The sequence below is a fragment of the Aminobacter niigataensis genome (assembly GCF_014200015.1).
Taxonomy (GTDB): domain Bacteria; phylum Pseudomonadota; class Alphaproteobacteria; order Rhizobiales; family Rhizobiaceae; genus Aminobacter; species Aminobacter niigataensis.
Window position 1 is genome coordinate 332788 of sequence record NZ_JACHOT010000002.1, and the last position, 111956, is coordinate 444743.

The following is a 111956-nucleotide window of genomic DNA, read 5'->3' on the forward strand; positions in this document are numbered from 1 at the left end:
ATGCTTCAGATATGTCGGCAATCCTTGAAATGAAATCGCCTAACCTATGGATCCACGGCCACATCCATCAGAGCTGCGATTACATTCATTCGACCACGCGGGTTGTCTGCAACCCACGCGGTTACAACTCTGAAAACAAGCAATTCGACTGGAAACTCGTGATCGATTTGTAATGGAGGCTATCGCATAGGCCTTGGGGGCCTACGGAGATTGTTTCTGAACCTGTGAATTAAAAGGGCCGCCTGAAAGGCGGCCTTTATGTAGGCAAACGGTGGCAACCGCGGTTCTTGACCTACGGTAGCTACAACGCTCTTCAGGCACGCTGTCGGAAAAGCCGCTCACAGGCTTACCTGCCATGCTTATGAAGAGCCCGCACCTTCCAATAGATCACGTCCCATACTGGTCCGCGCAGTGCGCGAGCATTGATCCATAATTTGGACTGATCGAACCAAATTCTGGATCGAAAGGCTCGCGCTGAGCAACTCCGAGCACACACGACGCATCTACAGTATTCTTTTAGATAAAATTGCATACATGATCAATTGTGCCTTGTTCCAGAGTTAACCGACCTCGTCTAAGCCGACGATTTCTTAAGCATTGCCAGCATATCCAACTACAAAGACATTTGTGAATCGCTTGGGGGCGTGAGATCAATTCGCAAAAAACAGAACCGCTGATCGGCGAGCCTCGATATATTGTCTTCGAATTGCCGACATGGATACATTCGGGAGTCTATGCCGGCGTGGCCTTCAGGCGCCCGAAGAGAGTGCTGCTACCGATCCTGTCGGTGCAAGGCGCAGATGACATTGTAGCCGTCCCCGACGAGAGCCTCAGCTGGTCGAAAAGCCTTATCGAGAAAGACGTTCCAACAACTGAGATTAGACGGCGTCTCAACGCCGTCGGACGGCTCTTCGAGTTTTCGCAGGCAGTTCTCGGGGAGCGCATCGCTGAGCCCGGGGCTATGGATCTGGTCGTATGGGAATACCTGCGGGCACGTGTGGAGAATCCAAAAGACCCTTCGAAACGCGTCTTCCAGCACTGGCAACCAGTTCAATATGAAACAGCCCGCTCAGAGTACCGCGACATTGTTGATTTCGCGAGATATTGCGCAGATTACACCGGTCCGACTTCAGTCATTGGGGCAGCTTTCCAATCAACATCCGATATCTGGACCAAGGCGGAGCGCCATCCATCTGAAAGCGACCTTCTAGCACATCTCGAGGCGCAACGAGCGCGTTGGCACGCACTGCTGGGAGATGACCGTCCCGCGCCCCCGAGTTCCCTTCGAAGGTTGGCGCTAAGCTCAACTGAGGACAAGTCAGCCAATAGCACCTCATTGTCCTCTGAAGAGATCGATTGCATCATCGACCGGGAAAAGAATGTCGTCTTCAGGGCACTTTGGATCCTGCTTGCGTTCCTCGGGCCTAGGATCAGCGAAGCGCTCAACCTGTGGCGCTGCGATATCCTGGATGGATCGTACGCACCTCAGTTATTCAATGCACAGGTCAAGGGCCCCTTGATCCTGTTCGCCGACCCCCGACACTCTCTTTCCACGGGTTCATTCGACCGACGGCAATCAGTTCAGACGAGATCGGAACATCTACACGCTCGATATGGCCTAAAGCCGAGGCCTGATGCCGAAGGCAAGAAACAACGGGCCGGCTGGAAGGGAATGAGCGTTTTCAATCCTCATTTCAGGCTGACACACGGAACATGGACTTGCTTGCGACGAGCATCCGAGTTCGCAGACTTGGCGACCGATATCCAGAAGATCTCTGCGGATTGTAGCAATGACGGCCTCCACCCCTACTTTTTCGTGAACGGCAAGAACGCTGAGTACTTCGGCGAACCTCTCAAGCTGGGCAATGTAGAGAAAGCTTTTGATCGAGCATTGGTGCGCTCTGGTATCGAGCCGCATTCACCAGGCGCCCACTTGCATGGGCTGCGACACTACTATCGCTGGTACGCAAAACACGAGCTCAAGCTTGATGATGAAACAGTCCAGCTGATGCTGCGTCAAAGGAGTCTGGACAGCCAACGTGTCTACGGAAAGCGGGCATCCGACCTCAACGACGCGATGTCCACGCTTCAGGGTACCGAGGAGTAACGAATTGAAGTTGGAATTTCGCGACGATCGCAACCTGATGGTCTCGGATCAAGAACCCGGGAGCTTTTTCAATGCCAGCAGCGAGTTCGTTCTGCTCAGGATGCCTGATGCGGATGAACTCCGCGTCCTCTGGCAAGAATTTGACCACGAACTCCGTACGGCACTAAAGGAGCTTCTGCTGGCACCCTATGGGGACATCCTTGAGAAACTAGGTCCGCTCGGCTTTGCAGCGAAGGAGGCCGATGGGCGGTTGCGAACCCTGTTTGGCATGCTGACCTCAGGCACGACCGCCAAATCCGCTCATTTTCGCAAATCGGCGATGACCAAGGCGATGATCGCGCTCGAACTGATCCCGGACAAAACGCCTCACGGAAAAGCCAGAAAGCGGATTCCACGCGGTGAAGGATCGGTGGAAGAGTACGCGATTGCCATGTCGAAAGACGATCAAGTTGCATTGATTGATGCGTTGGTTGACCTCGAAGACGTCGACGAGTGGATGCTCGTGTCTCAGGGTAGCCAAGTAGGTTGGCAAGAGCTGCGCAAGGCAGTTCTTAGTGCGTCAGACATTCGAACGTTCCTAAGCCAACTGGCGACCGATACCGATAGGCTGATGGGCGATGACGAGACCCGTACGGTCCGCTTCGCGAGCGCCAACGATAAAATTACATTCGCACCAGCTTGGTTTGCACAGTGGCTGGCGAGGCGTGGGGTCTGGGCGTGGCCAGCGCGCTACGTTTCCAGAGTAATGTATTTGTACCCGGCTCGATTCTCGCCAATGGCCACCAGAATGTCGGTTGCCGATCATCACCGTGGTTTCGCAGACCTAGTGTTCCGATATCACCAGGGTCAACGCAACACGGGCGCGTCAATGGCTATTCAGGCCTTTGTCACAGCAGCACTTTGTGGAAACACGTGGCAGGATGATTTCCGCTGGTATCCGCTTGCCGCGTTCAAAGAAGCCGCGGGTACGTTCAGTTCCAGAATGCAGCTCACCACGTCGATCAATGCAATCTACAAGCTAGCGATCGAGCACGTAGACGGAAAGGTAAACAGCAGGCCAGAAGCACAGATTTTCCTGACATCAGTCCGGATCGGGAAGATCGGTGTGGATGCGTTCAATTGGACATCCATGCCAACCCCTTACAATACCCAGGTCGCATCGAAGATGCTGGGGCATCCCATAACCACTATCCCAGAGTACGTGGTGTCATGGGCCGCCCAGTTTCGGGCGCTGCTGCCTCTGTTTCAAGTCAAAACGATCAAAAGTGTCGAACGGTCTTTGAGCCTCTGGCTGATCTTTCTGATGACCCTCGACCCCGAAGATGCCCCGCTCGACTTTCAGTCGATCTCGCGCCCGAAGCATGTCCACGATTTGCGCAACGAGAACAGCCACGCTTTCTGGAACTTTCTCGATGCGTTCTTCAGATCCGACAGTCGGGACCAGGGCAACCGTGCCATTAGCGATATGCGGAAAGCCTTCCACCTCGCGTCGGTGCGAGACTCCTTCCAACACGAGACGAATCCATTCGATGCCAAGTTGGACAAGATCGGACGGGGCTACACCCAGCGCGCAGATGTGACTCCCCGAAAACCGCTGGAACTCGAAGCCTGGGAGTTGATCGTCCGGAAAAATCGCGAGAACGATTATGCTTTCGCGCGAAGCCTCGGCCCAAAGCGTTTTCACCATACGCTTCGCAATCCCACAACTGGCGAGTACGAAACGGTCTTTTGGCCCGCTGAACCGATTGTTGTCGACATCATTCTGAACAGCGGCATGCGCCACATAAGCGCCCGCTGGGTCGACAGCGGCGAGGGAGACGAAAATCGCTTGGATCCCGGCGGAATGCGCCTTGTTCCGAACCCTCATCCGGCAGCGACAATTGGGCGAAAGGATTCGTTCCTTCAGCTAGTGAGCTTGCCAGGACGCGAGACTCGAAAGATTGTTGGCATGAAGGTGGGGGTCAACAAGACGGGTGCGCCCTTTGTCATTCCGTGGACCGACAATCACATTGTGTCGTCGTTCTACCGAATGCTTGATCTGCAGACGACGTACAATCCGATTGCGGCACCGGTGAAGCCTACTGGCAAGGGAACTTGGGAAGTAGCTCGAGCCAACCCGGAGCTCTACCCCGATATCTACCCGCTATTTCGCGACCCCGGTGTTGCGCTCAACACACCTGTGTCTGACAACAAGGTTCTCTCGTATTGGAAAGATTTGCTCCGCGTTTGTCAGCCGGCGGTGAACCAGCTTTTCGGTCACGAGTACCCGCTTATCACCGACGCTGGAGCTGTCTTCGATCTGCATGCGTTGCGGGTGACCATGGTGTCAAACCTACTCGCCGCGGGCGTGCCCATCGAGATCGTTCGAGATCTCGTGGGACATGCTACCTGGATGATGACCTTTCACTACAATGGCCGGCGCAGTGCAAAGCTTCACACGACGTTACAGGAAGCGATGCAGATGCGAAGCGAGGCACACGACCGTCTGGCATCGGGAGATAGAGATGCCATTCTCGAATATGCTGACGAGGCGGTGACCCCCGAATTCGTCGAAAACCACGTTGGTGTCGGGATGCTGCGAACCTACGCAGACCGAACGACCCGGTCTCCCTTTGAAATTTTCTTCCACGGCATTTGCCCTGGCGGGACTTGCGCCACGGGCGGGGAGAAAGTGGCGGAAGGCAAATATAAGCCTGTCTGGAGGGAAAGAGCATGTTCGGGATGTCGCTATCGCGTGACCGGTCCCAAATTCCGGCCAGGCATTGTCAATCGCATCAACAACTTGATGGCTGAGATGCGTCTGTCGGCAAAGCGAGCAAAGGATTTGGGTGATCGAATTGAGCAGGACGAGCTCCGTGCAGGCAAGCCTGCACATGCGCTACGTCGGCTTCAGCGTGCTGAGTCCTCGTTCAAGGATCAGCTGTCAAAGGAATACACCCTTGAGAGCAAGATATTGGAAATGATCAACCAGGTCCAAAGCATGGCGGCAGCTGAGGGCAAATCCGCAGAGAACTTGTTGCTTCCGTCCGTACCGCATTTCGATCCGGAAAACCTCGGATACGGGTTTGCGGAAGTTCACGAGTTCGAGTTGATGCACACCTTGGTCAAAGAGGCTCGCATTTTGCCAGCCGCGATAATGGAAATCCCCCAGGGCGTTGAAGCCCATTTCAAAGGGATGGTGCGTGAAATTCTTCGGGCAAACAACATCGCGGATTTGATGATCCGGTTGCCCTCAGACAAAGAGACCGACGCATGTCTGCAGGTTGGTGACGTGCTGCTCGAACGATACCCGGAGGTCTCCCGGTTTCAGCAGCTACGCGAGGGAGCTATCCAGATTGATCCGGATGCCCTGGAGGATGTCCGCAGGGAAGTTTCTGCAGCACTAGCCAGTAGTGCAGCGCCGGCGCGTCAAATTGAGTTCACAGAATGACCCAGGAAAACGAAACCGTCACCGCTGAGAGCCTGATGGGAAGGCTGCAGGCAGAGGCCAACCGATCGGGGGATGCACGTCGGATCGGAACGCTTGCTCGCCTGGTCGAAGCCTGCGACGAGATAATGTCTGGAGATGCCTACAAACGGGCGAAATCAGCAAAATTGGACCCTGAACGCTTCAATCCCAATTTCGTGAAGCTTAATTCGCAGGCTATTCATCAATACGTCCTTCTCCGCGACCGCCTCGAAAGGGGGAAGTCCGAGTGGAAAGGGCCAGTCGCGACCACCATCCGCGGCGAAAAAGACCTGATGACTTACCTCAAACTTCGCGACGAAGAAGCGAAGCGGCCGGGTAAACCTCGCATGCGCGGCCCTCGTACGAGGAAGCTCGATGAGCTCGTCGATGCGATCGAAGGCATTTCTGATCAGGCACTCTTGAGGCAAGCGCTTGCTGACGGCCGTGCTTGGAAAAGGGAACTTGATATTTTGCTCGCGACCCTACGCAAGCTGCCCGAGGTCGATGTCGATGCTCTGCGAGAAGGACGAGTGCTGTCGAATGCGCGCAACGGCCAGGGGGGCTCAGCACTAACTCCTGATGACACCCAGATCCTTCGAAAGCTCTTGGCCCGCCTCAGGGACAACGACGCGCTAGCGGACTTCGGGCTCATCAGTCGGAACGGTCGCGTGAAGATGGATATCGCGCCTGGCTTGGACCTGATTTACCCGGAAGAACTTGGACTGTTGGCGCGGCTCGCAGGTATTGCAGAGATCGCAGGCTGAATGCGGCAAGGCATCGTCTTCAGCGGGGGATCGCGCAACCGAACCGAGATGGCCATTGAGTGGCGGGTCTGCTGGAAACAACGCAAGGGCGGCTACCTTTGCAAGCGGTACGGCACGTAAGGCTCTTCCCTAGGCGGTTCGATTGCAAGTTTGGAAGGCGGGCCGTCGCGTCCGAAGCGGGCAAACAAGTCTCGCCCCGTCGCGAATTTTGGTTCCATCAACCCCAGGATCGTTTGGGCAAGGAACAGTGCATCCTGGGCCGCGACCAAACCTTCATTGACAAGAATGTCCCTGATTACAGCATCAAGGCGTGCGGCAATGTCGGTTGGCAAACCCAAATGCTCGGCGCGCTCTCGAATACTCGAGTGGTCAGCCATGGCTGCAACTGGCTTACTCTCGGCCTGTTCGGATTCAGTGCGCTCTGCCACGAGGTCACTTCCCCGTTTCCAATAGGGCAAGAGTGCCCCTTGTCAGGCTAGAGGTCAATTTCTCGGAATAGAGACGGCTTTCGCTTGTGGAGCGCCTCGACCTTCAGGCGACGAATATCGGCGGAGATCGTGGCCATCAAGCGCTCGCGCCGTTTGACCTCAGCTAGTCGCCGCACACTTAGCTCGGCCGACCTCGCTCTAAGGACGCTGCGGCGAGCGACATCATAAAGGTCTCTCAGTTCTTCGATTTCGTTCAAACCAGACAGTCCTGTGAGGCGAGCACAGCTTGTCGCCTTATGCGCCGTAAGGACAGCAAAGGCATTCTACAGTCGGGCCTCTGATGGGAACCAAGTTGCCAGGCAAGCAAGATACCGTGCCCAGTTTGAACGCGGCATGGGCTCTGCTTCCCGGAGCCAAAAAAATGAAACACCAGGTGAGGACTAGCCTGACCTGGTGCACTATTCACGGTGTCGATGGCGCATAGCAAGCCAGTGGGGCCGGGTCGACGATGGCCGTTCATGCGACAGCCTTTGCCAAGTGTCAATCACGGAGCACTGGCCGGAGTGCTTTGGCCTACCCTCGATCGGTGGCCCGATCGCATTTGAACCTGATCACCCAACCACGCGGAAAACTTGAATGCGGCTGCTCGCCTTCGCCTGTCGCGGTTCCACAGAAGGTAGTACGACCTCTTGCTATCCATCGTAGCGGAAATAGGCGTAATCAATGCGCCACGCGACAGTTCCGTTTCGATAAGGCACTGCCGCCCGAGTGCGATGCCGACACCAGCCATTGCCGCATCGAAGGCCGCCAAACTATCGCCGCTGAACTCCATGAAGCGCGCAGGCGGGGGCGAGCCAACATGTTCCAGAAAGCGGCTCCATTCATGTGAATCCCTATGCGAGCAGATCAGCCGATGATTGACTAGATCCGAAGAGTCAATCGCGCCGCCGTGTGCGTTGATGTAGGCAGGGCTGCAGATCGGCGTATAGACGATCGGTAGCAACTCTTCTGCCCGTGCGCCCTCCCAGATGCCGTTTCCGACCTTGATGGCTAGGTCGAAGTCCTCAACGAAGTGGGACGATGGCCTGGCGACCGTGAACTTAAGCAATATGTCCGGATGAGCGTCCTCGAAGCAGCTGAGCCTGGGCAACAACCACTGCCGTAGGAAACATCGGCTGACCAATATGTTCAGTGCTTGGCTGGCATGCGCATCTCGGATGCGCGCGGTGCCATGGCTGATAATGGCAAAGGCGGAGTGAATATCGCACCAGAAGCGGTGCCCCTCCGGCGTAAGCTCAAGTTTCCCCGAACCGCGCAGGAACAGCAGCGTCCCGAGATGGCTTTCGAGTGCCCGTACCTGCCTACTCACCGCCCCCGGCGTTACGAAAAGTTCCACCGCCGCGTTGGAGACGCTGAGGTGCCTAGCCGTTGCCTCGAAAGCCCTCAAAGGATTGAGAGGAGGAAGAGAGCCTGCGCTCTTGATCGGCTCATCCAACAGACCAGCCAATGCATCCATGTCAGGCCACCGATCAACTACGAACGAGCGATCCTGATCCATTCCATCGTCATTGGAGGTGGACTTCATTTCAGAAGTGTCGACCGCGTGTTTCGACATGTCACCCACGATGTTATGCGCGGAACAGGCTCTCCTCAAGTCGGTTTCCTCGAACAGCCACCGCCGAATAGGGATCGTGACCACCCGGCCCCTGGGATCGACGGTCCGGAATATTCTCCGTTCGTCGATTTACTTGTTGATGTGCCAACGCTGCAGGAACATCGTCTTCGACCGAGCGCTCAATGCGGCATCCGATTCAGCGAAATCCGCGTAGAATATCGCGGCAGCCTCCCAAGTTTGTCCTTTGGTATTGCTGCTGTTGGTGTGGGTTACGACCGTGTGAATGAGTTCGACAGGCATCCGCTTCTCGAACATTTTGTGGGCGGCGTAGACCCCGTGCTGCACATTTCGGCCGAGACGGCTCTTTCGCGTCGGAATTCCCGCGCCCGAAACCGCACCGTCGGTGGGATCAGGTTCGTTTTCGAGCAGCTTGCTAACGTCGTGGAGGAGAGCGCCCGCAAGCAGCAGGTCTCGGTCGAATTCCCTCCCCTGTATGTCCTTGGCAGACTGGGCAATAGCCAAGGCCATGCAGGTGACCCCGCGAATATGCTCGACCAGGGTCCGGTCGTTTTCGGTCTTGCCGTTCTTGGGGGTCAGCCGTAGGTCGTTCCAGGGCATCTCGGCGGCAATCTCCCGCCAAATATCTACGACACCCTGACGCAACTGCGGTTCAGCGATCATGCCTACTTCGGGAAAAATGTCGATTATGTCTTCGGTGCTAAGTGTTTGAGGCAACTTCCGATTCTCCAGTGGGTCGTCGGGTCGGGCAATTTCAATTCACGCGCTCGAATTTCTTCACGAAGCCATTCTTCTGAAAATTCTGGCTGGCGACGTAGACGCTGCCCTTGGAATCGACGGCCATAGTGTGCGCCTTGGGAACGAACTCTGCTGCCTTTCCATCGTCTGGCTGCTCCTTGCCCCACGATGCCAACAGCTTCCCGTCGAGATCGAAGATGCTGATGAGCCCGAACCCTTCGGCAACGTAGAGATTGCCCTCCTTGTCGAAATCGATCTCCTCCGGTCGGCTGGACAGTGGCCACTGCTCAAGGAATTCGCCCTCCTGGGTGAAGAACTGAAGACGGTTGTTCTCGCGGTCCGCGACCACGACACGTCCGCGCGGATCGACTGCAACGCAGTGGACGATCAGGAACTCGCCGGGGCCATTGCCTGGCTCCCCCCATGACTTCAAGTACTGCCCGTCGCTGCCGAATTTATGTACCCGCGCATTGCCATAGCCGTCGGACACGAACATTGTGCCGTCCGGCGCAAACGCAACGTTGGTCGGTCGGTTGAACGGACCGCCGCCGAAGCGTACCGAGGTGGGTGTTGCGCCATCGTAGCCGTTTTCTACGGGCTTGCCCTTGGTGCCCCATGTCCGCACGGGCTCGCCCCGTTGGGTAAAACTCCGGATCGTGTGGTCCTTATCGTCCGCACAATAGACATTGCCATCCGTTCCGATCGCAATGCCATGTGCCCTGGTGAACTGCCCTTCCCCCCAGCGGGCGATTAGTTCGCCCTCCGGGGTGAAGACCATGACTGGCGTGGTGTCGCGGGCGAAGGTGTACACGTTATCCTGCGCATCGATGGCCACGCCTGAGACAAAATTGATCTGAGAACCCAGCGATTTCTCACCCCAATTCTCGACGAGACTGTAGTAAAATCCATTCTGTCCAACGGTCATGCGATACTCCAATAGAATGCGTAGTTTTGGTGCTAGGATTGCAGCCATGCGTCTTGGAAGCGTCGACTGTTGTCGGGCTCGGGATGCAGGACGACATTGTTGAGCTTCGTTGAGATGCCGACGTAGCGCGTCTTCCAGTACAGGATGATGCGGCCGTAATCCTTCATCGCCGCCATCTGCATTTCCCTGACGATTTCGGCCCGTTTCTCCTTGTCGAATGTCCGCGATTGCGTGGCAAAGAGATCGTCGACCTGTTGATTACAGATGCCCGATCCGTTGCGGGCTGCCCCACACACGAAGAAGTCGGCAAAGAACATATCCGGGTCGTTCGCGCTCACTCCGCCGCCGCTGGCGTTCAGGTCGAAATTCCTTTTTGCGACGGAATCCTGGTACGTTGCCGACTCCTGGAAATCGAGTTTTACCCGGATTCCAATGCGAGAAAGCTGGTCGACAAGCGTAACCGCGATTGTTTCGTTGATGCCGACCTTGCGGATAGTCATGGTTGTGTCGATGCCACTCGCGAAGCCAGCGTCCGCCATCAGCGCCTTGGCCTTCTCGAGCCGCTGCTCATAGCTGCCATCGTAACCGGAGATCTTCTCCAGGTCGGTGGTCGGCAACGCCCACGGTCCAGGGGGCATGTAACCGCCGACAACGCCGTCGCCCTGGCGGATGACCTTCAGTGTCTCTTCGCGGTCAATTGCCAGCGACACCGCCTCGCGTAGCCTGACATCGTCCCAAGGCTTTCGAAGGGTGTTGAACTCGAGCATGTCGTGGCTAAGGCCCTCGGTTCTGAGAACGGTGACCACGTCCTTGTGCTTCGCACTGAGTTTGCGTGACGAATCCCCACTGAGATTGTCATGCAGCACAAGCTGACCGGTCAGCAGATAGGAGAGGCTCGTAGACGGATCGGGGATCACGAACAGGCTGATGCCATCGAGATAAGGTCGGCCCGGCACATGGTAGTTTGGGTTCCTGACCATATCGATGCGCACGCCGTGTTCGTACGACTTGAGCATGAAGGGCCCGGAGCCCATCACGTTCGTCGTCAAGTCACCACCACCCTCGACATACTTCTTGGAAACGATCAGCATCCAGCCGTTGGCAAGGTTGGTAAGGAGCGACGGCGCAGGCTCCTTGGTAGTGATCACCACCGTGCGCGGATCCGGCGCCTCGATCTTGTCGACGGCCTTGAGAATGCCTTTGCGCGGACTCACCAACCCCTGCGGTGCGAGCCTTATTCGATCCAGGGAAAACACCACATCCGCGGAAGTCAGCGGGGACCCATCATGGAAATTGACACCGTCCTTAAGAGTGAACGTTATCGACTTGCCGTCCGGAGAGACCTCCCATTTCTCCGCAAGGTCACCAACCACCTTGCCCGGATCGAGCGGATCGTACATCAACAGGCTGCTGTAGCAGGGCCCGACGACGTTCATAACCGACGAGCTTGTATTGGCCACCGGATCGAAGTTTGGCGGATCGCTGGCAATGTTGATGGTCAGGGTGCCGCCTTTTGTCGGCGTGGCGCCGAAGGCACCACCAACTCCGAAGATGGCCGCGCCAATTCCAAGACCAAGCCCGCCCAATAGTTGACGGCGGTCGACAGTGAGACAAGAGAACTGGTCCATGTTGAGCTTCCTCCCAATTCAGATAAACGAGTCAGCGCCTATGCTTCCAACAGCCGTCATGTTTTGACGAACTCGAAAGAAGTTCTCCTCGCGCCAGAATTCCCCAGGCAAGAACGTGAATTGATTTCAGTTTGTCGAAGACGCGCTCCAGGCTGGAGCATCTCAGACGGCGGCCAACCACGTATCCTGGAGCTGCCGGAAGTGTTCGTCTTCCGTGTATTTGCCTAGGTTACGAATCCGCCTGGACATGCCGAGATACTGATTGGACCAGAACAGAACCAAGCGGCCCGCTTCGTTCAGCGCGGCCACATCCATGTCATTGACGAGGGCCCTTCGTTGCGCAGGGTCCAGCGTGCCTGACTGCTTTTCATACAGTTCGTCGACTGCTGGCACACACAGCGCAGAGTAGTTTCGGTCGCCGTTGCAGGTGTACAGATTGAACACTGTGTCCGGATCGTCAGCGCCGGAATTCTGGTTCCACGCCGCAACGTCGAAATCCTTGCCGTTCAGCTTGTCGTTCGCCTCCGCGTCGTCGAGCAGCTGCAACTCGGGATCGAAACCAAGGCGCTGCAGAGCGCTTTGACAGTAGATGGCGGTCTTCTCGAAAGTGCTGGTGCGCCGCGACAATATCTTGAACTTATGGCCTACAAGCCCAGCGTCAGCGATGACCTTCTTGGCAGCCTCAGTATTGGCTGCAGGGTCGCCACTGTATCCCGGCACCTTCGCTAGAAGGGCCGCTGGAAGCTCCCACTTGCCGCCCGCAGGCATCGCTCCGCCGATCGTTCCATCGCCCGCGACGATCACCTTCGTCGCCTCCACACGGTCCAAGCCCAGGCTGATCGCTTGCCGGACCGCAGGATTGTCCCATGGCTTGCGTTGCGTGTTGAAGACCAATGTCCGAAAGCTGACGCTTGAACTCGAAGGCGTGGTGATCAGGTCTCCAAAGTCCTTCCGCGCCCGAGCGGCATCGTCGCTGGTCAGGGCATCGTAGAGCAGGATCTGACCAGTCCGGAAATATGCGAGAGCCGCTCCCGGATCGGTGACAATGTAGAACTTGATCCCGTCCAGGTATGGCCTATCGGGGACGTGGTAATCGTCGTTTCTGACAAGTTCGAGGCTCACGCCGATCTTGTAATCTTTGTATTTGAACGGACCAGATCCGACGATCTTTTTTTCGAAGGCACCTTCTTCTGCCAGATGCTTGGGTAGGATCATCATCCAGCCATTTGCGAGCGTCGCCAGAAACGAGGGCGACTGACGCGACAGCTTGAAAATCACAGTGGTGGCATCAGGCGTGACTATCTCCTCCACCGAGGACAACGCAGCCCGCCGCGGACTTACCTTCGCCGTCTTGATCGTCTCGAACGTGTGTTTGACATCAGCCGAAGTCAGCGGCTGGCCGTCATGAAAGCGCACATTCGGCTTGAGCTTGAACGATACTTCCTTGCCGTCAGGGGCGACGTTCCATTCTGTGGCAAGGTCGCCGACAATCTTCGTTGGGTCGGCTACGTCGTACATCACAAGCTTGCTGTAGCAGGGTGCGACGGCATACAGCGTCCGCGAAGTCGTGTTGGCGATGGGATCGAAATTTGGAGGCTCACTCCTGAATTGTGTCGTCAGGATGCCGCCCCGCATCGGTGTCTCGGAACCTTGTGCCGAGAGCGGCGAGATATAGAAGCCAAGGCCAGCTGCGGCTCCGCCTGCGCTCAACGCCGCCAGGAAACTGCGCCGATGCAGCCGAGTCCAGTCTAGCTTAGATGGGTCAAATTCCATGGTTTCCTCCCACTGAAATCGAGCGGCCTGCGACATCGGCGATCTAAGTTCAGGTATCTCCCGCCTGCTTCACCGCCTGGATCATCTCGGCATAGCTGCGCCGCATGAGCTGGTACTCCGGCTCCATGCGGACGATCCGCATGCCGTGTTCAATCCACCAGGCCGCTTGGTCCAGCCCCTCCGATGTCGTCCGGAACGTGTTGCAAATCTGCTTTCCGGCATCCAAGGCAGCGAAGTAGATGCGTTTCCTCAGTTCGATTATCTGGTCGCTATAGCGATCGGTGGGCGTGCCCAGGCTGAGCGACAGATCGCCAGGCCCGCACATCACAACGTCGAGCTCGGGCACCGCCAGAATTTCCTTGAGGTTCTCCAAACCTTCACGGGTCTCGATCTGAACTCCAACGATGACCTCTGTCTGCGACCACGCGAAGTATTCGGCATCGGACATGTCGCGAAAACGGATAGGCCGATTTGAGACCCTCTTGCCCTTGGGGGGATAGTGAACAGCATCAACCAATGCATGTAGGTCTGCTGCGCTGTTGCAGGTGGGGATGTGGATGAACTGCACCCCCATGTCCAACAAGTTCATGATTTCCCAGGGGTCGTTGCGGCAGCGCGCAGTAGTCGTCATCCCGTACGAATATGCCGTGTTGACCATGTTGCGCATGTCACGATGGTCGATCGCGAAGTGGTAAGGATCCAGCGACACCAGATCGGAACCGACAGTGCCGGCGATTTCGACGAGCCCCGGCTCCGCAAACTTGATCATCGGCCCGACCGCCACCTTACCCGCCGTGTAAAGCTCCTTGACCCGATTTCGCATTTCGTCTCCTCGCTCACAGCGAAAGAGCCTTCAACGCACGCACTAGGCAATCGAGTTTTTTGCGGCAGCCTTTGACTTCAGCTCATGCTGGGAAGGCGGCCGTGTTCCGGTCGAATGGGCCCTAGCAGCACCCTGCCAATTTCTTCGACCTTCAGCTTCGCCGGCGACACGACCTGCCGCCATCGAAACAGGCTGTTGCCGGGGCGGGAGCACAACGAGCGGGCAACATGTTTGCTGCGTCTGACTGAAGGACGATTAAGCTCCACTGAGCCACCGGGCGGCCAAGGCCACGCATGGTCATACCTCCTGGCCCCAGCGGCCGTGGTGCGGGTGATCAGCGGCCGTATTCACGGAAGAACCGCGGCAGCTGAAGTGGCCCGCAGCGCTCGATCGGCTTCCACTCATCGGTTCGCAGCCAGGCGCCATTGACGCGCCCACGCTCCTGTCCTTGGCGGGATCGAAATGAATGCCTTGGAACTCGGCAGCGAAGACTTCAGCATCGGATCGGCTCGCAAAGCAATAGAGCCGAAAATCCTCGCTTTTGCCGTTCGGCCATTTCGCCGTGACCTGCAGTGTCTTGGGGTGAGGCTCGAAGCGCTCGCAATACCGCGCGAGGAGATCGTAGTTCTCCATGCAGCACAGGTCATTCGGCAACGCTACCTGATGAGGCAGGTTCTTACGGATATGCCAGCGCTTTGAGTTTTCACGCTTCTTCGCAGCGGTCATCCTTCTCGCCGCCCCTTCAACAGTGCCAACAGCTCCTCGTACTTGGCACCGCACCGATCGTAGACACTCAGGCTGCTGGCATTAGGGCAGCCTACGCGGGCGACAATCTCATCCAACAAGTGAGCCAGCGTGCGGTCTCCCCCCGTTCGGACCATCGTTTCCCGGTCGTATTGCTTTCGCATCCCGCACTTCTCGCATGAGACGATGACCTTGTCGGACGGAAATTCGGAGAGCTTTGGCATGAGAACGAAATAGGAACAAATACCTTGCGGAGTCAATTCACATTGCAGCCGGGCAAGCTCGGTGCTTCTCTCGTCATGAGGAAGAGAGAGGCGCTGATGAAGGACGGTTCCCTCCAAGATTTCATCGCCGAATTGCTCCGGGCGGCAAATAATCCTGCGCGCGTACGCGACCGGAAATAGGTCGCCTGCTCCACCATGCCGCATCTACCATTCGGAATTTTCGAGACCAGATCGGTTACTCGGAAACCCCAGCGAACGATTCCGGCCCTGGTGACATCGTGTTCGAGCTCTTGGCAGTGGCTGACAATGCCGATCACGCCTCGAACGAGGAAGTTTCTGCGATGATTATTAAAGCTGTCGAGCTCATCCGAGATGCCAGGACGTTGCTACAAGCGCGTCTTGAAATCGAGGCTGAAATGAAGCCGACCTAACGTCGACCGTTAGGGATCGATCGGATCGAGGATATCCGGTGTGTCGTTTTTCGGGGAACCGACCTTCCGTCCGATCTTCCACATCGTCATCAAATCCGACGGGAACGGCTTCATAAGGTCCGCTGGGTCGGCCTCCGGCCCTATCCATCGCGCGTAATCCGCCGGCGCCAGGATAACGGGCATGCGGTCATGGATCGTCGCCATGAGTTCATTTGGTGCGCACGTGACGATGCAGAAGGTGCGAAGCAGCTCGCCATTTGCCGGATTGCGCCAGATGTCGAAGATTCCGGCCAAGGCGAAGGGAGCGCCATTCTTCATCGCGATGGCGTAGGGCTGCTTGTCCTTGCCTGAACCGTGGATATCCTTCCACTCGAAATAGCCGTCGATCGGCACTAGGCAGCGCTTCGTGGCATAGGCGCGCTTGAACATGCCGTTAGAGCCGATGGACTCGGAGCGAGCATTGACGGGTGGAGGACGGCCCGAACTGGCTTCCTTCTGCCAGGATGGCACCAGCCCCCATTTCGCCGAGACGAACATCGCACTGCCCTTTTGGGCCTCGTCCTGGACGATGATCGGGTACAGCAGGCTTGGCGCGCCATTGTAGCGAGGAAAGCTGTTGTCGAGCGCGCCGACGGCTGCGGGGTCGGCAAAACCGAAGCTCCGCACCATCTCGGCAAGGGTCGATTTGACAAAGACACGGCCGCACATAGGCCAAAGTGACGCTCAAGTAGAAAATTAGCAATGGCTCTGCCACCATTGCCAAGATCTACCGAGAGATCAAATGACTGATCGGAGATGTCCGTGTTTCGTTGTCTGAAATGAGGCGCAAGCTCGCTGACAAGTCAGGGCCGAAAGCGTTCGGTCTGGCCCGAGCATTGGGACTGAGAAAGCCCCTAGGTGCTTGAACATTGGCCTACGACGCTTCTCGCCCACCGCCGCTCAACTAAGCATCGCTCCGTCCAGCAGCAGTATGGTTATCACGCCTTCACCCGGCACCCGGAAGGACTGCTCGGTAACCTCATACCGGGGTGCCGCATGATTATCGAACCAAGCGTCAGCCCCGATCTTCCTGGGAAAACTCTGATCTTGGGTGTTCGCGTTGTGCAAGAGCTCGAAAGCAAAGCTCTCACGATCGAGGTCGGGCTTCGGAAACCAGTAGCCGGGAATGCCGTCGGCGGAGCGATGCCACTTTCGCCCTCCGGTCCCATGCGTGATCATCATGGCATTGCCATAAAGCCCGCTAGTTACCATCCTGATCAGCGTCGCCGTCAGGCTTGTGTTGAAAGTGCCAGCGACCAACTTGAGCGCGTTGAGGTCGAGCCGCCTGTGAGGCTTGCACTCCGCCTTGAACATTGTCCAGGGCATCAGCAGGTCTGCAGCGTACTGGTCCGCGGCACGTTCCACCGCGTTGGTCTTCGAGAACTTTCCGATATCGGTGGCGCGGCACGCAACGGTCTCGCCCCTATGATACGCCCAATGTCCCAGCTCATGCGCGATTGAGAAGCGCTCGCGCTGGATCATGCCGCCTGGGGTTACGGAGATGATGCCTTTGTTGCCACGGCCCGTGATCATCGCCTCACAGCACTTCAGGCACCGCCGTTTGATGCGAAGCCCGACATAGTAGGCAATCGCTTCGAGGTCGATGTCTCGGGGTGCTGTGATGCCGAGCGACTTCAAAAGTGAGTCAGCCGACAGGTTCCTCGGTATGGGGTCAATTCTCTTCATCGTCGTCAGCTTCGAGCTCGGCAAGATCTTCCAAGATGGCATCAAGATCGCCATCCATGGAACCGTCTCCGAAACGAGCCGCCAGCGTCAGACCAGCCGTCAGGTCACCCGCTTTCGCTCGGTCATAAAGCTTTCTGGCATTCTCGATCCCCTGAGGTGCTACGCTCTGCTTCATCGAAGCCGCGAATACACCTTCCCTCGCGCGCTGTAGTCGGGCTTTCGCGAGACGCGCTTCCGCATCGTCAGTTGCCTTCTGGAGCAGCAACAGGCTCTCCGCGTCCTCGGGACCGACTGGGGTATCATCCGCCAGTATGAACTCCAGCAGGCTGTCTACCGCATCCTTCTTGCTGTCACCCATCAGGAGCGTCCTTCCTTCGCCCGGTACTCCGTGCATATCTTATCAATGTGGCGATTCAAACGCGTACGAAGCGTGGCAAGTTGCTTCACATCTACGCCAAGCTCCTCCTGGAGCTCCTTGCCCCTCAGATCGCACTGGATGCCTGCCCATAGCAGCTCCAGGTCCTCATCGCCCGCGATACGTGTCTCCAGTACCGACACGATCTCCTCAACCAAGGCCTTATTCCGAAGATCTTCAGAGTCGTCATTGGCGGCCACCCGTGGAAGATCGTCAGGCCGAACTACGGACATCTTGTTCTTAAGACGCACGACCTTACCTTCGTCGGTCAAGAACATTCGGTCGCTGAGGAGGCTCTTCATCACACCTGCGAAGTAGGCGGTGAATGGCTGCGAAATCGGCCAGAGCCGCCTCCCTTCAGCCATTCGGACATAAGCCTCACTGATCAGCTCTTCGCGCGTGACGTAGGTTCCTCGCGCCGCGAGCACACTTGCAGCATTGGCCAGGTTGCGCCGATCGATATCCGGCAGCCCATGAAAGGCCGCCAATGCGTCATCTACCGGATGACAGCGGTCGTCCCCACCTTGATCCACGAAGCTCTCCGAACGCCGACTTCCGGAACCCTAACACCGTATCCCCCGATCCCAATCCCAGTGTCCATCATGGATGCGCGCGAGGCGGCGGATTCCGACAATTTTTCTTCTCTGTCGGAATCCTGCGGGTCGTCCGCATCACCTTTGGACCACCCAACGTCTTACGATCAACGCGAATACAGGACACAAGACACATGACCACCGTAACTACCACCCAAGGCTCCGGCCGTAATGCTACCGTCGAAATCGCAGGGCTGGACCTTGCCTTCCGCAGATTCGAATTGGACACCGAAACCCCAACGGGAGGCAAGATCGCCCGCGCCGCTGGATTCGACAGTTCACAGCGCCCTTATGTCCTCCAGTGGATGGAGGATGGCGACTTCGAGGGGATCCGTGTCCAGGAAGAGGCAGATATTGGCAAGGGCACCAAGTTCATCATCGCCGAGAGCGATGGGACGAATCGCATCGCCATCAACGGCAACGAACTGGACTGGCCGGCGGAGTCCGTTTCGGGCGGGATCATCCGGAAGCTCGGCAGGATTCCTTCCGAAACGCCTATCTATCTCGAGCGCGTCGGGCAGCCTGATCGCATCATCGAGGACGCTGAAGTCATCAAGATCTCGAAGGGCGGCATCGAGGAGTTCAAGACCCGCGAGCCGCAGGTGTGGAAGCTCAACGTCCAGGGCAAGCACATCGAATCCAGGGCGCCCACTATTACGGTAGTCGACGCGCTTACCACCGCAGGCTTCGACCCGCACATGTGGATCATCATCCTGAAGGTCCATGGGCAGCCGAAGAAGCAGCTTGCAGTCGGCGACACGATCGACCTACGCACACCGGGCATAGAGAAGGTCCGGCTCATCGCGAAGGACGTGAACAACGGTGAGGCGCGTCCCTCGATGTTGCGCGAATTCCCCCTTCTCGAAGGCGATGAAACCTTCCTCGCCGATACTTCTCCAGTCTGGGAGACGACGATCGAGGCTGGGCGCCGGTGGCTGATCATTCACGGCTATCCTGTTCCTGAAGGCTACACCGTTTCGTCGGTTGACCTCGCCTTGCTGGTCCCCCCGAACTACCCGCAGGCAGAGATCGACATGTTCTACGTCGATCCGCCACTCCGGAAAATCTCGGGCGGCACAATTCCCTGCACGGAAGCCACGGAACAGATCGCCGGGCGCAGCTACCAGCGCTGGTCGCGCCACCGCGGCCCCGGTTCTCGCTGGAGCTCCACGACGGACAACGTGATCACCCACCTCGCGCTTGTGGAGGAGGCGATCGCCAAGGAGGTCGCAGAATGAAGCCCGGGCTCACCCTCGCCTTCGCGGGTTCGACACACCGCCATCTCGTCAGCCATCTACATCCAGGCGATGGCAACGAGGCGGCGGCCATCCTCATCTGTTCGTCCTCGCCAGGCCTAAGGCGCCGTCTCGTCGTCCGCGAGACGATCGCGGTTCCCTACATGGCCTGCTCGCTCAGGGCCCCGGACGCTGTAGTTTGGCCTGGCTCCTACATCGAGCAAGCCATTGATGTCGCCGAACCTGAAGGATTGACGATCATCCTGCTACATTCGCATCCAGGCGGTTGGCTGGACTTCTCGCATGTCGATGACGAAAGCGACGCTCGCGTCATCCCCGGGATATTCGAAGGCGTCGGCGGTCAACATGGCTCGGCCGTGATGACAGCCGACGGTGCCGTCCGTGCAAGGATCTACGCTTCGGACATGAGCCATGAGGAAGTCGATCTAGTCACAGTCGCGGACGACGAAATTCGGAACTGGTGGGTCGATGGGATCGTGAAGGGTATACCGTCAGGCCGACCGATGGCATTCACGGGCGCGATGACGGCGGAACTGGCACGTCTTTCCGCAGTGGTGATCGGGGTTTCCGGCACCGGATCGATTGTGGCTGAACAATTGGCCCGTCTCGGTTTCGGTCGTATCGTTATGGTCGATCCGGACCGGGTCGAGATGAAAAACCTGAATCGGATCCTGAACGCAACGTTCGAGGATGCCACGTCGGGACGGCTCAAGGTCGAGATGTTCGCCGATGCTATCGCCTCATTCCGGGGCCCGGAAGTGGCAGTGCCGATCCCTACGGAGATCGGGAACAGAGAAGCAGTTGAGACGGTCGCACAGTGCGACGTGATTTTCAGCTGCGTCGACAGCCAAGATGGCCGTCAATTCGCGGACCTGATAGCCTCTGCCTTCTTGATACCGTTGTTCGACGTTGGTGTTGTCATTCCGACATACAACGATGGCGGAAAAGCAGCGATAGGAGACGTTTGCGGACGCATCGACTACGTGCACCCAGGTGGCTCCACCCTGGCCGACCGCAGCGTTTACACGCCCGAAGGCCTCCGGGCAGAATACATGCGGAGAGTGAACCCGAAGGCGTATGAAGAGGAGCTGGCCGCTGGCTACATCAAGGGCGTGGTCGAGGAGGCTCCGTCGGTCATCACGCTTAACATGCGCGCCTCGTCGGCCGTCGTGGCGGAATTCGTCGCCCGGACCTTCCCCTTTAGGCAGGAGTCGAATGGCCTCTACGCCAGAACGATCTTCAGCCTCGCTGCGTGCGACGAGGACCATTTCTCAGAAGAGGATTTTGAGCGCAAGGACAACAGACTCCTAGGTCGGGGCGCGGCAGAACCCCTGCTCGGTCTCCCGGCCCTCCGAAGAGAGGGCAAGGACACGCAATGAGAATCGTCAAATGGTTGTCTAGATACTGGGACCGACATGGGCCTGCACGACGGCTAACCGTGTTCGAAGGCGAGTCCCTCCCATCGCGCCGTCTACCATGGCGTGACCTGATCCTTGTCCGAGAGGACAATGAGGACTGGAGTGTTGGGTTCAGGTGTCCTTGCGGGTGCGGAGAGGCAATCGAGCTGGCTGTTATGGACGGTGCCGCCCCGCGTTGGGACGTTGCGGTGGACGGCAAAGGACGGCCAACATTGCGCCCGTCAGTCTGGAGGCAGCGAGGTTGCCGCTCCCACTTCTGGGTCCACAAAGGTAGAATTCACTGGTGCGATTAGGCTCGACGACCGTCCGGATGTGCGTCCTGCGTTTCCGTTGAGTCTCAACGCGGCGCAACGAAGGACATCCGATTTCAGGATCGGTACGGCCGACCGACGGCTAGTCCGCCCGGTGCTCGACCACCTTGGTTTCATCCGGAACGTCGTCAGCCATTCCCTTCTTGAAGCTCTTGATGCCCTTGGCAACGTCGCCCATCAGTTCGGGGATCTTGCCTCGCCCAAACATAAGCAGAACCACGACCAGCACGATCAACCAATGCCAGACTGAAAAAGATCCCATCAGATCGTTCCTCCCTGTTGATTTACCAGCTTTGCGAACCGCCCCAAACTTTGTGACGGTCGATATGTCGAATGAATGCTCTAGCCGCCACTTACCGCTTCAAACCGTGCCTCGACATCCCTGCGCAACCCCCGGCGCATCGCTGCAGCTCTGTAGCGGCGCAGTTGGGTGTCAGTTTCCAGGGTAAGGTCAGGCACTGGGGTCGGCTTGCCGAGACCATCTACCGCGACCATCGTGAAGTAGCAGGAGTTGGTGTGCCGCCGCAGTCCCGAACGCACATCCTCTGCCTCTACTCGGATTCCGACCTCCATCGAGGTGCGTCCGGCATAGTTGATTGAAGCGCGAAAGGTTACGAGCTCGCCTACATTGATCGGCTCGCGAAAGACGACCTGGTCGACCGAGAGAGTGACAGCGTATTCTTTCGAATACCGAGACGCGCATGAGAAAGCCACTCGGTCGAGCAGACTTAAAAGCGCTCCCCCATGCACCTTGCCAGAGAAGTTGGCCATATCCGGTGTCATCAAGACGACCATTTCGAGACGGCGAGTTTCGTCAGTCGCTTCCATTTGAACCCCGTCACACGCTGCGTAGGAAACCCAGCCGCTCCGGCGAAGGGTTGACGACCAGGGATGGGCGCTGGCCAGATGCCAGCGCCCTCGCGTAAGCCTGGGAGGATACTTACGCTTCGGACAACCAGACTTCTTGCATGCGCCTGTTGTTGTCCATCTGGGGATGCCGCAACAGGTCATGGACTCGGCGAGACTGACCAAGGAAGCTCTTGCGCCAGAACAGGATGACCCGCCCCGCGTCTTCCATCGCGGCCAACTCCATAGCCTTCACAAGCTCATGACGCTTGGCTTCGTCCAGTTCCGACGTTTGCTGCGCGAACAGCTCATCGATCTTTGCGTTGCAAAGTCCCGAGAAGTTCCTTCCGCCCTTGCAGGTATAGAGTTCCCCGAACACAGCATCAGGGTCATCCGCATTGACCGTCTGCTCCCATGCTCCAAGTTCGAACTTCTGGGTCGTCAGATTGTCGTAGGCAACCGCGTCCTCCTGGAGATCCAAGGTCGCGTTAACACCCACTTTGGAAAGCTGATCGATGAGGAAAATCGCCAGGGCTTCATAGGACGCGCCTCTCTTGGTCATGAGCTTGGTAGAGATACCGCCTTCATGGCCTGCCTCTTTCAACAGCTGGCGAGCTGCCGCAAGATCCGCTTCCCGGTCAGCTGCAAATCCGGGAAGCTTGGCGAGCTGTTCATCGCTCTGCGCCCACTTTCCCTGGGCTGGCATCAAGCCGCCGAGGTAGCCATCATTCTGGCGCAGTACCTTCAGCGCTTCGCGCCGATCGATTGCCAAGTTCAGTGCCTTGCGTACACGAACGTCGTCCCAGGGCGCTTTGCTCACATTGAACACCAGCGAGCTGAAGCCATAAGACGGCGTGCCCTGGATAAGGATCTTGTCTCCGAACTCCTTTTCGGCGCGACGAGAATCTTCCCCCTGCAGGCTCTCGTAGACCAGTATCTGTCCCGTGCGGAAATAGCTGTACACGGTCGAGGGGTCTGGCACGATGTAGTAGGTGATACCGTCGAGATAGGGCTTGTCCGGGATGTGGTAGTCCGGGTTGCGCTCCAATTCGACGCTGACACCCGTCTGATAGTTCTTGAACTTGAATGGCCCCGATCCGAGGACGGTCTTCTTCAGATCGCCACCCCCTTCTACGAAGTGCTTTGGAAGGACCAGCATCCAGCCCGTGGCGAGGTTCGTCAGCAGCGAGGGCGACGGAGCATTCAGGACAAATTCAATGGTGTAGTCGTCCAGGATGTTGATGTCTTGGACAGCCGACAGCGCCGACTTGCGCACGCTGACCACACCTTCTGGAGGGTTGCGAACGAGATCGAAGCTGAATTTCACGTCAGCCGCAGTGAGCGGAACGCCGTCATGGAACTTCGCATTTTCGATGATCTTGAAAGTGAGCTTCCGGCCGTCTGGTGCAAAATCCCAGCTCTTGGCCAAGTCCCCAATGATCTTTGTTGGGTCTTTCGGATCGTACATCACCAAGCTGTTGTAGCAGGGAGCGATGGAATAGAGCGTCCTCGACGTAGAGTTGGACAAGGGATCAAAATTCGGAGGATCGGACTGATAGTTGAAAGTCAGAATGCCACCCTTTTGTGGCGTTCCGCCTAGCACTTGTGGCTTTGCCGCATCTTCCGCGAAGGCGCTCCCCGGCAGACAAAACGCGGCGGCACTAACAGCCATCGTACCACGCAAGAAATCGCGGCGGCCAATGATGACCTTGTCCAAGTCCAACATGTTATCCTCCCTTGGCCCTCGAGCATTTTCCCGTAGGGTCAACCGTTGATAACTCACAGCCCAGAGCAGGTTAAAACTATTAATAGTCGCTTCGGCGTGATGTTTTGTAATCTCCACCCTGAATGGACCAACAGGCATCCTTCAGTTTGCGTCTCACGGCTGCGTGAGTTTCCGGCAATGAGACGTGACTTATCTTAGTTTGACTGAGCCGCCACATCCTTCAAAAGCTTTCGTAAATCGAAGCGGCGGAGGAGCCAGTCGAATGAATGACGTTGCAGGGCCGTCGCGAGATGGTTGGCGTTGGTGGCGGGAACAAATGAATGCCCCTTTACCGCTCGATTGGTCGCCCTCTGCGACACCCATTTCAGTCGACGCTTTCGACTTGATCGTGCAGGCAGAAGTCGGGGGACATGCCCGCTACGTTGCTAAGCATTCCATGCCATGGTGGCCCGGCGGCCGTGCAGGCATCACCGTCGGTATTGGGTATGACGTCGGCTATTCCCGAAGCGCGCATCTGACCAGCGACTGGCGACCGCGCATCGAAGAGATGTGGATACATCGGCTTGAGGGCAAGATCGGTGTCACAGGCCATCGCGCCGAAGCAGCGCTGGTCGACCTCAACAAGCGGATTTTCATGGAGATATCCTGGCAGGATGCGATTTGGGTGCATCGCTTCAGGGTACTGCCGCGCCTGGTGGGTATGGTTGAGCGTTCGTTGGGCAACTCCTGGCGACTCGGGTCCGACTGTCTCGGGTCCTTGGTTTCACTGGCCTGGCATCGCGGTGTCACGTTTGCCGATCCGCATGACCGCCATGCCGACATGCGTTCGATCGGTCGGCAAATGTCCAACGGCAATTTCGAGGCAATCCCTGACGAAATTGCAGCGATGGCGAAGACGTGGGCAGACGACCATCCCCAGGCTGCCTTACGCAAAGAAGAAGCGAAGCTGTTCACGCGCGGGCTTTGCAAGATTCTGAAGTGAACTGGGCGGCAACCAAACAACAAGACAGGAAGGCATCCGAATGACGGTTGGCCAAGGGAACTTTCGGTACAAGTTGGACGACGAATGGGGACGAATGCCCAACGGCGACCGCACTCGCTATGTCAGCATGATCGCGTGCGACGCTGAAGACCGCATCTACGCATTTTGCAGAGCTGGCGAGGCAGTGCGTGTCTTCAGCCCGCAAGGCGACCTCATAGCCTCATGGGGTGAAGGCTTGTTTCTGAGGCCTCACGGCATCGGCGTGTCGCCAGGCGGCCAGGTGTACTGCGTCGACGATAAGGCCCATGTCATTCGAAGCTTCACCTTTGACGGGAGACCCATCAGAGTTTGGGGAGAATTCGGCACCCCCCGGATTGCCGAGGAGGAAGGAGCGCTTGAACCTGACAAGGCCGCCAAGTTTTTTGCCCCGACCGACATCGCCTTCGCACCCGACGGCACCATGTTCATTACCGACGGTTACGGCAACTCCGAGGTCCACCGCTTTTCTAGCCACGGCGAATGGGAGTTTACCTGGGGTACCCCGGGCCAGGGGCCCAGCCAATTCAAGACGGTCCACGCCGTTTGCCTTGACTCAAAGGGCCGCGTTATCGTCGCGGACAGGGGTAACGATCGTCTTCAGGTTTTCACTCCCAATGGCGAACTGCTCGCCATCATGGACGATGTCCTTCACCCGAATGCCATCCAATGCGATGCGCAGGACTACATCTATTCGACGGGAAAAGGCCAAGTGGACATTCGGACACCTGATGGCGAATTGGTTTGCCGTTGGGGTAAGCGACATATCGATCAGGACGTTCGAGAGCAGGAAATCCTGCATAGGGCGCACGGCCTTGCCATCGACTCCAGCGGGAACCTCTACCTCGGAGACGAGATGCACGACCACGGCGGTTTCCTGCGCCGATATGTGCGGGTCTGATCGAGACACCTGGACCGCCCTACTAGCCGTATGACAAACGCGCCGGATCGGCTCCCACAAGGGACCCGATCCGGCGCGTTTTCATTCGGCCTATTTGAAACAAGCCATGCTTTCGCAAAACTACAGCCGTGATCCCAGGGACCACGGCTGTCATTTGGCAGGCACTAGGCGGTGAGAGCTACATTCGCCATTCGCGAGGAGTCATCGGGGTTTCCGGTCGCCACGTACCCTGAAACCTTGGCAGAATGGCCAACGAACTTGTTCTGGTAGAACAAGACGATGCGGCTACATTCATCAAGCGCGATTTCTTCCATTCTGTGCGCAATGGCAGTGCGCTTGGCGACATCTGTCTCCAACGCCTGCTCTTCAAACAGTTTGTCGAGCTCCGCGTTCGTAACGCCGGAAATGTTTGCGGGGCCGGAAGTGTGGATCGAGCCAAACACGACATCGGGGTCATTGACGGGATATGCAATTCCGCCTTGGGACACCAGGTCGAAATTCGCAGCGTTGAAGTTGTCGAAGAACATGGCGCTCTCCTGCACGTCTAGCGCAACTTCGATGCCAACACGGGCAAGTTGCCCCTGCACCATTACCGCTCGCTCTTCGTGATTGATGTTCTTCCGCACAAGCATGCGAAGCTTCAGTCCGTTTGGATGCCCGGCCTCGGCAAGCAGCTTGCGTGCCTTTTCCTGGTTCTGTTCGACTTCGGCGCCATAGCCAGGCATTTGAAGCAGCTTGTCTTGCGGCAGTGCGTAACGTCCCGGAGGGATGAAGCCGCCGATCTGCGCCTGACCCTGCTCGAGCAGCTTGATCGCTTCGTTCCGATCGATTGCGTAACTGATAGCTTGCCGAACACGCTTGTCGTCCAACGGAGCCTTGCGGCCATTCAATGTTATTGCGGTCGGGTTCAGTGCTACGACGCGCTGGACTTTCAGGCCATGTTCCGTGTCTTTCTCGAAACGCAAACCCGAGTCGGAACTCATTTCGTTGTAAAATAGGATCTGGCCTGTCTGGAAATAGGCATCCAGGGTCGACGGATCCTCGGCAACGAAATACGTAATGCCATCAAGACGCGGCCGATCGGCCTGGAAGTAGCTATCATTGCGGACCAGGTCCAGCCGGACCCCGCGTTGATAGTCCTTGAACTTGAAGGGACCCGTGCCGATCACCTCTTTCTGCATGTTGCCGTCGCGCTCGAGGATATGCTTCGGCATGACGACCATCCACCCGGTGGCAAGCAACGGCAGGAACGAAGGCTGCGGTCGCTTCAAGTGGAACTCGACTGTGAGCTTGTCGGGTGTTTCGATGCGATCGATTGCCGAAAGGCTGCTTTGACGAATGCTGGCCGTGCCTTCCGGCGGGTTGCGGACCAAGTCAAAGGTGTGTTTCACGTCAGCTGAAGTAAACGGCATTCCATCGTGGAACTGGACTTTGTCGTGCAGCTTGAACGTGACAAGCTTGCCATCTGCCGACACTTCCCAGCTGTCGGCAAGTTCGCCGATCAGTTCATCGGGCTTTTCCGGGTTGTTCGTTATGAGGCCATTGTAGCACGGCCCAAGGGTAAGGATTACCCATGACGTGCTGTTCCCGATGATGTCGAAGTTTGGGGGATCCTTCATGTTAGCGGTAAGGGTGCCTCCCTCCGATGCCGCGAACGCTACGCCGCCAAATTGACTCAAAACGGCAGCCCCGAGCCCGGCTGACGCTAGGCCCCATAGAACTTGTCGCCTGGAGATTTGCCCATCGAACAGGGCCGTGTTGAATTTCTCGGTCATAATTCCTCCCGTTGTCATAAGATGCTCAGGCTCTCAGCCATCGCTGCTTCCATTGGAACGCATTGGAAACGCTGTGCAATCGACCAATTGTCGTGCTGACATGAGCTTCCCTCATCTCACTCAGGACGTATTCCAGAATGCGCACGTTCATGAAGAAATGGCTCGGGAGCAGCACGCTCCCGGCCTCTTCTTCACCTCGGATGTGTCTCATGCGGTAACGGCCGCCATTTGCGAAATCACACCGACTGCGATCGCGCCGATCACCTCGTCGCTCAACGGCTTACCGGTTTCGCGGATCTTGGCGAGGCAGGCTTCCAGCACGGGCTCGATATGCTCGCGATCGGCTTCGATGCCCAATTGGTCCAGCTTCTCCCACATCGAGAAATTACCGGTCGCGCGCGTGATGGTCCATTGGCGCTTGTTGCCGACCAACTCGGGGATCAGGCTCCAATGAATGAGCGGATCGATGTCCAGTTCCTGAATGACACTGTCCGAGCCGCCACAGGCAAAGGCAGAGGTGCCAGTGATCGGATGCATTGGCGAGATCGGCTGGCCGATGATCTCTTCTGCAACGCGGGCCAGACGGGTAAGTTCCGCCAGTTTTATGCCCGTCCTGATGCCGTAGAGTGCCTCGAGCGAGGTAGCGACATGGGCCAGATCAGCCTGCCCCGAAATCGAGCAATAGCCATTAACCGTTACCTCGATGCCCTCGGCACCTGCGACAACCCCGGCCAGCGAATTGGCGTTGGCCAGCGCGAAGCCATTGTGCGGATGGACGAAGATTTTGGCGTTCGGCGCGTGCTTCTTGGCCAAACGGGTCATGTAGGCGAAGGCTTCCGGAGCGCAACCCGAGGGGCCGTCCGCCAGCAGGATGCCTTTCGTTCCGGCCTTCCCGACTAGCGAAGCATATTCCACGATGTACTCGTCATCGGCATAATTGACCTGGTTGATGGTGCACGAAGGCTCGACCCCGACAGCGAGGCAGGCCTCGATCAGCAGCAGCACGCGCGCATTCTGCTGCTCCTTGTTCACCGGGACCATCGACTTGCGCCAATCCTTGCCTTCCCAGGCGGCCTGGAACGCTCCACCGATGCGGATCGGGGCGGCGCCGGCCGCCGGCGCACCACCGAATTGCACGATTTCGATACCCGCATCTCGCGCCAGCTTAACGTCATCCTCGGAGCGGCCACCGGTCATTATCATGCGACAGGCCGGGTTCACCGCTTTCACGCGCCGTACATCTTCCGACATCGATTCCAGTGTATGGCCGCGACCGAACATCGAGAGCTGGATCTCCGCCACGCCGACGGCCACGATCTCTTCCATCAGGCGGTGGCGCACGGCCGGAGCAAGGTTCACACCCGGCATCTGTTCGATGTTGCGCAGCGTGATGTCACGGACCACCACTTCTCTCGGCGCATCGGTTCCGATCGCACGCGGATCGCGGCTGTACGGCGAGGTCATCCATTTGCCCTCGGTATAGGCACCTTTGACACGCAGCGAGTTCACGCTGTCGCGCATTGCCTGCAATTCGGCTTCGGTGAAAATTTTTGGTTTCGGCATCTAAAGCTCCTCCGTTTGAACCTCAGCCATCAATCGACCTATGGGCCTTGTTTGACAAACGAGTTATGTTCGCCTTGGCTTAGCTTTTCTCACTCATGAGGTTCAGATGCGCCTGCCACCGCTAAACGCCCTGTTGGCGTTCTATGTCGCTGCCAAGCACGAGAGCTTCCTCAAGGCAGCCGAGTCTCAGCATGTCACTGCAGGTGCGATTAGCCGCCAGGTGAAGAAGCTGGAACAGCACTTTGGCATCGATCTTTTCGTGCGTACTACCCGTGCCGTGACGTTGACCGAGGTGGGCAAAGAACTGCTGTCGTCACTGGATACGACATTCTCACAGCTGCACGCCGACACTGAGCGGATAGCTTCCCGAGCCCAGATGCCCATTCGTGTCCGCTGCTCGATGCTATGCATGCGTCACTGGCTCATGCCGAGACTTCCCGTGCTGTACGAACAGTTGCCAGCGGCAAACGTCACCTTCAGCGTCGCCCGGGCCACCGATGTCATGGGCCCGGATATGGATTGTGCTGTTCGTATTGGGAACGGCACATGGAAAGACCATACCGCGGAGTACCTGATGAGCGCCCGCATGGTGCCCGTCTGCAGTCCCGCCTACGCAAAAGGGGTGGGCGACATCAGTAACATCACCGATCTGGCGAGCCAGAAACTCATCCATGCCTGGCACTCAGGGCACTTGCCCGACCCCTGGAGCTCCTGGCTGGGGACCTACGCAGATGACATACTGCCAACCGCGCAGAAGGTAACCATTCAGGGCGAAGGGTTGGCCTATCAGGCTGCTCAGGAAGGCATGGGGATCGCACTCGGCCGCGTCTCCCTGCTTGTTGACGAACTACAAACGGGACGCTTGGCGAGCTTGCTGGAGCCGCAGGCACAGCTGGACCTAGACTACTATCTTGTCTACCCCGAGAAATCGCGACGCACAGCCGGGTTTAACGAGCTCCGCAACTGGCTGCTGGCGCAAGGAAGGGAGACCGATCGACGCGTCTCAGCACACTTTCGCGAAGCTCAATGAGCAATAGCCCCGGGCTTCTCGGAATGCGAGTACATCTGGCGCCCAACATGGGGAATGGGGGCAGTCAGGATGGACCCTGTGCTCGACTCGGTGATGAACAGCGTCTTTCTGTCCTTCCCGCCAAAGGCGAGATTGGTAGTTGATCGCCCTGCTGGAGATTTGATCCGGTAGATCGGCTCCCCGAAGCGATCAAATACCCAGACGGAACCTAGCCCTGGATGGCAAACATAGAGGTTGCCATCTTCATCGATGGCTATGCCGTCAGGCCCCCCGCTATAGGAGCCAGACAACTGCAGCATCGCTCCGACCTTGTCCACGCCGCCATAGTTCGGCAGCAGAGGTACTCGCCAAACGCTGTTGGCCCTGGTCATGCAGACGTACAGCGTCTTTTCCTCAAGATTCAGCACCAGACCGTTAGGGCTTGGCCCATTGGCGATGAGCAAATCCAACTCGCCAGTGGTGCGGAGACGGAAGACACGCCCCGTCGGGTCCTGCAGCCCCGTAGAACCTTGATCCGTGAAGTACAAATCGCCGTTAGCGGCAAAGAACAGGTCATTGACCCCTTTGAATGGCTCAAATCGGTAACGCGTCAGGAATGGACGAACACTGCGTTGCTCTGGGTCGAGCAGAAGGATGCCCAGCTTGTGGTCTGCGACGAAGATCCTTCCATCTTGGTGAATCTTCAGGCCATTGGGCTCGCCGTCATACTCGGCAACGACGGTCCACCGCTTGTCTGGATCGACCCGGAGTATCCGTCCGAACGCGATGTCCACGACGTAGAGATTTCCCGCCAGATCGAAGCACGGGCCCTCGAGAAAGGACCCGAGTTTCTGGCCTTGCCGTTTTACTCGGACGAATTCGGATTCGCGATCCCACAGTTGAAGCTCATCGGGAACCTGAGACCAAATCTGCGCTTCTATGTTTGGCGGAGCGGCAAACATCGTCACCTCATTGCTGTGGATCGATCATCACGCCGCCCCGTGCCTCGAACTCGGCCCAAAACTGGCGATCACGTTCGAGGTCCGTCGCAGCGCTATATGAAATCTCTGGGCTTTGAATTCGCCTAAGGACCGCGGTCGCGAACAACCGCGGAACAACGACGGCTCCATCTTGGTCCGCAACGACCACGTCGCCTGGTTCCACGATGACACCACCGCAGGCTACGGGAACATTTATCTCAGCTGGGCCGCGCTTCGGTCCCGACCAAGGCGAAATGGCCTTGGCGTAGACTGCAAAGCGCGCAGCCGAACACTGCTCGGCATCTCGATAGGCACCATTCACGATCACGCCGCGTAATCCGCGATCGGCAATGGCCTCTTCGAGCATCCTGAACCCGCCCAAGCACCAGTCCGTAAAGCCTTGCCCGTCGATAACCAGAACGTCTCCAGGTTCGATCAGGCGCAACGCTGACTTCACGCCAAAATTGTCGCCGGCGGGGCATTTTACGGTGACTGCAGAACCTAGGAGACGAGGCGCATCCGGATAGAGCGGTCGAATGCTCGAATCCATCGTGTACAGACGGCCGACGGCATCGCTGAGGTCAGCGATCGGAGCGCTGCTGAAGCTCTCGACAAGCCCCATTGGCAGACGCAGGAACGAAAGCCGCGCCCGGAAGGTAACTGTAGGGTATCGATCCGGGCGCTGGCTCATCTGGGGATGTTCTCGACTTATTCCGCGGCCAGCTTGGCAGTGTCGTAGCCGATAGCGCCCTTGAGGTTCTTCAAGGCATCGCCATAGGTCTGGATGAGCACCTTGAAGGGGCCATCCAGTGTCACGATGTTCACGCCCTGCTCGACCCAGTAGGCAGCCTCATCCAGGCCCTCGGTCGTGACGGCCTGTGTCACTGTGACTTGCTTTCCAGCTGCCAACGCCTCCAAGTGAATCCGCTTGCGCGCTTCCTTCACCTTCGGGTGGTTGCGGTCGTTGGCAACGCCAAGCGAGATGGCAAGATCGCCGCTGCCCACGCAGATGACATCGAGATGCTCGTTCTTGAGAATCTCCTTGAGATTGGCCATGCCTTCTTCGTCTTCGATCTGGGCGCAAAGCAAAGTCTCGTCTCGGGCCAGGTCGAAGTAGTCTCCCTGAGACATCCCGCGGAAGCGGAGCGGGCGGTTCGATTCGCGACGGCCGATCGGGGCATAGTAGGTGGCATCCACCATCTTCTGCACGTCTTCCGCATTTCGGGCGCATGCGATCGACAGACCTTGTGCACCCATGTCCATGCGCCACATCATGTCCCAGAACTCGGTCGGCGAAGCGACCCAGGGCATCATCTGATGGGACCACGCGGTTTGAATGAGGCCCTGCAGCATCTCGGGGCTGACGGGCCAGCGGAAAGAGTCGAGCTTGACGAAATCCGCACCGACGACGCCAGCGATTTCCACCAGGTGCTGGGAGGATTCCTTGACCTGAATGCCCAGGGAAACAAGGCCCGCCTTGTAACGCTGCTTTACGATGTTCTTGGGACTGGCTTTCATTGTCATTTCCTTTCGTTTTTTGACAAAGTGAGATCGTTCGCAGCCGAGGGCCGCGTTTTTGGACACGTGAACGGTGGTGGTGTTGGTCAGGCCGAGAGCCAGACGTCCTGGAAGCGGCGGTTATTGTCCATGACTGGGTGGATGATCAGACCCTGCACGCGAGGAGAAAGACCCAGGAACTTCTTTTGCCAGAAGAGAACCACCCGGTTGAATTCCTGCAGCATCGACAGCTCCATCTCGTGGGAAATGGCTCGCCGCTTGTCCTCGTTCATCTCGCGTGACTGCAGGGCAAAGTTCTCATCGAACTTCTCGTCACAGACACCGGAGTAGTTTCTCGAGGCGCTGCACGTGTAGAAATCCGAGAATATGGTATCTGGGTCGTCGCCCCCTGCCGTGTGGATCCAAGGCGAAATCTCGTAGTTTTTGGACATGAGATTTTCGTACGACAAGGTGTCGTCCTGGAGATCGATGGACGAGGTGATGCCGATCTCCGCAAGCTTCGACTGCATGAAAACAGCGGCGGCTTCGTAGTTGGCATTGCGCTTGGTCATCAACGTGGTGGAGAAGCCTTTGGGGTGCCCGGCTTCGCGCATCAGTTCCTTGGCTTTCGCAAGGTTGTCAGCTGGGTTTCCTCCGTATCCGGGAACGGTTGCCAGATCCGAAGCGGGCAAGGCCCAACGGCCGGGGGGCATAAGTCCTCCAACAACGGCCTCGCCCTGTCCGACCACGGAGATCGTCTCGGCGCGATCCATGACCAGGCTGACCGCCTGGCGCACTCTCACGTCGCTGAACGGTCCCTTTGTCGTGTTGAAGCTGACACAGGTGAACGAGAGTGCGGGAACCTCTTGAACGACCAACTGCTTGTCGTTCTGCTTGGTACGCCGGGCCTCTTCGTCGCCCATGTTCATGAAGACGGTCAGCTGGCCAGTCTTGAGATAGGATAATGTGGTCGACGCGTCTCCGATGATGTAGACGGTAATCCCATCCAGATATGGGCGGTCGGGGATGTGATAATTCTCGTTTCGCACCAGTTCGATGCTTACTCCCTTGGAGTATTTGGCCAGGCGGAATGGTCCTGTCCCGACGACATCGGCCTTCATGCTGCCCTTGGCCTCCAGGATGTGCTTGGGATAAACCAGCATCCATCCCGATGCCAAAGTAGGCAGGAAAGCGGGTGATGGACGCTTGAGCCGGAATTGCACAGTCAGCTCGTCCAGCACCTCTATGGTGTCGACCACCTCCAACTGTCCGCTGCGGACGCTTACCGCACCCTCGGGCGGGTTACGGACGAAGTCGAACGTGTATTTCACATCTTCAGCGGTAAACGGCTTGCCGTCATGAAACTTGACGTTTTCGACCAGCTTGAAGGTGTACGTCTGCCCATCTTCGGAAACCGTCCACTCACGAGCAAGGTCCCCGATGATAACGTCGGGGCTCATCGGATCGAACATCACCAAGTTGTTGTAGCAGGCACCAGCGATGTAGAGGACGCGATTGGTAGTCGTAGACATCGGATCAAAGTTTGACGGATCCGATGTCAAGTTGATCGTCAAAGTCCCGCCTTTTTTGGGCGCTGTTTCTGCCCCCTGAGCTGCACTGACCGACGACCAAAACGATCCGGACGCTGCCACGCCGAGTCCCGAAATTGCTGCGAGGCGCATCATATCGCGCCTGTTGATGCCCAATGATTTCGGGCTCCGATCTGATTTCTCCACGACTTCCTCCACCAAAATAGCGGCCTCTCACGAGGCCTGTTCTGGGCAGCGCTCGGTGTTCCGATTGCCTTGCCGCCCTGGCCATATCAACGAAGCCCGTCCCTTCGCACAATCGAGAATAGCTGCGTCCAGATTGATCTTTTCTCCGCCTCATGCGAATGCAATGTGCGCTATGGAGGAGCAGTTCGTAGCGCCAGTTGGTTTGGAAAGGCCGGAAAATGGTACCTGTCCCTTTGAATCCGTTACGCGTTTTCGTAGTAGCAAGCCGTTTTCCGAGCTTTGTAGAAGCTGCACAAAAACTCCACGTGACTCCCGGCGCCATAAGCCGACAGATCAAGGTTTTGGAGGCGTATCTTGGCGTTGAGCTCTACTCGTCAGGCGCAAACCGCAAGGAGCTGACACGCCTCGGGCAAACCTACGTCGACATGCTTGGTCCCTGCATCGACGAGATCGAAAATCAGAACGCGAAGTTCCTCAATAACAACAAGGCCGACTCCTTGCGGCTTGCCTGCTCAAACCACTTCATGAGGCAGTGGTTGTTGCCTCGTTTGGGGGAATTTCTGGATGCTCACTCGGCTATCGAGTTTTCTTTTGATGTCATGAAACCAACCTCAATGGCGGACCTTCGCGCTGACGTGTGGATTCGATACGGCCTCGGTGATTGGCCTGGATACAAGTCGTTCTCGCTCATGCGGTCGACGCTTACGCCTGTTTGCAGCCCGCGATACATCGCGAGTCATGGCCGTCCCGAGACCCCCGAAGCCTTATCCGAACACGTGCTGCTGCAATCAGAGTTTCGACCTGACGACTGGACTGCATGGTCGAAGACCGCCGGGATTGATCTTGCGCCGGACGCACGCCGCGTGACGTTCGCCGGAACCTATCTGGCCTACCAGGCAGCCTTGATGGGAAGCGGCATTGCCCTGGGCCGAAGCCACATGATGGACCATGATCTAGCCAACGGAACGTTGGTGGAGCTTTTCCCAATCAGCACCGAGGTAGAGGCGGCGTTCTATCTCTGCATTCCCACTGGGATGCCGGAGAAGCCCTCGATCATCACCTTCCGAAAATGGATCGACAGACAAGTACAATCCAATCCAAGATCAGGCGTGCTTGGTACACTGGACCACACGCAGGGCATGTGACCAAGGGTGGGTCGGTGCGCACCTTCCGGTACGCACCGTTCCTAACTAGTCGACCTTAAGCTCGACCAGCGGGCCATACTGCTGCCCACCGTAGCAATCGCCATCACCAGCGTCACACTGGCCGTAAGGCCTCGGGATGGAGATCTTGATGGCAAGTGCTGCCTCATGCTCGAAGAACAACACGTCAGCCAAGGGCACGCGGTAAAGCTTGGCAAAACTCTCGGCGGTCAGCACCTTCGAGCGGACAACCCGCTCATAACTTTCCTGTCCGTCAAACATGATATCGAACGTCAGATCAAAGGGGCCAGCATTCTTCGATCGAATGAGGCGCGCGAGTTCTCCAAGCTGTGTCATGCTGCAACCTCAAGGTAGGTGGTGGGGAACATCTCGTACGGCGTGTCGGGCACGACAACATGGTGCAGGTTGAAACGGTACGCCGCCCCTCGATTGATCTCGGCGGGCGAGTACGGAAATGCCATTCCTGTGATGAGACCGCCCCACTCCGGTATCGGATAATGCACGGCAAGATGGGCGAACGATTTTGCGATCGTCCCGCTTGTGGCTTCGTCGCCCGCGGTAACCGTAAACACCAGGCCTACGTCTTTTGCGGTCTCGGTGTTGGGTTCAAGCTTCCCCATGGTTCCGTCGCGCCCATAGACGCGGCAATGGATGGAATAGTCGTCTTCGCCGACAGAGCCGCCGAATATCTCCTGAACCCGTTCACCCATCTTGTGCTTCATCGCGTCGAGCCAACTATCCAACTGGCGGATGATGTAGGGGTCGCGAACGCCGCCAATGATCACATGCTGATACCCGACGAGTTCGACCCCCTCGAGCTTGATCGTGTAGGGGTCCGAGTAGCGAAAGTTGGAACCGTAGACCCGCACGGCACGCTCAGTCACTTGTTCGTAACGGGCCTCGGCAGTGTCGAGCACGCCGCTAGGTTCAACAACCAGATGAGGATCGGCATTTTCGTAGAGGGTATGCGAAGCCACACTTTGGGGCGAAACGTGGTTGTCCGGGTCCATTGGTTCGACGTCGAAATGGTCTTCGCGAATCCACGCAAACATGCTGTCCGGCCGTTTGCGATTGACCGAGGCTGACGCTCCACATTCGATGGTCTTGGCAGCATGCCAGATGGGCCCGGGCGCAAAGCCTTTCAGCAGTGGAAGAGCTGCATAGAGAGACGTGTCCGAGGCTCGCCCTGCCAGGATGATGTCCGCACCCTCCTTCAGAGCGGCAATGATGGGTTCCGGCCCCATCATGCCAACAATGTGAAGGCTTCGGTCGAATACCTTTTCGTCGATCGGCGGCGCGTTTCGAAGTGCAGATATGCGGTTCTCAGCGTATCGCTGCTTCAGGTAGTCGCGATCCTGTTCGCTGCGAATGACTGCCAGCTTGAAGGTCATCCCTTCCTCACGGGCAATTTCCAGCACAAGGTCGACCACTCGTTTTACGCCATCGTCGCCGCCGGCGGTGCCGCAGGAGCCAACGATCATCGGGACTTTTAACCTGTCCCGTCCTTTCATCATTAGCCTGAGATCGCGCTTCAGGCTCTTGGTAGGATGCGTCCCGCTCCCAAGACCCAGCGAGGTCGGTCCACCATCCGTGGACCCGCCATCACATGCAATGACGTGAGGACGAAGCGACAGGCCGCGCTCGAAGGATTTCTCCGAAAAGCCTGCCCCGAGCATACCGCTCGCCGCAAGAATACGTACCTCTTCCACTCTGATATCTCCTTTTTGGGCATGCGCCATCGACCCTGCGCAAGCAAGGACAAGGCGAGCTTCGTGTTGTTGACGCTATGAAAAGCGTTTCGAATCTTCTGCTATGCAGGTCCTGGCGGGTCGCACAGCGATACTCCGCAAGGGATCGCTTCTTTCACCCCGGTCAAACAATCGGGTGCGGGCCTCCAAGCATGTTCGGTTTGCTTTCAGCGATCACGTCCATTTGCTGGATTTCGTCCGACCGCCAACATGCCGCAAAATGGCCAGACCCGGTGTCCACGAACGGCGGTTCCTGTGCGGCGCATTTTGGCACTGCCATTGGACATCGGGTGTGGAACCGACATCCGGCCGGAGGGTTTAGCGGGCTCGGCACGTCACCCTGAAGGATAATCCGCTTGCGGCTCTTCTCGACCTTGGGATCGGGTATCGGCACAGCCGACAGGAGCGAACGGGTATAGGGGTGCTTGGGCGAGGTATAAAGTTCTGATGCTTTTGCCAACTCCACGACCTTGCCGAGGTACATAACGGCGATGCGATCGCTGATATGCTTCACGACGGCTAGGCCGTGGGCGATGAAGAGATACGTCAGCCCCAGGCGGTCTTGAAGGCGCTCCATCAGGTTGATGACCTGAGCCTGGATCGAAACGTCGAGCGCTGACACTGGTTCGTCGCAGACCAGGAATTTCGGCTCCATTGCAAGAGCACGGGCGATGCCAACGCGCTGGCGTTGGCCACCGGAGAACTCGTGAGGAAACCGCTCCGCGAAGTCCGGAGACAGCCCAACCAGCTCAAGCAGTTCCTGCACCCGATCCTTGACCGCCACTGATCCTACGCGGAGACCATGGACCCTGATTGGCTCGGCGATCATATCTCCAACGCTCATTCGTGGATTGAGCGAAGAATACGGATCCTGATAGATCAGCTGCATATGCCTGCGCATAGCGCGCATTTCGTCGTCCGAGGCCTGGACCAGGTCCTTGCCTTCGAAACGTACGTGGCCGCCCGTCGGTCGCCTCAACTGGAGGATGGCGCGGCCTGTGGTAGACTTGCCGCAGCCACTTTCGCCGACCAGCCCCAAGGTTTCGCCCTCGAAAATCGTGAACGACACGCCATCGACGGCTTTGATTGCTTCCCCGGTTGGCCGCCCTAGAATCCCGCCACGAAGCGGGAAATGGACCTTGAGGTCGTCGACTTCAACCAGCGGCCGAGGTGCATCTGAAGCTACGGGTACAGTCTTATTCATGGTCGCTTCCTTCGTGGCAGCTCCGTTTGCGAGTTGGCGGTCGTAGACGGTCATGGAACCAGATCCATCAGGGCGGCCGACCTATTCGCATCGGCCGCCTTCAGTTCATCTACGTTGAACAGACAGGCCGCCTTATGCTCTTCCGCGACCTGACGCAGAGGCGGCACGGTCACATCGCAAACCCCTTTGACCGCGAAACGGCACCGCGGATGGAAGGGGCATTCCTTGCCGAGCCGGGTGAGATCCGGCGGCAGTCCTGGAATAGGAACCAGTTCCGCGCCCTTCCTCTCATCGAGCCGGGGAATGGAGTTCAGGAGGCCCATGGTGTAGGGCATCCGCGGGTCTGCGAAGAGCGGCTCGGTAGGCGCGTCCTCAACAACCCGACCTGCGTACATAACGAGAAGGCGGTCGGCCATCCCGGCGACCACACCGAGATCATGAGTGATCATGATGACGGCGGTCCCCAGTTCCTTCTGCAGCTGGCCGATGAGTTCCAAAATCTGGGCCTGGATGGTGACATCCAGCGCAGTTGTCGGTTCGTCGGCAATCAGAAGCTCTGGATTGCATGCCAGTGCCATGGCGATCATCACCCGCTGCCGCATGCCGCCCGAAAACTCGTGCGGGAACTCTTTCAGCCGCTTCTTGGCGCTCGGGATTCCGACGAGGTCAAGCAGTTCCGTGGCACGAAGCTCAGCCGCGCGGCCGCCCATATCCATGTGAAGCTTGAGCGACTCCGTGATCTGGCGGCCAATCGTCAAGACCGGATTGAGCGAACTCATCGGGTCCTGAAAGATCATGGCAATGCGCTTGCCCCTGATGCGCCTCATCTCCTTTTCGGTCGCATCCAGCAGATTCTTGCCGTCGAAGATGATCTCGCCTCCAGCGATCCTCCCTGGAGGATTGGGTATGAGCCGCATGACTGCGAGCGAGGTGACGCTCTTGCCGGACCCGCTTTCCCCAACGATGCCAAGCGTTTCGCCACGCTTCAGTGTGAACGAGACATCATCGACTGCGCGAACAACTCCCTTTTCCAGGCGAAATTCGACGGTCAGATTTCGTACTTCCAGGAGGTTAGTCATTGATGCATCCCTTGTGGCGCGTTACACGCGCAGCCGCCGGATGGACGGCGCAAACGAAAGCAGCGCCAGCCCGAAGACCACGATCGATCCGGCCATGATTAGGAAAGCCACTCGAGGTCCGAGCAGCGAAGCAACTGTCGCCGATGCCGCCGTGCCCATCGAAACGAGGCCACGATTCAGAAACAACGTGCTCAGAACTCGCCCGCGGTATTCGTCTGGGACGGTAAGCTGCAGCAAAGTGGCGTGCGTTGCGTTGTAGCTCATGAATAGCGCGCCTGCGAACAGCAGGATCATCGGAGCAGCGAACTCGTAAGGATTCAGTGCGAACACTCCCAAAGCCACGCCGAAACCGACTAGCAAGCTCAGCATGATCGCGCCGCGCTGAAGAAGCCCAGCGAAGTTGGCCATCAGCAAAGCTCCCAGCACTGAGCCAAACGCCGCGGACGCAGTGAGGACACCGAGACCGACCGGACCCGATTGAAAGACCTGGTAGGCAAAGACAGCCAGGAGATTGATGTACGGTTGCCCAAAGAACGTCGGCACTACCGAGATCAAGACCAGGAGCAGAATTACCGTATTCCCCCCGACGAAGCGGAGACCGGAGGCTATGCTCGCTGCCAGACTCTCCGGATTCGGTGGTAGCTTCATCGAAGGCGGAAATCGCATTGCGGCCAGGGTGACCAAAACTGCGAGAAAGCTGATTGCGTTGATAACGAAGCAGACGGCGGTCCCGAAAAACGCGATGATAAGCCCCGAAAGAAGTGGCCCGATGACCTTGGTAAGGTTCATCGTCATGGAGTTCAGCGCGACCGCATTCGGCAAATCCTCCCTCGGCACCAGATCCGAGATCAACGAATGCCGCGCAGGTAGATTGAAGGAGATGACCATGCCTCTCATGGTCGCAATGACGAGAATCCCCCAAAGCGGAGCATGACCGGAGAGAACCATGGCGGCCAAGACCGATGCCAAGACCATGGAGGTGGTCTGTGTAATCATCATCAGCTTGCGCCGTTCCATACGATCGGCCACCGCCCCACCTATTAGAGTGCAGAGCAATATGGGCAGGCCGCGACAAAGATTGACGATGCCGAGGTAGAAGACCGAACCTGTCTGCTCGAGCACCAGCCAATTCAGAGCAATCTGATCCAGCCAGTCTCCCGTATGCGAGATGAGCGTTCCTACCCAAAGCAGTCGATAGTTGCGATGCCTCAGCGACGCGAGAAAGCGCAGTCGACCCGGCCCTCGAAAGAATGGCTGCATGGTATAAACTGCTCCCCTGCATATCGATGGACTCCTCAGACAAGGGTTTCACCACTCAACGCGAACGCAACTTAGGATCGAGAATGTCGCGCAAAGCGTCCCCAAGGAAGTTGAAGCCAAAAACCACCAAGGTGATCGCCAAGCCCGGGAAGATTGCCAGCCACGGAGCTTCAGTCATGTAACGTTGAGTCTTGCCCGACAGCATCGCGCCCCAAGAAGGTTCGGGTGGCGGGGTACCGAGGCCCAGGAAACTCAACGACGCTTCCGACAGAATCGCGCTGCCGAGCCCTGCAGTGGCAAGGATGATGAATGGAGCCACGCAGTTGGGCAGCACATGACGGAACAGGATCCGCCAGGTTGAAAGCCCGAGATTGTGTGCGGCTTCTACGAATGGCTTCTCTCGAACGGTCAGGGCGCTAGACCTGATCACGCGGGCTGCGTTGGGCATGATGACCACCGCGAGAGCGATGATCACATTTCGAACGCTGGAACCCAGTGCGGCTACCATTGCAAGCGCGAGGACAAGCATGGGGAATGCCATCAGGGTGTCCATAACTCGCTGAATCAGGGAGTCGAGCTTGCCGCCGAAATAACCACTGATCAGACCGAGAACAGATCCCGTGGTGGTTCCCAGCAATACCGCAGACAAGCCGACGAACAGCGAGATGCGAGCGCCCCAGATCAAGCGGCTGAGGATGTCGCGCCCGAACTCGTCTGTACCGAACCAGTTCGAGGCATTCGGCGGAGTGAGCAGGTTAGATGAGTCGATCTTTAGTGGATCAAACGGCGCAAGCCAGGGCGCAAACAACGCAACCAGGCAGAACACAAGAATGATCACACCTCCGATGGCACCGAGTGGCTTCTTGCGCATCAAGGATAAGGTCTTGGCCAGACGGCTCTTCTTTCGAGGAGACCTCGTTGCGGCAGAAGTGTCCGAAACAGCAGTCATCGCGCGCTCCTATTCGTAGCGGATGCGGGGATCGAGGACCCCGTAAAGAAGGTCGGTGAGCAGATTGAGCACGACGAAAAGGATGCCCATGAGCACGATGATCGTCTGAACAACCGGGTAGTCGCGGTGGAAGATTGCATCGACGAGGTAGCGGCCGATGCCCGGCAGCGTGAAGATGGTCTCCATCACCACAGTTCCGCTCAGGAGATTGCCGAGTTCGATTGCCGCCAGGGTAATGACGGGAAGCAGGGCATTGCGGAGCGCATGGACTGTTAGGATAGAGCGTAGATTCAAGCCCTTTGCCCAAGCCGTGCGCACGTAATCCTCACGTAGGACTTCGAGCATCGCCGACCGCGTCATGCGACTGATGATGGCGGCATTCGAGTAGCCGATCACCAATGCTGGCCAGAACAGTTGCTGCAGGTTTATCCAAGGATCTTGGGTGAACGACACGTAGCCAAGTGGCGGTGTCCAGTTGAACCACACCGTCAGCCCCAGAATGACCAGGGTGCCCAGCCAGAAGCTCGGAAGCGCCAAGCCGCCAATGCTCACGCCCCTAAAGACGTAGTCGATCCAGGTGTCCTGCTTCAGCGCCGAGAGGATCCCGAGCGGCACCGCAACAGTCAGCGATATCACCAAGGCGAGCAACGCCAGTTCGATCGTAAGGGGCAGGCGTTGGAGGATTTCGTCGAAGACAGGGCGGCCGCTCCAAAGAGAATTGCCCGCATCAAGCTGCAAGAGGCCACCGATCCAGCTGAAGTACTGCTGCCAAAGCGGCACATCCAAGCCGAGTTGAACCCGCAACGCTTCAATGGCCTCGCGGCTTGCACCCGAATTTCCTTCCTCGTCGCCGCCCATCAAGATCATTGCGGCGACATCGCCTGGCAGCATTCGCATGATCAGGAAAACGACGATCGAAATGCCGAAAACAATCGGCAATAGACTGATCAATCTTCGCGCAGCATAAGTACCCATTTCAATGTTCCATCAGCCGTTTGACACTCGACATCATCGAATAAACCAATCGATCTGCGATCATCCTGTTCAGGCGCTCTTCAGCTGGTTAAACGCGGCTGCGTAGGAACGCGCCAAAACACGATGTTCGGTTTCCATGGTGAGGATCCGCACACCTTTTTCCTGCCACCATGCGGCCTCTTCCATGCCCTTTGGCGTGCATGGGTAAGTCATCGACACTTGCTTGCCAGCATCGAGCGCAGCGAAGAGCACGCGCTTCTGAGTCTCAATCACCTCAGGCTGGTTGTCGCGATCAGTGGGCACTCCCAACGCCAGGGAAATGTCGCCCCGCCCGGTGGCGATGACGTCGACACCTTCTACCTTGACGATCTCTTTGTAGTTCTCGAGGCCAGCCTTGTTTTCAATCGACACGCAGACCAGGATTTCGCTTTCGGCCCATTCGAAGTAGTCCTTGTCCGAGTGGCCACGCCGAGAGACTGGTCGGTTCGACTCCCGAACTCCCTTCGGAAAGTAGCGTGTTGCGGCCACGACAGCCCGCGCTTCGTCAGCGGAGCCGCAGTTCGGCACTGTAATCCCTTCAATGCCCATATCCAGCATCGTCATGATCTCGTACGCGTCATTGCGACAGCGCACCCACGGAGTCATTCCGCCCGCTCGGGCCGCAGCAACCATAGCGTAAAAGGCCTCGTACCCGAACGGTGAGTGATATTGGTCAAACTTCACGAAGTCAGAACCAACATTGGCTGCCACATCCACCAGCGCTGGGGCTGGAACTTTCACGTGCACGCCGAAGGAGGACTTTTCTGCCCGGTAATTTTGCTTAACGCGGTTTTTCGATAGCACTGTCGTCTCCTTGACGAAGGTTCAATGGGTTGTCATCCCGGCGATGCCTAGCGCTGAGCCATGCTTGCCGAAGCTAGTGGCGCACTGACGCGCCTCACCTCACAAATGGCCGGACCAGTGCCGCTACGCGACGAAATGAGCCGACCGCCTGAAAACTGTTGCTGTAAACTCCTCCACGTTCCAGGATTCTGACCTACGGTTGGGCTTCGCTCTCCTCAGCGAAAGCCCTCAATCAGGCTCCATGGCGAAGGGCGCAATGCGCTGCCTTCTGCACCGACGTATCGGGCAGACGGGCCATGCAGGCAAACGACAAAACTGCTAACTGGCTTTACAATTTCTCATGGCTTCGCCTCCTTTTTCGGCTGCGTCCGCCTGATTTTTGTGCGTATTAGTTGCCGATACCTACAGGGATTTCGGGCACATGAGATTACCTCCGCTCAACCCACTCAAGGCCTTCGAAGCTGCGGCTAGGCATCAGAGCTTTCAGGATGCGGCTCAAGAAATGAACGTCACGCCGGGGGCTATCAGCCGCCAGGTCAAGGCGCTGGAGGACTATCTCGGATTTCCCCTGTTCGTCCGGGTACACAACGGCATCGAACCGACACCGGAAGCAAAGGCCTACTACGAATCCATGCGGGCCGCATTCCTGCTCATCGAAAAGAGCACCAAAGAACTGCTTTCCCAAAAGCGTGATGGGCCACTGAACGTTTGGTGCTCGCGGCTCTTCATGCGGCAATGGCTCGTCCCGAGGCTGACCATCTTTCAAGAGTTGCATCCCGCGCAGGAGGTGCGGCTCGCTGGAGGACGCTCCGACGAGCCCCTCCCTTCGGACATCGACTTGGCAATCCGGTTCGGGACGGGGCCGTGGGATCCGTGGGAATCTCACTATTTGATGGGAAACAGCATCGTTCCTGTATGCAGTCCGGAGTATCTCGAAGCACACGGCCCTATTCAAACCCCCGCAGACTTGCTCAAGCACCCCCTTCTCTTTACCGCGACGCGAATGGACGATTGGGATATGTGGCTGAGGTCCGCCGGGGTCGAGGACTTCACGATTAGCCGTAAGATCACGCTTCAAGGCGACGGCCTCGCATATCGGGCTGCGGTGGAAGGACTTGGGGTTGCAATCGGCCGACGCGAGTTTCTGGAACCGGATGTCAAGTCGGGACGGCTTGTGACACCCTTCGAACATAGCGTCAGGCTCGAGGGAGCCTTCTATTTGATCTATCCGACCGCGGTACGGTATCCTCGAAAAGTCATCGAGTTCAGGAACTGGCTGCTGAAAGAGGCAAACGAGCCTTGGCATCACCGTCCCGCGACGAAGACGCTGAAATCCTGACTTGCTGCCTCTGCCACGCACAGTGACGCTGGGCGAAGCGTTCGGTCGCCCAGCGTTTGGTTGTTCTACGATATCCAGGCTTCCTGGAGCTTCCTGTTGTTGTCGGCCTGTGAATGGAGATAGACCCCATTCAGACGCTTCGAATGCGCAAAGAAGTCCTTTTTCCAGAAGAAGAGCAGAAAGGCGAAATCACTGAGGGCTGCGGCATTCATCTGATCGACTAGCGCCTTCCGCGATGTCTTGTCCGGATCGACCGATTGCCGATCGAATAGTTCGTCTACCGCGTTGTCTGCCACTCCAGAATAGTTCAGCGACCCTTTGGCTCGGTGATACTCGCCGAAAATCAAGTCAGGATCGTTGCCGAGCCCGCCGATTTGAGTCGTTGCAATTTCGAAGTTGTGCTCATTGATCTGCTCGAAATAGGTAGCGCTTTCCTTCAAATCGACCGCAACTCGCACACCGACAAGGGCCAGTTGATCCTTGACGAACAGAGCACGCGCTTCGTGTGTTGATGTGCCTTTTCGCGCCAACAGCTTCACGGTCAAGCCTTCAGGATACCCAGCCTCTGACAAGAGTTGAAGCGCCTTCTCGCGTCGTGCCGCCATGTCGGGACCGTAACCCGAGATCGCGGTAAGTTCCTGGGAAGGAAGTTCCCATGGTCCCGGAGGCATGAATCCACCGACGCTCGCAAACCCCCTGGTGGCTACTTGAACGGCAGCCTCTCGATCGAGTGCGAGGCTGATGGCCTCGCGAACCCGAATATCATCGAACGGCTTGGCCCTCGTGTTGAGACTGATGCCGTCTCCGGAGAGGCTCGATGCTTCCAGAACGGCGATGCGGTCGCCATACTTTGCTTCTGTTTCGGCTTTTTGTTCGCCGCTGATTTCGCTGTAGATATCGAGCTGCCCATTCACCAGGTTCGCATAGCTGGTTCCGTCGTCAGGGACGATGAAGAAGGTAATCCCATCGAGACGCGGGCTGTCCTTGACGTAGAACTCCGGATTCCTGACGAGCGACAGACTGACACCGCGAGTATAGCGATCAAATTTGAAGGGCCCGGAACCAACTATCTTGTCCTTGAAGCTCTTCGGTTCCTGCTCGCCGATGTGCTTAGGCAGGACAACCATCCATGCAGACGCGAGCGTCGACAGGAAAGCAGGCGCGGCGCGGGAAAGCTTGAAGACTACCCGATGACTGCCGTCGACCTCGATTGCCTCAACAAGCCCAAAGAGGTTCTTTCGAACGCTTGAAATGCCCTCAGGCGGGTTCCTGACAAGATCGAACGTAAACTTGACGTCGTTCGCTGTAACCGGGTTGCCGTCGTGAAACACGGCACCTTCGACGAGGTTGAACGCATATTCTTTTCCGTCGGGAGACACATCCCAGGCCGTCGCGAGATCCCCCACGATCTTGCTCGGGTCTGCCTGATCGTAGGCAACCAAGGTGCTGTAGCAAGGCGAAATAACGGCGATTGCATTGGAAGAAGTGTTTGCGATCGGGTCGAACGAACTTGGATCGCTCGAAAGCCGTACGTTGACGACCTTTCCTTCATTGGCGCTTGCATTCCCAATCACCAGGCTGCCGAAACTGGCGCTGGCCCCAGAAAAAGCAAGTAGCCCGGCACTCGCCTTGAGCATCGACCTTCGTGAGATCAGATGCCGCGAAAACGCGTCGTACTTCATTCTCTCCTCCACTCATTGCGTTACGGTCTTATTCTTGTGTTGCCCTCAAATACTGTGCGGTTGATTGGTAGGCATCGATCAGCAGGGCACGATCGGAGCCAGCCATTTTGACAATCGAATGCTGTTGTTCCGGCGCAAATGACGAAGGCAGAAATGCCCTCTTGCCATGGATTGCTGCCGCGCTCGCGACGCGCGAAAGCTCAGCGGACGACCACGAGGGACACCCCATCAGCCCCGGAAGTGCGAGAAGTCCATGTACGGTTTCGAGAGCGGCGAGATCTTCTACGTTCCCGAGCACCTTTTCACTGTCGACAGCTATGCAGACGAAGACGTTTCGTGCCGTCCACTCCACGAATTCTGTCATCGACATGAACTGAAATCTGAGAGGCTTGTTGGCCTCGCGGTGCCCGTGGGGTGGGAAAAACGCGCCCTCGATCGCTGCGATCGCATGCTGGACGCTCCGGATGCCTTTGAGGACAACTCCCTGGGCTCCCGTGTCCAGACGGGTCATCACAGTCCAAGGGTCCGCCTCGCTCGCGACCAGCGCACATAAGCTATGTGAATAGGCGGCCCGAACCATCTCATCGATGCGCTGGCGGGATGCGTCCGCATGGGTATCTTCGATCACCACAAGGTCACATCCGCCGATGCCTGATATCTCTACCGCGGCGGCAGATGGGATCTCAAGTACGAGCCCTCGGAACGAGGTACCGTCATGTTCTGCCAGCGCCAATCGGTCGAAGAGCGAATATGGGGCGATCTTTGGCTTCAGCGCTGAAATCATTGGGTGATGCCCTCACAAGGAGTCCAGGTGTGTGGATTTGTGAGCGTCTTCATCAGGACCCGGTACTCCTCCTCGATGATGAGAACCCTCGCGCCCTTGGCGATCCATTGCCGCGCTTTACCCCATTCGTTCCGGGATGCCCGTGTTGACAGGTACACGTGCTTGTTTGCGGCGATCGCTGTCTCGAGAATTCGAGCATAGGCTTCTTGCACGATGGGTTTTGTGTTGTCGGTCTCGCCGAGCGCGAACGCGAGGTCCGATGGTCCGGTGGACATGATGTCCACTCCGTCTAGCCCAAGAATGGCTTCGAAGCTTTCGAGGCCACTCTTGTTCTCGATCGCGCACCCTACGAGTATTTCGCGACGTTCAACGCCCGAAGCCGACACAAACTGATCGACTGCAGCGACTATCGATTCAGCCTGCGCTCGCGTGGAGACGCACGGGAACGTAAAGCCTCTGATCCCGAGTTCGAGCATCTGTCTGATGGTGTCGGCATCGACCGAACAGCGCACCCAAGGTGTTATCCCCTTGGCGACTGCCGCCCGGGTCATCGCTGCCAAGGTCTCGTGATCGTAGGGCCAGTGATAGGGATCGAAGCGGACGAAATCGAGCCCGGCCGCAGCAGCTATCTCGACCGTTGCGGTCGCCGGGACCTTTGCGTGAGCGCCAATAGCGACGCGGCCACTTTCGATTAGCTCTCGAACGCGATTTGCCATCGCGCTCAGCCGAGAGTTTGGCGGTTTACGTGGATCTTAGATCCCGGTTTTTCGGTAGTCCTCTCCTCGATCGCATAGAGTTCGGGCAACCCGATTGTCGTCTCGAGCTGCAGGCGGACATCGACCATCTCGTCATGGTCCAGCCCGGCCTCGCCTTCGCGGATGATGTCCTCGTAACAGCGCATCAGCGCCCGGTACATGACCAGGCCAGTCGTGATTGGATAGGAGATGATCTTGTATCCCATATCCGCAAGTTCCTGCGCGGGAAGGATTGGCCTTCCCACTCGATTTCCATGGCTTACGAGTACTGTGAGCGGTCCGTTTACGTCCTTCGGCGCTCGACGCAATTCCTCGACCGTGTTCGGGAACAGGATGATCGCATCGGCTCCGGCATCGATGAACGCATTTGCTCGACGAATTGCCTCGTCGTAGCCATGTGTCTTGAGCGTATCGGTGCGGGCGAAGATGCAAAAATCCGGATCGGTTCGAGCTTCCCGAGCCGCCGCCATCTTTTCAAGCATATGGTCGAGCTCGATCGTGTTCTCCTGGAAGTCGCGGTGATAGTGGGCCCTTTTCGGGAAGACTTGGTCCTCCAACTGAATTGCCGCAGTACCCGCCGCCTCCATCTGGCGTACCGTGTGCCAGACCTGAATTGCCTCGCCGTAGCCTGCTCCCGCGTCGACAGAAACCGGGATTTCCACCGACGCTTGAACGCGTCGCGCGGCCTCAAGATTCTGGCTCATGTCGATGATCGGCTCGGTGAGGCAGCTCGAGGCCCCGAGCATGTATCCACCGACAACGAGACTGTCGAAGCCTGCCTTTTCGGCCATTCTGGCCGTCATCGGATCGGCCACTGACATACGCATAATTGGTCGGTCACGCTTCAGCAGTGAACGCATTCTCGCTGGCGCAGACATTGTTGGCTTCGTCGTCATTTCTGTCGGATTTCCTTCTGGGATCGACTCTTCCTGGGGGAGCTGCCGATGCGCTGCGGAGGCATTTGATCGTCAGGAGCCATGATGCCCCGCCCGATCAACACACTTCATCTTGAAGTACTGATTTCATAACACGATTCTAAAATACGTAAAATGATTTTTTGGTTTCACTGTATGAAACCAACACAAAAGCACGCGCGTTGCCGATTGGCATCGGGTGAAACGCTGTCGACACGACTAGGGGTAGAAGATGGGGGCTACGGACATGCCTACTGGCACGCTGCTGACTGGCAGCTTCTGTTTACCGCTTCCTGCTGCGGTCAGGGTTCAATAGGTCTGGCAGCACGATATCCAAGCTCCGACGAGATGGACTTGGCACCCTGCTGCAACTCGTCCAGGCATCTTTCCCTGTGCGATGCTGAAAAGCGCTCCACTGGCACCGAAACACTCAGAGCCGCCACCAAATCCCCTTCGGCGTTGTAGATCGGTGTCGCAAGGGACGCGCCGCCCACAAATTTCTCCGATACGCTTTCTGAAAAGCCCGCTTTTCTAATTTGGTCGATCGCCTCCCAAAGCAGCGACTGGTCGACAATCGTGCTCTCGGTAAAAGCCAGAAGTGGAACCGTCCCAAAAAACGATCTGAGTTCAGAGTCGGACATTGCCGAAAGTAAGAGCTTGTTCGAGGCCCCAGCATATAGCGGGGACCTCTCGCCGCTCATGGAGCCTCGCTTGGGCAGCCGAAACCCTTCAAGCTGATACAACTGAACCCGTTCATTCCCGACCCGCGCCCCCAGGGAAACCGTCTCATCAACAACATCCCGTATGCGGCGCATCTCGGGCATGCAGACGTCGATCAGGCCGCTATGCCTGGCACGAACGCCAGCAAGCGCCGAAATCTCAGAGCCGAGGCAATAGTAGACATTGTCGGCACGCTTGCCGATCAGCCCCCTGTTTTGGAGGGTGGAAAGAATTCTGTAGGCCGTGGCCTTGGAAAGACTTGTCGCGGCTGCGATCTCGGCAAGCGAAAGAAACGGCTGTCTTGCAGAAAACGCCTGAAGAATATCAATGGCCCGATCAACAGCTTGGACCTGGTAGCTGTTCCGGCCATTGTTCTCTTGCATTCGTATGGATACCCCGACTGTCGGCCGCCCCGGCACTTCGCCCTTGGAGCGGAACATTGGCATTGCGGGATACGAGGTACCACTATTTTCGTCTAGAGCCCAACTTGGAAACGTTGCCGTCCCCGGCTTGAAAAATGAACAATGAGGCTGGCGTTCATAAACGCCTAGACCTTGCGGCGCGCCGCAGCGTGGTGGCCCACCCGCGGATCATAGAGCCCGATCGTCTTGTCGTACTTCGACAGCTGCTCCGGGGAGAGATACCTGTTCTCCATCTCGACGACCTCCGGAAACCCTGCCAGATCAAAGCCACCGAAGCCGCCCAGCGGGTGATCGTTAACCTTGCTCATGAATTCGTTGTACGGATCCATGCCTCGGGTCTTCATGTCTTCGAGCAAGTCCCACATGGCAACCAGTCCGGCCTTGAAGAACATGGTTCCACTCGTCATCGACAGACCCCACTCTTGCATGTCCTGCAGGGACGGAGCCGGATCGATCGCACGGAACGTGCACGTGATGGGACCCTCAATCTCGGCCCTTGCGAGCTTGATTTCGTCAATTGTCTGCAGAGCCTCGACATAGATCATGTCCACGCCAGCAGCCTTGTAGGCGCGCGCGCGGCGAATGACTTCGTCCATGCTCCCGTCTACTGCCGTTCGTGCGTCGGTCCGAGCGATCACGACGAAATCCGGGTCGAGTTCATCACGCATATCCACCGCAGCGCGATACTTCCCCACGGCCTCATCAATGCTGATGAGTTCCTTGCCCTTCACAAAGCCGCAACGTTTCGGTGCGACCTGATCCTCAAAGAACATGCCCGCGGCACCTGCCTGGATGACATCCTTCACAGTCCGCCGAACGTTGATCGCGTTGCCAAACCCGGTGTCGCAGTCGACGATGACCGGAATTCTGACGGCATTACAGACGCGTCTAGCGTTCTCGACCACCTCTGACTGGGTGATCAACCCTGCATCCGGTAGCCCAAGTACATGCGCGGCCATGTTCGCGCCAGAAAGGCCCACGGCCTTGAAGCCCTGGGCTTCCGCGATCTGCGCGTGGATGGCAATGGCGATGCCAGGGCGGAGCAGGATTTCGTCGGCTTCAATCAGTCTCCGCAGAACAGTGGATGTCTTCTCTCGCATATCGAACCCTGCATGGCCTGAGACAACTGCCGAAGCCGACATGCGACCTCATGGATGTCTTTCTGTGCGACGGGCAAAGCGAGCGAGCAAACCACAATTATTCTGGTCGACGTGAGTTCTCGTAAGGCAGTCGATGAACAAGGGAATATGCGACCACCTTGAACAGGGAGATCCATTCCTCGAACTTGCCGACATGCTCAACGCCTGCGTCACTATATGAATGCTTGTCTCGTCACGGGTGCGGATGGCAATCGTTGCATCTTGACTAACTAACGGTAATACGGCCTCACTGCGCAACAGTGGGGGCCGCCGTCAGCGCGGGCAGGGATGAATGAGCGCGCAGCAAACCTTTTTAGTCGTACTGGCATGCGTACTTGTCTTTATCTTCTTGTGGTTGAGAAGCGACAAGATCGTCGGGCAAACATGGTTTGAGCAACTCATTGACCCAGAAAAAGGCGACACAGCAGGCAGTTTCTACAAGATTTTATTCGCCGCACTCGTATTCGCTCTGACCATTTTCATAGCTGCCGTATTGCTATTTACTTCTGATCTCAAATTTACCGACAATTGGGCACCTGGCACGTTTGGCGACTTCATCGGCGGCGTACTGAATCCGTTTCTCACGTTTCTTACTTTCCTCGGACTTCTTGTGACGATAGTTCTGCAACAACACGAGATTCGTGAAGCGCGGAAAGATGCCAAGGAACTTGAATTTGTTCAAAAGAAGCAAATGGCAGCCCAGCAACGGCAAAGCTTCGAGGCCACTTTTTTCCAGATGCTTACGGTGCACAATACGATTGTAAACTCCATGGACGTGCGCGGCAGCAGATACTCGGACAAATCAAGCCAAGCTCCTAATAAATATAGACTCAAAGCCACCAATCAAGAGTATAAATCGCGCGACTGCTTTCAATTTTTTACGAATGAGCTGCATCAGTTTTACGACAACTATGCGAGTGACAACGACCTAGATGAGGTCGAGAAAATCAATCAGTCATACTCTCATTTTTGGCTCAAACACCAGGGTGATCTTGGGCACTACTTTCGATATCTATTCAATGTTGTACGCTTTATCGACGAGAACGCGCCTCCAGCCGATGACACTACGCCAGATAAGAGGCGCTATATGAAGCTCCTACGGGCACAGTTGTCTGATTTTGAGCTACTAATGATCTTCTACAATTGCCTTACCAATTACGGTGAGGACTTCAAACGATATGTCGAGCAGTATACGCTACTAAATAACTTTCCGCCGAATATGGAATTTAAGCCTGAGCACAAGTTGTTCTTCAATGAGTCAGCTTACCATGAGGCAAGTTCTGATCACGCCGACACGGTTATTCAGGAGATCAAACTCTAAGGATTCGCGGACAGAAAATCAGGTGCCTAGGCAGCTACGATATTGCCGTCTAGCTTGTCGTCCCACAGCACGATAGCCAAGGCCTTTCCCTCTCGATGCCAGTTTCCACCATACGCCACCAGCAACTTTCCGACGGCAGCGAGTCCCCTTACTTCGAAGTCCAGGGAGAGCTCGCCAAGCTCGCCTCCATTTGAAATATCAATGGCTCGCACCTTTCCATGACTGTTTGCGACTGCAATTAGGCTGTCACTGAGCCTGCATACTGCGACATACTCCGCTTGATCAGGAACACCATGCCCCTGGGTAAACTGGCCATCTACGAAGTTTACCAGGGCCACCATTCCTTTACCGACCACGACGATATGGCCCGAGTTAAGCACGCATGCTGCCTGGACTTGCTGCGGGAACGACACCTCCCAGTCCATCTCAAATGACTTGTGTAGAACAGTCAGCCTGTTATCTACCGCAACAACAAGACGGTCCCTGTAGTCGAATATCGCCTTAATTCTTTGGCCTACCTTATCCCTAATATCGCTCTGGACTGTCCTTTCTTCGCGGAGTTGCTGCAGGTCACCAGCCGGCATCCAATACCGCCGTAACCTGCCATCTCTGGACGCAGCGACAATCGTTTCGTTGTGTTGGTATTCTTGAACGCAAATCGCAACGAAATTGTCAGACATCAGCGAACGTTTGAGTGGGATCGACTTGCTTCGAGGGGCCCACACCATAAGACCTTCATTAGTACCGAATGCGAGGCGCCCGTCTTTCAGAAAGGCGGCCGAGAGGATGTCAGCGCCTACGTCAATTCGCTCGGCCTGCAATTGACCACTTGCCTGAACGGTAACGCCCACGCCGCCTCGGCCTCCCAACCATAACCCCGTTTGCGCAGCAACGCTGGAGAGAAGGGTTCGCGTCTTGTATGCATTTCGCAATGTGAGAACGACTTCCCGATGTCCAGCATCATTCTCAAGGCCGTTTGAGATTAGCCGCCCAACAAGCTTGACGAAACGAGTGCCCGAATTCACTACCTCTCCGACGGCCTTTTCGAGGTCCTGCTTCGATGCGAACGTTTCTTGCAGTGCCGCTGCGATCTCTTTGATATCGGTTAGAACTCTGTCCGCACCCTCGTTGAGAAACTTGATCGTGGCGTCGTACACGACGCTAGAATTCAACAACACTTTAATAGCAAATGCCGTTGCACTCAGCCGCTGAATGCTCACTTTCAGCTCATTCAACGCATCTACCTGATTGCTATGCAGAATTGTCATAGCAATCGCGTTACGGCTAATCACAGCAGAACTAATGACCTCCTCTGAAGCCTTGACGAGCGTTTGCCCAATCGAGCCGCCCGCTGAGATTGGCAGCCTGTTAGACATCTTTTGATGATCAACGAGCCTGCCCGCACCTTGGACAAACTCATCTCTACTCCTTAGAAGCGCATCAGCTTCCACGTAGAGGCTGTCCAGCGCCCCGGACAACTGCCTGACCGAGAATTCGGCGAATTCATCCAAGTCATGAACTCGATCCAACAGTGCACGAAATCCTTCGCGAACAATATAGATCCGCGCAACATCCTCCTGGGTGGCAGAGTCGGGCGAGACGCTAAAAGTGTCGATGAGCCCTTCAAGGGTTGAGCGATCGATATGGTCATCGATAGGAGCATTTGTTGCATGGCCCATGTGCTCCCTAAGCGCATCGGCACGCTCGCGCACGCGTCTCAACCACTTTTCGTAATCTGACATTACAGACTCGCGTCCCCGCACTTCGCGTCCGGTTATACTGAAATCAATCGATACGCGATATCGTCTACGAACTTCACTGCCTTCACAACTCGGCGCTACATCCAAGTCGGACGGAAACGATCACATAGCCAGGGACACCCTATCCTAAACCCCAGCAATGAAGTCGCTGCGGGCACATATGACCTCGCGCGAAGGGCGAGACGCGTCGGCGGCCCCCACCGCTTTTTTGGACTTCTTGAACTTCCTTCAACCGTTGTCGCGGAGTAGTGGCGCAAACAGGTTCGAAAGAGCGGCATCATCAAAGCTGTCTCCGCCTCGATCAACGTTGCGACTCGAGTAAGAAGCACTGTAGCTGCTTCTATCTTCGAGTTCATATTTTCTCCGCAATGCGATATCCTTGGCTTCGTTCAAAACCGAAGTCGGGATCGATGCACGCTTTGCAAGATCTTCTAGCATTTCAACGTGCTCCTCTAGAGTTGACTCGGTGTCCATATAGCGAACCGTATCAGCTACATCGCGGAACTCAGATTCAATTGCCTCATAGAGAACTTCGATGAGCCGTTCCCCAAGCCCCACGCGCCACTCCTCTTCGGCATCTAAGAACCGGGTTAAGTCTTCGGGCGCATACGAATGGCTTTCGAGCAACTCGATAGCCCCGTCCTCAACCCTTTTTGCAGTCACTAGCGCGTTTGGCAGCTCCCCTAGCCAGTCAGAGTCGCGAAGCTTGGAGACGATCCCGAACAGATCGCCTCCGTCTCGCCAACTATCCCATCCCTGTACCGGAGATGCTGCGAGGGCCTCGATTAGCTCGACAAAACGCGGTTCTCGGCTGGCGAACCACCACTCGGCAAGGAGCTCAATTCGATCTGTGTTCGAGAGCCCGTCCATCGTGTCCCCAAAGCCATGACGCGTCTCGACACGCTTCTGAACTGGAAGGCTCAGGAAAGCCTCGGCAACCACTCTGAAGTTGAGGGCCAAGGCCGCCGCCTCCGAAGAGTCCTTTGTCTTGTGTATGCCGAGACGTTGACTGTGCTGCCAGACACGTCGGGCCCACTCGGTACGCTTGGCCGACTTCGCTGCCAGATTGAGGAGCGTAAGGTCGTCGAGATAGGCAGATAGGTAATCTCTGACGGACGGGTTTACGAAATTAACTTCACGCCCCCGAATGGTGATAAAGCCACCTTCGAGAATCTTCAAAGACTCCTCAAAATCTTTTGGATTGTGAGCAGTGCCGAAATGGCGCGAGAGCTCCGCATTAAATGCGTCGAAAGCCTCCCTCAAGACATCAATATCTGCGCCAAATTGATCACAGAAAAAGAGCGTCAGCAGCAGGTTTCGGCAGGTTGTTGGGATGTGCTTGCGGAACGGCAGGTCCCAAAGTTGGGTAGGGTTATCCAAGGCCGCAATGAATGCTGCCGGATAGTTCGCCGGATCGTGATTTGCAATCCTACTGCCTTCAGTCATGAGCGCAATCAGGCGCGGATTGTAGTGCCTATGATCAACAATCTTAGGCAACATGCCGCTCACAATCAATGTATTGATGTGCGACTGCGGTGTTCCAGTAACTAATAAATGATTGTAGAGAATACGCGCCTTAATCCGTCGCGTGTAAACGCCGACATCAAGCAAGTATCGGCTAATGTCAAGACGCTCATCTGCCAGATGCTCAGAGTGATGTTTAGCTTCCTCGAAAATTGGTGCGCGAGTGGTCAAAATGAACCGTGTATTCGACGATTTCTGAACACGCTTGATGAAGCGCGCCAGGTCGGAGTCAAGCTTTGCTAGAGCGCTCTTGTCGAGCGCCACGCGGCCGAGGAAATCGTCAAAATAAAATACTTGCTTTTGGGTTTCATCGAAGTCCGCGAACCCATCGTCCAAGCTGCGAATTGCCACCAGATCCCAGTCCTCTGCCATATGGGCATAAGCCAGCATTTCGGCCAGTGTTGTCTTCCCGACACCAGGCGGACCAGAAACAATCAATAGATGGTGCTGATCGAGTTTGAGACGCGCCTCGTCAAAGCTCGGGTTTGGGGCGTAAACACGAACCTTTTCTTCAATTTCCTGGCGCGTAATCGAGTTAAACCGATAAGCAGCAGCACGTAGAACTCGTTCAAGCACTGCGGTTTGTGACAGCCAAAGCTTCAGGTGAGATTTCTCGATATCCGGATGCGAGCGAAGCAGCCCATTCAGGTCACCAGGACCGACGATGTCCGCCTCAGTCTGCAACGCAGGTCCAACAATGGCCGCCAGGATCGACTTGTTTTTTGGAGTGATCCTGCAAGAAGTCGAGAGAATATATCTTTGAGGAGCCAACCGATCTATCGCTGCCCGCTCTCGTTTCATTGTTCGGTTCAAGTCCGCGCTTCGAGAGCCAACGTAGTGCTTCGCCTGCAATATTGTGTTGTTTCCACCGGTGGCATGCCTCCCGTCCATGCCGGAGTCTGGCCCTTGAGTGAAAGCCTCAAATCGTATGCCCAGCTCTCGCCCGACTAGATCTCGCGACAGATCTTCGAAGTCCGCGGCTGAAAGGGCTGAAAAGTCGTATGTCACTGGATAGGTCCCAAAACACTCGGCTGGCGGCTATGGCGGGATTGTCGCAGACTTGCTGAACGGCTTTGTCCTCAGCAAGGACGAACTTGTGGTCCCGTGCAACACGTATCGGTACGCAGGGTCCCAAAAGCAATAGCGTTCAGTTTTCGCTTGCTCCGGACACCGTTGGACTTGGCAGTGACGATCAGACAAAGCAAGACTACTTAACAACTGCGAGCGCAAACTGAGATTTTGGAGTGCAGAAGAATGTATCCGGAATGGACCAAGTATGCAGCGAAGATGCCCGCCACCATGGAGAATCGGGTGTTCGAACTGCGGGAGGTTCGCACCATAATGCACATGCAAGATGCGCTGAAATCAATAGAAGACGGACGAGTTGCCGCACGACTGGTGTACGACGAAAGCAAGCTGAACAAGTCTAGGCTTCCTGTCGTTTGGACCTCGGCAAACAGCTGGGCGGATGGCTCAATCTATGGAAATGTCGAGTTTTGCTTCGAATGGGCCCGTCTCGTGTCAGGAATGGAGTTCTACTGGGTGGAGGCAATCACGAAGTACAAACCACCTGCGTATCGATTGCTCGTGAGTATGCCCGGAGCTTCGCTGCCAAATGGTTTGGTCGCCCAATACAACCCCGCAGTCGATGATGGGCCGATCAAATTGGTTGCAGGAAAGTGGTTCTGGAATGGAACCAATACCTCCGAGATTATGTTTGCGCACGATTTATCGTTAGAACAGGCTACCATCGGATTTGTCGACCATCATCCAAGGATGTGCCGTTACGGTGGATCGCAATGTCCAGAGCGAACGCATAAGAACTATCACGCCTCATCACGTGTTCTGTCTCATATCCTAGCCAAAAACGTTCAAACGCTGGACAAGCAACTGTCGCCGCAAAACTCCGGAGGCCGCAACTATGTTCTCGACCACGCCACGACTTGGCTCTGGCTCAAATTGATTCAGTCCCCACCTGACGGCGGTCCGGTCAACGATCCAAAAGATGCGGCAAATGTGATGCTCGGAGCCCTCGCACTCGTCTCCATGGGCAAAATGGAGGCCGCGAAATCAACTGCTGGCACCATCGCAAACAAGACGTTGCGTAAGAATGCGCTTGCCCAAATTGTTGCCGATCATTTCGGCATCGCACAGTGGACGTTCGAAAACGAATAGAGTTCACCTACCATGCCGACTTGAGGCACTTGGAACCCCGGCTCCTCGTGTCCCTCGGCATCGGCTTCCAGCTTTCTAGATCCGGGGCGATGTAGCTCGGCAATCCAATGAGTGCCGAACAGCCTAATTGCCCCGCAGTCGGGGGCGGCTACAGCGCTATTTGGGGGCGCGCCGCCCCCGACTGCTGCCGTCAGAGCCAGGAACATAGGCTACAAATCCGCATAGGGGGGAAAAGGCTTCGACACCAAGGCTGTCCGCACGCTGATCCGCCTGCGCAAGCAGGACCAGGCCGAGCGCGACGAGGCCGAGGCGATCCTCGACCTGTACAAAGCTGCCCTCGGCATGGTGTGATAGCTGGCTGCCCGATCCCGAAGCTCGGGTGGCACCGTTCGCCGGTCAAAGGCGGTGCGAGGTCATGAGCGATGACAGGTACAGGGCAGTTCCATCCTTCCGACAATACCGGTCCGGCACGAGCCGGGCCGAATGGCCTGGCGGCGTTCTTTTCACGCCGCTGGCATGGCGAGATGCCGCTCGGCCAGCTGTTCTGGCGCGACATGGTCACCGTCGGCAGCCTGATCAACGTCGCCACGACGATCGTCGCGCTCGCCATCTTGGCGGCCAAGGGCTCGGCCTTGCTTGCCGTGGCAGTCCATCTGCTGCCCCTGCCCTACAATCTTTTCCTCTATGGCAGCGTGCTGCGCACCGCTGACGTCAGCGGCAACCACAACGCCAACACGGTGAAGCTCGGCGCCACCGTGTGGATCATCCTCGCCAGCCTGCTTTAGAGCGCCGCGCGTCCATTGGGCGCGCAAAGGACGCTCCCACGCAAAATCTGCGCATCGTGCTTTCCGAAAAAATCCGATTTCGGGCCGATTTACCAGCGATCAGGCTGCCGGCTTGAAATTCAGCGCCACGCCGTTGATGCAATAGCGCAGGCCGGTCGGCGGCGGACCGTCGGGGAAGACGTGGCCGAGATGGCTGCCACAGCGCGCGCAATGACATTCCGTCCGCACCATGCCGTAGCTGCGGTCGACGGTGTTTTCGACCGACCCCTCGACAGGATCGTTGAAGCTCGGCCAGCCGGTGCCGCTCTCGAACTTGAGCTTGGATTCGAACAGCGGCTGGTCGCAGCCGGCGCAGGTGAAGGTGCCGGCACGCTTCTCATGAAGCAGCGCGCAGCTGCCCGGCCGCTCGGTGCCGTGGTTGCGCATCACCTGGTACTGCTCGGGGGTCAGCATCGCGCGCCACTCGGCGTCGGTGCGGGTGACGGGATAGGTCTTGGCGTCCATTCAGGGTCTCCCGGGCTTGTTTTTCTTGATCGCGTTCTTCGCACAGATAGTTACGAGAGGCACCGCCTGACAGGGCATCACTTCATGGTGAGCCGGATCAGTGTTTGCGCGACAGCTGTTTCGTTGCCGCTTCGAGCCCGGCCAGCGTCAGCGGGTACATGCGGTTGGCGAAGATGTCGGAAATCATCTTGATCGAGCTGGTGTAGCCCCAGTGCTTTTCCTGCGTCGGGTTGAGCCAGACGGCATTTGGCCACTGGTCAAGCACGCGGCGCAGCCACGCGGCACCCGATTCGGGGTTCCAGTGCTCGACCGAGCCGCCGGCATAGGCGATCTCGTAGGGGCTCATCGAGGCGTCGCCGACGAAGATCACCTTGTAGTCGTGGCCGTATTTGTGGAGCACGTCGAGCGTCGGCAGGACCTCGGCATGGCGGCGCCGGTTGTCCTTCCACACACCTTCGTAGAGGCAATTATGGAAGTAGAAATATTCGAGCTGGCGGAACTCGACGCGCGCCGCCGAGAACAGCTCCTCCACGACCTTGATGTGGTCGTCCATCGAACCGCCGACGTCGAAGAACATCAAAAGCTTGACCGCGTTGCGCCGCTCGGGCCGCGTCTTGACGTCGAGATAGCCGTGGTCGGCGGTGGCGTGGATGGTGCCGGGCAGGTCGAGCTCTTCCTCGGCGCCCTCGCGCACCCAGCGGCGCAGGCGCTTGAGCGCCACCTTGATGTTGCGCGTGCCGAGCTCGACGGAATCGTCGAAGTTCCTGAACTCGCGCTTGTCCCACACCTTGACTGCGCGGCGATGTCGGCTCTCGGCTTGCCCGATGCGCACGCCCTCGGGATTGTAGCCATAGGCGCCGAAGGGCGAGGTGCCGGCGGTGCCGATCCATTTGGACCCGCCCTGGTGGCGACCCTTCTGCTCCTCCAGCCGCTGCTTCAGCGTCTCCATCAGCTTTTCGAAGCCACCGAGCGCCTCGACCAACTTTTTCTCCTCGTCGCTAAGGGTCTTTTCGGCCAGCCGCCGCAGCCATTCCTCGGGAATGTTGGCGACATCGACGCCACCCTCGCCCGACACCGCCTCGACGCCCTTGAAATAATGCGAAAAAACCTGGTCGAAGCGGTCGATATGGCGCTCGTCCTTCACCAGTGCGGCACGGGCGAGATAATAGAAGCCCTCAACGTCATAGCTGACGAGATCGGCGTCGAGCGCCTCGAGCAGCGCCAGATATTCCCGCAGCGACACCGGAACCTTGGCCGCCTTGAGTTCGAGGAAGAAGGGTATGAACATGCCGGGCACTTTGCTTCGGCGCGATCCCACAGGCAAGTCCGCCGATGCCGCAGCCGTGTCCAGCAATCGCTGGCATCGGCGCCTTGGCATGCCTGCAACACCCAATATCTAATTAAAGTAAAAATCGGATTCAGTCTTTCTTGGTAATTTCCCGTTAGCAATTGCCGTCAGTGGGGAAGCGGGGGCGAGTCTGCCTCCGATCCGAGTTGTTCTTGCGTACGGGTACCTATGCGTTTCTCAGCGGCGTCAGCGATCGTTCTCGCCAGCCTGGCCTTGGCCGGCTGCACCTCGAGCATGGGGCTCAGCGACATCATGTCGTCTGGCCCGTCGAAGGAAACGACCGCTTCGGTCGCCCGCCCGGCGAGCCCGGTGCCGCAGGCGGACATCGCCGCAGCCGCGCCTTCCATGCCGGTCCAGCAGGCCATGTCAGCCCCGATGCCGCAGGCTGGTATCTTGGTGGCGCCGCCCATGCCGGCGACGATGGTGACCGAAGAACCGGTGCAGGTGGCGATGGCGGCACCGCGGATCGAACTCGACACCGTTCCAACACCCGACACCAAGCCGATCGCGCTGATCGCTCCGTCCAACCCGATGAAGGCCACGCCCTTTGCGCCGGGCCAGATCTATGGCCGCCGCTTCCGCGACGCCAAGCCGATCAATTTCGGCAAGGCCGCGTCGCCCAGGAATTTTGCCGTCCACGGCGTCGACGTGTCGCGCTGGCAGGGCGAGATCGACTGGCCAAAGCTGCGCACGCAAGGCGCCAACTTCGCCTACATCAAGGCGACCGACGGCGGCGACCATCTCGATCCGATGTTCAGGAAGAACTGGCGCGCCGCCGAGGCCGCCGGCCTGCGCCGAGGCGCCTATCATTTCTTCTACTGGTGCCGCACCGCCGGCGAGCAGGCCGACTGGTTCATCCGCAACGTGCCGAAGGTCGCCGGTGCGCTGCCGCCGGTTATCGACGTCGAATACAATGGCGAGTCGAGCTGCAAGCGCCGCCTGTCGCGTGCAAAGACGCTTGAGAAGATGCAGGTCTTCATGGACAAGCTGGAGCGCCACTACGGCCAGCGCCCGATCATCTATACCGCGCCCGACTTCTACCGCGATAACCTCCGCGGCGAATTCCTGGACTATCCGTTCTGGCTCCGCGCCGTCGCCGAGCCCCCATCCAAGGTCTATCCCGGCCGCAAATGGGTGTTCTGGCAGTATTCGGGCTCGGGCCTGTCGCATGGCGTCGAAGGCAAGATCGACCTCAACGTCTTCCGCGGCAGCGCCAGCGACTGGCACCGGTGGGTGTCGAGGTCAGCGGGCTGAAACGACCGCCTGAAGCGGCCGCTCAGCGCCCGCTGAATCCTAGAGCAGGTCGTATTCGATGAAACCGGTACAGCGGGCGACACGGTCGTAGAGCTTGCGCGCCGTGGCGTTGGTCTCGTGGGTCATCCAGTAGACATTGGTGACACCGATCTTCGCCGCCTCCTGCCTGACCGCCTCGATCAGGGCGGCACCGACGCCCTTGCCGCGCGATGCCGGGTCGGCGAACAGATCCTGCAGGTAGCAGTTGTTGGCCTCGGACCAGCCCGAGCGGTGATAGAGGTAATGCGTCAACCCGACCGCCTTGCCGTCGACGATGGCGATCAGCCCCTTGGGCTCGAACTCGCCTGCAGTGAACAGGCGCTTCCAGGCGAGCTCGTAGATATTCTCGGGAAGCACCGTGTTGTAGAAATCGAGATAGGCGGTCCACAACCGGCGCCATTCGGCATGGTCGGCGAGCTGAAGCGGGCGAATGGCGATGTCGGTCATGGCTTTGCCTTCGGTGATTGGTTGATTGCGCGGCAAACTGCCCGAGCGGAGCTGCGCGGCCAACGGTCCACAGGACGGAAATGCGCTGGCCGAGTCTACGCGGGGTATACCCCCACCCCTAACCCCTCCCCACAAGGGGGAGGGGAACTAACAGGCACCCTTCGCACCACCACGATGGCCAGAGCTGGCCGGTCGTGGACAAGAATCCCCCTCCCCCTTGTGGGGAGGGGTTAGGGGTGGGGATACCTGCAACGCATGATCTTTCAGATCACCCCTGCCGTCTGGCCATGAACGCCAGGCGCTCGAACAGATGCACGTCCTGCTCGTTCTTGAGCAAAGCGCCGTGCAGCTTGGGCAGCGCGTTCTTGGGGTCGGCGCGCAGATCTTCCGGCGCCACATCGTCGGCGACGAGCAGGCGGATCCAGTCGAGCGCCTCGGAAGTCGACGGTTTCTTCTTGAGGCCGGCCACGTCGCGGATCTCGTAGAACTGGGTCAGTGCCGCGCGCACTAGGTTCTGCTTGATGCCGGGATAATGCACCTCGACGATCTTGTGCAGCGTGTCGACGTCGGGGAAGCGGATGTAGTGGAAGAAGCAGCGCCGCAGGAAGGCGTCGGGTAGTTCCTTCTCGTTGTTCGAGGTGATGATGACGATGGGGCGCACGTCGGCGCGGATCGTCTCGCCGGTCTCGTAAACGAAGAACTCCATGCGATCGAGTTCCTGCAACAGGTCGTTGGGGAATTCGATGTCGGCCTTGTCGATCTCGTCGATCAGCAGCACAACCTTCCTGCCGGCCGCAAAGGCGTCCCACAGCTTGCCGCGCTTGATGTAGTTCTTGATGTCGTTGAAGCGGCCGTCGCCGAGCTGACTGTCGCGCAGGCGCGAAACCGCATCGTATTCGTAGAGGCCCTGCTGCGCCTTGGTGGTCGACTTGACGTTCCATTCGATCATTTCGAGGCCGAGGCCGGCCGCAACCTGGCGCGCCAGCTCGGTCTTGCCGGTGCCGGGCTCGCCCTTGACCAGCAGCGGCCGCTCCAGCGCGATCGCCGCATTGACCGCCACCATCAGATCCTTGTCGGCGACATAGGCCGACGTACCTTCAAAACGCATGCGAATTCCTCGTAACTATCGCGGCGACCCTAAGGAGCAGAGCTAGTGCGCGCAAGCCTGATGGGAGCGGCAGTATTCTGCACCGCCGAGCGACTTCAGTGTCACGGCATGGATCCCCGGGTCTGCGCAGTTCGCTGCGCTCCTGCTCCGCCCGAGGATGACGAACGCATAGGCGTTGCCGCCAATCTCCGAGGTGGCGGTTGGCATTGGACCCTTCTCGTGCCAGTCCATGCCGTGATGTTGCGGCTTCAGCTACGGTCCAAACTCATCCTGCCCCCAAATATCGTTGCCTCAACGGCCCCATTGCCATGGCGCATCGCCGCCACAGCGCCTATATTGGTCTGGACGGTCTGCACTTCCCGGCAGGAGAGCATTTTCCCCGGGGCCTTAACGATCCTTAGGGAGCTGTCCCTGGGAAGACCCGTGGGTCTTTTCACACGGCGCCCACCTACTTTGTAGGTCTCCGGGATCGACTTCTCCACCGGTCGTGTGGATCGTCACCTCTCCTTTTGGGCAAACGATAGCTGCTTGCAGCCACTGTTGCCGATATGCGAAACACGGGCAACGAAACGAACCGGTTGCCCTCCCGCATGACTTCCCACCGCGAGATCAAGAAGCAGTTGCGCAAGGAAGCGCTGGCCCGTCGCGACAGGCTCGACGAGTTCTGGCGCATCGAGGCGTCGCTGGAGATGGCCGAGACCGCCCGCGACAACATCCAGTTCGAGCCCGGCACCATCGTTTCCGGCTTCTGGCCGATGCGCTCCGAGGTCGACGTGCGTCCGATGATGTTTGCCCTGCGTGAGCATGGCGCGCGGCTCTGCCTGCCGGCGATCCTCGACAAGCACACCATCGTCTTCCGCGAACTGGTGCGCGGCGCGCCGATGGTCGACATGGGCTTTGGCACCGTCGGACCGCATGAGGAGGCCGAGGTGCTCGACCCGCAGATCATGCTGGTGCCGCTGGCCGCCTTCGACGCGCGCGGCCACCGCATCGGCTATGGCGCGGGTTACTACGACCGGGCGATCTCCAAGCTGCAGGACAAGGGCATCGAGCCCAGGCTGATCGGCATCGCCTTCGACTGCCAGGAAGTCGAGCGTGTTCCCGACGAGAACCATGACGTCATCATCCCCGAAATACTGACCGAAAGCGGGTTGCGTCGCTTCGCCCCTGAATTGTAGATGATTTCATGAGACTTCTTTTTCTGGGCGACATGGTGGGCAAGGCGGGCCGTACGGCGGTGTGGGCGCAATTGCCCGGCCTGATCTCGGATTTCCGGCTCGATTTCGTCATCGTCAACGGCGAGAACGCCGCCGGCGGCTTCGGCATCACCGAGGAGATCTTCCGCGAAACCATCAATGCCGGCGCCGACGTCGTGACCACCGGCAACCATGTCTGGGACCAGCGCGAGGCACTGGCCTTTGCGCCGCGCGAGGACCGCTTCCTGCGCCCGGCGAATTTCCCCAAGGGCACGCCCGGCCGCGGCTCGGGGCTCTACATCGCCAAGAACGGCGCCCGCGTGCTGGTGTCCAACATCATGGGCCGGGTGTTCATGCACCCCGAGCTCGACGATCCGTTCCAGGCCGGCGAGCGCGAACTGGCCGCCTGCCCGCTCGGCGAGCAGGCCGACGCGGTGGTGATCGACTTCCATGCCGAGGCGACGAGCGAGAAGATGTGCTTCGCCCATTTCGTCGACGGCCGTGCCAGCCTCGTCGTCGGCACGCACACCCACCAGCCGACCGCCGACCACCAGATCCTCAACGGCGGCACCGCCTATCTGACCGACGCCGGCATGTGCGGGGACTACGATTCCTCGCTCGGCATGGACAAGGAGGAGCCGCTCAACCGATTCCTCTCCAAGGTGCCGAAAGGCAGGTTCGAGGCAGCCAACGGGCCGGCGACGATCTGCGGCGTCGGCATCGACATCTCCGACCGCACCGGCCTCGCCGAGCGGATCGCGCCGCTGCGCCGCGGCCCGCGGCTCGAAGAAACCGCGCCTTCCTTCTGGTCCTGACATTGACGAGGGGCCGGTGGATACTTACTTGCCCCAACACGTCAGCAAATGTTAGAGCGGCCTTTGCGCGGCCCGGTAGGCCGTGCAAAGGCCGCTCCAACACTTTTTAGTTGCGCATCGTGCTTTCCGAAAATCTATTCGATTTTCGGGTCGATGCAGCGAGAGCGGCCCCGCGGCCGCTCGATTGCCATTTAGAAGAACACGGGGACACTCTGATGATCGAATTCCTGGCGCCGTATTTCGCCTTCGTCAACGACCCCACCGCCTGGGTGGCGCTGTTGACCCTGATTGCGCTCGAGGTCGTGCTCGGCATCGACAACCTGATCTTCATCTCGATCCTGACCAACAAATTGCCGGAAGGCCAGCGCGCCAAGGCGCGGCGGCTGGGCATCGGCGCGGCGCTGATCATGCGCCTGGTGCTGCTTGCCACGATTTCCTTCATCGTTGCGCTGACAGCACCGGTGTTCACCGCCTTCGGCCACGGTTTCTCCTGGCGCGACCTGATCCTGATCGCCGGCGGCCTGTTCCTGGTCTGGAAGGCGACCAAGGAGATCCACCACTCGGTCGACCCCGAGGATCAAAAGGACGAAATGGTGTCGCGCACGCTGCAGCTTTCGATGGGCGCGGCGATCTTCCAGATCCTGCTGCTCGACCTGGTGTTCTCGATCGACTCGATCATCACCGCCGTCGGCATGACCGACGAGATCGGCATCATGTACATCGCCGTGATCGTGGCCGTGACGGTGATGCTGCTGGCGGCGACCCCGCTCGCCCAGTTCATCGAAAAGAACCCGACCATCGTCATGCTGGCGCTCGGCTTCCTCTTGATGATCGGCATGACGCTGATTGCCGACGGCTTCGGCTACCATGTTCCCAAGGGCTACATCTACGCCGCCATGGGCTTCTCGGCGCTGGTCGAGGGCCTCAACATGCTGCAGCGGAACCGCCGCAGGCAGCAACGCAGCGACGGCCACTGACGGACAACACAAACGGCGGGCCAAGTGCCCGCCGTTTTCGTTTCCGCGCCGATTTCAGGCCGCCGAATTCTGGGTTATCATCTGATTCTGGCGCCGCCCACGCCTCCCCCCTCCGCCGGGAAAGTACAGTTCGTGCAGGGTGTCTCGATTTCCGAGCCAACTGTTCGAGCGCTTGCATAAGGAGGGGTTGCGACGACTGCTCGCGATAGGAGGTTCGCCGGATGAAACTTTCCGCACCCATTCCCACGCTGAAGCGCAAGGCCAGGCTTCTCGCCAGGACCGGCCATATCCCGCTGCACCAGGCGCTCGACCGCATCGCGGCCGAAGAAGGCTTTGGCGCATGGAGCCTGCTCGCCGCCACATCAGCGGCCACCCGGCCGGCCGGCAAGCTGTTTGCGCGCCTCGCGCCCGGCGACCTGGTGCTGCTCGGCGCGCGGCCGGGCCAGGGCAAGACGCTGATGGGGCTCGAACTTGCCGTGGAGGCGATGAAGGGGGGCCAGCGCAGCACCTTCTTCACGCTGGAATACACCGAGAGCGAAGTGCTCGACCGCTTTCGCTCCATCGGCGCCGACAGGGCGCAGTTCGGTGGCCTGTTCGAACTCGACAGTTCCGACACGATCAGCGCCGCCCATATCGCCAGGCGCATGGCCATGGCGCCACGCGGAACCGTGGTGGTGGTCGACTATCTGCAACTGCTCGACCAGAAGCGCGAGAACCCGGCATTGATGGATCAGGTTCAGGCGCTGAAGTCACTGGCGCGCGACAAGGGACTGATCGTCATCATGATCTCGCAGATCGACCGCACCTATGATCCGTCAGCGAAAGCGGTGCCGGACCTGGACGATGTCAGGCTGCCCAATCCGCTCGACCTCAAGCTGTTCGACAAGGCATGCTTCCTGAACCAGGGCGAGGTGCGGTTCCAGACAGTTTGACGAGATCGGGCGGCGAGCAATCGCCGTCGCCCGAGACGCTGTGGGCAGCGCTCACCAAGCGTCGGGTTCGCGCACCATGTGCACGATGTTGGCCGGGTTCATGATCCAGCCACCACGGAAGCTCTCGCCCAGCGGCTCGATCGGGTCGCACCGCACCGCACCGGCATCACCGAGTTGCTTGAGCGTGCCGGCGAAATCAGGCGTGAACAGCTCCAGCCAGACCTCGGCCTGGCTCATGGTCGGAGCCTCGTCGATCCAGAGCTGGTTCGGGCCGAGCTTGAAGCCGACCGCAGGCGCCTTCTCCGGAATGCCTTCGAGGCCGACAACGTCGCGATAGAAGGCGATCGTCGCCTCATACTGGTGGCTCGGCACCTTCATCGCGATGTTGATGCCGCCTTCGATTGTTGCACTCATGTTCCCGCTCCTCACTTGCGCTCGCTCGTCGTCGGCAGCTCGCCGCGCATCTCGGAGGGATAGAAGCCCTCGCGCAGGTTGATCCCGTATTCGAGCCACGCCTTCATCGCCGACAGCATCTCGGCCCAGCCCTCGCAATTGCCGTAGGACGCCTTGCGCCCGACTGCGTCCTCGACCCAGCCCGACTCGCCGATGGTGACGAAGGTCGATCCGTCCTCGAGCACTTCGAAGCCCATCTCGATCCTCGTCTTGTAGGCGGGCTGGCCCTCGGAAACTTCGGCATCCCAGCGCAGCACGATGCGCTTGTCCTGTTCGATTTCCTCGACCTCGACCGGCACCGAGCCCCACCAGGTGACCGTGGTGCCTGCGACCAGCGGCGCGCTGGCGCCGCGGATGGTGGTGAAATAGGCGCTGAGCTTCGTCGGGTTGACGACCGCGTCGAACACCTCATGGACTGGCTTGGCTATCCGGCCCGAAACCTTGAATCCAAGGGACATTGTGATCTCCTCTGCTTGCACTTCGCGATAATGTGTTATAAAAACATAACATGTCAATCGATTCGAAAGATGACAATGTTTTCAAAGCCCTGGCTCATCCGCGCCGGCGCTTGATGCTCGATTGTCTGAAGGATGGCCCGCTCACCACGGGCGCCATGTGCGAACGCTTCGACGACATGGACCGCTGCACGGTGATGCAGCACCTGAAGGTTCTGGAGGAGGCAGATCTGGTGGTCGCCCGGCGTGAGGGGCGCGAGCGCTGGAACCACCTCAACTCGCTGCCGATCAAGCAGATTCACGACCGCTGGATCAGTGAATATGCCAGCCATGCGATGAGCATTCTCGACCGGCTGAAGCTCGACCTGGAAGGCTGAGCGGACCTCAGCTATTGCAGCTTAGGCGACCTTCGTCTTGCGCGCCTCGATGGCGGCGCCATGCTCCTTGCCCCAGTTGGCAAGTGGAACGAGAGCATCGTCGAGCGACTGGCCAAGCGGCGTAGCCGAATACTCGACCCTTGGCGGCACCTCGTGGAACACCTCGCGGTGAACAAGGCCATCGGCCTCCATCTCGCGCAACTGCTGGATCAGCATCTTCTCGCTGATGTCGGGGACCAGCCGCTTCAACTCACCGAAGCGGCGCGGCTCGGTGTGCACCAGCCACAGGATCAGCGCCTTCCATTTGCCGCCGATGACCTGGAAGGCGGGACCGAGGCCACAACTTTCTGGCTGCATCTTTGCCATGGAATTCCTCAATTCTTACTTTGAAGTCAGTACCTTACAAAATTGTAGGTACTTGCTGAAACGAAAGCAATGCATAGCTTCTGAGGCACGCCGCGAATGGATCGCGGCCCAAATTCAAAAGGGACGTGAAATGGAACCTGTGCTCTTCTACGGCGTGCCCCACGGCTGCTCCTTCGGCTCGATCGTGGCACTCGAATGGCTCGGCCAGCCCTACCGCCTGCACCGCATCGACATGCTCTCGAAACGCTCCGACAGCTTCGCCACGGTGAGCCCGCTGGGACAGACACCGGCGATGATCACCAAGGACGGCAAACCGCTGACCGAGAGCCTGGCGATCCTGCACAGCATCGCCGCGCGCGGCCTCGACAAGGGGCTGGGCTTCGCCCAGGGCACCAAGAAGTTCGACGAACTCAACTGGATGCTCTCCTACCTGCACACGACCCTGCATTCGGCCCTCGGCTACGGCTGGAATGCCTACAAGCTGGAGGAGGACGACCATGCCGGCAAGGCGTTCCTGCGCCGTCTCGCCCGTGAAAAATCGGCCGAAGCCTATGGCTATCTGCAGGGTGTGCTCGAAGGCCGGGAGTGGCTGGTCGGCGACGCGAAGACCGTGGGCGACGCCTATTTCATCGGCATCGCCCGCTGGGGCGAGGACCTCGGCCTGTTCGATATCGCCAGGGAGTTCCCCGGCATCCACAAGCACATGGCCAGGCTCGAAGCCGATCCGGCGGTCATCTTCGCCCACGCTATCGAGGACGAGACGCCGCACACATCGTCCGGCGGCTTTCGCGGACAACTGACCGTGCAGGAACTGGACACACGACTGGCCGCCTGACCGCCTTGCAGACGCTCCCCCGTGGATTTCATGGGGGAGCGTGCTTGCCCGAAACGAGCATCGCAGCCGGCACCGCAGAAAGCCTGGCGAAACTGCTTCGATATTCGATATTCCTGATATGCGTTAAGGCGTTTTGAACCCCTTGCTGCAACCATAGGCATCAAGGGACGTCTGCAACACGTATTTAGGGTCCGATGTCTGTAACTGAGGCCAAAAGCCGGCTCGCCGCACCGAACGCGGCGCAGCGGATACCCGGCATATTGATCGTCGGTGGCGTTATATTCGCCGCCGCCCTGTTTGGGATCCTTACCCGCCCGGTAGGCTTTCTCGCCAGTTTCTGGCCGGCCAACGCCATTCTGCTCGGTATGATGGTGCGTAATCCGCGCTATGCCGGCCCGGCCGGCTGGGCGGCGGCCTTCGTCGGCTACGTCGCAGCGGACTTTCTGACCGGTGGCGGCTGGTATGTCACGGCGTGGCTGACCGCAGCAAACATGGTTTCCGCCATCACGGGCTATATGCTGTTCCGCCTCGTCAGCGAGAACGACAGGAAGCTGCAGCACCCTGTCTCCGTCCTCTATCTCTTCGGCATCTGCTGCATGGCAGCGGTGGCCGCCGCATTTGCGGGCGGCGGTGCAGTTGGCCTGTTGTTCGACCGCACCTTCGCGGTCGGGTTCAAGCTGTGGTTCGTCACCGAATTGGTCAACACCCTGGTGATCCTGCCGGCGATACTGACATTTCCCGGGGTTCGGTCGCTGTCCGTACGCTGGCCGCCTTCCGACGGCCTGTCGCTGGAAACCATGCTGCGGGGCGCCCCATGTCTTGCCCTCATCCTGTCCGTCGCTGGAGGCGTGCTGATCGGCGGTCCAGGGGCACTGGCCTTTCCGATCCCGGCCCTGTTGTGGTGCGCGCTCACCTACAGCCTGTTCACCACCTCCGTGATGACCCTGCTGTTGTGCATCTGGCTGCTGATCTCGATACCCGCCGGTCTCGTCGATCTCGCAGCACCGGCGGACCCCATCCGCTCGCTCGACTCGATCCGCCTCGGCATCGCGCTGATGGCGCTGGGGCCGCTGACGGTGGCGAGCATCAACACCGGACGCCGGGAGTTGATCGCCAGGCTCCAGCACATCGCCAACTACGATGCGCTGACCGGGGCGCTCTCACGCGGCGCCTTCTTCGAGCGCGGACAGGCGCGGCTGGACGAACTCATCCAGGGCCACGGCAACATCGCCGTGCTGATGATCGACCTCGACCACTTCAAGCGTGTCAACGACGAGTACGGCCACGGTGTCGGCGACGCTGCGCTGAAAGCCTTCTTCCCGCAGGCGTCGAAGCACCTGCGCGCGGCTGACCTGATCGGACGGCTGGGCGGGGAGGAATTTGCCGTGCTGATGCCCTTGGCCGACATGATCGAGGCGACGGCGCTGGCCGAGCGCATACGGCTTGCGGTCGAGGCCACCGAAGTGGCACTGCCCTCCGGCGAAGCGCTGAAATTCACGGTGAGCATCGGCGTCTCGGCGCACAAGGCAGATGCCTCAACATCCATCGACGCGATGCTGGCGGCCGCCGACCAGGCGCTCTACGAAGCCAAGGCAGGCGGCCGCAACCAGGTCCGCGTCCGCAGCTGACAAGCCTTCAGATGCCTTCGAGAACGATGATCGTTGGCCGCGCGGGCAGCGATCTGAGCGACACCTTGAGCGAGCGGCTGGGGCGGAACTCGACGGCGAAACCGTCGCCCATCATGCCGGTGAACTCGGCCATTGGCGTCGCATGCCGGTGCATTGGCAGGATCATCGAGGAGTAGAGCCGCGTGGTGATCTCGGTCATCGCGTCGATCGACAGCGTCATGCCGCCGTCGATCGGCACCATCACCACGTCGAGCCGGCCGATGGCGCCGTAATGTGCGTCCTCCAGCCGGTGGTGCAGATGGCCGAGATGGCCGATGCACAGACCGGCAACCTCGAAGATGAAGATCGAATTGCCGTTGGCCTCCATCTCGCCGAAGCGCCTGATGTCGGTCGGCACGTTGCGGACATACACATCATCCACCACCAGCGCATGCCTGGCCGGCCCGCCATCGGGGTTCCACCCGCGCAGCACGTGGTCGATGCCCTTGTCGGGGAAGTCAGTGTAATGTGTGCGGTGCGCCTTGTTCATGGTGACGATGCGCGGCAGCGGGTTGGAGCCGTAGAGGCCGCTATAGTCGGTGGCGATGCGCACGCCACCCGGCGTCTCGATGACATAGGTCGAGTGGCCGGCATAGGTGATGGTGACGTCGCCATCGATGAAGGCCTGCGCCGGGGTGAAGCTGGCGTAGGTGGCCTTGGGCAGGGCCTCGGCGATGGCCATGCATCTGCTCGGCACCGGGTCTTCGGCGGCAGCGGCAGGCCGAGCCAGCGCAAACAGGGCGACAAGGCAGGCAGCGAACAGGCGGACGGGCATGGCGCTCTCGTGCGTTCGGGGCGTGGCCGCACTATCTCAGCCGAGGCAAGCGGCGCGTAGTCACGTTTTCGCGAGTGCCTGAAAGCCCGAAACTCTGGACGTATTGAGCCGATTTATCTATAAGGCGGCCCATTCAAACACTGCCGAAGCGACAAACAGGGGTCCCATGGCCGGCCATTCACAGTTCAAGAACATCATGCACCGCAAGGGCCGCCAGGATGCGGTGCGGTCCAAGATGTTCTCCAAGCTCGCGCGCGAAATCACCGTTGCCGCAAAGACCGGCGTGCCCGACGCGACAATGAACCCGCGCCTGCGCCTGGCGGTACAGAACGCCAAGGCCGTGTCGATGCCCAAGGACAACATCGCGCGCGCCATCTCCAAGGCCTCGATGGGCGACGCCGAGAACTACGAAGAAGTGCGCTACGAAGGCTACGGCCCGGGTGGCGTGGCCCTCATCGTCGAGGCGCTGACCGACAACCGCAACCGCACCGCCTCCAACGTGCGTGCCGCCTTCACCAAGTCCGGCGGTGCGATGGGCGAAACCGGCTCGGTCTCGTTCATGTGGGACCGCGTCGGCGAGATCGTCTATGCCGCCAAGGCCGGCGACGCCGACAAGGTCATGGACGCCGCGATCGAGGCCGGCGCCGATGATGTGCAGTCCGACGAGGACGGCCACACCATCACCTGCGCTTTCGAAAACCTCGGCGAAGTGTCCAAGGCGCTGGAAAGCTCGCTCGGCGACGCCGAGTCGGTGAAGATCATCTGGAAGCCGCAGAACAACATCCCTGTCGACGAAGAGCGGGCCCAGTCGCTGATGAAGCTGGTCGGCACGCTGGAAGACGACGACGACGTGCAGAACGTCTACGCCAACTTCGAAGTCGACGAAGCAACGCTCGCCAAGCTCAGCGCGGCGTAAGCAACAATGTAAACAATATAATTGGCGCCTTTCGGAGAATGCCGAAGGGCGCCAATTGCGTTTCAGAATTGGATGGTTAAGCCTCATTTTCGGTGAGGGGGACTATCCAGATGACAAGTACCGAGGGCGCTCCAGCCCGAGCGGGTTTCTGGCGGCGCGTAGGCGCGTTGCTGATCGACTCCATCGTTGCCGCCATACTGCTGGTACCAATACAAGTTTTGATAGCCGTCTTGTTTCTGCAGACCAATGGCGCAGTACAGGGCAATCTTGGATTGACTTTCCTTAGCTGCGAGCCGGTGAACCAGCTTCCACAGACGCTTGAGCCATCATCCCCCGCCGATTTTACATTGAGTGTGGATTGCACTGCGTCGTTTTTTGGGCTCAACGCCTGGCGAGCCCTGACGGTAGTCAAAAGCGGCCAGGGCGACGGCACGACATCCATGTCTTCCTGGCACTATTCACTTGGACCGGATGGTCGCCAGGTCGACGCATTCGATGTGAGTTGGGTCGGAGCCCTAGTGTTTCTTGCCTATCTCGTTCTGATGGAAACTCGGCGAGGTGCCACGATTGGCAAGCAGGCGCTCAACATCCGGACGGTAGATGTCCAATCGACATCAACTGTTGGCATACCGTTGCGAAAGGCAGTTACCCGCCAGTTGGCAATGATGATCGGTGTCATCCCCGCATTCATCGCAGCGTTCTGGTGGGAGAACTCGTTGTTCGTTGATGGTGCAGATGTTTCTGAAATGCTGAGCGCAGGCTACATCGTGACGACCGCCATCACCAGTCTGATCCAGATCGCCTGGCTGATCTGGATCATCGTTTCGGTTTCCAAGAAGCGCGATCCGATCTATGACCGCATCGCTGGAACGAGCGTATTGAGGACACGATGACCCTTCCCCAGATCCGCATCACCTATTGCACCCAGTGCATGTGGCTTCTCCGCGCCGGCTGGATGGCGCAAGAACTGCTCTCGACCTTTGGCCAGGAACTCGGCGAAGTGACGCTGGTGCCGGGCACCGGTGGCATCTTCACCGTCACCTGCAACGGCGAACTGATCTGGGACCGCAAGCGCGACGGCGGTTTCCCCGACGCGGCCCAGCTCAAGCAGCTGGTGCGCGACATGATCGACCCCGAGCGCGACCTCGGCCATTCCGACCGCAAGGGCCATAAGGCAAAGGACCCGGCCTGAGCGGCCGCTGCGGAAATCGTGCAGGGCCCGCGACAGCGCCACAGATAAGTTCCATTTCCTGCGCAACCAGGGCATGGGACCGCACCGCACGGCACGCGCGTTGCCCGGAAAATCCACAGGAACGGAACAGCATTCATGACCACGAGACCGCGCATTGCAGTTCTCTTCGGCGGACGTTCCGCCGAACACGACGTTTCCATCATGTCCGCAAGCAATGTGGTCAAGGCGATCGACGCCTCCAGATATGAGGTCGTGCCGATCGGCGTCAGCCGCCAGGGCAAGTGGCTGCTGGCCGAACTCGACCGCGACGGCGCGCTGCCCAAGGCCGTGCCCGAGCGTGGCACCGAGGTGAGCCTTTTGCCCGGCGGCAAGGGCCGGCTGGTTGCCGTTCCCGAAGGCGAGGCGCCGTTCGAGTTGCCCAGCATCGACGTGCTGTTTCCGGTGTTGCACGGCCCGTTCGGCGAGGATGGAACGGTGCAGGGCCTGGCCGAAGTCGCCGGCGTGCCTTATGTCGGCTGCGGCGTGCTCGGATCCGCCAACGCGATGGACAAGGACGCGGCCAAGCGGCTGCTGAAGGAGGCCGGCGTACCGGTGGCGCGGGGAATTGCCGTGCATGCCGGAGAGCAGCCGGAATTCGACGCGGTGGCCGCCGCACTTGGCCTGCCGGTTTTCGTCAAGCCGGCACGCCAGGGTTCGTCTGTCGGCGTCAGCAAGGCAGGTACCGCCGAGCAGTTGAAGGCGGCTTTGGACGAAGCGTTCAAGCACGACCGCAAGGTGCTGATCGAGGAGTTCGTCGACGGCCGCGAGATCGAGTTCGGTGTGCTTGAAAACCTCGACGGTTCGCTGACCGTTTCGCTGCCGGGCGAGATCGCGCCAGCCGCCAGCCACGGTTTCTATACCTATGAGGCAAAGTACATCGATGCCGACGGCGCGGCCTTGCGCATACCGGCTGAGCTTCCCGAAGCAGCGACGCGGCAGCTTCAGGACATGTCGCGAAAAGGGTTTCTCGCGCTCGGCTGCGAGGGCATGGCCCGGGTCGACTTCTTCGTCCGCGCCGACGGCTCGGCGCTGATCAACGAGATCAACACCATCCCCGGCTTCACCAACATCAGCATGTACCCCAAGACGCTCGGAGCCAGCGGCATTGCCTATCCCGACCTCGTCGGCCGGCTGATCGAGCATGCCATCGACCGCGCCAGACGCCAGGCGTGATTGCGGGCCGACCGGGAGGATGATCCTCCGGCTGGCCCCGCAAATTCATCCGCGGGCGGCCGAGAAGGCCATGGCAAAGGACGCCAGCGAGGCCAGGCAGGCGACCGTGCGGACGTGGTTCCACGGCAGCCATTCGGCGAGATAGCGCGCCCATAGCGCAGCACCCTCGGCGCTAGCCGGGTCGGTAGCGGCGAGTGCGTCGTTGAGCGGCACGTTGAAGACCATCGTCACCAGGAAGCAGCCCAGGAGATAGGCGAGGCTGCCAGCGAGCAACCAGGCCGAACCGGCCTCGCTCCAGCCGAGGACCGCCTTGGCGGCAAGCGCCAGCGATATCGCCACCATACCCATGAACACCGTCATGAAAAACGGGTTGATGATGGTGAGGTTGACCTGTTGCATGGCGGCAATGCCATGGGCGGCGGGCAGCCGCGCCAGCGATGCCATGATGGTGTTCGAGAAAATGAAGAACAGGCCGGCGGCGATGCCGCTGCCGAGCACGGCGGCGAAGGTGAGCGCCGAAAACAGCATGCCGGTCATTTCGCGCCTCCCCAGATACCGGTTGCTGCGACCGCGCTGGCATAGTCGCGGAAATCGCGCGCCGGGCGGCCAAGCGCCCGCTCGACGCCATCGGTAAGATATTCGTTGCGGCCATCCAGCACTTCGGTGAACAGCATCATCAGGAGATCGATGAGACCCTGGGGCAATTGCTGTTCGGCAAGGCGTGCAGCGAACTGCTCGGTGGTCAGCTCGACGAAACGGATTTCGCGGCCGGCCGCCTCGGCAATGTCTGCAACGGCCTCGGCAAAGGTCATGAAGCGCGGGCCGGTGAGTTCGTAAAACTGGCCGATATGGCGGTTGTCGGTGAAGGCAGCGACGGCCGCATCTGCGATGTCGTCGGCATCAACGAAGGGTTCACGGACTGCCCCCACCGGCAAGGCCACCTCGCCCGCCAGCACCGCATCGAGCATGAAACTCTCACTGAAATTCTGCATGAACCAGCTGCAGCGCAGGATCGTCCATTCGGCGCCGGACTGCTTGACCATTTCCTCCGCCCGCTGTGCCTCGGGCTCGCCGCGGCCGGACAGGAGTACGAGGCGCTTGACCCCCATGGCGACGGCAAGCTCGGCGAACGTGCCAACAGCCTCTGAGGCTCCCGGCGCCGCGAGGTCGGGATAGTAGGACACGTAGACCGCGCCGACGCCCTCGAGCGCGCCGGCCCAGGTGGCGCGGTTTTCCCAATCGAAGGACGGAGTACTGCCACGCGAACCGATGCGGACGGGCAGGTCGCGCGCGACAAGCTGTTCTGCGATGCGGCGGCCGGTCTTGCCGGTGCCGCCAAGGATCAGAATGGGCTTCATGCTTTGCTGGGTTACAGTCATTTTGGCCTCCTTCTCTAACGTGAGCAATGCTCACATTTGCAAATGTGATAAACCCTCATATTATGGAGGTCAAGCGGATTCGTTGCGGGCAAAAGAACATGGAAGCGATTGAGGACAACTCAGGCCAGGCCCTGCGGCGCGCGCCGAGCCAGAAGCGCAGCCAGGAGCGCGTCGAGCGCATGCTGCAAGCGGCACGCGCGCTGATCTCGGAAGGCGGCAGCGACGCCATGCGGATGGGGGAAGTGGCCGAACGCGCCAGCGTATCGATCGGCTCGCTTTACCAGTATTTTCCCGACAAGGGCGCAATCATCCGCACCCTGGCCGAACGCTACAACGCCGAAGGCCGCGCCTGCATCGCCGACGGCCTTGCCGGAGTGCGCGACATGAAGGGCCTGATCGAAGCATTCGGCGGGCTGATCGACGTCTATTACGGCATCTTCCTGGCCGAGCCGGTGATGCGCGACATCTGGTCGGGAACACAGGCCGACAAGGCGCTACGCGACATCGACATGCGCGACTCCAGGGCCAATGGCGCGCTTCTGGCCGAGGCGTGGCGGCGCGTCGCGCCCGCCGTCGATGCGGCCGAAATCGAGCGCAAGGCGTTCCTGATCATGTCGCTGGGGGAATCGGCGATGCGGCTCGCCATATCTGTCGAACGCGCCGAAGGCGATCTGCTGGTGGCCGACTACAAAACGATGGCACTGAGGGAGATCGCGGCGCTGTAGACGAGGTTCCCCTCCCCCTTGTGGGGAGGGGTACGGGTTGGGGGTAGTTCGCGCTCACCAATTCAGCCGGCAGACCGAGAAGAGGTGACATACCCCACCCTTTATACCTCCCCACAAGGGGGAGGGAGGGCGTCGACGCCGTGCCCGTCTTCATGCGCCTGCTGACTTGCACAACAAAAAAACCCGCCACGAGGGCGGGTTCTTGATAGCCGGCGATACAGGTCGGCTTAGATGCCGAGGCCTTCGTAGCGCTTCTTGAACTTCGACAGACGACCGCCGCGGTCGAGCAGGTTGTGCTGGCCGCCGGTCCAGGCCGGGTGCGTGGTAGGATCGATATCGAGGTTCATCGTATCGCCTTCCTTGCCCCAGGTGGAGCGGGTCATGTATTCGGTGCCATTGGTCATGACGATCTTGATGGCGTGGTAGTCGGGATGGATATCGGCTTTCATCGCTCTGTTCCTGCTGTCGCGGCGCGGCTTGCGCAGGTATCCTGCGGCGATGCGCCTCTTTCGAAAATTCGAAGCCACGGCTAGATAGGCCAAGGCTTCAGAAACGGTCGGCGTGCCTATACATCAGCCGATTTCGAATCACAAGGCCGCGCAGCCGGCAAATGGGCCGCGGCCGAGAGGGAAACATCATGGCGAACACGACAACGGCCGCCAACGAAGAGCGCCGGCGTTCGCTCCGCCCGTTGAATCGCCTGTCACCCTATCTTTATCGCTACCCCAGGCTTGTCGTCGGCGCCATCATTTCGCTGGTTGCCGCCGCCGTCACCACGCTGACCCTGCCGCTCGCCGTGCGCCGCATGATCGACCACGGTTTCTCCTCGGTCGATTCGACCTTCATCGCCCAGTATTTCGCCATGCTGGTGGCGATCGCGGCCCTGCTCGCGCTGGCCTCAGCCTGCCGCTATTTTTTCGTCATCACGCTGGGCGAGCGCGTCGTCTCCGACATCCGCCGCGACGTCTTCACCCACGTCACCAGCCTGTCGCCGGCCTTCTTCGACACGGCAATGTCGGGCGAGATCGTCTCGCGGCTGACCGCCGACACCACCCAGATCAAGGCCGCCGTCGGGGCCACCGCCTCGGTCGCTCTGCGCAACCTCATCCTTTTCCTTGGCGCACTCGCCATGATGGTGGTGACCAGCCCAAAGCTTTCGGGCCTGGTGATCGCGGCGATCCCGCTGATCGTGTTGCCGCTCGTCGCCTTCGGCCGCTCGGTGCGGCGCAAGTCGCGCACGGCGCAGGATACGCTGGCCGACGCCACCGCCTTTGCCAGTGAGCAGATCGGAGCGATCCGCACGCTTCAGGCCTTCACCAACGAACGGCTGGTGACAGGCAAGTTTGCCGCCGCGGTTGAAACGGCCTTCAGCGCGGCCCGTGCCTCGGTGCTGGCGCGTTCGGTGCTGACCTTCTTTGCCATCTTCACCATCTTCGCCTCGGTCGTGGCGGTGCTGTGGTTCGGCTCGCGCGACGTCCTCGACGGCACGCTGTCGCCGGGCACGCTCGGCCAGTTCCTGCTCTATTCGGTCTTCGCCGCCGGCGCGCTGGGCAGCCTGTCGGAAGTGTGGGGCGAACTGAGTTCCGCTGCAGGTGCCGCCGAGCGCATCACCGAGATCCTGGCCGAAAAGCCAACCGTCGCCGCACCGGCCTCGCCTGTCGCCCTGCCCGCCAAGAGCACCGGCGCGATCGAATTCCGCGACGTAACCTTCTCCTACCCGGTCCGACCGGACCGCGCCGCCGTGCACGGGCTGAGCTTCGTCGTCAAGCCGGGTGAAACGGTCGCCATCGTCGGCCCTTCCGGTGCCGGCAAGAGCACCGTGTTTTCGCTTCTGCTGCGCTTCTACGACCCTGAGAACGGTTCCGTGCTGATCGACGGCGTCGACCTGCAAAAGGCCGATCCGCAGGCGGTGCGCGAGCGCATCGCCATCGTGCCCCAGGACGTGACGGTATTTGCCAGCACGGCAGCCGAGAATATCGGCTTCGGCCGGCCCGGCGCATCGCGTCCGGAGATCGAAGCCGCAGCCAAGGCGGCCCTGGCCGACGGTTTCATCGAAAAGCTGCAGGACGGCTATGAAACGCAAGTAGGCGAGCGTGGTGTGACGCTCTCGGGCGGCCAGCGCCAGCGCATCGCCATCGCCCGCGCCATCCTGCGCGACGCGCCGATCCTGCTGCTCGACGAGGCAACTTCGGCCCTCGACGCCGAGAGCGAAAAGCAGGTGCAGACGGCGCTCGAACACCTGATGCAGGGCCGCACCACCATCGTCATCGCCCACAGGCTGGCGACGGTGCTGAAGGCCGACCGCATCCTGGTCATGGATGGCGGCGCAATCGTCGAGGAAGGCACGCACCAGAGCCTGGTCGCCAAGGGCGGCATCTATGCCCGTCTCGCCAGGCTGCAGTTCCATGCCGGCGCCGGCGCTTTCCAGGGGGCGGCGGAGTAGTTCGGAAGCCCTTGGCGCTTCGCTCGTTCGCCGCGGAATAACGCCTCACAGGAAGGTCGCAATCTCCGACAATGGCCGCTTGTCCATTGCATGGGCCGGGATGGTGGCGCCTTCCTTGGGGTAGCCGACGACCATCAGGATGTAGGGCTTGTCGTGCGGATCGCGGCCGCAGATATGGTTGAGGAAACTCATCGGGTTGGGCGTGTGCGTGAGCGTGGCAAGCCCGGCACGGTGGAGTGCGGCGATCAGGAAGCCGGTGGCGATGCTGACCGATTCCGGCACGTAGTAGTTCTTGCGCGTGACGCCGTCGGCCGATCGGCTCCTGCGCTCTCCGAAGATGCAGATCAGCCACGGCGCCTCTTCCAGAAACGGCTTGGAGGCATCGGTGCCGAGCGGCGCCAGCGCCTTGAGCCACTCCTCGCCGGCGCGGCCTTCATAGAAAGCGCGCTCCTCGACCTCGGCCGCCTCGCGGATCTGGCGCTTGATCTCGGCATCGCCGATGACGGCGAAATGCCAGGGCTGGTGGTTGGCGCCATTGGGCGCGGTACCGGCCGCCATGATGCAGGTTTCAATGATGTCGCGCGGCACCGGCCGCGTCGAGAAATCCCGCACGGTGTGGCGTGTACGGATCTCGTCGTAGAACGCCTGGGCTCCGGCGCGCATCTCCTCGATCGGCTTCTCTTCGAAGTCGGGCAGCGGAACGGTGCGGTAGCTGTGGGCGGACTGAACGGTCATCGGGATGTTCTCATTGCTTGATCGTGTCGGTGGACATTCGGGAAAATGGCTGGTGTCGTCAATGGACCGTACCGTGCCAGCTTTTGGCGAAAGGCTCAGCCTCGAGCGACATGCCTTCCCGCATTCCTGCCTGAGAAAATGCAGCCGCCGAGGAAGGTGCCTTCCAGAGCATTGTAGCCGTGGTAGCCGCCGCCGCCGAAGCCGGCGACCTCGCCCGCAGCGTAAAGACCCGGAACGGGTTCGCCCGAGGCGTCGAGCACCTGGCCATCCAGATTGGTGTGCAGGCCGCCCAGCGTCTTGCGTGTCAGCATGTTGAGCCGCACGGCGATCAGCGGGCCGTTTGCAGGGTCGAGGATCTTGTGCGGCTTGGCCGTGCGCACCAGCCGGTCGCCAAGATATTTCCGCGCCCCATGGATGGCGGTGACCTGGGCGTCTTTGCAGAACGGATTGTCGATCTCGCGGTCGCGCGCCGCGATCTGGGCGTGGAGGCGGTCATGGTCGATCAGGCTGTTCCCGGCAAGCGCGTTCATGCCGGCAACGAGATCACGCAGGTTGTCGCGCACGACGAAATCCTCGCCATGCTGTTTGAAGGCTTCGACCGACGGCGGTGCGCCCTTGGCCCGGCGGCTCTTCAGCACCTCGATCCAGCGCCCGGAGGTCAAGTCAGGATTCTGCTCGGAGCCTGACAGCGCGAACTCCTTCTTGATGATCTTCTGGGTCAGGACGAACCATGAGTATTCGTGGCCGGTGGACAGGATGCGCCTGAGCGTGCCCAGCGTGTCGAAGCCGGGCAGGAACGGCGCCTCGAGCCGCTCGCCAAGCGCATCGAACCACATCGACGACGGCCCGGGCAGGATGCGGATGCCGTGGTTCGGCCAGATCGGGTTCCAGTTGGTCACACCCTCGGTGTAGTGCCACATGCGGTCACGGTTGATGACGGTGCCGCCGGCGGCTTCCGTGATGGCGATCATGCGGCCGTCGACGTGATGCGGCACGCCGGCCACCATCTTCTTCGGCGCAGGGCCGAGGCGCTCGGCGGGCCATGCCTTGCGCACGAGCTCATGATCGCCGCCGATGCCGCCTGATGTGACAATCACTGCGCCCGCGTGGAACTCGAACGCGCCGGCCACCGTGCGGCCGGATTGCCGGCCGCGGTCGACGGTGGAGGGTTCCAGGATTTCGCCGGAAACGCCGCTGACGGCCCCGCCCGTCTTGATGAGACGGCTCGCCCGGTGCCGGAACTTGAGCGCGATTCGGCCGGCGGCCGCGTGCTCGCGGACGCGGCGCAAAAATGGCGCCAGTACGCCAGGCCCGGTGCCCCAGGTGACATGGAAGCGCGGCACCGAATTGCCGTGGCCGTGGGCTGCCGCGCCGCCACGCTCGGCCCAGCCGACGACCGGAAACCAGCGCATGCCCTGCGCATGCAGCCAGGGCCGCATCTCGCCGGCCGCGAAATCGATGAAGGCTTCGGCCACCCTGCGCGGCCAGTGGTCTTCGGGTCGGTCGAACTGCGCCGAACCCAGCCAGTCCTGCAAGGCGAGTTCGCGGCTGTCCTTGATCCGCATCCAGCGCTGCTCGGGGCTGTCGACGAAAAACAGGCCACCGAGCGACCAGAACGCCTGGCCGCCGAGCGAGTTCTCGCCTTCCTGCTCGAGGATGATGACGCGCTTGCCGGCGTCGGCGAGTTCGGCCGCGGCGACAAGGCCGGCCAGCCCGCCGCCTATGACGATCGCATCCGCATGATCCGCCACCTGCCCCTCCCAAGGTCTTTGGTGTTGCGGGGAGTTTCGGGCAATGATTTTCAGGATCAAGCAGAAAGTCGCGGCGCAGATGTTCCGCTGCGGCAGATGAAAGGCCTCCGTGTCAAAGCGGAGGCCTGATGAAGCAGAGATATTATGCTCCGTAGCGCTTTTTCAGATGCGCAGTGAAATGCGCCGCATTTAGCTTCTCGCCCGTGGCGCGTTCGAGCAGGTCCGGCGTCGACCAGAGCGAGGCCTGCGACCAGATCTTGTCGTGGCGCCAGTTGTTGACGGTGTCGAAGTGGCCGCGCGCGATCTCGTCGTCGACCGATGGATGCGCCTTGATGATGGCCGCCCATTGCTGCGCTGCCATCATCGCGCCCAGCGTGTAGGACGGGAAATAGCCGAAGGCGCCGCTCGGCCAGTGCACGTCCTGCATCGGCCCGTCCGCCGGATTGTCGATGGTCGACAGTCCGAGATACTCGCGCATCTTGGCGTCCCATGCCTCGGGCAGGTCGGACACAGCCAGGCGGCCCGAAACGAGCTCCTGCTCCAGCTCGTAGCGCAGGATGACGTGCAGCGGATAGGTGACCTCGTCGGCGTCGACGCGGATCAGGCCGCGCTCGACATGATGGACGTGGGGCAGGATCTCGTTGATCGTCCAACGCTCGCCGAGATGCTGCTCGACCATGGGCAGCGCCCAGTGCCAGAAGGCCGGGTTGCGGCCGAGCTGCTTTTCGACGAACAGGCTCTGGCTCTCGTGCACGGCCATGCCGCGCGCCTTGCCGAGTGGCCAGTGCGCCCAGGCTTCCGGCAGGTTCTGCTCGTAGAGCGCATGGCCGGTCTCGTGCAGCACGCCCATCAGTGCCGAGAGGAAGTCGGAGGTCTTGTAGCGCGTGGTGATGCGCACGTCCGACGGCACGCCGCCGCAGAACGGATGATGCGACACCGACAGGCTACCGCGAGTGAGGTCGAAACCGACGGCGCCCATCATCGCAAGACCAAGCTCACGCTGGCGCTCGACGGCATAGACGCCTGACAGGGCACGCGGCGGGTTCTTGGCGCAGCGCTCTTGCTGCACTGCCAGTGCTTCTGGCACGAAATCCCTGAGGAATGCCTTGAGGTCGGTGAACACGGGCGTGATGTCGGCGGTGCGGTTGCCGGGATCGTACTGTTCCATCAGCGCATCGTAGGGCGCGAGACCAAGCGCTTCCGAACGCAGGGCGGCCTCCTCGCGCACCAGCGTGACTATGCCCTCCAGCGCCGGCTGGAATCCGGCCCAGTCGTTCTTGGCGCGCAGGTCGCGCCACAACTGCTCACAGCGCAGGCGCGCCGAGGTCTGGCGTTCGACGAACTCCGACGGCAGGCAGGTCATGTTGGTGTACTGGCGGCGGAACTCCCGCAGTGCCACGGCCTGCTCGTCGTTGAGCGTTTCCGCTTCGGCGGCGGCGATCCAATCGGCGATTTCGGGTGCGGTCGCCTGGCGATGATGCATGCCGGCGAGCGCCGACAGCGCTTCGGCGCGCTTGGCGCCGCCGCCCACCGCCATGTGGGTGGCCTCGTCGGCGCCGAGAATGGCGAGCGCGTGCTCCAGCGCTTCGAGCTTGCGGCCGAGTTCGTCAAGTTTTGCGAAGGACATGGCTCTTCCTCTGTCTCAAAATCGCGGCGAGAGGATACCAAAGCGCGCGCATTCGCAAGACTGTTCGGCTGGTCCACCACTTGCCGGTGCGGCAGCCGGCATGCTCAAGTCATCCCGGAGATCGAAGGGGGACGGCTATGCTTGCGAACATCCTGGTCGGGCTGGTGGCCTTGATCCACCTCTACATCGTCTATCTCGAAATGGTGCTGTGGGACACGCCGCGCGGCCACAAGGCGTTCGGCCTGAAGCCCGATTTCGCCACGGCCTCCAAGGTGTTGGCCGCCAACCAGGGGCTCTACAACGGATTTCTCGCCGCAGGCCTGATCTGGGGCCTGTGGCTGGGCGAGGCAGGCTTCCAGGTGAAGATATTCTTCCTGCTCTGCATCGCCATCGCCGGCCTTTATGGCGCGGCCACCGTCAGCCGCAAGATCCTCTACATCCAGACCGTGCCGGCCGTGCTGGCTCTCGCCGCCCTCTGGATCGGCTGGTAGCCTGACGCCAAAAAGGCGCCCCCAGCTTGCACCGAAGGCGCCTGACAAGGACTGTAACGAGACTAGCCGCGGAAGGCGTCGTGGCCAACCTGATCGTCCAGGCCTGAGATCCGCGCCATCAGCTGGTGGTATTCGCCTGCCGGGATCATGCCGCCGTCGCGCACTGAGTCGGCAACCGCCGCCTTGCGGATCGTTGCCGCCTGCGCTTCCAGCCCGCGTGCCTCTGTCGGCGTGATCAGCTTGAGGTGCTGGTCGGACTGGATGCGCGCATCAGCGTCGCGAAGATCGTTGAGCACGGCGCTCAGCTGTCCGCCAGTGACATAGGTCGTGGGCGGAGGTGCGTCGCTGTCGTCATGGTCCGACGAACGGAAATGCGGCTCGTGCATGGGTGCCGCGAAGGCGATGCCGAGAGGAGCCGAGACGAGGAATGCGGCAAGCGCCGCCTTGAGGGTCAAAGAGCGCATGATTGCGTCTCCCGAACTTGCGGGTCGCGTTACAACTGGCGTCCCGTCGATCGCAGCCCGTCAAGTTCCGTCGTGTCGCGGCGGGAGGTCGTCGCCGGCGGTTCCCGGACTGCATCTGGAGTCTAGGTTCGCGCAGCCGGGAAGCCCAATTAAGAAAAGATAATCTTGGCCGCCACAATCGCGCTGCCAATGCCGCACCACCGCCGCGGATGAGGCAGGCTTCTCGCACACGAAATATTGAGACCGGGTTCGCCCGGTTCCGTTGTTGCGGGTGCCGCCCTATCGCTCGGTGAGCTTGAGTTCGATGCGTCGGTTCCTGGAGCGCGCCTCATCGGTGCCGCTTTCGTCCAGCGGCTGGAACTCGCCGAAGCCGGCCGCGACCAGTCGGTTGGCCGGCACGCCATTTTCGATCAGGAATTTCACCACCGAGGTCGAGCGCGCCGACGAAAGCTCCCAGTTATCGCGATAGCGGCCGGTGCCCGACAGCGGGATGTTGTCGGTGTGGCCGTCGACGCGCAGCACCCAGTTGATCTCCGGTGGGATTTCCTTCTGCAGTTCGAGGATGGCATCGGCCAGCTTCTTCATCTCGCCCTGGCCTGCCTCGTTGATCTGCTCGGAGCCCGTCGGGAACAGCACTTCCGACTGGAACACGAAACGGTCGCCGACGATGCGGATGTTTTCGCGGTCGGACAGGATCTCGCGCAGGCGGCCGAAGAAGTCGGAGCGGTAGCGGTTGAGTTCCTGCACACGCTGGGCCAGCGCCACGTTCAGGCGGCGGCCAAGATCAGCGATCTTGGTGTTGGATTCCTTGTCACGGGTCTCTGAAGCGTTGAGCGCCTCTTCGAGGGCACCGATTTGCCGGCGCAGGGCGGCGATCTGCTGGTTGAGCAGCTCGACCTGGCTGAGTGCGCGCTGGCTGATCTGGCGTTCGCTGTCGAGTTCGCCGGTCAGCGAACCGATCCGCGCCGTAGCCTCGGCGCCGGCACCGGATCCCTGGGACAACAACTGTTCGAGCCGGCTCTTTTCGCTCTCCGCAGCCGACAGCGATGCCTGAAGGTTGGCGAGCGCGTCCTCGACGTCCTGCGAATTGGACTTTTCGAGCGCGAGCAGCTGCGTCAGCTCGTTGATCTGCGAATTGAGCCGGGTCAGCACCTCGTCCTTGCCGGAGATTTCGCGGCTGAGCAGGAACTGCGCCAGCACGAACACCGAGAGCAGGAACATGATGGCCAGAAGCAGCGTCGACAGCGCATCGACGAAACCCGGCCAATAGTCGATGCGACGGTCGCCCCGCCGCCCACGCGCAAGAGCCACTTAGTGGACTCCCTCTTTCTTGAGGGCGTCGGCGATCTTTTCGAGCGTGCTGCGCATCGCCTTCTGCTCATCGGATTGCGCCTCGACCCAGTCGCGCATGATCTGCTGTTCGCTGCGCATGTTCTTGACGAGGCCCGAAATCCCGTCGGCGAGGCTGGCCATGGCAGCGGCGATGCGTGGGTTCGACCCGCCCTGCTCCTGCATGTTGCGCAAACGCTCGCTGAGCGCCCGGATCTCGTCCGTCGAGCCGTTCTTGGCATCGGCGACGACGATGTCGGAGGAGAGGTCGGCAACTGTCGAGAGCCAGTTTTCCAGCTCGGTGTAGAAACGCGTCTGGGCGCGACCGGCCTGGAGATCGAGGAACCCCAGCACCAGCGAGCCGGACAAGCCGAACAGCGACGACGAGAACGCGGTGCCCATGCCTTGCAGCGGCGCGGCGAGCCCCGCCTTCAGCGCTTCGAGCACCGCGGCGGCATCGCCTGTGCCGGGATCGAGCGACTGGATAGTGTCGCCGATCGAACCGATGGTCTCGAGCAGGCCCCAGAACGTGCCGAGCAGGCCGAGAAAGACGAGCAGGCCGACGAGATAGCGCGAGACGTCGCGGCTTTCGTCGAGGCGGGTGGCGATCGAATCGAGCATCGTCCGCATCGAACTGGTCGAGAACGCCATCGACGACGAACGGCCGAGCATCGCCTTCATCGGCGCCAGCAGCACCGGTTCGTTGACTTCCGAGCCGGCCCGGAACGAGTTGATCCAGCGTACTTCACGAAACAGGCGGCCGACCTGGACGAAGGCAAGGCCGATGCCGACCACAAGCACGCCGATGATCAGCCCGTTGAGGCCGGGATTGGTGACGAAGGCGTTGGAAATCTGCCGTGTCAGGATTGCCGCTATGAAGGCGACGATCGCCAGGAAGATCATCATCGTCAGCAGGAACACCTGCGGACTGGACAGGCGATGCGGATCGTAGTTGAGCACATCGGAGCCCCTGCCTACTCCGAGAGATTTCAAGAATGACATCGGCGCCCCGGTTCCAGTTCCGCGCGGCCAAAGCGTCGCACATCCATCCGGACACGCAAAGGACGCTTCGCCGCTTTCAATCTACGCATGGTGCTTTTGTTAGTTGCACCGACGCGTTAGTGGACCACGACTGTAAGCGGAAATGTGACGAAAATGAAAGACGCTTGCGCTTGGTGGCGCGCATCGTCCCGCGATCACAGCCGCGCGACCACCAGAAGGTCGATCATCGCCGCCACGTGAAGGCCCGCTCCGGTGACGACGAAGCCGTGCCATAGGGCACTCTGGAAACGCAGACGCTGCCAGGCATAGAAGATCACGCCGCAGGAATAGACCATGCCGCCGGCAAACAGCAGCCACAGCGTTGCCGAAGGCAGTGTTGCGACCAGCGGGCGCAGGATGACGACGCCGCTCCAGCCCATGGCGAGATAGAAGGCGACCGCCAGCCGGTCGAGCCTGCCGGGCAGGAAAAGCTTGATCGCCATGCCGGCGATGGCCGCCGACCAGACGATACCCGCCATCCACCCTGCCGTGACGCGGTCCTCGAGTTGGGCCAGGAACGGCGTGTAGGTGGCGGCGATCAACAGGTAGATGCCGGCATGGTCGAAGCGGCGCAGCACCCACTTGGCCGGCGAGATCGGCCACAGATTGTAGGCGCACGACACCGAAAGCACGGTCAGCAGCGCCACCACGAAAACCACGGCGGCGAGATATTCGCCGGTGGCGGTGTAGAATGCGGAGATCGAAAGCAGCACCGAACCGGCGGCGACGGCGAGCAGGATGCCGATCGCGTGGACCACGCCGTCGGCGATGAGTTCGGCGCGCGAATGGCTGTAGCGCCCGATGAAGGGCACAGCTGTCTCAGGCTTGCGGAGATTGTCCGTCATCGCTCGTCCCTGCGCCTTGCCTAATATGGGCAGGCGCAGGCACGATGCGCAAGCAGTGCGCTGCGCGGCGGATCAGCGCGGCGTGACCGGCTTCTTCAGGGTCTTGAGCAGCGCGCGGTGGATGGTCTCGTTGCCGACGACGATCGAGCCGCCATCGAGCATGTCCTGGCCGCCCTTGTCGTCGGAGACGAAGCCGCCGGCTTCGCGCACGAGAAGGATGCCGGCTGCGACGTCCCAGGGCGACAATGCCGTCTCCCAGAAGCCGTCCATGCGGCCGGCAGCGACATAGGCGAGATCGAGCGCCGCCGAGCCGAGGCGGCGGATGCCCGCGACCTCGCCCATGACGTTGCGCAGCTCGAGCAGGAAGTTGCCATGATGGCCGCGGCCGAGATGCGGTGCGCCACAACCGATGACCGCGTCGGAAAGCTTGGTGCGGCCGGAGACGCGCAGGCGGCGGTCATTGAGGAAGGCACCGCCACCGCGTTCGGCGGTGTAGAGTTCGTCCATCGCCGGGTTGTAAACGACCGCGGCGACGATCTGGCCCTGGCGTTCCAGCGCGATCGAGATCGAGAACACCGGAATGCCGTGCAGGAAGTTGGTGGTGCCGTCGAGCGGGTCGACGATCCAGCGGTGCTGGTCGTCCTCGCCGGCGACCACGCCACGCTCTTCCATCAGGAAGCCATAACCTGCGCGGGCCTTCGACAGCTCGGCAAACAGGATGTCTTCCGCCTTGCGGTCGGCCTGGCTGACATAGTCGCCAGGTCCCTTGAGCGAGACCTGCAGGTTCTGCACTTCGCCGAAGTCGCGAGCCAGCGAGCGGCCGGCCTTCATGGCGGCCTGCACCATGACATTTAGGATCGCTGAACGCGCCATTATCTAGACCTCTCCGTTACCGTGCTCAATCCGCGCGGCGGACGTAGGTGATCTCATTGGTGTCGACGATGATGCGCTCGCCCGACGAGATGAAGGGCGGCACCAGCACGCGGACGCCGTTTTCCAGCACCGCCGGCTTGTAGGACGAAGCGGCCGTCTGGCCCTTCACGACCGGGTCGGCCTCGGTGATCGTCAGCGTCACCTGGTCGGGCAGCGCGATGCCAATCGGACGCTCGTCATAGAGCTCGACCGTGACCATCATGCCGTCCTGCAGGAAGGCGGCGCGGTCGCCGACGAAATCCTTGAGCAGTTCGAGCTGCTCGTAGCTAGCGGTGTCCATGAACACCAGCGCATCGCCCTGCTCGTAGAGGAACGAAAAGTCCTTCTGCTCGAGGCGAACCTTTTCGACCGTCTCGGCCGAGCGGAAACGCTCGTTGAGCTTGGTGCCGTTGATGAGGTTCTTGAGTTCGACCTGATTGTAGGCGCCGCCCTTGCCGGGCTTGACGTGATTGGTCCTGACCGCCACCCAGAGGCCGCCGTCATGCTCGATGACGTTGCCGGGACGGATTTCGTTGCCGTTGATCTTGGCCATGATTGGATTCCGGAAGAGAGGTTTGCGCCGGAAGGGGCGCTATCGGCGCCTCCAAGACCACAAAATGGCTTTTTAGGCAAGAGAAGTCGCGATTTTCGCTGATCTCAGCGGATGCGGTTGGCGCGCTCCAGCGCCTGTTTCATCTCGACGTCGGTCAGGCCGCGCAGGAAGTCGTCCATCTCGGGATCGTTGAGCCCGGCACGGCGGGCATTGATGTACCACGCGCCGGCGAGGATCGGATCGGGATCGACGCCGATGCCCCCCATATAGAACTTGGCGAGCCGGTTCTGCGCCGCGACATTGCCGCTGTCGGCGGCGAGCTTCATCCAGCCGAAAGCCGACTTCAGGTCGCGGTCGCCGCCGCGGCCGTCGGCCATCCACAGGCCAAGGTCGAACTGGGCGGTGTCGTAGTTCTGGCGTGCCGCGCGGACGAGCATCAGCCTTGCCTGCTTGTCGTCGCGCAGCTTGCCGCCGACGCCGTTGCCAAGCACTTGGGCCATCGCATATTGCGCGTCCGCGAGCCCTGTCGCCGCGGCCCGTTCATAATAGGGCACGGCCTTCTCCAGGCCCCGGCCGCCTGGCTCGCGCTGCACCAACATCTGGGCATAGTTGAACTGGGCGAGCCGGTTGCCGGCCTCGGCCGCGGCCTGCATCAGGGCATTGGCGGCCTTGTCGTCGCGGGTGACGTATTTCCCATCGAGCAGCAGCAGCGCATATTGGAACTGCGCTTCGGGAACGCCCTGTTCGGCGGCGCGCTCGTACCACTTGGCTGCCTCGGAATCGTTGCGCGCCACACCCAGGCCGCGCGACAGGATTTCGGCAATCAACGTCTGGGCGGCGGAGTCTCCCGCCTCGGCCCGTGGCAGCGCCAGATTGTAGGCCGTCTTGTAGAGTCCACGCTGGAAGGCGCCATAGGCCTCGTCCGAATGCTTGCCGCCAAAACGGTTGGGGTCGATGCCGTCGGGCGCCTTGGCCGCCGGATTGGCGCCGAGATCAGGCGTGGCGGGAGCAGCCGGAGCGGGCTGCAGTGCCGGCACCGCCTCGGGCGTCGGCGCAGGTCCGAAGCGGCTGGGGTCGACGATGTCGACAGGCTTGCCAAGTGAGGGAACCGCACCTTGGTCGGACGGCGGGACAGGCGCGCTTTCGACGGCAATCGCGGGCTCGAGCCCGAAGCCCAGGCACAGAAGCGCGGCAAGGAAGCGCGAACGGTCCATCCTCAGCCCTCGAAGTGCGGCGCAGTCTCGTCGAGCAGCGCATTGGCGCGAGCCACCGCCTCGCGCGGATCGATGCCTTCGCCGAACACCGCCGACGACAGCGCGACGAATTCCACGCCTGTCGCCGCTACCGCCTCGACAGAGGCGAGCTCGGAGCCGGCCATCACGATGCAGGGGATCTCGATCATCTCGGCCCACCATTGGCCGAGCGAGAGGTTGCGCGAATGGGGCTCGGGCTTGTTGTCGTAGCCGAAGCGGCCGAAGAAGATGTAGTCGGGCCGCTCCTCGCCGAGTTCCAGCGCATCGTCGCGCGTCTTGGCACCGCCGACGCCGACCATCATGCGCTCCTGGTAATGTTCGACGGCTTCGGCGAGAGCCGCCTTCTTGCCCTCGACATGGATGCCGTCGGCCTGGATGCGGCCGGCAACGCGGGTGTCGCCGGCGACCACCACGGCCACGCCGGCTTCGCGTGCCGCAGCTGCTACCTTTTCGGCGAAGTTCTGGAAGGACACCTCATCGGTGCCCTCGGCGGGAAGGATGAGCGAAGCGACGTCGCCGCCGGCAAGCGCGGCCTCGACATCCCCGGGCTGCACCGAGGGCGGCGCAATCAGCACGATGCGGCAGCGATTGGGCGGCGTATTTGGGTTCATGTTCTTCGATCCGGTGCTCGACGCCTATGCAAGGCGATCATGTTTGCATTGGGGCATAGAACAAAGTGGTGCCGTTGAACAGGACACGCAGCTGAACCCAAGCATATGAAAAGATTGGCGCGGCACTCGCCAAGGCGCTGCCGTGCGGCTATTGCGGACGCGAAAGGCGGCTGTCCATGACTTCGCTTCTGCTCGATCCGTGGTTTTACGCGGCGGCGGTGCCGGCGGTGATTCTCGTCGGCCTGTCCAAGGGCGGCTTCGGCGGCGCGGTCGGATTCGTCGGCGTGCCGCTGATGGCGCTGGTGATGTCGCCGGTGCAGGCCGCCGCCATCCTTCTTCCCATCCTGATCCTGATGGACGTCGTGTCGCTGTGGAGCTGGCGCGGCGTCTTCGACCGCACGATCCTATGGCAGATGCTGCCGGGTTCGATCGTCGGCATCGGCATCGGCTGGCTGATGGCCTCGGTGGTGACGGCGGACAATGTGCGCTTCATCGTCGGCGCCATCGCCTTCGTCTTCGTTGCGCGCTGGATCTACACCAGCCTGCGCCACGGCGCCGACCACAAGGCCGAACCGAACGGCATCGCCGCCGCCTTCTGGGGCTCGGTCGCCGGTTTCACCAGCTTCGTTGCCCATGTCGGCGGCCCGCCTTTCCAGGTCTACACATTGCCGCTGCGGATGGACCCGAAGGTGCTGACGGGCACCAGCGTCATCTTCTTTGCCGTGACCAATGCCATCAAGCTGGTCCCCTACTTCGCCCTCGGCCAGTTCGATACCGCCAACCTCACCGCCTCGCTGGCACTGATGCCGCTGGCGCCCCTGGCGACGCTTGCCGGCGCCTGGCTCGTCAGGCGGATGCGTCCGGAAATCTTCTACCCCTTCACCTACGCCACGGTAGCAATCGTGGCGCTGAAACTGCTTTATGACGGGATCGCCGAATTCATTTGAGGGCGATGCTGCCAGTCTCTTATCTTGATGCGGCAGATCAGGGAGAACACCGATGGGTCGGCCATACGAGGAAAACCTCGACAAGAACCCCGCCAACCACCAGCCGCTGACACCGCTGAGCTTTCTCGAACGGGCGGCGAAGACCTTTCCCGATCATGCAGCGATCATTCACGGCGACCGCCGCACAACTTACCGCCAGTGGTGGCAGCGCTCGCTGAAACTCGCCTCCGCACTGGCGAAGACCGGTATCGGCAAGGGCGACACTGTAACGGTGATGCTGTCCAACACGCCGCCGATGCTCGAAGCGCATTTCGGCGTGCCGATGACCAAGGCCGTGCTGCATTCGCTCAACACCAGGCTCGATGCGGCGATCATCGCGTTCCAGCTCGACCATGCCGAGACCAAGCTCCTGATCGTCGACCGCGAGTTTTCCGGCGTGGTCAAGGAGGCGCTGGCGCTTGCCAGGGTCAAGCCGCTGGTCGTCGACTATGACGACCCCGAATATCCCGCCGACGCGCCCTACCCCAAGGGTGAACGCATCGGCACGATCGACTACGAGGCCTTTGTGGGCTCGGGCGACGAGACCTTCGCCTGGTCGATGCCGGATGACGAGTGGGACGCCATCTCGCTCAACTACACCTCGGGCACGACAGGCAATCCCAAGGGCGTGGTCTACCATCACCGCGGCGCCGCTCTGATGGCCTACACCAACACCATCCATGCCGGCATGGCCAAGCACTGCGTCTATCTCTGGACGCTGCCGATGTTCCACTGCAACGGCTGGTGCTTTCCCTGGACGCTCGCGGTCCAGGCCGGCACGCATGTCTGCCTGCGCTGGGTGCGCGCCAAGCAGATCTACGACGCCATCGCCGACCTAGGCGTCACCCATCTCTGCGGTGCGCCTGTCGTCATGTCGTTGCTGATCAATGCCAGGGACGAAGAAAAGCGCGCGTTTCCGCAACTGGTGACCTTCAACACCGCCGCAGCACCACCGCCTGAAGCCGTACTTTCCGGCATGGCCGATGCCGGCTTCGCCGTCACCCACCTCTACGGCCTGACCGAGACCTATGGCCCCGCCGTCGTCAACGAATGGCACGGCGAATGGGACGAGCTGGAAAAAGGTCCGCGCACGGCCAGGAAGGCGCGGCAGGGCGTGCGCTATGCCGCGCTCGAAGACCTGACGGTGATGGATCCCGAGACCATGGAGAAGACGCCCGATGACGGCGAGACCATCGGCGAGGTGATGTTCCGCGGCAACATCGTCATGAAGGGTTACCTCAAGAACAGGAAGGCCACCGACGAGGCCTTCGCCGGCGGCTGGTTCCACTCCGGCGACCTCGGCGTGATGCATCCCGACGGCTACATCCAGCTCAAGGACCGCTCCAAGGACATCATCATCTCCGGCGGCGAAAACATCTCTTCGATCGAGGTCGAGGACGCGCTCTACAAGCACGCCGCCGTTGCCTCCTGCGGCGTGGTGGCAAGGCCGGACGACAAATGGGGCGAGGTGCCCATAGCCTATGTCGAGCTGAAGCCGGGCAAGGAAGCGACGGAGGCCGAGATCATCGAGCATTGCCGTTCGCTGCTTGCCCGTTTCAAGGTGCCGAAGGCAGTGATCTTCGCCGAGATCCCCAAGACCTCGACTGGCAAAATCCAGAAGTTCCGCCTGCGCGACATGGCCAAGGGGTAGACAGTAGAACGAGAGGCGGCGTCCGTACCGGCGCCGGCTCCTTTCAAGCAGCCGGCACTGCCACTCCGCGCTGGCTGCCGAAGGCGGCCCATGCGCCCGCGACGAAAAGAACCGCCATGGCCGACAGGACAGGCACGTCCGACAGCGTCGGCTTGAGCACCATGTCGGCGACAATGATGAGCATCACCGCATAGTCGAAGCGCGCGACCTTGAGGATGCGCCGGCCCTGGTCGAGCGCGGCAGGCGTTACACCGTCGCGGGCGATCATCGCCGCCATGCGGTCACCGGTCGGCTGGAAAATGAGCGTTCCAACCAAAAACGTCGTCGCGTAGCCGGCAAGGCCGATGACGACCCACAAGTCACGGAAGCCGACCCAGAACGTGCACATGATGAGCCCGAACACCAGGGTCGCCAGCGACGCCGGCACGAACAGTCGCTTACCCAGCTGACCAATCGAGCCCATGGCTTGCAGCATGCCCTCGACATTGCCTGCGCGGTCGGCGCGAAAGGCAAGCAGCATCAGCGCAAAACCGCCGCCGGCCCAAACGACGGCGGCGACGATGTGCAGCAACTTGAAGAGAGAATACAAATCCATATTCCAAACCTTTCCAATCCGGTTTTCCGACAACGGCAGCAGCTGTTTCACCCGTCACTCGTTGCGGCGCCGGCAAATAGCGCCGGCGCTGTTTCGGCATTGTGTCGGCACGGATCGCTGAATGTTTCGGCCGTCACGACCGCAGATGCTGAAGCGACGCCGATGCCCGCATGACTGCTTGCCCCGTCAGCGCGCGGGCCAGCAAGTCTGTACAACAGCGGTGCCGGCCGTCTGCTGGAATGATGCGACAGACCCCGGAAAACTGCGGAAATTCCAGCCGCCGACCATGGTGACAGCCCTGCAACGGACGTAACAGCGGGCCGCAAAGCATGGTATGTTTAGATGCGCCGTGGGGACGGCGCGCATCCGGAACCCGGCCGCGGGGAGGCAACGGCCGGCTGACCCAGCTTCCAATGTAACGAGACCGGAAGCATGCCATGCAGCAGCGCGGCATGCGGCGGAAACACGGCCGGTGCTAATGCGCCGGCACCGACTTACTCGTCGTCACCAACCCATTCCCTGCGGGGGGAAAAGGCAATCGGAGCAAGGATATGCAAGGGGTAGCACGGAATTTCTTCACACTCGCGATCGTCTATGCGCTGTGTGGCATGGCGCTCGGCCTGCACATGTCGATCAGCCAGGATCATACGCAGATGCCGGTCCATGCCCACACCATGGTGGCAGGATGGCTGATGTCGGCTGTGTTCGCCGTCTTCTATCACCTGTTTCCCGTCGCGCGGGACAAGGTGCTGGCGAAGATCCACTTCTGGCTGACGGCCATCAGCGGCATCGGCCTTCTGGTCGGGCTGTTCTTCCTGCTCGGCGGCAATGCCGCGATCGAGCCCGTTGTCGCGATGTCGTCGATGGGCTTCTACGCGGCGATGTTGCTGTTTGCCGTTATCGCTCTTCCGGTCGTCTGGAAGTCGTGAGTCGGCGTAACGCCGGCGTGGCATCCGCTGCCGCGCCGGTGTGCCGTGTCGGCACAGTCAACGACAAATCAGCAACGTTCTTAAGCGTCCATTAAGCATTCCAGTTGTTTACTGTGCGTATCCAGTCATCTGGATTCTTACCGAGTGGTTGGAGCCACTTTGTTTGACGCCTCCCTGTTAAACTCCTGAGAGCCGCGCTTTTCCGCGGCTCTTTTTTTTGCGCCTAGGTCCGTGGAACGCCCTCCAAAAGCGCTCCAATCCGCCGCGTTAACCCTTTGTTAAACATGCGCTTGCGTTCGCATGAGCGGAAGCGCATTTTCATCGGGCTTGGCGTATAGGAGCGGACCGCGCAGAATCCGTCGCCAAAGACGGGCGGTAACGCGGGATCAGGGTTGCAGGGTAGCGATGATGAACGAGCCTTCGAGGGAAAGCGGAAATACCATCAAGCTCGCCGAAAGGCGGGTGTTTTCGCCGTCCTTCAAGCCCCTCTACAACGAGGGCATGGGGCTGGTCGAACAAGCCGCCGAGTATCTCGATGGCGCCGGACGCGTCGAGGCCAAGAAGCTGTCGCGGCTTGCCGCCACGCTTTACGCCGCCGAATCGATGCGGCTGACCACGCGGCTGATGCAGATCGCATCGTGGCTGCTGCTGCAGCGCGCGGCCAATTCCGGCGAGATGACCCGCGACCAGGTCGCCTCCGAGAAATCGAAGGTGCGCCTCGACACCGCCTCCGCCCATGACGACGCCGCCGGCTGGAACGAATTGCCGGCCGATTTCGTCGACCTCGTCCGCCGCTCGCTCAGGCTGCAGGCGCATGTGCGCCGCATGGACGAGGAGATCTACGGCAACGGCGCTACGGTGGTGCCGGTACAGGCCATGCGCCGCAGCAACCCCGTCTCCGATCAGATCAGCCTGCTCAACACGGCGTTCGCCCGCAACTAGGCTCGGCAACCCTGCCACGCACGGGGATTGTTTCTGTTTTGTTCACATTTTTCTGGCGTCCTGCACCCGTGGAGATAGAGTTCACGGATGAAAGAGACGATTCGCATCATCGGCATCGACCCCGGGCTTCGGCGCACCGGCTGGGGCATCATCGAATCGCTCGGCAATTCGCTGCGTTTCGTCGCCGCAGGCACCGTACGGTCCGACGACAAGGCCGCGCTTGCCAGCAGGCTGTGCCAGTTGCACGACGGTCTTGCCGACGTGATCCATCGCGAGATGCCGCATGAGGCCGCCGTCGAGGCGACCTTCGTCAACAAGGACGCCACCGCCACGCTGAAGCTCGGCCAGGCCCGCGGCATCGCCATGCTGGTGCCCGCACGCGCCGGGCTGGCGGTCGCCGAGTATTCGCCCAACGCCGTCAAGAAGGCGGTGATCGGCGTCGGCCACGGCGACAAGAAGCAGATCGCCATGATGGTCAAGGTGCTGTTGCCCAAGGCCGGTTTCGACTCGGCCGACGCGGCCGACGCGCTGGCCATCGCCATCTGTCACGCGCACCATCGCCAGAGCCCGGCCTATCGGCTTGCAGCACTGGCCGCTCAGGCCTGATGTTCTTGACTTGTTCCGGCCATGGGGACATTCCTTCCCCGTAAGAGAAGGGATGATTCCATGCGGGTGACGAGCAAGGGACAGGTGACGATTCCGCGCGATCTGCGCGAAACTTTCGGCATCGGCGCCAACACCGAAGTGATCTTCGGCATCGAAGGCGGCAAGATCACCATCGTGCCCAAGGACGACATCAACAGATTGGCCGATCGCGACCGGCTGGACCGGTTCCTGGCTATTCTCGACCGCCTCGAGGGCGCGGCCGACCCAGCGAGCAGCCCCGACGAACTGGCGGCGCTCGCCAGGGAGCGCTGAAGGCAGCCGCTCCATGTTCTTGACTTGTTCTCATGCGGCAGCTAAGTAATACCTACGAGGTATTACCATGCGCGTGACGACAAAAGGCCAGGTGACCATCCCCAAGGAGATCCGCGACCGTCTCGGCATCGAGGCCGGCTCGGAGGTGGATTTTGTCGTGTCCGACGACGTTGTCACACTCGTTGCCCTTCAAGGCGACGAGGCCCGGCAGCGCCGGGCGAAGGCCATCGGTGCCTGGGCAGACAAGGTAGCCGGAACGATCGACCTCGGCGGCATGACAACCGATGAATATATGGACTGGCTGAGGGGGCCGCGCGATGACCTCGGTCCTCGTTGATTCCAACATTTTCCTGGACATGTTCCAGGGCGGCGCGACAAGCAACTGGTCGCGAGGCAACCTCGTGAAAGAAGGAAGCGTCGCCGCACTGGTCGTAAACCCGGTAATCTGGTCGGAGATCTCGGTTCGGTTTCCGGCGGAGGCCGACCTCGTCGATTCTCTGGCCGGACTTTCGCTGCACAAGGCGCTGATCCCTTATGAAGCCGCTTTCATGGCCGGTAAGGCGCATCTGGCATATCGCCAGAATGGCGGAACGCGCGAACGCACCCTGCCCGATTTCCTCATCGGCGCGCATGCGCAGGTGGCGGGGCACCGGCTGCTGACGCGCGACGCCACGCGTTACCGCAGCTATTTCCCCGACCTCGACATCATCGCACCAGACACCCATCCATGACGGGACGCACCAAATGATCGGCAAGTTGAAGGGCACCGTCGACGAGATCGGCGAGGATTATTGCGTGCTCGACGTCCATGGCGTCGGCTACGTCGCCTATTGCTCGGCGCGCACGCTGGCCGCCCTGCCCGGCGCCGGCGAAGCCGCAGTCCTCCATATCGAAACCTATGTCCGCGAGGACATGATCCGCCTCTATGGCTTCAAGGCCGAGCTGGAGCGCGAATGGTTCAGGCTGCTGCAGAACAATGTCCCCGGTGTCGGCGCCAAGGTCGCACTCGCCATCCTGTCGACGCTGGCGCCATCCGACCTCGCCAACGCAATCGCGCTGCGCGACATCGCCATGGTCAGCCGTGCGCCCGGTGTCGGCAAGAAGGTCGCCGAGCGCATCGTCACCGAACTCAAGAACAAGGCCCCGGCCTTCGCCGGCGAAGCCTCGGGCACCATCGGCCTGAAGCAGGAACTCGGCGAGGGCGTGGCCCCCGCCCCCATCGCCGATGCGGTTTCGGCGCTGGTCAATCTCGGCTATTCCCGCGACATCGCCGCCAATGCCATTGCCGCCGCCATGAAGACGGCCGGCGAGGATGCCGATTCCTCCAAGCTGATCCGTTTCGGCCTGAAGGAGCTGGCGCGGTGACCATTGCAGCACCTCGATTTTCTTACTATATTGCCAAAAGTAAGTATTCTGGTCAGGAGTAAGAACTGTGGGTGCCGAAGCCACCTTGACCTCCAAGGGCCAGCTCACCATTCCGAAAGACGTGAGAGACATGCTGTCGCTGAAGCCCGGCGATGCCATCGCCTGGACCGTTGTTGACAACCATCTCGTCGGCACGCCGCGTAATCTTGCCTTCGCCGACCTCGCCGGCATCCTTGGCGACCCGCCCGGCGGGCCGGCAACGCTGGCGGAAATCGACGAGGCGGTTCGCGATGCCGTGGCAACGCATGCACTTGGCAAAGATTTGGCGGGGGATGCCCCGTGACGCAGGTCGGCATCGACACCAACATTCTGCTGCGCATGGTGCTGAACGACGACCCCGATCAGCAGGCGAAAGCACTCGCATTCGGGAGCGGCCTGAGCGAGGAGACCCCCGGGTTCATCAGCCTGATTGTGCTGGTTGAATTCAGTTGGGCTCTTGCATCGCGTTACCGGCAGACGAAGGACCAGACCTTGACCACCATTCACAGGCTGCTGAAGGTGAGGACGCTCGCCTTCGAGGACTTCGATGCGGTCGTCCGCGCGCTGGAGCGCGCGGCCGCCCCGCAAGTGGACTTTGCCGATGCGTTGATCGCCGAGCACAATCTGCAACTCGGCTGCTCGCACACGGTGACGTTCGACTTGTCTGCCGCAAAGTCCATCCCATCCATGGAACTGCTTTCGTGAACACGCCCACCCGCCTCATTACACCTGAAAAGCGCGGCGAGGACGCCGACAACAGCCTGCGCCCGCAGACGCTCGACGATTTCGTCGGCCAGGCGGCTGCGCGCGCCAACCTGAAGATCTTTATCGAGGCGGCCAAGGGCCGTGGCGAGGCGCTCGACCACGTGCTGTTCGTCGGCCCGCCCGGCCTCGGCAAGACGACGCTCGCCCAGATCATGGCGCGCGAGCTCGGCGTCAATTTCCGCTCGACCTCAGGCCCGGTGATCGCCAAGGCCGGCGACCTCGCAGCCCTTCTGACCAATCTCGAAGAGCGCGACGTGCTGTTCATCGACGAGATCCACCGGCTCAACCCGGCGGTCGAGGAAATCCTCTACCCGGCGATGGAGGACTACCAGCTCGACCTGATCATCGGCGAAGGCCCGGCGGCTCGCTCGGTGAAGATCGACCTCGCCAAATTCACGCTGGTGGCCGCCACCACCCGCCTCGGCCTGCTGACCAACCCGCTGCGCGACCGCTTCGGCATCCCGACCCGGCTCAATTTCTACACCGTCGAGGAGTTGGAGCTGATCGTGCGCCGCGGCGCGCGCATCCTCGGCATGCCGCTCGCCGACGACGGCGCCATCGAGATTGCGCGGCGTGCCCGCGGCACGCCGCGCATCGCCGGCCGCCTGCTGCGCCGCGTCCGCGATTTCGCCTCCGTCGCCGGTTCCGGCCCCGTCGACCGCAGCATTGCCGACGAGGCGCTGTCGCGACTTGAAGTCGACGCACTCGGCCTCGATTCGCTCGACCGGCGCTATCTCTCGATGATCGCGATGAATTTCGGCGGCGGTCCTGTCGGCATCGAGACCATCGCGGCCGGCCTGTCCGAGCCGCGCGATGCCATCGAAGACATCATCGAGCCCTATCTGATCCAGCAGGGCTTCATCCAGCGCACGCCGCGCGGCCGCATGCTGACCGCCAACGCCTGGAAGCACCTTGGCCTCGAAATCCCGCGCGACCTCGCCGTGCAGCAGATCAACCTGTTCCAGGAAGAGGAATGAGCCCGGCTGGCTATCGTCCCGGGCTGATCGCCGACATCGTTCGGCTGCACGCCGAATATTACGCCCGCGACTGGGGTTTCGGCCTGCCCTTCGAAGCCAAGGTGGCAGGCGAGCTTTCCACCTTCATGCGCGATTTCCGGCCGGGCCAGGATTTCTTCGCAGCCGAATACGACGACGATGGCGCCCTGCTGGGCACGATCAGCATCGAGGCGCCGACCGCAGTCGAGCCGTTGGCGCATCTGCGCTGGTTCATCACCAGCGACAACGCACGCGGCACCGGACTGGGGCGCCGGCTGATGGGCGCAGCGATCGAGCATGCCGACATGAAGGGCTTTCCCAGGGTCTATCTCACGACCTTCGCCGGGCTCAGTCCCGCGCGCCACCTCTACGAGTCCTTCGGCTTTGCGCTTGTGGCGGAAGAAGAACGCGACCAGTGGTCCGGCGGCGTGCGCGAGCAGCGCTTCGAGCGCCCGAGGACGCGGTAGCCACGCTCAGTTCTCCCTCCCGAACATCCGAGAAGTGGCCCGCCTGCCGGGGAGAGAACCTATTCCTTTTCCACCGGGAACGGTGTCGGCTCCCAGATCCGAGCAAACCCCTTGGGCAGCCTGGCGATACGCATCGCCTCCCAGGCCGCAAGCTGTCGGGCGATGCCGGCCCTGTCGCCTTTGTCCAACAAGGGACCGAGCGCATCAACGACCGAAGCCACTTCCGCCTCGGCAAAGCCGGGAATGCACCACAGGGAGCGACCGTTCCTGAGATCGTCGAGCTTGGCACGTGCAGTATCGAGATCGCCGCGCGCGGCATGCAGACAAACTCCGCGCAGTTCGTCGATCTCGAAACGGCGATACGGGAGCGGCTTGGTTTCGACATAAGCGACCAGATCGTCGAGCGTCTCGATGCTGCGGAAGATGGGCAGGATATCTCGCTCCAACTGCGTGACGAGTTGGAGAACTCCTTCGGGATCCCAAGTGAAAAGCCCGGGCGTTTCCCGGTCGATTCGATCGCCCCAGTTAAGGGGGAAATTGCCGACAGGTTCACAAAAATGGGTCACAGCCCATTTCGGAACAAAATACTCATCGTGATTGCGAGTCAGGATAATGACGCCTCGCAGCACATGCCGTATTGGCTTCATGACAAGCCAGCGACCGATAATCTCGAGATCCGTGTGGCGGGTCAGAAGCGGCTTGATATGACGCTTGATGAGTTGCGAAGCCGTCATTCGTAAGGCCTCACTTCGATTATGATGATCGGGCGACCATGAAAAGCAAGCCTCCTCGCAAACTCGATCGCCCGGCTGCGGCTGAGACCTCTGCGCCCCGTCTTTAGATCATAGACACAGATCGGACCAACATTTCGATCTTCCAGCACATCGACGCGCACCGCACTGAAATCGATCGGAGTTTCCTCCATTCGTTTCAGCAATGACTGCTCTGAAGTCAGGGTTGGGTCTTTGAGCGTTAATATCTTCTTATGCAGTCGCGTGTGCACCGCTGTGCCGAAGACTGTCGCGCTCGAGTATGGGCCTGCGAGCTTGGCGTCTGACATGGCTTCGTTCGAAAGGCTCTGGACGAGTTCGAGCTTGGTGCAGACCTTCTCCGTCTCGGCGCGCGAGAGCATGCCGACGAAGCTCAACGATGTCAGCAACGACCCGTTCGGCCGAAACTCCTTCGCCGTGAAGGCCAAGCAGGCCCTTTGGTCCCGCGTGTTGCCAGCCGATAAACTGTTGTAGAGCTGTCGCCCAGCCTCGAAGGCTTGCCGAGCAACCGGCGCATTTGCGCGCTGGATGACTGGTAGCGACATCGGCCCTTGAGGGGTCCATAGCGTCTTGCTGACCGGAGTACCGGCACCGTCAAGCACGGTTTGGCTCGTGCCCTCGGTCTGGAAGACGAAACGCCGTCCACCTGGAAGGCTTACCGTGTGCCGTACATGCGGACCTCCCGGTCGGTTGGATAGTCCAACACGCGTCACGATCCGCGCGCGGTCGATGGCAGGTTTGCTTGAGGAAGCCGCCCCGGCTCTCTGGCCGGGTGTAATGCTTGGCGACGCTCGGGCGCCAGACAGATTTCGGTTCGGTCGCGAGCGCCCGGCACCTCCACCAGCATCGGTCCACTGGCCGCCATCATGATTGCCCGATGGCACTCTCGGTTGGGCGGGGTTGAAGCCTGCCTTCAGCCGCAGCCGCAGCAGTTTGACGTAGAGGTCGAGGCCGACATGCCTCGTGCGGAATTTCCTGAGAGCCGTCTCTTCATCGTTTGTGTTCGTCATGCTCGTCCCATCGCCAAGTCAAAGCGATGGTACAAGAAAATATTCCTACAATCAATGATTGAAGCGCCCTCTACTTCAATCCCCTGACCGCCTCCAGCACGTCCGGCTCGGCCTTCCGGCCCTCGAACTCGTCGACGATGCCGAAGGCGCCGCCATAGCCCCAGATCGACCAGGCAAAACCATGCGTCTCGGCGCGGGCGATCATGTCTTTGACATAGCCAGCCCGCCAGGCGCCGGGCATGACGAAGGGATTGCCGTATTCCTGGCGGATCATGCCGAACTCGCCGAGGTAGATGTTTTCGGGCGCAACGCCATGTTTCCCGGCCCAGTCGGCGACCAGGCGAAACGGCGTGTCGAGCAGCGCGTCGAGCTTGGCCTTGGTGTCCACGGTCGCCACCTGCTCGTCGAGATAGGACAACAGGCCGGAACGGCGCAACAAGGGTGCCTCGGCCCTGATCCTTTCCCTGACCTTGTCGAGCGCGGCGTCGAGCTCTGCGCGCAGCACGGAATGGGGCGGATAAGGCAGTCCGGTGACGTAGGGAATGAAGTCGCCGGCCCAGGTCGCGCCCTGGTGGGTGAGCAGGAACGGTGCATAGCTGTGGAAGGTCCAGATGATGTTGTCGTCCGGGATATCCTTGGGGTCGATGGCCGCGAGCCCTTCGGCGCTGGCCCAACAGCCGCCCGAAAGCACCAGCGTCAGCCGTGTCGCCGAGGCACGGGCAGCAGCATGGAGGCGCTTGAGGCGCTCGGGCCAGACTTTGGCTTGCCCTGGCTCGCAATCGACGACCGGCTCGTTCATCAATTCGAACGCGACCTGGGCCGGATCTTCCTTCGACAAGGTGAGCCCCATCTGACGGACCAGTTCGACATAGCCGTCGAACAAGGCAGGGTCATCCATCACCTCGGCCATGCCGATCTTGCGGTTGCCTCCGGCGGGAATGAGATGGAGATCGACGACCGCCTTGAGCCCGGCAGCGTTGATCTGGCGAGCGGATTCCAGAACGCTTTCGAACAATTCTTCGCGCAGCGCCGCAGTCTCTTCCGACAGGAAGACCGAGGGATCGACGGGAATGCGCACGACATCGAAACCGTCGGCCTTGAGTGCCTCGAGGTCGGCCGCGCCGAGCCGCTTGCGCCATTCCGGAAAGGGCAGGATGACCTCGGCGTCGCCCCAGCGGGACTCGTCGGGCCAGGTGTCCCAGATGTCGAGATTGATGCCGCGCTTCATCGAGAACGTCGCCGCACCGGCCGCACAGACCGACAGTGCCAGCGCCAGCAACGCCACAAGTGAGGTCTTGATCATCGCCACTATTGCTGCCATCCGGTTCGCTGCAGACAAGACTGGTGCCGAAAAGCCCCGAAAAAGGAAAGCCCCATGGCCGATCATGGTGAAGAAGACGCGCTGGCTGCCGGCCTTTCCGGTGCGCTGACGCCATTCGGCCATCGGCTGATGGCGCGGGTCTATTATGCCGACACCGACTTCTCCGGCGTGGTCTACCATGCGCGCTATCTCGAATTCTTCGAGCGCGGACGTTCGGACTTCCTGCGCCTTGCCGGCGTTCACCACACCGAGCTCGCCGACGGCAAGCATGGCGAAAAGATCGTCTGGATAGTCCGCCGCATGGAGATCGACTTCCGCGCGTCGGCCCGGATCGACGACGTGCTGACCGTCGACACCCGCACCGTGGATATCTCGGGTGCCCGCATCACCATGGCCCAGCAATTGAAGCGCGGCGACGAGGTGCTTGTCGAAGCCCGGGTGGAGGCGGCGATCGTCGGCGAAAACGGGCGCCCCAGGCGTTTCCCCAAGGACTGGGTCGAAGCCTTCATGCCGGGGCAATGATCGCCCGCACGGTCCCAGCCGATCACAAGCCCAGCCGATCACAAGATTGTGTGACACAAAAGCCGGATGGCTGCCCGTCCGCCTCGCCAAACCCAGTCGCCTCGGGCTATCGCATCAGCCAGGCCTTAAGTTCCTAACCCATCTTTAACCATAACGGTCCATTAAGGGAGCGGTGAAAGTCGTAAGGATTCCGAGCGGCCTTCCTTTCACCAAATTTCGTCCCGAAAAGGCCCAAAAGGCGCATTTTGGGGACTTCCGGAAGCTTCGCGCGAACGGGCCACGACGGGATGATGCGCAAGGGCTAGCCGAAAGCGGGCCCCGGAAATCTTAAGGACTGTTACAAGATGGAAAACCTACCTCTCGCCCAGACCGGCGCGGAATTGTCGATCTGGGCGCTGTTCTGGCAGGCCGGCTGGGTGGTCAAGCTGGTGATGCTGGGCCTGCTCGGCGCGTCGGTGTGGACCTGGGCCATCATCGTCGACAAGCTGGTCGCCTATAGCCGCATGCGCGCGGCGCTGAACCGCTTCGAACAGATCTTTTGGTCCGGCCAGTCGCTCGAAGAGCTCTACCGCAACCTTTCCGACCGCAAGACCACGGGCATGAGCGCGATCTTCGTCTCTGCCATGCGCGAGTGGAAGAAGAGCTTCGAGAAGGGCGCCAAGTCGCCGCTGGCGCTGCAGACCCGTATCGACAAGGCAATGGACCTGGCGCTGACGCGCGAGATGGAGCGCCTGGAAGGCCGGCTCGGCTTCCTCGCCACCATCGGTTCGGCCGCCCCCTTCATCGGCCTGTTCGGCACCGTCGTCGGCATCATGACCTCCTTCCAGGCCATCGCCGGCTCGAAGTCGACCAACCTCGCGGTCGTCGCACCTGGTATCGCCGAAGCGCTGCTGGCCACCGCCATCGGCCTGCTCGCCGCCATTCCCGCCGTCATCGCCTACAACAAGCTGTCATCCGACGCCGGCAAGATCGCTCTGCGGATGGAGGGCTTCGCCGACGAGTTCTCCGCCATACTCTCGCGCCAAATCGATGAAAAAGTCGCGCCGCGGGCCTGAGGAGTAGACCATGGGTATGTCAGTTAGCGCGGGCGGTTCGGGCCGCGGCGGGCGCGGCCACCGGCGGCGTGGCCGCCATCACGGACTAATGTCCGAAATCAACGTGACGCCGTTCGTCGACGTCATGCTGGTGCTGCTCATCATCTTCATGGTGGCAGCGCCGCTGATGACCGTCGGCGTGCCGATCGATCTGCCCGAGACCGCAGCCAAGGCGCTGAACTCGGAAACGCAGCCGATCACCATCTCGATCAACGAAGCCGGCCAGATCCACATCCAGGAAACTGAGATCCCGATCGACGAGGTCGTCGCCAAGCTCGGCGCCATCGCCAAGGCCGGCTACGAGGAGCGCATCTATGTGCGCGGCGACAAGACCGCCGACTACGGCACGGTGATGAAGGTCATGGCCCGCATCCAGGCCGCCGGTTACAACAAGATCGGCCTCGTCACGTTGCAGGAACAGGACCAGTAGCCCGCAAAATGAAGACCGGCCTCACGACATCTGTGGTTCTGCATGCAGCGATGCTGGGCTTCGGCCTGTTCACGCTGTCGGCACCCAGCGCCCTCGAAGTCGCCGACGTCGAGGCGTTCCCGGTCGACATCGTGCCGGTGGAATCGATCACCCAGATCCAGAAGGGCGACAAGAAGGCCCCGGTCAATGAAAAGCCGGCGCCCAAGCCGACAAGCCGACCCGACATCGTGCCCGACGCCCAAAATGTCGGCGACAACAAGATCGACAGCGACAAGCCGCCGACGCCCGAGCCGACCCAGAAGGAGGTCGACGTCGCGGCTGCTCCGCCGCCCTCGCCCAAGCCCGAGCCAAAACCAGCCGAAAAGCCCAAGCCCGAGCCGGCCAAGCAGGCCGAGCCCAAGCCGACGCCCGTGCCGGCGACGGAAGTGACGCCCGAACCGCAGCCCAAGCAGGACGTGAAGCCGGACCCGGTTGCCGAGACGATCGTCAACGACCAGGCCGAAGCGGAAGCCGTGAAGCTGCCGGAAAACGCCCCGGCGCCCGAGGCCAAGCCCAAGCCGCCGCAGGCCCAGACGGCCAAGACACCCGACCGCAAGCAGGACGACAAGCAGGCCCAAGAGGCCGCGTCGAAGCCGAAGTCGGAAGAGAAGGAATTCAACGCCGACGAGGTCGCTGCCCTGCTCAACAAGCAGAAGCCCTCGGGTGGCGGCGCCAAGCGCTCGACCGAACAGGCATCGCTGGGCGGCAAGAAGGACACCGGCGGCAGCAAGCTCAGCCAGAGCGAGATGGATGCGCTGCGCGGCCAGATCCAGCGCTGCTGGAACGTGCCGGCGGGCGCCATGGATGGCGGCGCGCTGAAGGTTTCGGTCCAGTTCAAGCTGACGCAAACCGGCGAGATCGAAGGCCGGCCCGAGATCATCTCCGGTGGTGGCGCCGCCGGCATCGAACGTGCGGCAGCGGAATCGGCGCGTCGCGCCGTACTGCAATGCGCGCCCTACAACCTTCCCGCCGACAAATACGAAGCCTGGGCGGATGTCATCGTCAACTTCGACCCAAGCGAGATGTTCTGAGCGCCTGGCGCTCACCCGGAACTAAGAGGCCTGTCTTATGAAGCATGTAATCAAAGCGATCCTTCTGATCGGCGCCATGGCGAGCGGCATGACCGCATTCGCCACCTTGCCCGCTCGCGCGCTGGTCGAGATCGACGTCAACAAGGGCAATGTCGAGCCGCTGCCGATCGCCATCACCGACTTCCTGTCGGGCGATGCGATGGGCGCCGAGATCGCCGGCATCGTCGCCGCCGACCTGCAGCGTTCGGGCCTGTTCTCACCGATCGACAAAGGCGCCTTCATCGAAAAGATCTCCAACCCCGACGTCGCGCCGCGCTTCGACGACTGGAAGGTCATCAACGCCCAGGCGCTGGTTACCGGCCGCGTCAGCCAGGAGGCCGACGGCCGGCTCAAGGCCGAGTTCCGGCTGTGGGATACCTTTGCCGGCCAGCAGCTTGCCGGCGAGCAGTTCTTCGCCAACAAGACCAATTCGCGCCGCATCGCCCACATCATCGCCGACGCCATCTATGAGCGCCTGACCGGCGAAAAGGGCTATTTCGACACCCGCGTCGTGTTCATCGACGAATCGGGCGCCAAGACCGCGCGCAAGAAGCGCCTCGCCATCATGGACCAGGACGGCGCCAATGTGCGCTATCTCTCGGACGGCCGTTCGATGGCCATGACGCCGCGCTTCTCGCCGACGCGTCAGGAAATCACCTACATGTCCTACGAGAGCGGCCAGCCGCAGGTCTATCTCCTGCAGATCGAGACCGGCCAGCGCGAACTCGTCGGCAACTTCCCCGGCATGACGTTTGCGCCGCGCTTTTCGCCCGACGGCCAGAAGGTGATCATGAGCCTGCTGCGCGACGACGGCAATTCCAACGTGTTCTCGATGGACCTGCGCAGCCGCACCACCACGCGCCTGACCAATTCCAGCGCCATCGACACCTCGCCTTCCTATTCGCCTGACGGTTCCAAGGTCGTCTTCACCTCCGACCGTGGCGGCCAGCCGCAGATCTACGTCATGGGCGCCGACGGCTCGGGCCAGACCCGCGTCTCCTTCGGTGGCGGCAGCTATTCGACGCCGGTGTGGTCGCCGCGCGGCGACCTGATCGCCTTCACCAAGCAGTCGGGCGGCCAGTTCCAGATCGGCGTGATGAAGACCGACGGCTCGGGCGAACGCATCCTGTCGACCGGCTTCCAGCAGGAAGGCCCGACCTGGGCGCCAAACGGCCGCGTCGTGATGTTCTTCCGCGACCAGCCCGGCGGCGGCGGTCCCAAGCTCTATTCGGTCGACCTCACCGGCCGCAACGAACAGGCGATCCCGACCTCGGGCTTCGCCTCCGACCCGGCCTGGTCGCCGCTGCTCGACTGAGCAGCCTGATAGTTAACCTAGCGCCCCAGGCGCGACGAAAGGACCAGGCGGCGTCATTTGCCCAATGACGCCGCCTTTCTGCCGTATTTTCGCCTACGGTGCGCGGCGAAGTGCATGTTCGACGACTGCCGTATGCGGGGACGCTACAACGAGCGGCAACGAAATTTTAACCATGTTTCTTGAATGCCGGTTAACCCCAACGTGGTTACTGGATGTTCAACGAAATCACTTGAATGCGAAGGAGAGGCGGGATGCGCCGTATCGCAAAATTTGCAACCAACCCCGTGGTCGTGGCGCTCATCGCCTCGCTGGCGATTGCCGGCTGTGCCTCGAAGAAAACCCCTAACAACGCGGCCGATCTCGGCCTCGGCGGCAGCGCCGGTGCAGCGACCCCGGGTTCGTCCCAGGACTTCACCGTCAATGTCGGCGACCGCATCTTCTTCGACACCGACTCGTCGTCGGTTCGTGCCGATGCGCAGGGCATCCTGAGCCGTCAGGCCCAGTGGCTGAACCAGTATCGCCAGTATGCGATCGTGGTCGAAGGCCATGCCGACGAGCGCGGCACCCGCGAGTACAACCTGGCCCTCGGCGCCCGTCGCGCCGCAGCCACCCGCGACTACCTGATCTCGCAGGGCGTTGCCTCGAACCGCCTGAAGACGATCTCCTACGGCAAGGAACGTCCGGTCGCGGTTTGCGACGACATCTCCTGCTGGTCGCAGAACCGTCGTGCTGTCACGACGCTCTCCGGCGCCGGCAGCTGAGCGGTCGAAAAGCGACACAGTTGAACGAAAGGCGGTCTTCGGGCCGCCTTTTGCTTATCTGGACGACTGAAACAAAATTTGGCCGAAGTCTCCGGTCCTGATAAACGACGAGAGCGCATCGGCGCGAAGCAACCATTTCCGTTCCACGGCGAGAGGCTAATGCATTTTCGATCAATCCTGAGTGGCACGCTTGCCATCTTCCTATTATCCGGGGCCGCGGCGCATGCGCGCGACGGCATCGGCATCGACCTCCCGAAATTCGGCCTGCCGGGCGTCTTCGGCAGCAAGACTGAGAGCCACGAAGCGCCGATCCAACTTGCCCAGGCAGGCGATCCCCGCGTGACCGCGCTCGAAGAGGAAATCCGCAAGCTCAACGGCAGCATCGAGGAACTGAACTTCCAGATCCTGCAGATGCAAGAACAGATGCGGAAAATGCAGGAAGACAACGAGTTCCGCTTCCAGGAACTCGAGGGCGGCGGACAAAAGAAGTCCGACGCCTCCGGCACCACCAACAACAACAGCTCGATCGTTGAGGCGCCCACGGCGCCTCAATCGGGTCAGGCGCAGGCCACCGCGCCCGCCACCAACGGCCAGAGCGTCGAGGACGTCATCGTCGATTCCGGCACCGGCGAACCCGGCACCACGATCGAGGGCGGTACGGGTACACCGCCGCGGACCTTCGGCACCATCACCGTCGACAAGAACGGCAATGTCGTCTCCGACTCGATCGACCAGCAGGCGGCAACGCCGGCGCAGCCGCAGGCCCCAGCCGCAGCGCAACCGGCCCAGCCCAAGGCCAATGGCACGGCGGTTGCGGCACTTCCGTCGACGGACGACCCGGACGAGCTCTACCGCAACTCCTACCAGTTCGTGCTTTCCGGCGACTACACCACCGCCGAAGAAGGCTTCCGCGACCACATCCAGCGCTTCCCGGCCGACCCCAAGACGGCCGACGCACGTTTCTGGCTCGGCGAGTCGCTACTTGGCCAGAAGAAATACCGCGACGCTGCCGAAACCTTCCTCAGCGCCAGCAAGGAATACCCGAAGTCCAAGAAGGCCCCCGAAATGATGCTGAAGCTCGGCGTTTCGCTGGTCGGCCTGAAGCAGCGCGAAGTTGCCTGCGCCACTTTCGGCGAAATCGGCAAGCGCTACCCCAACGTTTCCGGCGCGATCAAGGAGCGGGTCAAGCAGGAACGGGCCCTCGCCGCGTGCTGACGCAGCCGACCGACGCTGACTTTTTTCCAGACTTTTCCGGTTTCGACTTCGCCGCGCACAAGACCATCGTCGCAGCGGTTTCCGGCGGCAGCGATTCGACTGCCCTGCTTCTCCTTCTCAAAGCCCATCTCGCCCGGCACGCGCCCTTGACGCGGCTGCTGGCCGTCACCGTCGACCACGGGCTCCGGCCCGGCTCGGGCGCGGAGGCCGAACAGGTGGCAAAGCTTTGCACTGCTCATGGCGTCGCCCATCGCACGATGCGATGGCTCGGCGACAAACCACAGGCAGGCATCCCGGCCGCAGCGCGAGACGCGCGCTACGATCTCCTGGCCGAGGCCGCGCGCGAGGCCGGCGCGACGATCGTCACCACCGGCCATACCGCCAACGACCAGGCCGAGACGGTGCTGATGCGCGGCATGCGCGGCACCGGCCGCGGCAGTGCCGGCATGGCGCCGGCAACGCTGTTCGATGGCGCCATCTGGATCGTCCGCCCCCTGCTGGGCCAGCGCCGCGACAGGCTGCGCGCGGCACTGAGCGCACTAGGCATCGGCTGGATCGACGATCCAACCAACACCGATGTCGCCTATGAGCGCCCGCGCATGCGGCTGTCGCTCGGCGACCAGAGCGAAACGCGTATCACGACGGCGCTCGCCGAAGCCCGACAGGCCGGTGAAACGCGGACAGAACTCGGCCGGCGCGCAGCCACCTTGTTGACCGAGCTGACAAGCAGGGTTGCCCCCGGACTGCTCTGCCT

Annotated in this window: 116 protein-coding genes, 1 other RNA gene and 1 pseudogene (2 of these 118 only partly in view); 54 read left to right on the plus strand and 64 right to left on the minus strand. The window is 60.3% G+C overall.

Annotated elements, in window-relative coordinates; translation table 11 throughout:
- From GGQ99_RS11480 to GGQ99_RS11495, 4 genes are all read left to right on the plus strand, one after another.
- Positions 1–173, plus strand: the final stretch of a protein-coding gene (locus GGQ99_RS11480; protein WP_246389556.1) for a metallophosphoesterase. It extends 601 nt beyond the left edge of the window; 173 of the gene's 774 nt are visible here — the last part of the coding sequence; its start codon lies beyond the left edge, outside the window; the stop codon is at positions 171–173.
- Positions 174–766: 593 nt separating this feature from the next.
- Complete coding sequence (locus GGQ99_RS11485; protein ID WP_183262630.1) at positions 767–2107, plus strand: site-specific integrase; 1341 nt, start codon at positions 767–769, stop codon at positions 2105–2107.
- 4 nt (positions 2108–2111) lie between these two features.
- Positions 2112–5537, plus strand: coding sequence for a VPA1269 family protein (locus GGQ99_RS11490; RefSeq protein ID WP_183262631.1), 3426 nt, complete (start codon positions 2112–2114; stop codon positions 5535–5537).
- A complete protein-coding gene (locus GGQ99_RS11495) occupies positions 5534–6319 on the plus strand; it encodes a hypothetical protein (protein WP_183262632.1) in 786 nt (261 codons plus the stop codon). Before GGQ99_RS11490 ends, GGQ99_RS11495 begins: the two co-directional genes overlap by 4 nt.
- A 92-nt stretch (positions 6320–6411) precedes the next feature.
- Here the strand turns inward: GGQ99_RS11495 and GGQ99_RS11500 are convergent, their stop codons facing one another.
- The 9 genes from GGQ99_RS11500 to GGQ99_RS11540 all read right to left on the minus strand — a co-directional run bounded on the left by GGQ99_RS11500 (position 6412) and on the right by GGQ99_RS11540 (position 15439).
- Positions 6412–6747: a hypothetical protein gene (locus GGQ99_RS11500; RefSeq protein ID WP_183262633.1), complete on the minus strand. Its 336-nt coding sequence runs from the start codon at positions 6745–6747 to the stop codon at positions 6412–6414.
- Positions 6748–7291: 544 nt separating this feature from the next.
- Positions 7292–8362, minus strand: a complete 1071-nt coding sequence (locus tag GGQ99_RS11505) for a LysR substrate-binding domain-containing protein (RefSeq protein ID WP_246389574.1) — start codon at positions 8360–8362, stop codon at positions 7292–7294.
- Between the two features lie 129 nt (positions 8363–8491).
- Complete coding sequence (locus tag GGQ99_RS11510; protein ID WP_183262635.1) at positions 8492–9043, minus strand: HD domain-containing protein; 552 nt, start codon at positions 9041–9043, stop codon at positions 8492–8494.
- Positions 9044–9134: 91 nt separating this feature from the next.
- On the minus strand, positions 9135–10043 hold the full coding sequence (locus GGQ99_RS11515; RefSeq protein ID WP_183262636.1) for a peptidyl-alpha-hydroxyglycine alpha-amidating lyase family protein: 909 nt from the start codon (positions 10041–10043) through the stop codon (positions 9135–9137).
- Positions 10044–10075: 32 nt separating this feature from the next.
- Entirely contained in the window at positions 10076–11671 is a 1596-nt protein-coding gene (locus GGQ99_RS11520; RefSeq protein ID WP_183262637.1) for an ABC transporter substrate-binding protein, read from the minus strand.
- Between the two features lie 162 nt (positions 11672–11833).
- On the minus strand, positions 11834–13444 hold the full coding sequence (locus tag GGQ99_RS11525; protein WP_183262638.1) for an ABC transporter substrate-binding protein: 1611 nt from the start codon (positions 13442–13444) through the stop codon (positions 11834–11836).
- Between the two features lie 49 nt (positions 13445–13493).
- Positions 13494–14267: an HpcH/HpaI aldolase family protein gene (locus tag GGQ99_RS11530; protein ID WP_183262639.1), complete on the minus strand. Its 774-nt coding sequence runs from the start codon at positions 14265–14267 to the stop codon at positions 13494–13496.
- A gap of 297 nt (positions 14268–14564) precedes the next feature.
- Entirely contained in the window at positions 14565–14993 is a 429-nt protein-coding gene (locus GGQ99_RS11535; protein WP_183262640.1) for a hypothetical protein, read from the minus strand.
- Complete coding sequence (locus GGQ99_RS11540) at positions 14990–15439, minus strand: hypothetical protein (RefSeq protein WP_183262641.1); 450 nt, start codon at positions 15437–15439, stop codon at positions 14990–14992. The genes GGQ99_RS11535 and GGQ99_RS11540 overlap by 4 nt, the downstream gene beginning before the upstream one ends.
- A gap of 74 nt (positions 15440–15513) precedes the next feature.
- Between GGQ99_RS11540 and GGQ99_RS11545 the strand changes: the two genes are divergently transcribed.
- On the plus strand, positions 15514–15666 hold the full coding sequence (locus GGQ99_RS11545; RefSeq protein ID WP_183262642.1) for a hypothetical protein: 153 nt from the start codon (positions 15514–15516) through the stop codon (positions 15664–15666).
- 9 nt (positions 15667–15675) lie between these two features.
- Here GGQ99_RS11545 and GGQ99_RS11550 read toward each other — a convergent pair whose 3' ends face one another.
- The 4 genes from GGQ99_RS11550 to GGQ99_RS11565 form a co-directional block, all read right to left on the minus strand.
- Positions 15676–16374, minus strand: coding sequence for an SOS response-associated peptidase (locus GGQ99_RS11550; protein ID WP_183262643.1), 699 nt, complete (start codon positions 16372–16374; stop codon positions 15676–15678).
- A 231-nt stretch (positions 16375–16605) separates the two neighbouring features.
- Positions 16606–17391, minus strand: coding sequence for an ImmA/IrrE family metallo-endopeptidase (locus GGQ99_RS11555; RefSeq protein ID WP_183262644.1), 786 nt, complete (start codon positions 17389–17391; stop codon positions 16606–16608).
- Entirely contained in the window at positions 17378–17749 is a 372-nt protein-coding gene (locus GGQ99_RS11560) for a hypothetical protein (RefSeq protein ID WP_183262645.1), read from the minus strand. The genes GGQ99_RS11555 and GGQ99_RS11560 overlap by 14 nt, the downstream gene beginning before the upstream one ends.
- Complete coding sequence (locus GGQ99_RS11565; protein WP_183262646.1) at positions 17749–18339, minus strand: sigma-70 family RNA polymerase sigma factor; 591 nt, start codon at positions 18337–18339, stop codon at positions 17749–17751. The genes GGQ99_RS11560 and GGQ99_RS11565 overlap by 1 nt, the downstream gene beginning before the upstream one ends.
- Before the next feature lie 194 nt (positions 18340–18533).
- Between GGQ99_RS11565 and GGQ99_RS11570 the strand changes: the two genes are divergently transcribed.
- Genes GGQ99_RS11570 through GGQ99_RS26125 form a run of 3 tightly spaced genes read left to right on the plus strand, consistent with a single transcriptional unit; the run spans position 18534 to position 21366 of the window.
- A complete protein-coding gene (locus GGQ99_RS11570; RefSeq protein ID WP_183262647.1) occupies positions 18534–19637 on the plus strand; it encodes a multiubiquitin domain-containing protein in 1104 nt (367 codons plus the stop codon).
- Positions 19634–21034, plus strand: a complete 1401-nt coding sequence (locus GGQ99_RS11575; RefSeq protein ID WP_183262648.1) for a ThiF family adenylyltransferase — start codon at positions 19634–19636, stop codon at positions 21032–21034. The genes GGQ99_RS11570 and GGQ99_RS11575 overlap by 4 nt, the downstream gene beginning before the upstream one ends.
- Positions 21031–21366: a ubiquitination-like system serine protease family protein gene (locus GGQ99_RS26125; protein WP_246389557.1), complete on the plus strand. Its 336-nt coding sequence runs from the start codon at positions 21031–21033 to the stop codon at positions 21364–21366. The genes GGQ99_RS11575 and GGQ99_RS26125 overlap by 4 nt, the downstream gene beginning before the upstream one ends.
- Before the next feature lie 100 nt (positions 21367–21466).
- Here GGQ99_RS26125 and GGQ99_RS11580 read toward each other — a convergent pair whose 3' ends face one another.
- From GGQ99_RS11580 to GGQ99_RS11590, 3 genes are all read right to left on the minus strand, one after another.
- The gene (locus GGQ99_RS11580) at positions 21467–21646 is read right to left on the minus strand and encodes a twin-arginine translocase TatA/TatE family subunit (protein ID WP_183262649.1); all 180 of its coding nucleotides are present in this window, start codon (positions 21644–21646) and stop codon (positions 21467–21469) included.
- Positions 21647–21726: 80 nt separating this feature from the next.
- Complete coding sequence (locus GGQ99_RS11585) at positions 21727–22212, minus strand: acyl-CoA thioesterase (RefSeq protein WP_183262650.1); 486 nt, start codon at positions 22210–22212, stop codon at positions 21727–21729.
- Between the two features lie 112 nt (positions 22213–22324).
- Positions 22325–23947, minus strand: coding sequence for an ABC transporter substrate-binding protein (locus tag GGQ99_RS11590; RefSeq protein WP_183262651.1), 1623 nt, complete (start codon positions 23945–23947; stop codon positions 22325–22327).
- A 271-nt stretch (positions 23948–24218) separates the two neighbouring features.
- Between GGQ99_RS11590 and GGQ99_RS11595 the strand changes: the two genes are divergently transcribed.
- Together GGQ99_RS11595 and GGQ99_RS11600 are read left to right on the plus strand one after the other, a co-directional pair.
- Positions 24219–24938, plus strand: coding sequence for a lysozyme family protein (locus GGQ99_RS11595; protein WP_183262652.1), 720 nt, complete (start codon positions 24219–24221; stop codon positions 24936–24938).
- A gap of 40 nt (positions 24939–24978) precedes the next feature.
- Complete coding sequence (locus tag GGQ99_RS11600) at positions 24979–25875, plus strand: NHL repeat-containing protein (RefSeq protein ID WP_183262653.1); 897 nt, start codon at positions 24979–24981, stop codon at positions 25873–25875.
- A 164-nt stretch (positions 25876–26039) separates the two neighbouring features.
- On the opposite strand, the gene GGQ99_RS11605 is transcribed toward GGQ99_RS11600, so the two are convergent.
- Positions 26040–27650 carry an ABC transporter substrate-binding protein gene (locus GGQ99_RS11605; protein ID WP_183262654.1) on the minus strand — a complete coding sequence of 537 codons (1611 nt, stop codon included), beginning with the start codon at positions 27648–27650 and terminating at the stop codon, positions 26040–26042.
- A gap of 207 nt (positions 27651–27857) precedes the next feature.
- A complete protein-coding gene (locus GGQ99_RS11610) occupies positions 27858–29171 on the minus strand; it encodes a hypothetical protein (RefSeq protein WP_183262655.1) in 1314 nt (437 codons plus the stop codon).
- Between the two features lie 148 nt (positions 29172–29319).
- Here GGQ99_RS11610 and GGQ99_RS11615 point away from each other — a divergent pair, with 148 nt between their 5' ends.
- Positions 29320–30243, plus strand: a complete 924-nt coding sequence (locus tag GGQ99_RS11615) for a LysR substrate-binding domain-containing protein (protein WP_183262656.1) — start codon at positions 29320–29322, stop codon at positions 30241–30243.
- On the opposite strand, the gene GGQ99_RS11620 is transcribed toward GGQ99_RS11615, so the two are convergent.
- From GGQ99_RS11620 to GGQ99_RS11635, 4 genes are all read right to left on the minus strand, one after another.
- Positions 30237–31190 carry an SMP-30/gluconolactonase/LRE family protein gene (locus GGQ99_RS11620; protein ID WP_343061714.1) on the minus strand — a complete coding sequence of 318 codons (954 nt, stop codon included), beginning with the start codon at positions 31188–31190 and terminating at the stop codon, positions 30237–30239. The two genes, GGQ99_RS11615 and GGQ99_RS11620, sit on opposite strands and share 7 nt — an antisense overlap.
- 1 nt (position 31191) lies before the next feature.
- Entirely contained in the window at positions 31192–31893 is a 702-nt protein-coding gene (locus GGQ99_RS11625; RefSeq protein ID WP_183262658.1) for an RraA family protein, read from the minus strand.
- A 17-nt stretch (positions 31894–31910) separates the two neighbouring features.
- Complete coding sequence (locus GGQ99_RS11630; protein WP_183262659.1) at positions 31911–32720, minus strand: HpcH/HpaI aldolase family protein; 810 nt, start codon at positions 32718–32720, stop codon at positions 31911–31913.
- Between the two features lie 86 nt (positions 32721–32806).
- Positions 32807–34435 carry an ABC transporter substrate-binding protein gene (locus GGQ99_RS11635; RefSeq protein ID WP_183262660.1) on the minus strand — a complete coding sequence of 543 codons (1629 nt, stop codon included), beginning with the start codon at positions 34433–34435 and terminating at the stop codon, positions 32807–32809.
- 218 nt (positions 34436–34653) lie between these two features.
- Here GGQ99_RS11635 and GGQ99_RS11640 point away from each other — a divergent pair, with 218 nt between their 5' ends.
- Positions 34654–35580 carry a LysR substrate-binding domain-containing protein gene (locus tag GGQ99_RS11640; protein WP_183262661.1) on the plus strand — a complete coding sequence of 309 codons (927 nt, stop codon included), beginning with the start codon at positions 34654–34656 and terminating at the stop codon, positions 35578–35580.
- Between the two features lie 45 nt (positions 35581–35625).
- Here the strand turns inward: GGQ99_RS11640 and GGQ99_RS11645 are convergent, their stop codons facing one another.
- The 8 genes from GGQ99_RS11645 to GGQ99_RS11680 all read right to left on the minus strand — a co-directional run bounded on the left by GGQ99_RS11645 (position 35626) and on the right by GGQ99_RS11680 (position 43656).
- Complete coding sequence (locus GGQ99_RS11645) at positions 35626–35934, minus strand: DUF4387 domain-containing protein (RefSeq protein ID WP_183262662.1); 309 nt, start codon at positions 35932–35934, stop codon at positions 35626–35628.
- Positions 35931–37307 (minus strand): acyclic terpene utilization AtuA family protein, encoded by a 1377-nt coding sequence (locus tag GGQ99_RS11650; protein ID WP_183262663.1) that lies wholly within the window; start codon positions 37305–37307, stop codon positions 35931–35933. Before GGQ99_RS11650 ends, GGQ99_RS11645 begins: the two co-directional genes overlap by 4 nt.
- A 163-nt stretch (positions 37308–37470) precedes the next feature.
- The gene (locus GGQ99_RS11655; RefSeq protein WP_183262854.1) at positions 37471–38550 is read right to left on the minus strand and encodes an ABC transporter ATP-binding protein; all 1080 of its coding nucleotides are present in this window, start codon (positions 38548–38550) and stop codon (positions 37471–37473) included.
- A 50-nt stretch (positions 38551–38600) separates the two neighbouring features.
- A complete protein-coding gene (locus GGQ99_RS11660; protein WP_183262664.1) occupies positions 38601–39629 on the minus strand; it encodes an ABC transporter ATP-binding protein in 1029 nt (342 codons plus the stop codon).
- Positions 39630–39650: 21 nt separating this feature from the next.
- The gene (locus GGQ99_RS11665; RefSeq protein ID WP_183262665.1) at positions 39651–40889 is read right to left on the minus strand and encodes an MFS transporter; all 1239 of its coding nucleotides are present in this window, start codon (positions 40887–40889) and stop codon (positions 39651–39653) included.
- Positions 40890–40944: 55 nt separating this feature from the next.
- On the minus strand, positions 40945–41838 hold the full coding sequence (locus GGQ99_RS11670) for an ABC transporter permease (RefSeq protein WP_183262666.1): 894 nt from the start codon (positions 41836–41838) through the stop codon (positions 40945–40947).
- Positions 41839–41847: 9 nt separating this feature from the next.
- Positions 41848–42813 carry an ABC transporter permease gene (locus tag GGQ99_RS11675; protein WP_183262667.1) on the minus strand — a complete coding sequence of 322 codons (966 nt, stop codon included), beginning with the start codon at positions 42811–42813 and terminating at the stop codon, positions 41848–41850.
- Positions 42814–42882: 69 nt separating this feature from the next.
- On the minus strand, positions 42883–43656 hold the full coding sequence (locus tag GGQ99_RS11680; protein WP_183262668.1) for an aldolase/citrate lyase family protein: 774 nt from the start codon (positions 43654–43656) through the stop codon (positions 42883–42885).
- Positions 43657–44077: 421 nt separating this feature from the next.
- On the opposite strand from GGQ99_RS11680, the gene gcvA reads away from it, so the two are divergent.
- Positions 44078–44995 (plus strand): transcriptional regulator GcvA, encoded by a 918-nt coding sequence (gene gcvA, locus GGQ99_RS11685; RefSeq protein ID WP_183262669.1) that lies wholly within the window; start codon positions 44078–44080, stop codon positions 44993–44995.
- Between the two features lie 65 nt (positions 44996–45060).
- On the opposite strand, the gene GGQ99_RS11690 is transcribed toward gcvA, so the two are convergent.
- From GGQ99_RS11690 to GGQ99_RS11715, 6 genes are all read right to left on the minus strand, one after another.
- Positions 45061–46677: an ABC transporter substrate-binding protein gene (locus GGQ99_RS11690; protein ID WP_183262670.1), complete on the minus strand. Its 1617-nt coding sequence runs from the start codon at positions 46675–46677 to the stop codon at positions 45061–45063.
- A 28-nt stretch (positions 46678–46705) separates the two neighbouring features.
- Positions 46706–47461: an HpcH/HpaI aldolase family protein gene (locus GGQ99_RS11695; RefSeq protein WP_183262671.1), complete on the minus strand. Its 756-nt coding sequence runs from the start codon at positions 47459–47461 to the stop codon at positions 46706–46708.
- Positions 47458–48177, minus strand: a complete 720-nt coding sequence (locus GGQ99_RS11700) for an HpcH/HpaI aldolase family protein (protein WP_183262672.1) — start codon at positions 48175–48177, stop codon at positions 47458–47460. The genes GGQ99_RS11695 and GGQ99_RS11700 overlap by 4 nt, the downstream gene beginning before the upstream one ends.
- A 5-nt stretch (positions 48178–48182) precedes the next feature.
- Positions 48183–49112 (minus strand): isocitrate lyase/PEP mutase family protein, encoded by a 930-nt coding sequence (locus GGQ99_RS11705; protein WP_183262673.1) that lies wholly within the window; start codon positions 49110–49112, stop codon positions 48183–48185.
- 320 nt (positions 49113–49432) lie between these two features.
- On the minus strand, positions 49433–50233 hold the full coding sequence (locus GGQ99_RS11710) for an IclR family transcriptional regulator (protein WP_183262674.1): 801 nt from the start codon (positions 50231–50233) through the stop codon (positions 49433–49435).
- A gap of 164 nt (positions 50234–50397) precedes the next feature.
- Positions 50398–51414 (minus strand): isocitrate lyase/PEP mutase family protein, encoded by a 1017-nt coding sequence (locus GGQ99_RS11715; RefSeq protein WP_183262675.1) that lies wholly within the window; start codon positions 51412–51414, stop codon positions 50398–50400.
- Between the two features lie 289 nt (positions 51415–51703).
- Here GGQ99_RS11715 and GGQ99_RS11720 point away from each other — a divergent pair, with 289 nt between their 5' ends.
- Positions 51704–52732: a putative phage abortive infection protein gene (locus GGQ99_RS11720; RefSeq protein ID WP_183262676.1), complete on the plus strand. Its 1029-nt coding sequence runs from the start codon at positions 51704–51706 to the stop codon at positions 52730–52732.
- Between the two features lie 26 nt (positions 52733–52758).
- Here GGQ99_RS11720 and GGQ99_RS11725 read toward each other — a convergent pair whose 3' ends face one another.
- The gene (locus GGQ99_RS11725) at positions 52759–54474 is read right to left on the minus strand and encodes a hypothetical protein (RefSeq protein ID WP_183262677.1); all 1716 of its coding nucleotides are present in this window, start codon (positions 54472–54474) and stop codon (positions 52759–52761) included.
- A 246-nt stretch (positions 54475–54720) separates the two neighbouring features.
- Positions 54721–57024, minus strand: coding sequence for an ATP-binding protein (locus GGQ99_RS11730; RefSeq protein WP_183262678.1), 2304 nt, complete (start codon positions 57022–57024; stop codon positions 54721–54723).
- Between the two features lie 246 nt (positions 57025–57270).
- On the opposite strand from GGQ99_RS11730, the gene GGQ99_RS11735 reads away from it, so the two are divergent.
- The 3 genes and pseudogenes from GGQ99_RS11735 to GGQ99_RS11745 all read left to right on the plus strand — a co-directional run bounded on the left by GGQ99_RS11735 (position 57271) and on the right by GGQ99_RS11745 (position 58976).
- Positions 57271–58191, plus strand: coding sequence for a hypothetical protein (locus tag GGQ99_RS11735; protein ID WP_183262679.1), 921 nt, complete (start codon positions 57271–57273; stop codon positions 58189–58191).
- A gap of 228 nt (positions 58192–58419) precedes the next feature.
- Positions 58420–58542: pseudogene (locus GGQ99_RS11740) on the plus strand (DUF2312 domain-containing protein); the annotation flags it as partial.
- Positions 58543–58613: 71 nt separating this feature from the next.
- The gene (locus GGQ99_RS11745; RefSeq protein WP_183262680.1) at positions 58614–58976 is read left to right on the plus strand and encodes a hypothetical protein; all 363 of its coding nucleotides are present in this window, start codon (positions 58614–58616) and stop codon (positions 58974–58976) included.
- A 99-nt stretch (positions 58977–59075) separates the two neighbouring features.
- Here GGQ99_RS11745 and msrB read toward each other — a convergent pair whose 3' ends face one another.
- Together msrB and GGQ99_RS11755 are read right to left on the minus strand one after the other, a co-directional pair.
- Positions 59076–59480 (minus strand): peptide-methionine (R)-S-oxide reductase MsrB, encoded by a 405-nt coding sequence (gene msrB, locus GGQ99_RS11750; protein WP_108606565.1) that lies wholly within the window; start codon positions 59478–59480, stop codon positions 59076–59078.
- Between the two features lie 97 nt (positions 59481–59577).
- Positions 59578–60768: a vWA domain-containing protein gene (locus GGQ99_RS11755; protein ID WP_183262681.1), complete on the minus strand. Its 1191-nt coding sequence runs from the start codon at positions 60766–60768 to the stop codon at positions 59578–59580.
- Between the two features lie 228 nt (positions 60769–60996).
- On the opposite strand from GGQ99_RS11755, the gene GGQ99_RS11760 reads away from it, so the two are divergent.
- Positions 60997–62082, plus strand: a complete 1086-nt coding sequence (locus GGQ99_RS11760; protein WP_183262682.1) for a glycoside hydrolase family 25 protein — start codon at positions 60997–60999, stop codon at positions 62080–62082.
- Between the two features lie 39 nt (positions 62083–62121).
- On the opposite strand, the gene GGQ99_RS11765 is transcribed toward GGQ99_RS11760, so the two are convergent.
- Positions 62122–62568, minus strand: a complete 447-nt coding sequence (locus GGQ99_RS11765) for a GNAT family N-acetyltransferase (protein ID WP_183262683.1) — start codon at positions 62566–62568, stop codon at positions 62122–62124.
- Positions 62569–62836: 268 nt separating this feature from the next.
- Positions 62837–63676: an AAA family ATPase gene (locus GGQ99_RS11770; protein WP_108606562.1), complete on the minus strand. Its 840-nt coding sequence runs from the start codon at positions 63674–63676 to the stop codon at positions 62837–62839.
- A 344-nt stretch (positions 63677–64020) separates the two neighbouring features.
- Here GGQ99_RS11770 and ssrS point away from each other — a divergent pair.
- The 5 genes from ssrS (at position 64021) to GGQ99_RS11795 (ending at position 67596) form a co-directional block, all read left to right on the plus strand.
- A non-coding RNA gene (ssrS, locus tag GGQ99_RS11775) (6S RNA) lies at positions 64021–64176 on the plus strand.
- A gap of 90 nt (positions 64177–64266) precedes the next feature.
- Positions 64267–64854: a 5-formyltetrahydrofolate cyclo-ligase gene (locus tag GGQ99_RS11780; protein ID WP_183262684.1), complete on the plus strand. Its 588-nt coding sequence runs from the start codon at positions 64267–64269 to the stop codon at positions 64852–64854.
- An 8-nt stretch (positions 64855–64862) separates the two neighbouring features.
- Positions 64863–65687 carry a TIGR00282 family metallophosphoesterase gene (locus GGQ99_RS11785; protein WP_183262685.1) on the plus strand — a complete coding sequence of 275 codons (825 nt, stop codon included), beginning with the start codon at positions 64863–64865 and terminating at the stop codon, positions 65685–65687.
- A 215-nt stretch (positions 65688–65902) separates the two neighbouring features.
- A complete protein-coding gene (locus tag GGQ99_RS11790; RefSeq protein WP_183262686.1) occupies positions 65903–66664 on the plus strand; it encodes a TerC family protein in 762 nt (253 codons plus the stop codon).
- A 221-nt stretch (positions 66665–66885) separates the two neighbouring features.
- The gene (locus GGQ99_RS11795; RefSeq protein ID WP_183262687.1) at positions 66886–67596 is read left to right on the plus strand and encodes a DNA helicase; all 711 of its coding nucleotides are present in this window, start codon (positions 66886–66888) and stop codon (positions 67594–67596) included.
- A 51-nt stretch (positions 67597–67647) separates the two neighbouring features.
- Here the strand turns inward: GGQ99_RS11795 and GGQ99_RS11800 are convergent, their stop codons facing one another.
- Together GGQ99_RS11800 and GGQ99_RS11805 are read right to left on the minus strand one after the other, a co-directional pair.
- Positions 67648–68010: a VOC family protein gene (locus GGQ99_RS11800; RefSeq protein ID WP_183262688.1), complete on the minus strand. Its 363-nt coding sequence runs from the start codon at positions 68008–68010 to the stop codon at positions 67648–67650.
- A gap of 11 nt (positions 68011–68021) precedes the next feature.
- Positions 68022–68507 (minus strand): SRPBCC domain-containing protein, encoded by a 486-nt coding sequence (locus tag GGQ99_RS11805; protein ID WP_108606555.1) that lies wholly within the window; start codon positions 68505–68507, stop codon positions 68022–68024.
- A 50-nt stretch (positions 68508–68557) separates the two neighbouring features.
- On the opposite strand from GGQ99_RS11805, the gene GGQ99_RS11810 reads away from it, so the two are divergent.
- The gene (locus tag GGQ99_RS11810; protein WP_108606554.1) at positions 68558–68881 is read left to right on the plus strand and encodes an ArsR/SmtB family transcription factor; all 324 of its coding nucleotides are present in this window, start codon (positions 68558–68560) and stop codon (positions 68879–68881) included.
- Between the two features lie 21 nt (positions 68882–68902).
- On the opposite strand, the gene GGQ99_RS11815 is transcribed toward GGQ99_RS11810, so the two are convergent.
- Positions 68903–69247, minus strand: a complete 345-nt coding sequence (locus GGQ99_RS11815) for a winged helix-turn-helix transcriptional regulator (RefSeq protein ID WP_108606553.1) — start codon at positions 69245–69247, stop codon at positions 68903–68905.
- A gap of 130 nt (positions 69248–69377) precedes the next feature.
- Between GGQ99_RS11815 and GGQ99_RS11820 the strand changes: the two genes are divergently transcribed.
- Positions 69378–70082, plus strand: coding sequence for a glutathione S-transferase family protein (locus GGQ99_RS11820; protein ID WP_183262689.1), 705 nt, complete (start codon positions 69378–69380; stop codon positions 70080–70082).
- 194 nt (positions 70083–70276) lie between these two features.
- On the plus strand, positions 70277–71710 hold the full coding sequence (locus tag GGQ99_RS11825; protein WP_183262690.1) for a GGDEF domain-containing protein: 1434 nt from the start codon (positions 70277–70279) through the stop codon (positions 71708–71710).
- A gap of 7 nt (positions 71711–71717) precedes the next feature.
- Here GGQ99_RS11825 and GGQ99_RS11830 read toward each other — a convergent pair whose 3' ends face one another.
- On the minus strand, positions 71718–72524 hold the full coding sequence (locus GGQ99_RS11830) for an MBL fold metallo-hydrolase (protein WP_183262691.1): 807 nt from the start codon (positions 72522–72524) through the stop codon (positions 71718–71720).
- A 166-nt stretch (positions 72525–72690) separates the two neighbouring features.
- On the opposite strand from GGQ99_RS11830, the gene GGQ99_RS11835 reads away from it, so the two are divergent.
- The 4 genes from GGQ99_RS11835 (at position 72691) to GGQ99_RS11850 (ending at position 75844) form a co-directional block, all read left to right on the plus strand.
- Positions 72691–73440 carry a YebC/PmpR family DNA-binding transcriptional regulator gene (locus GGQ99_RS11835; RefSeq protein ID WP_108606549.1) on the plus strand — a complete coding sequence of 250 codons (750 nt, stop codon included), beginning with the start codon at positions 72691–72693 and terminating at the stop codon, positions 73438–73440.
- A 110-nt stretch (positions 73441–73550) separates the two neighbouring features.
- On the plus strand, positions 73551–74333 hold the full coding sequence (locus GGQ99_RS11840; protein ID WP_183262692.1) for an RDD family protein: 783 nt from the start codon (positions 73551–73553) through the stop codon (positions 74331–74333).
- A complete protein-coding gene (locus GGQ99_RS11845) occupies positions 74330–74632 on the plus strand; it encodes an Rdx family protein (RefSeq protein ID WP_183262693.1) in 303 nt (100 codons plus the stop codon). Before GGQ99_RS11840 ends, GGQ99_RS11845 begins: the two co-directional genes overlap by 4 nt.
- A gap of 135 nt (positions 74633–74767) precedes the next feature.
- Positions 74768–75844 (plus strand): D-alanine--D-alanine ligase family protein, encoded by a 1077-nt coding sequence (locus GGQ99_RS11850; protein WP_183262694.1) that lies wholly within the window; start codon positions 74768–74770, stop codon positions 75842–75844.
- Positions 75845–75889: 45 nt separating this feature from the next.
- Here GGQ99_RS11850 and GGQ99_RS11855 read toward each other — a convergent pair whose 3' ends face one another.
- Positions 75890–76381, minus strand: coding sequence for an anthrone oxygenase family protein (locus GGQ99_RS11855; RefSeq protein WP_183262695.1), 492 nt, complete (start codon positions 76379–76381; stop codon positions 75890–75892).
- The gene (locus GGQ99_RS11860; RefSeq protein WP_183262696.1) at positions 76378–77223 is read right to left on the minus strand and encodes an NAD(P)H-binding protein; all 846 of its coding nucleotides are present in this window, start codon (positions 77221–77223) and stop codon (positions 76378–76380) included. The genes GGQ99_RS11855 and GGQ99_RS11860 overlap by 4 nt, the downstream gene beginning before the upstream one ends.
- Before the next feature lie 98 nt (positions 77224–77321).
- Between GGQ99_RS11860 and GGQ99_RS11865 the strand changes: the two genes are divergently transcribed.
- Positions 77322–77948, plus strand: a complete 627-nt coding sequence (locus GGQ99_RS11865) for a TetR/AcrR family transcriptional regulator (protein ID WP_183262697.1) — start codon at positions 77322–77324, stop codon at positions 77946–77948.
- Between the two features lie 227 nt (positions 77949–78175).
- Here the strand turns inward: GGQ99_RS11865 and rpmE are convergent, their stop codons facing one another.
- On the minus strand, positions 78176–78397 hold the full coding sequence (gene rpmE, locus GGQ99_RS11870; protein WP_108609677.1) for a 50S ribosomal protein L31: 222 nt from the start codon (positions 78395–78397) through the stop codon (positions 78176–78178).
- A gap of 188 nt (positions 78398–78585) precedes the next feature.
- Here rpmE and GGQ99_RS11875 point away from each other — a divergent pair, with 188 nt between their 5' ends.
- Positions 78586–80391: an ABC transporter transmembrane domain-containing protein gene (locus GGQ99_RS11875; protein ID WP_183262698.1), complete on the plus strand. Its 1806-nt coding sequence runs from the start codon at positions 78586–78588 to the stop codon at positions 80389–80391.
- Positions 80392–80436: 45 nt separating this feature from the next.
- Here GGQ99_RS11875 and GGQ99_RS11880 read toward each other — a convergent pair whose 3' ends face one another.
- From GGQ99_RS11880 to GGQ99_RS11890, 3 genes are all read right to left on the minus strand, one after another.
- Positions 80437–81126: a nitroreductase family protein gene (locus GGQ99_RS11880; protein ID WP_183262699.1), complete on the minus strand. Its 690-nt coding sequence runs from the start codon at positions 81124–81126 to the stop codon at positions 80437–80439.
- A 95-nt stretch (positions 81127–81221) separates the two neighbouring features.
- On the minus strand, positions 81222–82877 hold the full coding sequence (locus GGQ99_RS11885; protein ID WP_183262700.1) for an FAD-binding dehydrogenase: 1656 nt from the start codon (positions 82875–82877) through the stop codon (positions 81222–81224).
- A gap of 142 nt (positions 82878–83019) precedes the next feature.
- Positions 83020–84504: a carboxypeptidase M32 gene (locus GGQ99_RS11890; RefSeq protein WP_183262701.1), complete on the minus strand. Its 1485-nt coding sequence runs from the start codon at positions 84502–84504 to the stop codon at positions 83020–83022.
- Between the two features lie 137 nt (positions 84505–84641).
- On the opposite strand from GGQ99_RS11890, the gene GGQ99_RS11895 reads away from it, so the two are divergent.
- A complete protein-coding gene (locus GGQ99_RS11895; protein ID WP_183262702.1) occupies positions 84642–84995 on the plus strand; it encodes a DUF1304 domain-containing protein in 354 nt (117 codons plus the stop codon).
- A gap of 62 nt (positions 84996–85057) precedes the next feature.
- Here the strand turns inward: GGQ99_RS11895 and GGQ99_RS11900 are convergent, their stop codons facing one another.
- The 8 genes from GGQ99_RS11900 to GGQ99_RS11935 all read right to left on the minus strand — a co-directional run bounded on the left by GGQ99_RS11900 (position 85058) and on the right by GGQ99_RS11935 (position 92003).
- The gene (locus tag GGQ99_RS11900; RefSeq protein ID WP_183262703.1) at positions 85058–85459 is read right to left on the minus strand and encodes a hypothetical protein; all 402 of its coding nucleotides are present in this window, start codon (positions 85457–85459) and stop codon (positions 85058–85060) included.
- A gap of 279 nt (positions 85460–85738) precedes the next feature.
- Positions 85739–86770: a peptidoglycan -binding protein gene (locus GGQ99_RS11905; RefSeq protein WP_183262704.1), complete on the minus strand. Its 1032-nt coding sequence runs from the start codon at positions 86768–86770 to the stop codon at positions 85739–85741.
- Entirely contained in the window at positions 86771–87790 is a 1020-nt protein-coding gene (locus GGQ99_RS11910; protein WP_183262705.1) for a MotA/TolQ/ExbB proton channel family protein, read from the minus strand.
- Between the two features lie 194 nt (positions 87791–87984).
- Positions 87985–88674, minus strand: a complete 690-nt coding sequence (trhA, locus tag GGQ99_RS11915) for a PAQR family membrane homeostasis protein TrhA (protein ID WP_108606537.1) — start codon at positions 88672–88674, stop codon at positions 87985–87987.
- A 72-nt stretch (positions 88675–88746) separates the two neighbouring features.
- The gene (locus tag GGQ99_RS11920) at positions 88747–89547 is read right to left on the minus strand and encodes an inositol monophosphatase family protein (RefSeq protein ID WP_108606536.1); all 801 of its coding nucleotides are present in this window, start codon (positions 89545–89547) and stop codon (positions 88747–88749) included.
- A 25-nt stretch (positions 89548–89572) separates the two neighbouring features.
- The gene (gene efp, locus GGQ99_RS11925) at positions 89573–90139 is read right to left on the minus strand and encodes an elongation factor P (protein ID WP_018429990.1); all 567 of its coding nucleotides are present in this window, start codon (positions 90137–90139) and stop codon (positions 89573–89575) included.
- Positions 90140–90243: 104 nt separating this feature from the next.
- The gene (locus tag GGQ99_RS11930) at positions 90244–91353 is read right to left on the minus strand and encodes a tetratricopeptide repeat protein (protein WP_245439657.1); all 1110 of its coding nucleotides are present in this window, start codon (positions 91351–91353) and stop codon (positions 90244–90246) included.
- Between the two features lie 2 nt (positions 91354–91355).
- Positions 91356–92003, minus strand: a complete 648-nt coding sequence (locus GGQ99_RS11935; RefSeq protein ID WP_183262706.1) for a thiamine phosphate synthase — start codon at positions 92001–92003, stop codon at positions 91356–91358.
- Positions 92004–92179: 176 nt separating this feature from the next.
- On the opposite strand from GGQ99_RS11935, the gene GGQ99_RS11940 reads away from it, so the two are divergent.
- Together GGQ99_RS11940 and GGQ99_RS11945 are read left to right on the plus strand one after the other, a co-directional pair.
- Positions 92180–92950, plus strand: a complete 771-nt coding sequence (locus GGQ99_RS11940; RefSeq protein WP_183262707.1) for a sulfite exporter TauE/SafE family protein — start codon at positions 92180–92182, stop codon at positions 92948–92950.
- Between the two features lie 52 nt (positions 92951–93002).
- Positions 93003–94640 (plus strand): acyl-CoA synthetase, encoded by a 1638-nt coding sequence (locus GGQ99_RS11945; RefSeq protein WP_183262708.1) that lies wholly within the window; start codon positions 93003–93005, stop codon positions 94638–94640.
- 43 nt (positions 94641–94683) lie between these two features.
- Here the strand turns inward: GGQ99_RS11945 and GGQ99_RS11950 are convergent, their stop codons facing one another.
- Complete coding sequence (locus GGQ99_RS11950) at positions 94684–95286, minus strand: DUF2269 family protein (protein WP_343061715.1); 603 nt, start codon at positions 95284–95286, stop codon at positions 94684–94686.
- 500 nt (positions 95287–95786) lie between these two features.
- Here GGQ99_RS11950 and GGQ99_RS11955 point away from each other — a divergent pair, with 500 nt between their 5' ends.
- The 11 genes from GGQ99_RS11955 (at position 95787) to GGQ99_RS12005 (ending at position 101655) form a co-directional block, all read left to right on the plus strand.
- A complete protein-coding gene (locus tag GGQ99_RS11955) occupies positions 95787–96164 on the plus strand; it encodes a hypothetical protein (RefSeq protein WP_108606531.1) in 378 nt (125 codons plus the stop codon).
- Between the two features lie 408 nt (positions 96165–96572).
- Positions 96573–97106: a protease adaptor protein RcdA gene (gene rcdA / locus GGQ99_RS11960; protein ID WP_055975432.1), complete on the plus strand. Its 534-nt coding sequence runs from the start codon at positions 96573–96575 to the stop codon at positions 97104–97106.
- A gap of 87 nt (positions 97107–97193) precedes the next feature.
- The gene (gene ruvC / locus GGQ99_RS11965; RefSeq protein ID WP_108606530.1) at positions 97194–97712 is read left to right on the plus strand and encodes a crossover junction endodeoxyribonuclease RuvC; all 519 of its coding nucleotides are present in this window, start codon (positions 97194–97196) and stop codon (positions 97710–97712) included.
- Between the two features lie 60 nt (positions 97713–97772).
- On the plus strand, positions 97773–98024 hold the full coding sequence (locus GGQ99_RS11970; RefSeq protein ID WP_183262709.1) for an AbrB/MazE/SpoVT family DNA-binding domain-containing protein: 252 nt from the start codon (positions 97773–97775) through the stop codon (positions 98022–98024).
- A 67-nt stretch (positions 98025–98091) separates the two neighbouring features.
- Positions 98092–98361 carry an AbrB/MazE/SpoVT family DNA-binding domain-containing protein gene (locus GGQ99_RS11975; RefSeq protein WP_183262710.1) on the plus strand — a complete coding sequence of 90 codons (270 nt, stop codon included), beginning with the start codon at positions 98092–98094 and terminating at the stop codon, positions 98359–98361.
- Complete coding sequence (locus GGQ99_RS11980) at positions 98342–98755, plus strand: type II toxin-antitoxin system VapC family toxin (protein WP_183262711.1); 414 nt, start codon at positions 98342–98344, stop codon at positions 98753–98755. Before GGQ99_RS11975 ends, GGQ99_RS11980 begins: the two co-directional genes overlap by 20 nt.
- A gap of 13 nt (positions 98756–98768) precedes the next feature.
- A complete protein-coding gene (gene ruvA / locus GGQ99_RS11985) occupies positions 98769–99389 on the plus strand; it encodes a Holliday junction branch migration protein RuvA (protein WP_183262712.1) in 621 nt (206 codons plus the stop codon).
- A 67-nt stretch (positions 99390–99456) separates the two neighbouring features.
- Positions 99457–99732, plus strand: a complete 276-nt coding sequence (locus tag GGQ99_RS11990) for an AbrB/MazE/SpoVT family DNA-binding domain-containing protein (protein WP_183262713.1) — start codon at positions 99457–99459, stop codon at positions 99730–99732.
- The gene (locus tag GGQ99_RS11995) at positions 99729–100133 is read left to right on the plus strand and encodes a type II toxin-antitoxin system VapC family toxin (protein WP_108606524.1); all 405 of its coding nucleotides are present in this window, start codon (positions 99729–99731) and stop codon (positions 100131–100133) included. Before GGQ99_RS11990 ends, GGQ99_RS11995 begins: the two co-directional genes overlap by 4 nt.
- A complete protein-coding gene (gene ruvB, locus GGQ99_RS12000) occupies positions 100130–101170 on the plus strand; it encodes a Holliday junction branch migration DNA helicase RuvB (RefSeq protein WP_183262714.1) in 1041 nt (346 codons plus the stop codon). Before GGQ99_RS11995 ends, ruvB begins: the two co-directional genes overlap by 4 nt.
- Positions 101167–101655, plus strand: a complete 489-nt coding sequence (locus GGQ99_RS12005; RefSeq protein ID WP_183262715.1) for a GNAT family N-acetyltransferase — start codon at positions 101167–101169, stop codon at positions 101653–101655. Before ruvB ends, GGQ99_RS12005 begins: the two co-directional genes overlap by 4 nt.
- A gap of 59 nt (positions 101656–101714) precedes the next feature.
- On the opposite strand, the gene GGQ99_RS12010 is transcribed toward GGQ99_RS12005, so the two are convergent.
- From GGQ99_RS12010 to GGQ99_RS12020, 3 genes are all read right to left on the minus strand, one after another.
- On the minus strand, positions 101715–102389 hold the full coding sequence (locus GGQ99_RS12010; RefSeq protein ID WP_183262716.1) for a hypothetical protein: 675 nt from the start codon (positions 102387–102389) through the stop codon (positions 101715–101717).
- Positions 102386–103435: a hypothetical protein gene (locus tag GGQ99_RS12015; RefSeq protein WP_183262717.1), complete on the minus strand. Its 1050-nt coding sequence runs from the start codon at positions 103433–103435 to the stop codon at positions 102386–102388. Before GGQ99_RS12015 ends, GGQ99_RS12010 begins: the two co-directional genes overlap by 4 nt.
- A gap of 70 nt (positions 103436–103505) precedes the next feature.
- On the minus strand, positions 103506–104756 hold the full coding sequence (locus GGQ99_RS12020; RefSeq protein ID WP_183262718.1) for a glycoside hydrolase family 5 protein: 1251 nt from the start codon (positions 104754–104756) through the stop codon (positions 103506–103508).
- 54 nt (positions 104757–104810) lie between these two features.
- Between GGQ99_RS12020 and ybgC the strand changes: the two genes are divergently transcribed.
- The 8 genes from ybgC to tilS all read left to right on the plus strand — a co-directional run.
- Entirely contained in the window at positions 104811–105278 is a 468-nt protein-coding gene (ybgC, locus tag GGQ99_RS12025; protein ID WP_183262719.1) for a tol-pal system-associated acyl-CoA thioesterase, read from the plus strand.
- 344 nt (positions 105279–105622) lie between these two features.
- The gene (gene tolQ, locus GGQ99_RS12030; RefSeq protein ID WP_183262720.1) at positions 105623–106333 is read left to right on the plus strand and encodes a protein TolQ; all 711 of its coding nucleotides are present in this window, start codon (positions 105623–105625) and stop codon (positions 106331–106333) included.
- Positions 106334–106343: 10 nt separating this feature from the next.
- Complete coding sequence (gene tolR, locus GGQ99_RS12035) at positions 106344–106802, plus strand: protein TolR (protein ID WP_183262721.1); 459 nt, start codon at positions 106344–106346, stop codon at positions 106800–106802.
- An 8-nt stretch (positions 106803–106810) separates the two neighbouring features.
- Positions 106811–107872 carry a hypothetical protein gene (locus GGQ99_RS12040; RefSeq protein ID WP_183262722.1) on the plus strand — a complete coding sequence of 354 codons (1062 nt, stop codon included), beginning with the start codon at positions 106811–106813 and terminating at the stop codon, positions 107870–107872.
- A 76-nt stretch (positions 107873–107948) separates the two neighbouring features.
- Entirely contained in the window at positions 107949–109226 is a 1278-nt protein-coding gene (tolB, locus tag GGQ99_RS12045) for a Tol-Pal system beta propeller repeat protein TolB (protein ID WP_246389581.1), read from the plus strand.
- A 251-nt stretch (positions 109227–109477) separates the two neighbouring features.
- Positions 109478–109987: a peptidoglycan-associated lipoprotein Pal gene (gene pal, locus GGQ99_RS12050; RefSeq protein ID WP_108606516.1), complete on the plus strand. Its 510-nt coding sequence runs from the start codon at positions 109478–109480 to the stop codon at positions 109985–109987.
- A gap of 159 nt (positions 109988–110146) precedes the next feature.
- Entirely contained in the window at positions 110147–111202 is a 1056-nt protein-coding gene (ybgF, locus tag GGQ99_RS12055) for a tol-pal system protein YbgF (RefSeq protein WP_108606515.1), read from the plus strand.
- Positions 111196–111956 carry the 5' portion of a tRNA lysidine(34) synthetase TilS gene (gene tilS / locus GGQ99_RS12060; RefSeq protein WP_343061716.1) on the plus strand. It continues 595 nt past the right edge of the window, so 761 of the gene's 1356 nt are visible here — the first part of the coding sequence; the start codon lies at positions 111196–111198; its stop codon lies off the right edge, out of view. The genes ybgF and tilS overlap by 7 nt, the downstream gene beginning before the upstream one ends.

Coding starts and splice junctions, on each gene's coding strand:
- GGQ99_RS11935 (WP_183262706.1), bottom strand. CDS start 92,003: ATGAACCCAAATACGCCGCCCAATCGCTGCCGCATCGTGCTGATTGCG.
- GGQ99_RS11955 (WP_108606531.1), top strand. CDS start 95,787: ATGCAAGGGGTAGCACGGAATTTCTTCACACTCGCGATCGTCTATGCG.
- GGQ99_RS11765 (WP_183262683.1), bottom strand. CDS start 62,568: ATGACCGACATCGCCATTCGCCCGCTTCAGCTCGCCGACCATGCCGAA.
- GGQ99_RS11720 (WP_183262676.1), top strand. CDS start 51,704: ATGAGCGCGCAGCAAACCTTTTTAGTCGTACTGGCATGCGTACTTGTC.
- GGQ99_RS11535 (WP_183262640.1), bottom strand. CDS start 14,993: ATGACCGCTGCGAAGAAGCGTGAAAACTCAAAGCGCTGGCATATCCGT.
- GGQ99_RS11610 (WP_183262655.1), bottom strand. CDS start 29,171: ATGCGCGACAGCGTGAACTCGCTGCGTGTCAAAGGTGCCTATACCGAG.
- GGQ99_RS12010 (WP_183262716.1), bottom strand. CDS start 102,389: ATGACGGCTTCGCAACTCATCAAGCGTCATATCAAGCCGCTTCTGACC.
- GGQ99_RS11715 (WP_183262675.1), bottom strand. CDS start 51,414: ATGTCGGCTTCGGCAGTTGTCTCAGGCCATGCAGGGTTCGATATGCGA.
- GGQ99_RS11530 (WP_183262639.1), bottom strand. CDS start 14,267: ATGCGAAATCGGGTCAAGGAGCTTTACACGGCGGGTAAGGTGGCGGTC.
- GGQ99_RS12005 (WP_183262715.1), top strand. CDS start 101,167: ATGAGCCCGGCTGGCTATCGTCCCGGGCTGATCGCCGACATCGTTCGG.
- GGQ99_RS11580 (WP_183262649.1), bottom strand. CDS start 21,646: ATGGGATCTTTTTCAGTCTGGCATTGGTTGATCGTGCTGGTCGTGGTT.
- GGQ99_RS11660 (WP_183262664.1), bottom strand. CDS start 39,629: ATGACTAACCTCCTGGAAGTACGAAATCTGACCGTCGAATTTCGCCTG.
- GGQ99_RS11525 (WP_183262638.1), bottom strand. CDS start 13,444: ATGGAATTTGACCCATCTAAGCTAGACTGGACTCGGCTGCATCGGCGC.
- GGQ99_RS11810 (WP_108606554.1), top strand. CDS start 68,558: ATGTCAATCGATTCGAAAGATGACAATGTTTTCAAAGCCCTGGCTCAT.
- GGQ99_RS11495 (WP_183262632.1), top strand. CDS start 5,534: ATGACCCAGGAAAACGAAACCGTCACCGCTGAGAGCCTGATGGGAAGG.
- GGQ99_RS11550 (WP_183262643.1), bottom strand. CDS start 16,374: ATGTGCGGCCGTGTCTTTGTCAAATCGACCCTTGCCGAGATGGTGCGG.
- GGQ99_RS11835 (WP_108606549.1), top strand. CDS start 72,691: ATGGCCGGCCATTCACAGTTCAAGAACATCATGCACCGCAAGGGCCGC.
- GGQ99_RS11605 (WP_183262654.1), bottom strand. CDS start 27,650: ATGACCGAGAAATTCAACACGGCCCTGTTCGATGGGCAAATCTCCAGG.
- GGQ99_RS11625 (WP_183262658.1), bottom strand. CDS start 31,893: ATGAGCCAGCGCCCGGATCGATACCCTACAGTTACCTTCCGGGCGCGG.
- GGQ99_RS11735 (WP_183262679.1), top strand. CDS start 57,271: ATGTATCCGGAATGGACCAAGTATGCAGCGAAGATGCCCGCCACCATG.
- ybgC (WP_183262719.1), top strand. CDS start 104,811: ATGGCCGATCATGGTGAAGAAGACGCGCTGGCTGCCGGCCTTTCCGGT.
- GGQ99_RS11805 (WP_108606555.1), bottom strand. CDS start 68,507: ATGTCCCTTGGATTCAAGGTTTCGGGCCGGATAGCCAAGCCAGTCCAT.
- rcdA (WP_055975432.1), top strand. CDS start 96,573: ATGAACGAGCCTTCGAGGGAAAGCGGAAATACCATCAAGCTCGCCGAA.
- GGQ99_RS11670 (WP_183262666.1), bottom strand. CDS start 41,838: ATGACTGCTGTTTCGGACACTTCTGCCGCAACGAGGTCTCCTCGAAAG.
- GGQ99_RS11665 (WP_183262665.1), bottom strand. CDS start 40,889: ATGCAGCCATTCTTTCGAGGGCCGGGTCGACTGCGCTTTCTCGCGTCG.
- GGQ99_RS11815 (WP_108606553.1), bottom strand. CDS start 69,247: ATGGCAAAGATGCAGCCAGAAAGTTGTGGCCTCGGTCCCGCCTTCCAG.
- GGQ99_RS11920 (WP_108606536.1), bottom strand. CDS start 89,547: ATGGCGCGTTCAGCGATCCTAAATGTCATGGTGCAGGCCGCCATGAAG.
- GGQ99_RS11575 (WP_183262648.1), top strand. CDS start 19,634: ATGAAGCCCGGGCTCACCCTCGCCTTCGCGGGTTCGACACACCGCCAT.
- GGQ99_RS11855 (WP_183262695.1), bottom strand. CDS start 76,381: ATGACCGGCATGCTGTTTTCGGCGCTCACCTTCGCCGCCGTGCTCGGC.
- GGQ99_RS11795 (WP_183262687.1), top strand. CDS start 66,886: ATGAAACTTTCCGCACCCATTCCCACGCTGAAGCGCAAGGCCAGGCTT.
- GGQ99_RS11700 (WP_183262672.1), bottom strand. CDS start 48,177: ATGGCAAATCGCGTTCGAGAGCTAATCGAAAGTGGCCGCGTCGCTATT.
- GGQ99_RS12040 (WP_183262722.1), top strand. CDS start 106,811: ATGAAGACCGGCCTCACGACATCTGTGGTTCTGCATGCAGCGATGCTG.
- GGQ99_RS11745 (WP_183262680.1), top strand. CDS start 58,614: ATGACAGGTACAGGGCAGTTCCATCCTTCCGACAATACCGGTCCGGCA.
- GGQ99_RS11850 (WP_183262694.1), top strand. CDS start 74,768: ATGACCACGAGACCGCGCATTGCAGTTCTCTTCGGCGGACGTTCCGCC.
- GGQ99_RS11980 (WP_183262711.1), top strand. CDS start 98,342: ATGACCTCGGTCCTCGTTGATTCCAACATTTTCCTGGACATGTTCCAG.
- GGQ99_RS11645 (WP_183262662.1), bottom strand. CDS start 35,934: ATGACACAGCTTGGAGAACTCGCGCGCCTCATTCGATCGAAGAATGCT.
- GGQ99_RS11900 (WP_183262703.1), bottom strand. CDS start 85,459: ATGCGCTCTTTGACCCTCAAGGCGGCGCTTGCCGCATTCCTCGTCTCG.
- GGQ99_RS11975 (WP_183262710.1), top strand. CDS start 98,092: ATGCGCGTGACGACAAAAGGCCAGGTGACCATCCCCAAGGAGATCCGC.
- GGQ99_RS11585 (WP_183262650.1), bottom strand. CDS start 22,212: ATGGAAGCGACTGACGAAACTCGCCGTCTCGAAATGGTCGTCTTGATG.
- GGQ99_RS11830 (WP_183262691.1), bottom strand. CDS start 72,524: ATGCCCGTCCGCCTGTTCGCTGCCTGCCTTGTCGCCCTGTTTGCGCTG.
- GGQ99_RS11595 (WP_183262652.1), top strand. CDS start 24,219: ATGAATGACGTTGCAGGGCCGTCGCGAGATGGTTGGCGTTGGTGGCGG.
- gcvA (WP_183262669.1), top strand. CDS start 44,078: ATGAGATTACCTCCGCTCAACCCACTCAAGGCCTTCGAAGCTGCGGCT.
- GGQ99_RS11705 (WP_183262673.1), bottom strand. CDS start 49,112: ATGACGACGAAGCCAACAATGTCTGCGCCAGCGAGAATGCGTTCACTG.
- tolB (WP_246389581.1), top strand. CDS start 107,949: ATGGCGAGCGGCATGACCGCATTCGCCACCTTGCCCGCTCGCGCGCTG.
- tolR (WP_183262721.1), top strand. CDS start 106,344: ATGGGTATGTCAGTTAGCGCGGGCGGTTCGGGCCGCGGCGGGCGCGGC.
- GGQ99_RS11770 (WP_108606562.1), bottom strand. CDS start 63,676: ATGCGTTTTGAAGGTACGTCGGCCTATGTCGCCGACAAGGATCTGATG.
- rpmE (WP_108609677.1), bottom strand. CDS start 78,397: ATGAAAGCCGATATCCATCCCGACTACCACGCCATCAAGATCGTCATG.
- GGQ99_RS11640 (WP_183262661.1), top strand. CDS start 34,654: ATGGTACCTGTCCCTTTGAATCCGTTACGCGTTTTCGTAGTAGCAAGC.
- GGQ99_RS11865 (WP_183262697.1), top strand. CDS start 77,322: ATGGAAGCGATTGAGGACAACTCAGGCCAGGCCCTGCGGCGCGCGCCG.
- tolQ (WP_183262720.1), top strand. CDS start 105,623: ATGGAAAACCTACCTCTCGCCCAGACCGGCGCGGAATTGTCGATCTGG.
- GGQ99_RS11910 (WP_183262705.1), bottom strand. CDS start 87,790: ATGTCATTCTTGAAATCTCTCGGAGTAGGCAGGGGCTCCGATGTGCTC.
- GGQ99_RS11570 (WP_183262647.1), top strand. CDS start 18,534: ATGACCACCGTAACTACCACCCAAGGCTCCGGCCGTAATGCTACCGTC.
- GGQ99_RS11945 (WP_183262708.1), top strand. CDS start 93,003: ATGGGTCGGCCATACGAGGAAAACCTCGACAAGAACCCCGCCAACCAC.
- GGQ99_RS11540 (WP_183262641.1), bottom strand. CDS start 15,439: ATGCGGCATGGTGGAGCAGGCGACCTATTTCCGGTCGCGTACGCGCGC.
- GGQ99_RS11600 (WP_183262653.1), top strand. CDS start 24,979: ATGACGGTTGGCCAAGGGAACTTTCGGTACAAGTTGGACGACGAATGG.
- GGQ99_RS11520 (WP_183262637.1), bottom strand. CDS start 11,671: ATGGACCAGTTCTCTTGTCTCACTGTCGACCGCCGTCAACTATTGGGC.
- GGQ99_RS11560 (WP_183262645.1), bottom strand. CDS start 17,749: ATGGGTGACAGCAAGAAGGATGCGGTAGACAGCCTGCTGGAGTTCATA.
- GGQ99_RS11760 (WP_183262682.1), top strand. CDS start 60,997: ATGCGTTTCTCAGCGGCGTCAGCGATCGTTCTCGCCAGCCTGGCCTTG.
- GGQ99_RS11780 (WP_183262684.1), top strand. CDS start 64,267: ATGACTTCCCACCGCGAGATCAAGAAGCAGTTGCGCAAGGAAGCGCTG.
- GGQ99_RS11890 (WP_183262701.1), bottom strand. CDS start 84,504: ATGTCCTTCGCAAAACTTGACGAACTCGGCCGCAAGCTCGAAGCGCTG.
- ybgF (WP_108606515.1), top strand. CDS start 110,147: ATGCATTTTCGATCAATCCTGAGTGGCACGCTTGCCATCTTCCTATTA.
- GGQ99_RS11655 (WP_183262854.1), bottom strand. CDS start 38,550: ATGAATAAGACTGTACCCGTAGCTTCAGATGCACCTCGGCCGCTGGTT.
- GGQ99_RS12020 (WP_183262718.1), bottom strand. CDS start 104,756: ATGGCAGCAATAGTGGCGATGATCAAGACCTCACTTGTGGCGTTGCTG.
- GGQ99_RS11510 (WP_183262635.1), bottom strand. CDS start 9,043: ATGATCGCTGAACCGCAGTTGCGTCAGGGTGTCGTAGATATTTGGCGG.
- GGQ99_RS11875 (WP_183262698.1), top strand. CDS start 78,586: ATGGCGAACACGACAACGGCCGCCAACGAAGAGCGCCGGCGTTCGCTC.
- GGQ99_RS11860 (WP_183262696.1), bottom strand. CDS start 77,223: ATGACTGTAACCCAGCAAAGCATGAAGCCCATTCTGATCCTTGGCGGC.
- GGQ99_RS11505 (WP_246389574.1), bottom strand. CDS start 8,362: ATGTCGAAACACGCGGTCGACACTTCTGAAATGAAGTCCACCTCCAAT.
- GGQ99_RS11675 (WP_183262667.1), bottom strand. CDS start 42,813: ATGGGTACTTATGCTGCGCGAAGATTGATCAGTCTATTGCCGATTGTT.
- GGQ99_RS11880 (WP_183262699.1), bottom strand. CDS start 81,126: ATGACCGTTCAGTCCGCCCACAGCTACCGCACCGTTCCGCTGCCCGAC.
- GGQ99_RS11755 (WP_183262681.1), bottom strand. CDS start 60,768: ATGTTCATACCCTTCTTCCTCGAACTCAAGGCGGCCAAGGTTCCGGTG.
- GGQ99_RS11690 (WP_183262670.1), bottom strand. CDS start 46,677: ATGAAGTACGACGCGTTTTCGCGGCATCTGATCTCACGAAGGTCGATG.
- GGQ99_RS11785 (WP_183262685.1), top strand. CDS start 64,863: ATGAGACTTCTTTTTCTGGGCGACATGGTGGGCAAGGCGGGCCGTACG.
- GGQ99_RS11615 (WP_183262656.1), top strand. CDS start 29,320: ATGCGCCTGCCACCGCTAAACGCCCTGTTGGCGTTCTATGTCGCTGCC.
- GGQ99_RS11725 (WP_183262677.1), bottom strand. CDS start 54,474: ATGTCAGATTACGAAAAGTGGTTGAGACGCGTGCGCGAGCGTGCCGAT.
- GGQ99_RS11630 (WP_183262659.1), bottom strand. CDS start 32,720: ATGAAAGCCAGTCCCAAGAACATCGTAAAGCAGCGTTACAAGGCGGGC.
- pal (WP_108606516.1), top strand. CDS start 109,478: ATGCGCCGTATCGCAAAATTTGCAACCAACCCCGTGGTCGTGGCGCTC.
- GGQ99_RS11895 (WP_183262702.1), top strand. CDS start 84,642: ATGCTTGCGAACATCCTGGTCGGGCTGGTGGCCTTGATCCACCTCTAC.
- GGQ99_RS11800 (WP_183262688.1), bottom strand. CDS start 68,010: ATGAGTGCAACAATCGAAGGCGGCATCAACATCGCGATGAAGGTGCCG.
- GGQ99_RS11820 (WP_183262689.1), top strand. CDS start 69,378: ATGGAACCTGTGCTCTTCTACGGCGTGCCCCACGGCTGCTCCTTCGGC.
- GGQ99_RS26125 (WP_246389557.1), top strand. CDS start 21,031: ATGAGAATCGTCAAATGGTTGTCTAGATACTGGGACCGACATGGGCCT.
- msrB (WP_108606565.1), bottom strand. CDS start 59,480: ATGGACGCCAAGACCTATCCCGTCACCCGCACCGACGCCGAGTGGCGC.
- GGQ99_RS11940 (WP_183262707.1), top strand. CDS start 92,180: ATGACTTCGCTTCTGCTCGATCCGTGGTTTTACGCGGCGGCGGTGCCG.
- GGQ99_RS11555 (WP_183262644.1), bottom strand. CDS start 17,391: ATGAAGAGAATTGACCCCATACCGAGGAACCTGTCGGCTGACTCACTT.
- GGQ99_RS11515 (WP_183262636.1), bottom strand. CDS start 10,043: ATGACCGTTGGACAGAATGGATTTTACTACAGTCTCGTCGAGAATTGG.
- GGQ99_RS12015 (WP_183262717.1), bottom strand. CDS start 103,435: ATGACGAACACAAACGATGAAGAGACGGCTCTCAGGAAATTCCGCACG.
- ruvC (WP_108606530.1), top strand. CDS start 97,194: ATGAAAGAGACGATTCGCATCATCGGCATCGACCCCGGGCTTCGGCGC.
- GGQ99_RS11825 (WP_183262690.1), top strand. CDS start 70,277: ATGTCTGTAACTGAGGCCAAAAGCCGGCTCGCCGCACCGAACGCGGCG.
- GGQ99_RS11845 (WP_183262693.1), top strand. CDS start 74,330: ATGACCCTTCCCCAGATCCGCATCACCTATTGCACCCAGTGCATGTGG.
- GGQ99_RS11970 (WP_183262709.1), top strand. CDS start 97,773: ATGCGGGTGACGAGCAAGGGACAGGTGACGATTCCGCGCGATCTGCGC.
- ruvA (WP_183262712.1), top strand. CDS start 98,769: ATGATCGGCAAGTTGAAGGGCACCGTCGACGAGATCGGCGAGGATTAT.
- GGQ99_RS11710 (WP_183262674.1), bottom strand. CDS start 50,233: ATGCAAGAGAACAATGGCCGGAACAGCTACCAGGTCCAAGCTGTTGAT.
- GGQ99_RS11695 (WP_183262671.1), bottom strand. CDS start 47,461: ATGATTTCAGCGCTGAAGCCAAAGATCGCCCCATATTCGCTCTTCGAC.
- GGQ99_RS11840 (WP_183262692.1), top strand. CDS start 73,551: ATGACAAGTACCGAGGGCGCTCCAGCCCGAGCGGGTTTCTGGCGGCGC.
- trhA (WP_108606537.1), bottom strand. CDS start 88,674: ATGACGGACAATCTCCGCAAGCCTGAGACAGCTGTGCCCTTCATCGGG.
- GGQ99_RS11930 (WP_245439657.1), bottom strand. CDS start 91,353: ATGGACCGTTCGCGCTTCCTTGCCGCGCTTCTGTGCCTGGGCTTCGGG.
- GGQ99_RS11790 (WP_183262686.1), top strand. CDS start 65,903: ATGATCGAATTCCTGGCGCCGTATTTCGCCTTCGTCAACGACCCCACC.
- efp (WP_018429990.1), bottom strand. CDS start 90,139: ATGGCCAAGATCAACGGCAACGAAATCCGTCCCGGCAACGTCATCGAG.